The organism is Streptomyces sp. NPDC031474, assembly GCF_055581185.1.
Genome location: NZ_JBVIJX010000015.1, coordinates 55,353 through 167,112, shown reverse-complemented (window position 1 = coordinate 167,112; position 111,760 = coordinate 55,353). Strand labels below are relative to the sequence as shown.

Genomic DNA, 111,760 nt, shown 5'->3' with positions numbered 1-111,760 from the left:
CGATCGCCGCGAACGCCACGCCCGCGAACCAGTCCGGGAACATGTCCTCGAACAGCTGCGGGATCGCCAGCTGCCCGTTGGTGACCTTGACCCCGGCCGCGATCGCCATGAAGCCCAGCAGCGCCAGCAGGCCCAGCATCAGGGAGTACAGCGGCAGGATCGTGGTGTTGCGGCGGATCACGTTTCGGCTGCGCGAGGACAGCGTCGCGGTGATCGAGTGGGGGTACATGAACAGCGCCAGGGCCGAGCCCAACGCCAGCGTCGCGTACGTCCACTGGCCCGCTTCCGCGGGGGCCAGCGCGCCGCGCGGCTTGCCCGTGGCCGGGTTGGTCTGGCTGAACGCCTCGCCCGCCTTGGCGAAGATGTCGTCGAAGCCGCCCAGCTTGATCGGGATGTAGATGATCGCCACCGCGATGACGATGTAGATCAGCGTGTCCTTCACGAACGCGATCAGCGCGGGGGCCCGCAGGCCGGACGAGTAGGTGTACGCCGCCAGCACGCCGAACGCGATCAGCAGCGGCAGGTCCTTCACGAACCAGTTGGTGTCCTCGCCGCCGCCGACGCCCATCACGTCGAGCACGGCCTGGATGCCGACCAGTTGGAGCGCGATGTACGGCATCGTCGCCAGGATGCCGGTGACGGCGACCGCCAGCGACAGGCCCTTCGAGCCCCAGCGCCCCCGCACGAAGTCCGAGGTCGTGACGTAGCCGTGTTTGTGGGAGACCGACCACAGGCGGGGCAGGAAGGTGAAGATCAGCGGATAGACGAGGATCGTGTAGGGCACGGCGAAGAAGCCGGCCGCCCCCGCCGCGTAGATCGCCGCGGGCACGGCGACGAACGTGTACGCCGTGTACAGGTCGCCGCCGAGCAGGAACCAGGTGACCCAGGTGCCGAACGACCGGCCGCCCAGGCCCCATTCGTCGAGGCTGTGCTCGTTCTCGGCCTTGCGCCAGCGCGCGGCCAGGAAGCCCATGGCCGTGACGGCCAGGAAGAAGAAGATGAAGACGGCGAGTGCCACGCCGTTCACGCCGTCGTTCACTTCGACGCGCCCCCGCCCTGGGTCGTGCGGCCGCGCTGGTCCCGCTGCCACAGCTTGTACGCGATCATCGTGAGCGCCGTGGAGATCAGCACCCAGAGCATCTGGTACCAGTAGAAGAAGGGGATCCCTATGAACGCCGGATCCACCTTCGCGTACGAACCCACCCACAGCATCGCCACGAAGGGCGCGATCAGACAGAGGGCGATGACGACGCGCACAGGCGTCACCACCGGTTCCCTCGTTTCTTCGTCGGACATCGGCGGTTCCGTCCCCTCACTCTGATCGCCTTGATCACAGATGTAATGCGCAGGCAATGTAAGTGACGGATAAGCCCAGCGGAAGACCCTCCACAGAGCCTCTACTCCGGAGCCTCTACTCGGCAGGCCGCTTCAGGCGCGCCACGAACTTGTACCGGTCGCCGCGGTAGACCGACCGCACCCATTCCACCGGCTGGCCGTCCTTGTCCAGCGAGTGACGGGAGAGCATCAGCATCGGCAGGCCCACGTCGGTGCCGAGGAGGCCCGCCTCGCGCGGGGTGGCCAGGGAGGTCTCGATGGTCTCCTCGGCCTCGGCGAGATGGACGCCGTAGACCTCGGCCAACGCCGTGTAGAGGGACGTGTACTTGACCAGTGACCTGCGCAGCGCCGGGAAGCGCTTCGCGCTCAGGTGGGTCGTCTCGATCGCCATCGGCTCGCCGTTGGCCATGCGCAGCCGCTCGATGCGCAGCACGCGCCCGCCGGCCGTGATGTCGAGCAGGTCGGCGAGGCGGTCGTCGGCGGTGATGTAGCCGACGTCCAGGAGCTGCGAGGTCGGTTCGAGGCCCTGGGCCCGCATGTCCTCGGTGTACGAGGTGAGCTGGAGCGCCTGGGACACCTTGGGCTTGGCGACGAAGGTGCCCTTGCCCTGGATGCGTTCGAGCCGGCCCTCGACGACGAGTTCCTGCAGCGCCTGGCGGACGGTCGTGCGCGAGGTGTCGAACTCGGCCGCCAGAGTGCGCTCCGGCGGGACCGGGGTGCCCGGGGACTGTGTCTCCGTGATGTCGAGCAGGTGCTTCTTCAGGCGGTAGTACTTGGGCACGCGCGCGGTACGGACGGTCGCCCCACCCTCGTTCTCCGCACTGCTGACGTCGGTGCTCATGGCCTGCCTTCCCGGCTACGGATGGGGTCACATCGTGGCACGGACGCGGCGAGTGCCGCCGCGCCGTTCCGTGATCCTCTCTGTATACCGTCGCAACCTTTGCTGGTCTAGTCCACCAGCGCAAATGGTCTACCGGCCCGGCACCCTTCGGTATCGATGTTTTCGACAGCTTCTTACTTAAAGGTTCCTGCATATGTAGGTCCCATAACGGCTGGTCGGAGGGGGTTCGACCACCCTTGACAGACCTATTGGCCTGAGCCAAGCTCTGCGCACTGGTCTACACCATTGGTCCAGGTCCAGGTTGGGTTCAGGTCCCGACCCGTGGGCGGGGGGTGTGGCATCCCTGAGGAGGATGGCGTGAAGCGCAAGCTGATAGCCGCGATCGGTATCGCGGGCATGGTGGTCTCCCTCGCGGCGTGCGGGGACGACAGCGGGAGCGGGGACTCGAAGGGCACCGACGCCAAGGAGCTGACCGTCTGGCTCACCGTCGACGCGCAGAACAACTGGCCCGAACTGGTCAAGGCCGCCGACGCCGCGGTGCAGAAGGCACACCCGGGCGTCAAGATCAACCACGAGTACTACGGCTGGCCGGACAAGAACACCAAGCTCGACGCGGTCCTCGCCACCGACAAGGCCCCCGACGTCGTCGAGATGGGCAACACCGAGATGCTCGGCTACATGGTCAAGGGCGCCTTCGCCCCCCTGGACGCCGCCAAGTTCGACAACTCCTCCGCCTGGCTCGACGGCCTCAAGGCCTCCGTGACGTACGACGGCAAGACCTACGGCGTTCCGTACTACGCCGGCGGCCGCGTCGGGAACTGGCGCAAGGACCTCTTCGCCTCGGTGGGCGTCAAGTCCACGCCGAAGACGTACGCGGAGCTGACCGCCGCCCTGGACAAGGTCCAGAACAAGGAGGGCGACCAGTTCTCCGCCTGGTACCAGCCCACCCGCGACTGGTATGCGGCCATGTCCTTCGTCTACGACGCCGGAGGCTCCATCGCCAAGGAGGACGGCGGCCAGTGGAAGGCCAACCTCTCCTCGCCCGAGTCGATCAAGGGCCTCACCGACTTCAAAAACGTCGTCGACAAGTACATGCACGGCGACAAGACCAAGGACGAGTCCGACCGTTACATCGTCTACGGCCAGGGCAAGTCCGGCATGATCTTCGGCGCGGCCTGGGAGGGCGCGACCTCCGAGGACCCGAAGAACGACAAGACCGGCAAGCTCAAGGGCAACCTCGAGAACTTCGTGATGCCCGGCCCGTCCGGCAAGAGCCTCCCCGTCTTCCTGGGCGGCTCCGACCTCGCCGTCCCGGTGAAGTCGAAGGCGCAGGCCCTCGCCGCCGAGTGGATCAACGCGTTCACCGGCCCCGCGGGTCAGAAGGGTCTGATGGCCAAGGGCAACCTGCCCAACAACAAGACCGACCTCGCGACCCTCAAGAAAGACCCGAAGACGGCCGTCCCGGCCACCGCCGCCGAGTCCAACTGGTTCGTCCCCATGGCCCCGGGCTGGGGCCAGGTCGAGAAGGCCCAGGTCCTGCAGACCATGCTGCAGAGCATCGGCACCGGCAAGCAGTCGGTCGAGGCCGCCGCGAAGGCGGCGGACGCCGCGATCGACAAGGTCATCAACACGAAGTGACCTGAGGTCAGGGCCCTGCCGCGAGCAGGGCCCTGCTCCCCGTACGACCCGTACGACCCGTACCCGTACGACCAGTACGACCCGTTCGACCTGAGGGACCGCTGAGGAGCGCGCGGATGAGTGCCGCAGACACGACCACTGCCGAAGTGCCGCCGACGCGGCAGTCGCCACCACCACCGCCCCTGGGCGAGCCAGGACCCAAGGGCCAAAGGCGCGGCCGGCGTTCCGGCGGGGCCGCCACCCCCTGGCTGCTGCTCGCCCCCTGTCTGCTGGTCCTCGCCCTGGTGATGGGCTATCCGCTGGTCCGGCTGGTCACCCTCTCCTTCCAGAAGTTCGGACAGTCCCAGCTCTGGGGCTTCCAGCCGGCGAAGTCGGTCGGGTTCGACAACTTCACGGGCGTGCTGGGCGACGGCGAGTTCTGGCAGGTCGTGGTCCGTACGATCGTCTTCGCGGCCGGCTGCGTGATCTTCACGATGGTCGCCGGCATGCTGATCGCGCTGCTGCTCCAGCGGGTCTCCGGCTGGGTGAAGACCCTCGTCAACATCGCGCTCGTGGCGAGCTGGGGCATGCCCGTCATCGTCGCCACCACCGTCTTCAAGTGGCTGTTCGACGCCGACTACGGCATCCTCAACGCCGTCCTGAGCAAGCTGCCGGGCGTCGAGCTGATCGGCCACAACTGGTTCGCGAGCGGCCCGCAGGGGCTCGCGGTCATCATGCTCCTGGTGGTGTGGGGCGCGGTCCCCTTCGTGGTCATCACCCTCAGCGCCGGCCTCACCCAGGTCCCCGCCGAACTGGAGGAGGCCGCCCGCCTCGACGGCGCGGGCGCCTGGGGCGTCTTCAGGTACGTCACGCTGCCCATCCTCAAGCCGATCGTCGTGATGCTCACGACCCTGTCGGTCATCTGGGACATGGGCGTCTTCCCGCAGGTCTTCGTCATGCGCAACGGGCATCCGGAGGCCGAGTTCCAGCTCCTGACGACGTACTCCTACGACCGCGCGTTCGTCGTCAACGACTACGGACAGGGCTCGGCGATCGCCCTGGTCACCGTGCTGCTGCTGCTCGGGGTGGTCGCCGTCTACATGCGCCAGATGCTGAAGATCGGAGAGGTCGAATGAGCACCCTCGCACCCCGGCGGTCCTCGCGCCTCGGCTGGAACCTCCTCGGGCTCCTCGTGTTCGCCGTCGCAGGCTTCCCCGTCTACTGGATGCTGAACACGGCCATCAAGCCCGCGAAGGACGCGATCGACCCGGACCCGAGCCTGCTGCCGACCGGCTTCACGCTCTCCAACTTCAGCCGCGCCCTGGACATCGCCGACTTCTGGGGCCCGGTGGGCCGCAGCCTGATCGTCTCGCTCGCCGTCGTCGCGATCGGCGTCGTCATCGGCATGCTGGCCGCCCTCGCCATCTCCCGGTTCGCCTTCCGGGGCCGCAAGGTCGTGATCGTCGCCATCCTGGCCGTCCAGATGGTCCCGCTCGTCGCCATGATCATCCCGGTCTTCCTGCTCCTGAACGACCTGGACCAGTACGACAAGCTCTCCGGCCTGATCATCACGTACCTGACCTTCATCCTCCCCTTCACGGTGTGGACGCTGCGCGGCTTCATCGTCAACGTCCCGAAGGAGCTGGAGGAGGCGGCCATGGTCGACGGCTGCTCGCGCACGGCCGCCTTCATCCGCGTCGTCCTCCCCCTCCTCGCCCCCGGCATGGTCGCCACCTCGGTCTACGGCTTCATCCTGGCCTGGAACGAGTACCTGTACGCCCTGATGCTGCTCAGCCAGAAGAACCAGACCGCGACCGTCTGGCTCGGCAACTTCACCACCAAGCACGGCACCGAGTACGCCCCGATGATGGCCGGCGCCACGATGATGGCCGTGCCGATCGTCGCCCTGTTCCTCCTTGTCCAGCGCAAGATGGCCGCGGGGCTGACCGCGGGCGCCGTGAAGGGATAACGCCCCCGATGACGACATTCGCCAGCGGCACCACCGCGTTCGACAAGGACAGGCTCTCGCGCGACGCCCTGACGGTCCTGCAACCCGGTTTCCTCGGCGCCACCGCCCCCGACTGGCTGCTGCGCCGGCTCGGCGAGGGCCTGGCGTCGGTGGGCCTGTTCGGCAGGAACATCACCTCACCCGAACAACTCGCCGCGCTGACCGCGCAGTTGCGTGCGGAGCGGGAGGACGTCCTGGTCGCGATCGACGAGGAGGGCGGAGACGTCACGCGCCTGGAGGTGCGCACCGGCTCCAGCTTCCCCGGCAACCACGCCCTGGGCGCGGTGGACGACGTCGCCCTCACCCGGGAGGTCGCCGCGGAACTGGGCCGCCGGCTCGCCGCGTGCGGGGTGAACCTCAACTGGGCCCCGTCCGCGGACGTCAACTCCAACCCCGCCAACCCGGTGATCGGCGTCCGCTCCTTCGGCGCCGACCCGGAACTGGTCGCCCGCCACACCGCCGCCTATGTCACGGGCCTGCAGTCCGCCGGTGTGGCCGCCTGCACCAAGCACTTCCCGGGCCACGGCGACACGGCCGTCGACTCCCACCACGCGCTCCCGCGGATCGACGTCGCGACGCCCGTGCTCGGGGACCGCGAACTGACCCCGTTCCGCGCGGCCATCACCGCCGGGACCCGCGCCGTCATGAGCGCCCACATCCTGGTCCCCGCCCTGGACCCGACCCGCCCGGCCACCCTGTCCCCCCGCATCCTCACCGCCCTCCTGCGCGACGAACTCGGCTACGACGGCCTCATCGTCACCGACGGCATGGAGATGCAGGCCGTCGCCGCGACCTACGGCATCGAACGCGGCAGCGTCCTCGCGATCGCGGCCGGCGCCGACGCCATCTGTGTGGGCGGAGGCCTCGCGGACGACGACACGGTACGGCGCCTGCGCGACGCCCTGGTCACCGCCGTCCGCACCGGCGAACTCGCGGAGGAACGCCTCGCGGACGCCGCGGACCGCGTACGGGACCTCGCTCGATGGACGGCCACGGAGCCCAAGCCCACGGCCGCGAACGACGATAACGGCGGTGACGGCGGGGACGGCGACGGCCGCGTGCGTGCCGACGTCGGTCTGATCGCCGCCCGCCGTGCCCTCCGGCTCACCGGCGGGGAGGTCTTCAGCCCCCTCACCGAACCGCCGTACGTCGCCGCGCTCACCCCCGTCGCGAACATCGCCGTCGGCGACGAGACCCCGTGGGGTGCGGCGGCAGAGCTGGTCCGGCTGTTGCCGGGCACGGAGACGGGCAGTTTCGCCGGCCCGGACGCGGGGCACGCGGCGCTGGTCGCGGCGGGGGAGCGGCGCATCGTCGCCGTGGTCCGCGACGAACACCGGCACCCCTGGATGGCGGCGGCCCTCGACACCCTGCTCATGGCCCGCCCGGACACGGTCGTCGTGGAAATGGGCGTCCCCCAGGCCCCACCCCGGGGCGCCCTCCACATAGCCACCCACGGGGCGGCCCGAGTCTGCGGCCGCGCGGCGGCCGAGGTCATCGCGGGAGCGTAGTCATGACGACGCGATGGGCGCCGGCCCCCTGTCAGGGACCGGCGCCCATCGCGTCCTTCCGGGGCGCGGGAACTGCCCGACCAGCCCCCACGCCCCACGGCCCGCAGCCCGCACCGAACCGGAACCCGCACCGAAACGGAACCCGCACCGAACCGGAACCCGGCAGACGAAACCGCCTTAAATCCCCTGCCACGCAGGCTTGTTGGCATATGTGTGCCGGAAGTAGTCCGCGAGCTTCAGCTTGGACGCGGCGCCCTCGTCGACGACAACCGTCGCATGCGGGTGCAGTTGGAGCGCCGAGGCCGGGCACACCGCGGCCACCGGCCCCTCCACCGTCGCCGCGACCGCGTCCGCCTTGCCCTCCCCGGTGGCCAGCAGCACCAGATGCCGCGCCTCCAGGATCGTCCCGATGCCCTGGGTGATGACGTGGTGCGGAACCTGCCCGATGTCCCCGTCGAAGAACCTCGCGTTGTCCACCCGCGTCTGCTCGGTCAGCGTCTTGATCCGGGTGCGGGAGGCCAGCGAGGAGCAGGGCTCGTTGAACCCGATGTGTCCGTCGGTGCCGATGCCGAGCAACTGGAGGTCCACGCCGCCGGCCGCGGCCAGCGCGCGGTCGTACGCCTCGCAGGCCGCCTGGACGTCCGAGGCGGTGCCGTCGGGGCCGAGGAACGCCTCCATGCCGATGCCGAGCGGTTCCAGCACCTCCCGCCGCAGCACCGAGCGGTAGGACTCGGGGTGCTCGGCGGGCAGTCCGACGTACTCGTCGAGCTGGGCGATCCGCGCCTGCCCGGTGTCCACGGCGCCGGAGCGCACCCTGGCCGCCAGCGCCTGGTAGATGGGCAGCGGGGTGGAGCCGGTGGCCACGCCGAGCAGCGCGTCCGGCTTGCGCCGCAGGAGCTGCGCCATGGCCTCGGCGATGAGTTCGCCGCCCGACCGGGCGTCCGGAACGATGACAACTTCCACGCTGGCCTACCGTTCTCGTATCCGTGTGGTTTAGACCAATCTATGGAGACAATCTAACAGAATCGGGTGCCGACGACGTTTCTCTAGTGCCCGTTATAAAATGAACTCATGGTGAGCAGTGAGCAGACCGGGGCCGAGCCCGCAGCCCGGCCCCGCGGCCGTCCCCGCTCCTTCGACCGCGCGGCCGCGCTGGAGAAGGCGGTCCTGGCGTTCTGGAGGCACGGCTACGAGGCGACCTCCGTCTCCGACCTCACTCGGATCATGGGCATCGGCGCCCCCAGCCTCTACGCGGCCTTCGGCGACAAGCGCGCGCTGTTCGAGGAGGTCGTCAACGTCTACGGCGCCACATACGGCTCCTTCGCGGGGCGCGCCCTTGCCGAGGAGCCGACCGCCCGCGCCGCCGTCGAGCGCCTGCTGCGCGAGGCCGCCGTCGAGTTCACCGACCCCCGCCACCCGTACGGCTCGCTGGTGATCCACGCGGCCACCAACTGCGCCACTCCCGAGGTCGAGGACGCCCTGCGCAGGCGGCGGGGTGCGGCCCTCGCCGCTGTCGAGCGCCGCATCGCGGCCGGAGCCGCCGCCGGCGAGCTGCCGCAGGGCACCGACACCGGCGCACTCGCTCGCGCGGTGGGCGCGGTCTTCCAGGGCATGTCGCACCAGGCGCGCGACGGAGCGAGCAGGGAGCAACTGGAGGCGGTCGCGGAAATTGCCCTCAACATCTGGCCCCGCACCGGAACCCCCACAGGCTAGGCTGCGTTGTGGATGACAAGGCGTTCGAATACTCACAACAACGAACAAGCTCCCACGCATGGACACACCTAGTGGTCTAGTCCACAATGGCGGGGAGAACCACGGAAACACCAAGAACTTCCGTCTTCCCCGCACAGGAAGGCGGACCGAGGAACCGGTGCTCTCTGCCCTGACTGCCCCGGATCCTCACCTTCGGTCGACGGGACCGCACACCCCGCGGCCGATATTGCTCCGGGCTGCGGTGCCGGGAGGGTTGAGGGTCCCTCTCAGGCGCCGCGGCCCGCGGGTGTTTTAGGCCCCGCGCATACCCGAAGGTACGCTCGCAGACGTGCCCTCCATGAACGAACTCGTACGCCAGCACACCGCACTCGACGACTCCGACCTCGAGTGGCTCCACCTGCTGGTCTCGGAGTGGCAGCTGCTCTCCGACCTCTCCTTCGCCGACCTGGTCCTGTGGGTCCCCACCCGCGACGGCGCGCGCTATGTCTCCGTCGCCCAGATGCGCCCCAACACAGGCCCCACCTCCTACCAGGACGACATGGTCGGCCACCTCGTCCCCCGGGGCCGCCGCCCCCTCCTCGACGCGGCCCTGGACGAGGGCCGGATCGTGCGTGAGGGCGACCCGGAGTGGCGCGAGGAGGTCCCCGTCCGGGTCGAGTCGATCCCCGTACGGCGCGAGGGCCGCGTCCTCGGCGTCATCGCCCGCAACACCAACCTGCTGACGGTGCGCACCCCCAGCCGGCTGGAGCTCACCTACCTCCAGAGCGCCTCCGACCTCGCGCAGATGATCGCGGCCGGCTCCTTCCCGTTCCCCAACCAGCTGATGGACATGGACGCGGCCCCACGCGTCGGCGACGGCCTGATCCGCGTCGACGGCGACGGCATCGTCCAGTACGCCTCCCCGAACGCGCTGTCCGCCTACCACCGCATGGGCCTCGCCTCCGACCTGGTCGGTCAGCACCTCGGCCTGACCACCGCCGAACTCGCCCCGACCCGGGGTCCGGTGGACGAGGCGCTCGCCAAGGTCGCCAGCGGCTGGGCGCCCCGCGAGTTCGAGATCGAGGCCAACGACGGGGTCATCCAGTTCCGGGCGATCCCGCTCAAGCCCAAGGGCACCCGGATCGGCGCGCTCGTGCTGCTCCGGGACGTCACCGAACTGCGCCGCCGCGAGCGCGAGTTGATCACCAAGGACGCAACCATCCGGGAGATCCACCACCGGGTGAAGAACAATCTCCAGACGGTGGCGGCCCTGTTGCGCCTCCAGGCCCGTCGCATCGACTCCGAGCGCGGCCGGGAGGCCCTCGAAGAGGCCGTGCGCCGGGTCGGCTCCATCGCCATCGTGCACGAGACGCTCTCCCAGAACCTGGACGAGCGCGTGGAGTTCGACGAGATCGCCGACCGCGTGCTGGCGATGGTCGCCGAGATCTCGCCGGGCAAGGTCGCCGGCCGGCGCAGCGGACGCTTCGGCATCCTGGACGCCGAGGTCGCCACCCCGCTGTCCATGGTCCTCACCGAGATCCTCCAGAACGCCCTGGAACACGGCTTCCGCGAGGGCGACACCGGCACGGTCGAGGTCTCCGCCGTCCGCGGCGGCACCACCAAGGAGGGCCGCCTCCTGGTCACGGTCCAGGACGACGGCGTCGGCCTGCCCGAGGGCTTCGACCCGCACACCTCGGGCAACCTCGGCCTGCAGATCGTACGGACGCTGGTGGAGGGCGAGTTGGGCGGAACCTTCGACATGGTCCCGGCCCCGGAACGCGGCACGCAGGTCATCCTCGACATTCCGGTGGCGGCACAGAAGTAACGCACGCAAGAGATCCGCAAGGGGGCGGGCGCACAGCAAGAAGCCCCGGACCGTTCAGGGGTCCGGGGCTCGAATGCTCGTTGTCAGCGTGTGCTGCGCATCGGGGGTACTGCGCGCTGCGGCTCGGGGGCGGGAGAAGCGTACGAGCTGTACGCGCCGCCAAGCTCAGGCTTGTGGGGCGGGTGTTGTCAGGCGGTTGCCTGACGGGCCCGGTTGCGGGCGGCGCGGCGCTTCATGGCACGGCGCTCGTCCTCGCTGAGACCACCCCAGACGCCGGAGTCCTGGCCGGACTCGAGCGCCCACTGCAGACACTGCTCCATAACCGGGCAGCGACGGCAGACGGCCTTGGCTTCCTCGATCTGCAGCAGCGCAGGACCGGTGTTGCCGATGGGGAAGAAGAGCTCGGGGTCTTCCTCGCGGCAAACGGCGTTGTGACGCCAGTCCATGGCTGCTACCTCTCCTTGGTATTACGTGCAGGTTGCTTGTGAATGTGAACGCTTTCACGAATCCCTCAACAAGTGAAGGGCCGCCCGCCAGGTTCGCCGACGGGGTCCTGTTGATTGAAGAGGGGTTCCGGTGATCAGTGGAGGCTGGTGTTGCGGGCCGTCCCGATCGCCACGTAGAGACTCGCAAACCTCAGCGGCGGATACAACCCCTACCGGAAAGTTTTTTTTGATTCCTCGGTGTCGACTAGGTCACAGCCGTACTTCCATGGGGTGGACCCTGGCCTAAACGTTCGAGTGAAAGGACTTCAGCCCTTTCTGCTCACACAATCACACGCAGTGCACGGCGTACGCCTGTGAACGTCACGCTGGTGCGCAGCCCCAGGTGGTCACCGTCCATCTGGAGGGGTAGGGGGACCTTCGAATGCAAGGTGAACTGGTCCAGGTCGTGCAGTGAGACGGCATGCTTGCCGTGCGGTCCCTTGTCGGGGGACGAAGTGAGCAACTGGGTGCCATACCGGGCAACCGCGACAGTGGACAGACGGCTGAGACCGAGTACGTCGAGCCCTGTATCGAACGAGGCCTTAGGCGACGCGTACACCGGGCGATTGCCCAGATACGTCCACGGAGCCGTGTTGCAGACTATGGACAGCACCAAATCGGTCACCGGCTCGGCGCTGGGCCGCTCCAGGGTGATCGACCCATGCCGGCGGTGTGACTCACCCAACAACTGGCGCACCGCCTGGCGGATGTAAAGAGCGTGGGTGGATTTTCTGCCCCGCTCGCGCTGCTGCTCCACCCGGCCCACCACTCCGGCGTCGAAACCGAGCCCGGCGTTGAAGGTGAACCAGCGCGACGGCACCGCCTCGTCCTCCGTGCCGGGCGTGCCCGCGGCCAGACCGAGACCGACCGTCCGCACGCTGTTCTCACGCAGGGCGTCCAGCACGGCGCCGGTCGCCTCCACGGGATCGTTGGGCAGACCCAGGGCGCGGGCGAAGACATTGGTGGAGCCGCCGGGGACCACTGCGAGGCTCGGCAGGTTGTCCGGATTGGGGCCGGCGTGCAGCAGGCCGTTGACGACCTCATTGACCGTGCCGTCACCGCCGAGGGCCACCACCAGGTCGACATTTCCACTGTCCACGGCCTGCCGGCCCAGGTCACGCGCGTGCCCGCGGTATTCGGTGGTGACCGCCTCGAGCTTCATCTCGCTGGCGAGCGCGTGGATGAGGACGTCGCGCGTCCGTGCACTGGTAGTGGTTGCCGCCGGATTGACCACGAGAAGTGCACGCATGAGTTGCAGCGTACCTACTGGGCAGAACCGACCACAGGCCGAGGTGGGGATCAGGTAAGAGATCACGCAGTGAGCCTCGACACGAGCACCGCGCGCGTGCGTGGGCGGCCCGATTCCCGGCGGACGGCGCGGGCTACCCTTCAGGGGTGAGCAGTGAGCAGACCTCCGTCGCCCCGGAAACCGCAGAACCCCGCCCGCGCCGGCTGACGTACGCCGCCGCGCTCGCCGCCCTGGAGGGGCTGGCGCTCGTCGTCGGCGGGGTGTGGATGCTCGTCCTGGGGATCACCGGCGACCCGGACGACCGTCAGACCGCCGTCACCGGCGGGGTCACGCTGATCGTGCTCGCGCTGCTGCCGCTGCTCGCCGCCCGTGGGCTGCTGGGCCTGCGCAGCTGGAGCCGGGGGCCGGCCGTCATCACGCAGATCATGGCGCTGCCGGTGGCCTACAACCTGCTGCAGGCCGACAGCATGGCGATTCCGGCGGGCATCGCGCTCGCGGCCGTCGCCGTCGCGTCGCTCGTGCTGCTCGTCAACGGTGAGACGACGCGGGCCCTCGGGATCCGGGGGCCCGGCCGCACCTCGGAGTAGCCGGCCGGCTGCTCCGCGACGCCGCTGCTGCTCGACGTCACGACTCCTGCATGCCCTACTCCTCCACGAGGAGCTTCTCCCGCAGCTGGGCCAGCGTGCGCGCCAGCAGCCGGGAGACGTGCATCTGCGAGATGCCGACCTCCTGCGCGATCTGCGACTGGGTCATGTTGCCGAAGAACCGCAGCAGCAGGATCCGCTTCTCGCGCGGCGGGAGGTCCTCCAGGAGCGGCTTGAGCGACTCCCGGTACTCCACGCCCTCCAGCGCCTCGTCCTCCGCGCCGAGGGTGTCCGCGACCGCCGGGGACTCGTCGTCGGTGTCCGGGACGTCCAGGGACAGGGTGGAATACGCGTTCGCGGACTCCAGGCCCTCCAGGACCTCCTCCTCCGAGATCGCCAGCTTCTCGGCGAGTTCGTGGACCGTGGGGGAGCGGCCGTGCTGCTGCGACAGCTCGGCCGTCGCCGTCGTCAGCGCCAGCCGCAGCTCCTGGAGCCTGCGCGGCACCCGCACCGCCCAGCCCTTGTCGCGGAAGTGCCGCTTGATCTCGCCGACGACCGTCGGGGTCGCGTACGTGGAGAACTCCACGCCGCGCTCCGGGTCGAAGCGGTCCACCGACTTGATCAGACCGATGGTGGCGACCTGGGTGAGGTCGTCCAGCGGCTCGCCGCGGTTGCGGAAGCGCCGCGCCAGATGCTCGACGAGCGGCAGATGCATGCGGACCAGCTGGTTGCGCATCTCCGCGTACTCGGGGCTGCCGTCCTGCAGCTTGCGCAGCTCGATGAACATCGCCCGCGCCCCGCTGCGGTCCCCCGGCGCCGGCGCCGGTACCGGGGCTGGGGCTGGGGGTGCCGCTGGTTCGTGCTGCGTGCCGGACACGCTCTGTTCGCCGTCTCGCTCGTGCTCGCTCATTGTCCCGCCCGTCGCCCTCTGTCGAGCCCTCGCCTCTGCTCGGCCTGGGGGCGAGCCCCCGGTCCGCCTCTCCCGAGGCGAGCTTTGCACGGCTCCCTCCGGCAGACCCGCCTGCGCGGAGGCCGAGTGGTCCTCCGGATGCGGCCGGGCCTGCTCGGGGATGCCGTCGATGCCGTCTGCCATGCGTCGGGAACCGTCCGGAGAGACTGGAATCTCGGCGCTCTCGGCCGGCAGCTCCCGTGTGCCGCGCTCTTCGTCCCGCACCGGCCCGTCCCCGTTCCTCACGCCGGCCCGGGTCCCGCGCCGCGCTGTTTGTAGAGGCTGATCGACACGGTCTTGTCCTCGTCGACGGCCGAGGACACCTTGCCCGCGAGGGCGGACAGGACGGTCCAGGCGAAGGTGTCACGCGAGGGCGCGTGGCCGTCCGTGGTCGGCGCCGAGACGGTGACTTCGAGCGAGTCGTCGACGAGTCGGAAGACGCAACTCAGCACCGAGCCGGGCACGGCCTGCTGAAGCAGGATCGCGCAGGCCTCGTCCACCGCGATGCGCAGGTCCTCGATCTCGTCCAGGGTGAAGTCCAAACGGGCCGCGAGGCCGGCCGTGGCCGTCCGCAGCACCGACAGGTAGGCACCCGCAGCCGGCAGCCGGACTTCCACGAAGTCCTGGGTCGCGGGCTCGCCTGCGATCTGGGACACCCTCACCTCCAAGGTGGTACAAGCTTTTCGGGGCCGAGGGTCGCCCCCCGGGGTAACGCGTGTGTGGTGCAGCGGTGACGCTATCGCGCTCTCAAGTTTCCTGTCCCCGGGACCCCAACCCCCTGGCGTCACTCACAGTAAAGCTGTGAACACGCTCCGTGTCTAGGGGTCTGCGGGCCCAAATGGGAAGAGGGCGCGCCGGGTTGACGTACCCAGACGTCAGACGGTCGAACCGTACCCGCCGGAGGGCCGAGGCGTCTCATGAGTTCAACGGCCGAGCCGTCCGAGAAGTTCACACCAGGACGTGATCGACGAAGCACCACCGCCAGCTCTCGCCGGGTTCGAAGGTCCGCATGATCGGATGGCCGGACTCCTTGTGGTGCTCGGTGGCGTGCCGGCTCGGCGAGGAGTCGCAGCAGCCGACATGGCCGCACGTCAGGCACAGCCGCAGCTGTACCGGGTGGGTGCCGTCCCGCAGGCACTCCGGACACGTCTCGCCGAGCGGGACGGGTTCGGGGTCGGGCAGCGCGTCGGCGTGCGTGCACTGTTTCATGATGGCCAGATTACGACGGCTGTGCGGACAGCCGCGCGGAAAAACGAGAGCGGGCGGGACATGGACGTGATGCCACTGCTGTTGCTGGTGGCCGGCAGTGCGGGGATCGCGGCGGCGGCCAGGCGCACCCCGGTGCCGGCGCCGCTGCTGCTGGTCGCGGTCGGCCTGGTGGTGTCGTACGTGCCCGGCGTCCCGGACTACACCCTCGACCCGGACGTCGTCCTGCCGCTCCTGCTGCCGCCGCTGCTGTACACGTCGGCCACCGAGAGCTCCTACCTCGACCTGCGGGCGCAGCTGCGGCCGGTGGCCCTGCTGTCGGTCGGATACGTGCTCTTCGCGACCTTCGCCGTCGGCTGGGCCGCCTACCTGCTCGTGCCCGGGCTGCCGCTGACGGCGGCGCTGGTGCTGGGCGCGGTGGTCGCGCCGCCGGACGCGGTCGCGGCCACCGCGGTGGCCCGCCGGGTCGGCCTGCCGTCCCGGATCACCACGATCCTCCAGGGCGAGTCCCTGCTGAACGACGCCACCGCGATCACCGCCTACAAGGTGGCCCTCGCGGTCGTGGTCGGCGAGGGCGCGTCCTGGGCCGGCGGCATCGAGGAGTTCCTGGTGGCGGCGGTCGGCGGCACCGTCGTCGGCCTGGTCCTGATGGCCCCGCTGCACTGGCTGCGCACCCACCTCAAGGAGCCCCTCCTCCAGAACACGCTCTCCCTGCTGATCCCGTTCGTCGCGTACGCGGCCGCCGAGCAGTTCCACGCCTCCGGCGTCATCGCCGTGGTCGTCGTCGCGCTCTACCTGGGCCACCGCGCGTGGGAGGTCGACTTCGCCACCCGACTCCAGGAGGAGGCCGTGTGGAAGATGGTCGCCTTCGTCCTGGAGTCGGCGGTCTTCGCGCTGATCGGCCTGCAGCTCCCGGTCGTCCTGAAGGGCCTCGGCGCCTACGAGGGCCTGGACGCCGCCTGGTACGCCGTCGTCCTCTTCCTCGTGGTCGTCGCGACCCGCTTCCTGTGGGTGTATCCGGCGACCTTCCTGCCCCGGATGGTGTCGGCGCGCATCCGCGCGCGGGAGGACGACCCGACCTGGCGGGGGCCGATCGTCATCGGCTGGGCCGGCATGCGGGGCGTGGTCTCGCTCGCCATCGCCTTCTCCATCCCGCTCACCGTGAACCACGGCGACGCGCCCTTCCCGCACCGCAACCTCATCCTCTTCCTGACCTTCACGACGGTCATCGGCACCCTCGTGCTGCAGGGCCTGACCCTGCCGCCGCTGATCCGCCTGCTGAGGTTCCCCCAGCCCGACCCGCAGGCCGCCACCCTCGCCGAGGCCAACGCCCAGGCGCAGGCCTCCCGGGTCGCGGAGGAACGCCTGGACGCCCTGCTGTCCGACGAGCGCAACACCCTGCCCCCGCCCCTCGCCGACCGGCTGCGCAGCGTCCTGGAGCGCCGTCGCAACGCCGTCTGGGAGCGCCTCGGCCAGGTCAACCCGGTCACCGGCGAGACCGTCGACGACACCTACCGGCGCCTCTCACGCGAGATGATCAGCGCCGAACGCGAGATATTCGTCCGGCTGCGCGACGCCCGCCACATCGACGACGAGATGCTGCGAACCCTGCTGCGCCGACTGGACCTGGAGGAGGCGGCGGCATTCCGGGAAGCGGGGTGAGCGGGCCTCACGCGGTGAACGGCGAGCCCGTCACGACCGCCGCGAGCCGTGTCCCGCGGGGGAAGGCCCCCTCCTCGGCCAGGGCGACAAGGGCGTACAACGACTTGGCGACATAGAGACGTTCCACGGGCACACCGTGTCGTCGCTCGAAGTCCTCGGCGAAGGCGTCGAGCTCCGGGGGCACGCGCGCGTAGCCGCCGAAGTGGAAGCGCTCGTCCAGCCGCCACTCGCCCCGCCGGCCACCGAAGGCCTCCTGCTGCAGCGCCCGTATCTCCTCGCCCAGGAAGCCGCCCTTGAGGACCGGTATGCCCAGGGCCCGCCGGCCGGGGCCGAGACCGGCGGCCAGGCCCGCGAGCGTGCCGCCGGTGCCGCAGGCGAGGGCGGCCACGTCGACACCGCCGTGGTCGCGCAGCTCCTCGCCGAGCGCCCGGCAGCCGCGGACCGCCGCCGCGTTGCTGCCGCCCTCCGGGACGACGTACGCGTCCTCGGCGCCGACCGCGTCCAGCAGCCTCGTCAGCACCTCCGGCTCGGTCTTGCGCCGGTACGTCGAGCGGTCCACGAAGTGCAGCCGCATGCCGTCGGCCGCGCACCGGGCCAGGGACGGGTTCAGCGGCCGGCCGGCCAGTTCGTCGCCGCGCACCACGCCCACCGTGGGCAGCCCCAGCAGCCGTCCGGCGGCGGCCGTGGCCCGCAGATGGTTGGAGTAGGCGCCGCCGAAGGTGACGATCGTCCGCCCCGCCGCCCGCTCCAGGTTGGGCGCCAGCTTGCGCCATTTGTTGCCGATCAGGTCCGGATGGATCAGGTCGTCCCGCTTCAGCAGCAGCCGTACGCCGTGCCGCTCGAACCGGTCGTCCGTCACGTCCTGGAGCGGCGAGGGCAGGCGGGGGCGCAGGTCGGTCACCCGCTCATTGTCGAACACCGTTCGGTGAAACGTGTCTCTTCCCTGCCCGCGTTGATCCATTCCCGCTCTTTCGGGTAATAGCACCGGCACGCTCCGTGAGGAAGGCTTGCTCGCGTGAACAGTGCACCCGCGCAGTTCGGCGCCCGTGCATGAATCGGGAGGGTATTTCTCATGTCGGTAGGCGAAGAGGTCCGCGCGGAGTCGGGCAAGCCGCAGCAGAGTCTCGGCACGGCGGCCGCGCGGAACCTGGCCACCACGACCAAGTCCGCACCGCAGATGCAGGAGATCAGCTCCCGCTGGCTGCTGCGGAACCTGCCCTGGGTGGACGTACAGGGTGGTACTTACCGGGTCAACAGGCGCCTGACGTACGCGGTCGGAGACGGACGCGTCACGTTCGTGAAGACCGGCGATCGCGTCGAGGTCATCCCCGCCGAGCTGGGCGAACTGCCCGCGCTGCGCTCCTACGAGGACGAGGAGGTGCTCGGCGAGCTCGCTCAGCGCTGCCGGCAGCGGGAGTTCGGCCCCGGCGAGCTCATCGCCTCCTTCGGCAGCCAGACCGACGAGGTCTACCTCCTCGCCCACGGCCGCGTCGAGAAGGTCGGCACCGGCCCCTACGGTGACGACCAGGTGCTCGGAGTCCTCGCGGACGGCGCGTACTTCGGCGACCAGGCGCTGCTCGACGCCGACGCCATCTGGGAGTACACGGCCCGCGCCGACACTGCCTGCACCGTGCTGATCCTGTCCCGGCAGGACGTCGAGCAGGTCGCGGAGCGCGCCGACACCCTGCGTGAACACCTCCAGCGGCTGCGCGCGATCCCCGAGCAGCGCACCAACAAGTACGGCGAGAAGGCCGTCGACCTGGCCGCGGGGCACGCCGGCGAGCCCGACATCCCGCACACGTTCGTCGACTACGACGCCCGGCCGCGCGAGTACGAACTGAGCATCGCCCAGACCGTCCTGCGCATCCACTCGCGCGTGGCCGACCTGTACAACCAGCCCATGAACCAGACCGAGCAGCAGTTGCGGCTGACGGTCGAGGCGCTCAAGGAGCGCCAGGAGCACGAGCTCGTCAACAACCGGGAGTTCGGTCTGCTCCACAACTGCGAGTACGACCAGCGGCTCCAGCCGCACGACGGCGTGCCCAGTCCGGACGACCTGGACGAACTGCTCAGCAGGCGGCGCGGCACCAAGATGCTGCTCGCCCACCCGCGCGCGATCTCCGCGATCGGCCGCGAACTCAACAAGCGCGGGCTCGTCCCCGAGACGATCGACGTCGGCGGCAACCGGATCCCCACCTGGCGCGGGGTGCCGATCTACCCGTGCAACAAGATCCCGGTGACCGAGGCCCGTACCAGCTCGATCATCGCGTTGCGTCTGGGCGAGCAGGACCAGGGGGTCATCGGCCTGCGCCAGTCCGGCATCCCGGACGAGATCGAGCCGAGCCTGTCCGTGCGGTTCATGGGCATCAACGAACAGGCCATCATCAAGTACCTGGTCACGGCCTACTACTCGGCCGCGGTCCTCGTACCGGACGCGCTGGGCGTTCTGGAGAACGTCGAGATCGGCCGCTGGCGGTGACGTCCGCCACCAGGCGGTACCCGGGCGAGGCGCGCGAAAGGCGGAGGCCCATCGGGTCCATCGGATCCATCGGGGGTCAGGGCGACGGCGGTCCGGGGCCGGCCGACGGGCATGAGGCGACGGCGCTCCTGGAGCGGTCGCGGGCCGCCGTCGACCCCGAACTGCGGGCGGCGATCGACTCATTGCCCGGCTCGATGCGCCGGATCGCGCTCTATCACTTCGGCTGGGAGCAAGCGGACGGCACCCCGGCCGCGGACAACGCGGGCAAGGCGATCCGCCCGGCCCTCGTGCTCGCGGCGGCCTCCGCGCTCGGCGGGCCGGCGGCCCGCGCGGCGGCCGTCCGGGCGGCCGCGGCGGTCGAACTGGTCCACAACTTCACGCTCTTGCACGACGACGTGATGGACCGCGACACCACGCGCCGACACCGCCCCACCGCCTGGACGGTGTTCGGCGACGCCGACGCGATCCTCGCAGGGGACGCGCTGCAGGCCCTCGCGCTGGGGCTGCTCGCCGGGGATCCGCACCCCGCGTCCTCGGCGGCCGTCGGCCGGGTCGCGGCCTGCGTGGTCGAACTGTGCGCCGGCCAGCAGGCGGACACGGCCATGGAGAAACGCGCCCCCGCCGAGATCACCCTCGACGAGGTCCTCGTCATGGCCGAGGCCAAGACGGGCGCGCTCCTCGGCTGCGCCTGCGCCGTGGGCGCGCTGTACGCGGGGGCGGCCGAGGAGGACGTCGAGGCGCTGGACGCGTTCGGCCGGGAGGCCGGGCTCGCCTTCCAGCTCATCGACGACGTCATCGGGATATGGGGCGACCCACGACACACCGGCAAGCCGGCCGGCGCAGACCTCGCCGCCCGCAAGAAGTCCCTGCCGGTGGTCGCCGCGCTGACCTCCGGCACCCCGGCGGCCGGCGAACTGGCCGAGTTGTACGCGGGGCCCTACGAGCCGGCCGACCTGGACCGCACGACGCTGGCCGTCGAGCGGGCCGGCGGTCGCGCATGGGCCCAGGACCAGGCGGCCGACCGCATGTCCCGCGCGATGCACGAACTGTCCCGGGCGATCCCGAACCCGGAGTCGGCGGGCGGCCTGCTCTCCCTCGCGGAGTTCGTGACGCGCCGCAGCAACTAGGGCGGCGACGCGGTGGGGGTGGCTCCCCGGCGCCGCGTGGTTCCTGAGTTCGCGTGGTCCCTGAGTTCGCGTGCTTGTCGGGGGCTTCGTTCGGCGGGTCCCGTGCATCCCCGTTGGGGGGCGGGGCTCGCCGTCGTGCGGACTACGTGGGTCTGGCGTCCGCGTCCGGCACCACCGTCGCCACGATCCTCTCCACCAGGCCCTCCGGGACCCCCACGCCGGGCAGGACGCCGTCCAGGACGCCCGGCAGGGTCAGGTGCTCCAGAATCAGCCCGAGCATCGCCAGGTACAGGACGACGACGGTCTCGTCGCCGCCGGGCAGACCCGTCTCGCGGTGGAAGTCCATGCCGTCCTGGAGGTCGCCGCGCACCGACGTGGTGAAGGAGGCGCGCAGTTCGGGACGCCGGGTCGCCTCCATGCGCATCTCCAGCAGGGCGAGATAGCCGCTGCGGTCGCGGGTCGCACGGGCCATCAGGTCGTGCATGAAGGCCGTGACCAGAGAGCGGTCCCGGGGGCCCGCCACCAGCTTGCCGAACACCTCCGGGTCGGGCGCCAGCCGGACGTGCAGCCGGGCGTCGATCTGCCGTAGCAGGTCGTCGCGCCCGGTGAAGTAGTTGGAGGCGGTGCCCACCGGCACCCCGGCCGCCGCATCCACCGCGCGGAAGGTCAGCCCCCGCGCCCCCTCCCGCGCGAGCACCTCGACCCCGGCGTCGACCAGGGCCGCCCGGCGCTCCGGATTACCGGCCATGCGGAACCCTCCCTCTCACTTCGCCCCGTTTCCCGAAACGCAGGGAAACTCCCTTGCAACCACTACATCCGAAGTACTACAACTGCAGTTGTTCGAAAGTCGGCCTACGGAAAGAGCCCCGGCTTGCGAAAGCTCACGTACTTCGTCGCCTGCTCCGTCGACGGCTTCATCGGTGATGTGACCGGCGACGCCACGGCGATGCTCTCCTACGTCGACGAGGAGTTCTTCGACTTCCTCAAGACGGAGTATCCGGAGACCCTGCCCACCCACGGCCGCCGGCCGCTCGGCATCGACGACCTGCCCAACCGGCGGTTCGACACGATCATCCAGGGCCGGGCCAGCTATGACCTCGCGCTGAAGGAGGGCGTCACCAGCCCCTACGCCCATCTGCGCCAGTACGTCGCCTCCCGGACCCTCGCCGAGTCGCCCGACCCGGACGTCGAGATCATCGCCGACGGCCTGCTCGACAAGGTCCGCGCACTCAAGGCGGAGGACAGCGACCTCGACATCTACCTGTGCGGCGGCTCCCGCCTCGCGGGCGAGCTGTGCGACGAGATCGACGAACTGGTCATCAAGACCTACCCGCTCGTCTACGGCACCGGCATGCCGATGTTCGGCGCCGGGCTCGACGTGGCCCGCTTCTCCTTCGGCGGCGTGCGCTCCTTCGGCAACGGCGCGGTCGTACGGACGTACGGCAGGGAACGCTGACGTACGGCGGGGGGCGCTCGGGTGCGGGCCGCCCTACTCTGAGGGCATGGACAGGGAACAACGCGTCTGCCCCGCCTGTGGCCAGCCCGTGCAGTCCGTCGTCCGGCGGCACAAGACGCTGGGCGCGTGGGTCCCACGCTGGGTGCCGGGCCCGTGCCACAACCCGGACTGCGAGGCGTATGTGGAGCCGGGCTCCCGGCATCACGCCCATGAGCCCGACGCCTCCGGGGCCGATGCCGTCGGGGCCGACGCCGCCGAGTCCGACCAGGAGCCCGGAGCGCCCACCGCCCGGACCTCGTGACAGGACCGGTCGGTCTCCGGCCGCACCCGCCCTGCCGCTACCGAACACTTGCCCAGTGCTCCACCCTTCAGGGTGGAGGTGTAGGGCATCCTCGCCATAGCGGCCCGGCGGGGCGCGGCACCAGGGTCGGGATCGCCTTGTCGGACGACGTATTGTCCGACCTACCGCCGGACGGGCGGAAAGTAATGCTTGTGGAGGCCCATGTAAGACCAGCTCCCGCAAGGGAGCGGGCAAGGGCCTGTGAAGCAGGAACCCACGGCGGCACCGCTTAGCGGTGCGGACCGGAACCGCGGCCGGAGCCGGGACGGGATCCGGCGCCGGGGCTGGTTCGGGCAGAGGTCGGCGCCGGATGTGGCGATGGGCCGTCGGGGTGTGGGTGGCCGATGAACGGTTAGGCGCCCGCCCGCGGCAGCCCGCCCGTCTCCGCGTCGCGTCCGGTCAGGCAGTACAGGCCGCCGGCCGGGTCGCGCAGCACCGTCCAGTGGGGGTGGCGGGCGACGAGGACCGCGCCGAGCCGTTCGTGCCGGACGCGCACGGCGTCGACATCCGGGCCGCAGGCCAGGTCGAGATGGGCGCAGGCCGAACCCCCGCCCCCGGGCCGCTCCTCGTCGAGCCGCTGGAGCAGGATGCGGATCGGCAGGCCGGGCGGCGGCTCGACCACATGGAACTCGGGCCGGGAGCCGGGCCGCGACGGCCAGTCGGGCAACAGGCCGCACCAGAAGGCGACTTCGGCCTCGTACGCCGACGGCGGGACGTCGACGCACACCTGATCCAGGCGGCTGCCGGCCACCACGGGCGGCCGTACGGTCTCCCCGTGCCACGGCACCGCGCAGAACAACTGTCCGGCGGGGGAGCGCAGTACGGCCCACCCCTCGTATGCGGCGGCCGGCTCGGCGCCCAGCTTGAGGGCCCTTTCCACGAACCCGGGCACGTCCTCGACGGCGAAGTCGAGATGCGCGCCGCCGTCGCCGTCGGCCACCCCCTGGACCTTGACGCAGGGGTCGGCGCCCTCGGCGAGCAGGGTCACGAACTCCCCGTCCCCACCTCGGAGTTCCGACGGCGTGGTGTCCGTGACGGCGGTCCAGAACGCGCAGGCCCGCTCGAAGCGCGCGGCGGGCCGGTCGACGAAGGCGTAGGTCCACCGAACCGGCCCGCTCGCCGGGCCGCTCGCCGGGCCGTTCACCGCTCCGCCGCCCGGGCTGTTCACCGGTCCGTTCATCGGGGCTTCGACTCCATGAACCGCAGCATGTTCCCCGCCGGGTCCCGGAACGCGCAGTCGCGCACCCCGTACGGCATGTCCATCGGTTCCTGGATCACCTCGGCGCCGGATTCGCGGACACGGGCGAAGAGGGCGTCGCAGTCCTCGGTGGTGAAGTTGACCCCGCGCAGCACGCCCTTGGCCAGCAGCTGCTCCATCGCCTCCCGGTCGGCCGGGGAGAGGTCGGGGTTCGCGGCGGGCGGCTCCAGGACGATCGACACGTCCGGTTGCAGCGGCGACCCGACGGTCACCCACCGCATCCCCTCGTACTTGACGTCGTTGCGGATCTCCAGGCCCAGGACGTCGCAGTAGAAGGTGACGGCCTTGTCGTGGTCGTCGACAGCGATGAAACAGGTGTGCAGTTTCAGGTCCATGGGGCCAACCTAAGGTCGATACCGGCGGTTACGTCGTCACGTCCGTCTCGGGCGTGTGTACGCTCGCGCCACGCAGGGCGGGATCTCCGCGCTCTCCTCGTGCGAGCGGGCCCGATAGGAGCTCGGTGTCTCGCCCACCAGTTCGGTGAAGCGGGAGCTGAACGAGCCGAGCGAGGTGCAGCCGACCGCCATGCAGACCTCCGTCACGGTCAGGTCGCCGCGGCGCAGCAGGGCCTTGGCGCGCTCGACCCGGCGGGTCATCAGGTAGCCGTAGGGAGTCTCGCCGTAGGCCTCGCGGAAGCTCCGCTGGAAGTGGCCCGGCGACATCAGCGCGGTGCGCGCGAGGGCGGGGACGTCGAGGGGCTCGGCGTACTCACGGTCCATCCGGTCGCGGGCCTGCCGCAGTCGTACCAGGTCCTCGAGGGTCACCACGCCAGCATCGCACGATCCTCACCTGGTGGGCGCGGGGATCTGGACCAGGCTTTGCCTTCAGTTCGCCTCCCGTATGAAAGCGCTTGTTCCCATGAGGGAATGGACCACATCACGTTCCTCGTGGCGGTCGTCATCGTCACGGCTCTGGCCTTCGACTTCACCAACGGATTTCACGACACGGCGAACGCGATGGCCACCTCCATCGCCACCGGCGCACTCAAGCCGAAAACAGCGGTGCTGATCAGCGGAGCCCTCAACATCGGCGGCGCCTTCCTGTCCACCGAGGTCGCCAAGACGATCTCCGGCGGCATCGTGGACGACACCCTCGTCTCCCCGGGGATGATCTTCGCGGGGTTGGTCGGGGCGATCCTCTGGAACCTGCTGACATGGCTGGTCGGGCTGCCGTCCAGCTCGTCGCACGCCCTCTTCGGCGGGCTGATCGGCGCGGTGTGGGTCGGTGCGGGCTCGCACGGCGTGCACTTCGACAAGGTTGTCGAGAAGGTGCTGATCCCGGCCGTGGCCTCGCCGCTCGTGGCGGGTGTCGCCGCCCTGATCGCCACCTACCTCGCGTACAAGCTCACCGCCCGCGCCCGCAAGGACTCCGTCACCAAGGGCTTCCGGCTCGGTCAGATCGCCTCGGCCTCGCTGGTCTCGCTCGCGCACGGCACGAACGACGCGCAGAAGACCATGGGCGTCATCACCCTGACCCTGATCTCGGCGGGCGCGCTCGGCCACGACGCCGGCCCGCCGGTGTGGGTGATCGCCTCGGCCGGTCTCGCCATCGGCCTCGGCACCTACCTGGGCGGCTGGCGGATCATCCGCACCATGGGCAAGGGCCTCACCGAGATCCAGTCCCCGCAGGGCTTCGCCGCCGAGACGGCCTCCACGACCGTCATCCTCACCTCCGCCCACCTCGGCTTCGCCCTGTCGACCACGCAGGTCGCCTCCGGCAGCATCCTCGGTGCGGGCCTGGGGCGGCGGCTCGCGGAGGTCCGCTGGGGCGTCGCGGGCCGGATGGTCGCCGCCTGGCTGATCACGCTGCCCGCCGCCGCGCTGGTCGGCGGCGTCTCTGCGAGCGCGGTCAAGCACGGCGGCAACTTCGGCACGGTCGTCGTCGCGCTGGCCGGCGCCGCCGTGGCCGCGGGCATCGTCGTCCTGTCCCGCCGCAACCCGGTGCACGCGAACAACGTCAACGACACCCACGAGGTCAACGTCCGCACCGCGCCGCCGGCGAGCGTCGGCACGGCTGCCTGAGGCAGGGAGAGTTTCGATGCATCTGGACTGGAACGCACTCGGCCAGGTCACCGCGGTGAGCATCGGCGTCACCGTCGCCGTGGTCGTCGTCTTCGCCTTCGGCGTGCTCGGCCTCGCCCGTGTGGAGGGAGCACGCGAGCAGGGCGGCGGCACCGGGCAGGGCGGCGGCACGTCGTCCCTCGGCATGGCCCAGGCCGGCCTGTGCTTCCTCGCGTGCGCGGCCGTGGTGGCGTACGGGATCTATCTGATCGTGCCGCAGTTCCACTGAACCGGAAGGAGAACGGGATGGCGACGCCGCCCCTGCTGTCCGAGCTGGCCGACCTGAGAGTCGACTACAGCGATCACGACGACCCTGTCCTCGTCCGGCCGGACGGGAGCCTGGTCGACACCTGGCGGGAGAACTACCCGTACCCGCACCGCATGGAGCGCAACGAGTACGACCTGCACAAGCGGCTCCAGCAGATCGAACTGCTGAAGCTGCAGAGCTGGATCAAGGAGACGGGACGCCGGCTCGTCATCGTCTTCGAAGGACGGGACGCGGCCGGCAAGGGCGGCACCATCAAGCGGTTCACGGAGCACCTCAATCCGCGCGGCGCCCGGGTCGTGGCGCTGGAGAAGCCCACCGAGCGCGAGCGCGGGCAGTGGTACTTCCAGCGGTACGTCGAACAACTGCCGACCGCCGGCGAGATCGTCCTCTTCGACCGGTCCTGGTACAACCGGGCCGGCGTCGAGCGGGTCATGGGCTTCTGCAGCGACGACGAGTACCAGCGCTTCATGCGCCAGGCGCCGCTGTTCGAGCGGATGCTCGTCGACGACGGCGTGGACCTGATCAAGTTCTGGTTCTCGGTGTCGCAGGGCGAGCAGCGCACCCGGTTCACGATCCGGCAGATAGACCCCGTACGGCAGTGGAAACTCAGCCCGATGGACCTCGCCTCGCTGGACCGCTGGGACGACTACACCGCGGCCAAGGTCGCCATGTTCCGCGAGACGGACACGGCGTACGCGCCCTGGACGGTGGTCAAGAGCAACGACAAGAAACGGGCCCGGGTCGAGGCCATGCGCAGCGTGCTCGCCCGCTTCGACTACGCCGACAAGGACGAGGAGGTGGTCGGCGCCGCCGACCCACGCATCGTGGGCGCGGCGGCGGGCCTGCTGGAGGCAGGCGAGGACGACCCGGCCGACGACACCGCCGACAGCGCCACCGGCACCGTTTCCGTCAGCTGACCCACTGACCCACTGACCGACCGCCCCGGCGACCTGGGGCGGTCGGCTGCTCACGCCGCTCCCGCTGCTCCATGGGCCGGCCGGCCTGCACGGGTCAGGTCGGCCGGGCGGCCTGTTTCACGTCGCGGGCGACGGCCCAGGCGTCCCCCACCGGGCCCATGTGCCCGAGCTTGTCGGGGTTGATCACTATGCGGATCGTCTGGATCCGCCCGTCGAGTACGTCGAGTGCCAGGGTGTGGAGCACCTTGCCGTTCCGGTCTCGGAAGATCGCGCCCGGCTGCCCGTTCACCTCGTGTTGCTCGAACGTCACGTCGACCCGGGCCATCCGGGGGAAGACGGATGCGAACAGCCTGGCCACGTTCTGCGCGCCCATGACGGCCCTGGCCAGCTGCGGGGCCTTGCCGCCGCCGTCGCCGACCACCGACGCGTCGGCGGCGAGCAGGTCCTGCAGCCCGATGACGTCGCCCTCACGGAGGGCTTCGAAGAACCGTGACGCCAGTTCCTCCCGCTCCCTGCGGTCCGCCTCGAAGCGGGGCCGGCCCGCTTCCATGTGCCGCCGCGCCCGCACCGCGAGCTGGCGGCACGCGGCCTCCGAGCGCCCCACCGCCGACGCGACCTCCGGGAAGCCGAAGGCGAACACCTCGCGCAGTACGAACACCGCCCGTTCCAGCGGGCTGAGCCGTTCGAGCAGCAACAGGGCTGCCATCGACACCGAGTCGGCCAGCTCGGCCGACCGCGCCGGGTCTTCGTAAGGGTCGGCGAGCAGCGGCTCGGGGAACCACGGTCCGACGTACGCCTCCCGTCGGACGCGGGCCGAGCGCAGCACGTCGATCGAGACCCGGGTCACCGCCGTCGAGAGGAAGGCCTTGACCGAACGGGGCTCGGCCGGGGACGCCTCGTAGCGCAGCCAGGTCTCCTGGACGGCGTCCTCGGCCTCGCTCACACTGCCCAGGATCCGATAGGCGATGGAGAACAGCAGCGGCCGCAGCTCCTGGAACTCCTCGGTCCTGCCCACGATCCGATCACTCCTCGCGTCCGGGGACTGGTGTGCCGCCCGCGCTCAGCCGACGAAGGACTCGGGGCCGAAGCGACCCCATGCGACGAATGCCGCGGCCGCGAGATACACCAGGTTCAGCACCACCAGGCCGGCTTCGCCGAGCCGACCGTGGGTGATCATCGCACCGATCATCAGCAGAACCCAGCAGACGGCGGTCACCGGTACCAGAAACGGTGCGACGCCGAGCGCGGCGGGCAGGACCAGGCCCGCCGCGGCCAGGAGTTCGAGGACGCCGAGGCCTTTGACGAAGCCGACGCCCACGTCGCCGGTCCACCCGCCGCCGTGGGCCGCGGCCAGCTTCTCCTTGGGCACGAAGGTCTTGGTGATGCCACCGGCCAGGGCCACCGCGGCCAGCAGTCCGGCAGCGATCCACAGCGCGAGGTTCATCGTCCACTCCTTGATCGGGGTTGCCTGCATCCCCTACGACGAGACAGCCACCCCGCCTGTGACATCCCCGCCCACCCGACACGGGACGGGCGGGCTCAGCAGTACGGCGACGGTCCGGCCGTCGGTCCGCTGATTGGCGATCATGCCCGTGATGTGCGCAGGCTCAGCGCCGTGACCGACCAGTCGAGCGCCGGTGCCAGCGGTTGCGGGGGCGGCCAGCCGTTGATCAGGGCGAGCAGCTGGACGTACCGGTCCCGGCGCGGATCGTTGGCGTCCGCCAGACGCTGCCGCAGCAGTCGGCGCAGGTCCCCGTCGTCGGGTCGGCCGAGGACGCGCGCGCAGTCCGCGGTGAGCGCCGCGACGACCTGGTCGGCCCGGGGCGACTCCGGGGCCGTCCCGGACGCGACCGCCGCCGTCGCGTGGTCGCGGGCGAGCGCGACGACGTCCGGGCGCGGGACCCCGCAGCCACGGTCGGACCGGTGGCCCGCGTGGTCCTCGACCGCGCGCCGAAGACTCGCGCGAAAGCCCGGGTCGAGGATCAATTCGGCCAACTCCACCCACGCCTCGACCTGTTCGTCGGTCGGGTCGTCGGGGAGCTCGGGCGTCAGGGAGCGTCGGGCCCCGGCGTAGACGTCACCGCCGTCGAGATCCGTGAAGACGCCGGTGAGGAAGTCGTCGGTCAACCGCCGACGTTCGTCTTCGGTGAGCCGGGCCAGTCGGTGCATGTGTGCCATCTCCTCGGGGGTGTGTCCGCGCCTGGCCACGGCCGCCAGCACCGCCCGCTGCAGCCGCAGGACGCCGATCTGCACGTCCAGCGCGGCGGCGTGCTGCGCGGCGACGTCGCCGAGCGTCAGCTCCCGGTCGACGACCTGCCGTATCACGTCGAGACCGAGCCCCAGCTCACGCAGCGTCCGCACCAGCGCCAGCCGGGTGACGGCGTCCGGTCCGTAGCGGCGGTAGCCGGCGGGCGTGCGCTCGGCCGGCGTCACGATGCCGCGATCGGAGTAGAACCGGACGGTCTTGACCGTCAGCCCGGCGCGCCGCGCCAATTCACCGATCGAGCAGAGAGTGCCGCCGTCGTCGCCGTCCATGCCCTCATCCTCGGCTCTCCCCCGGGGGGAGACTCAAGCGCCGCTGCCACCGAACGCCGAAAGGGGCCGGTCCGCAAAAACGCGACCGGCCCCTTTCGAGGCTTTCCCGGTCCGCGGTGGTGCACCGGCCGCGGATCGGAGCAGAGGAGTGTGCCTCAGGCCTTCTTGGTCTCCCAGAAGATCTTGTCGATCTCGGCGATGAGCTCCAGGGCCTTCTCGCCCGTCTTCGGGTCCGTCGACGCCTTGGCGGCCGACAGGGCCTTCAGGGTGTCGTTGACGAGCTCGTGGAGCTGGGGGTACTTCTCGAAGTGCGGGGGCTTGAAGTAGTCGCTCCACAGCACGGAGACGTGGTGCTTCGCGAGCTCGGCACGCTGCTCCTTGATGACGGTGGCGCGCGCCTGGAAGTGCGGGTCGTCGTTGGCGGCCATCTTTTCCTGGACGGCCTTCACCGACTCCGCCTCGATGCGGGCCTGGGCCGGGTCGTACACACCGCAGGGCAGGTCGCAGTGTGCGCTGACCTTGACCTTGGGGGCAAACAGGCGGGAAAGCATGGAGCATTCCTTCCTCGTGATCGTCTTCTCAGGTGGGACATTACTCCCTGCGAGACGGCTTTTGGCGGGTGCCCCCATGGGCTTAGGACAAAAGTCGGGGGTCAGACTGAGACTGGTGGAGGAACGGACCGGGGAGGTGCCGGCGATGCCGGAGCTGTCGCAGGAGACCGAGCAGGGGAGGGCGGTCGCGTCCTTCGGGGTGGCCGAGGTGACCGGGCCGTCCATGGTGCCCACGCTCTACCACGGGGACCAACTGGTGGTGCAGTACGGGGCCAGGGTGCGCGCCGGTGACGTCGTCGTGCTGCGGCATCCCTTCCAGCAGGACCTGCTGGTGGTCAAGCGGGCCGTCGAGCGGCGGGACGGGGGGTGGTGGGTGCTCGGGGACAACGCGTTCGCCGGAGGGGACAGCACCGACTACGGGACCGTGCCCGACGAACTGATCCTCGGCAAGGTGCGGCTGCGCTACCGCCCGCTGAAGCGGGATCAGCGCTCGCCGCTGGCGGTGGTGCGCTGGGCGCTGTCGGCGGCGAGGCCCGTGACGGCCGTCCGGTCCGCCTCCAGGCGCTTGCGGGCGCGGTAGGCGGCCACGTTGGCGCGGGTCGCGCAGCGGTCGGAGCAGTAGCGCCGGGAGCGGTTGGTGGAGGTGTCGAGGTAGGCGTTGCGGCACGGGGCCGCTTCGCACAGGCCCAGACGGTCGACGCCGTACTCCGTGAGGTGGAACGCCAGGCCCATCGCCGCGATGGCCGCGTAGCCCGCCGTCGCGTTCGACGGGTGGTCGGCCAGGTGCATGTGCCACAGCGGCCTGCCGTCGTCGTCACGGAAGTCGTGGCCGGAGATCTGGGGGCTCACCGGGAACTCCAGGAGGAGGGAGTTCAGCAGGTCCACCGCGAGGGTCTCGTCGCCGCCGTCGGCCGCCTCGAAGACCGCGCGCAGCCGGCCCCGGACCGAGCGGAACCGGGTGACGTCGGCGTCGGTGGCCCGGCGGGCCGCCGACTGGTTGCCGCCGAAGAGGGCGCGGACGGCCTCGACCGAGGTCAGGGCGTCCTTGCCCCGGGCCGGCTCCTCGCTGTTGACGAGGCGCACGGCATAGTCCGAGTAATAGGCCAGTTCCACTTGTAGTCCTTACGGTGGCGCTCTATGGTCGGGGTGCGGGCGGAGTAACGGCCGTTCGTGCTTCCAGGGTATTACGTGACATACGGCGGAGGGTTGCGATGACGGACGCGCGGACGACCACGACCGGCACCGACTGGGCGGCCTGGCAGCGGAGCTGGGACCGCCAGCAGGAGTGGTACATGCCCGACCGCGAGGAACGCTTCCGGATCATGATCGACATGGTGGAGGCGCTCGTCGGACCCGCCCCGCGCGTCCTCGACCTCGCCTGCGGCACCGGCACCATCACCGCCCGGCTGCTCGCCCGCCTCCCCGGGGCCACCAGCACCGGCGTCGACCTCGACCCGGCGCTCCTCACCATCGCCGAGGGCACCTTCGCGGAAGACGACCGCGTCACCTTCGTGACGGCCGACCTCAAGGACCCGGACTGGCCGGCCCGCCTGCCCTGCGACTCCTACGACGCCGTCCTGACCGCCACGGCCCTGCACTGGCTGCACAGCGAACCCCTCGCGGCCCTCTACGGTCAGGTCGCGGAACTCGTCCGCGACGGCGGTGTCTTCATGAACGCGGACCACATGATCGACGACACGACGCCCCGGATCAACGCGGCGGAGCGCGCCCAGCGTCACGCCCGTATGGATCAGGCCAAAGCGGGCGGGGGCCCGGACTGGGCGGAATGGTGGCAGCTCGCCGCCCAGGACCCGGTCCTCGCCGCGCCGACCGCCCGCCGCTTCGAGATCTACGGCGAACACGCGGAGGGGGACATGCCCTCGGCGGCATGGCACGCGCGCGTGCTGCTCGCGCAGGGCTTCGGGGAGGCCCGCCCGGTGTGGGCGTCCCCTTCGGACACACTGTTGCTCGCGCTGAAGTGACCGACCTGCGGGCTGCCGCCCCGGGGCCCCCACCGGGCCCCCCGGCGCTGAAAGGGGCGGTACGGGAGTCCCGTACCGCCCTTTTCGCCGTCGTGTGCGCTAAAGCACCTTGGACAGGAACGCCTGCGTCCGCTCGTGCTGCGGGTTGGTCAGGACCTCGCGCGGGTTGCCGGACTCGACGACCACGCCGCCGTCCATGAAGACCAGGCTGTCGCCGACCTCGCGGGCGAAGCCCATCTCGTGGGTGACGACGACCATCGTCATACCGGACTCGGCGAGGTCGCGCATGACGTCGAGGACGTCGCCGACCAGCTCCGGGTCGAGGGCCGAGGTCGGCTCGTCGAACAGCATCAGCTTCGGGTCCATGGCCAGCGCCCGGGCGATGGCGACGCGCTGCTGCTGGCCGCCGGAGAGCTGCGAGGGGTAGCTCCCGGCCTTGTCGGCGAGGCCGACGCGGTCCAACAGCTCCCGCGCCCGCTCCCTGGCCTGGGCCTTGCTGACGCCCTTGACCTGGACCGGGGCCTCGATGACGTTCTCCGCGGCCGTCATGTGCGGGAACAGGTTGAACCGCTGGAACACCATGCCGATGTCCCGGCGCTTCAGCGCGACCTCGCTGTCCTTGAGCTCGTACAGCTTGTCGCCCTTCTGGCGGTAGCCCACCAGGTCCCCGTCCACGTACAGACGGCCGGCGTTGATCTTCTCAAGGTGGTTGATGCACCTGAGGAACGTGCTCTTGCCGGAGCCGGACGGGCCGATGAGGCAGAACACCTCGCCGTTCTTGACCTCCAGGTCGATGCCCTTGAGGACCTCGACCAGGCCGAAGGACTTGTGGACGCCCTCCGCCTTCACCATCGCGGTCATGCCGTCCTCCTCGAGGATCCGAACAGGTTCGCCCTGATCTTCTGGAAGATCGTGGGCGGGAGGCTGCGGCTGGAACCGCGGGCGTAGTAGCGCTCCAGGTAGTACTGGAAGACGCTGAAGATGCTGGTCATGACCAGGTACCAGATCGAGGCGACGAAGAGCAGCTCCATGACGGCGTACGACGACGAGCCGATCACCGAGGTCGAGCGCAACAGCTCGTTGTACGTGACGACGTACACCAGCGACGAGGTCTTCAGCATGTTGATGAACTCGTTGCCGGTCGGCGGCACGATCACCCGCATCGCCTGCGGGATGACGATCCGGCGCAGCGTCTTGGCGTGGCTCATGCCGAGCGCGTGCGCGGCCTCCGTCTGACCTTCGTCGACGGCCAGCAGGCCGGCCCGGCAGATCTCGGCCATGTAGGCGGCCTCGTTCAGACCGAGGCCCAGCAGGGCGGCCATGAACGGCGTCATGACGTCCACCATCTCGTCCTTGTAGATCGGACCGAGATTCAGCACGGGGAAGATCAGCGCCAGGTTGAACCACATCAGCAGCTGCACGTACACCGGCGTGCCGCGGAAGAACCAGATGTACAGCCACGCGATGGTGCTGGTCACCGGGTTCTTCGACAGGCGCATCACGGCGAGGAGGACGCCCAGGACCACGCCGAGCAGCATGGCCAGGATGCTGATCAGCAGGGTGCGGCCGGCGCCCGCGATGACCGTCGAGTCGAACAGGCTGTCGGACACCGCGTGCCACTGGATGTCGCCGTTCGCGAACGCGTTGACGAGCAGCGCGAGAAGCGCGACGACGATCACGGCGCTGACCCAGCGGCCGTAGTGGCGCACCGGGATCGCCTTGATGGCCTCCGGAGGGCCGGAGAACGCCGACTCCTCCGAGACCGGCGGGGTGTCCTCCGGTGGTGCGCCCTCGGAGGACTTCTGGAGCTTGTCAGTCATGGGGACTGCCCTTCAAAGGCTTCAAGAGGTGCGGGTGGATCACTTGCCGCCGTTGACCGCGGCAGCCTTGATCGCGCCGCTCTGGGCGCCCCACTTCTCCAGCACCTTCTGGTACGAGCCGTCCTTGATGATCGCGTCGACGGCCTCCTTGAGGGCGTCGCGCAGCTGGGTGTTCTTCTTGTCGACGACGATGCCGAACGGAGCGGCCTCGTACTGCTCGCCGACGACCTCGAAGCTGTTGCCGCCGTCGGCCTTGCGGGCCAGGTCGACCGCGACCGGGTAGTCGTTGACGCCGGCCACGGCGCCGCCGGACTTCACGCGGGTCTGGGCCTCGGTGTCGTTGTCGAACGACTCGATCTTGAGGGCCGCCTTGCCGCCGGTCGTGCAGGTCTTGGACTGCGCCTGCAGGGCCTCCTCGTACGTGGTGCCCCGCTGCACGGCCACCGTCTGGCCGCAGAGGTCCTCGATGGACTTGATGCCCTTCGGGTTCCCCTTCTTGACGTAGATGGCGGTGCCGGCGGTGAAGTAGTCGACGAAGTCGACGCCCTCGCCCAGCTTCTTGCCCTTGTCGTCCAGGCCTTCCTGGCGCTGCTTGTTGTCCGTGATCGACGACATGGCGATGTTGTAGCGGCCGGTGTTGACGGCCGTGATCAGGCCGTCGAAGGCGCCCGAGGTGAACGTGAACTTGACGCCCAGCTGCTTGCTCAGCGCCTCGGCGATGTCGGGGTCGACGCCCACGATCTTGCCGGCCTCGACGGACTCCATCGGGGCGTACTCGGCGTTGGTGCCGACCTTGATGACGCCCGCCTTCTGGATGTCGGCCGGGAGCTTCGAGAAGAGGGGGGCCGCGCTGCTGCTGCTCGACTCCGAGGTGTTGCTGCTGCCGCCGCTGTCGGTCTGGTCGCCGCAGGCGGTGAGCAGCAAGGCGCCCGCGACCGCGAGGGATCCGACCGCTGCCAGGCGGGTGCGCGCGGCGGTCGTGCGACGGGTGGAGCTTGCGGTCATGGTGGGTTCCTCCGGCGGATGGATGGAGATGCCGATGGGTCGACAAAAGCCGATGGGTCGACGAGAACACACACCTTCGGGTGTCGCGACCTCGTGTGATTACCGCATCCTGCCATTCGGACGGCGGCAATCAGGGGGCCACCCATGTCAAAATCGGATAACGGGCGACCCCCGAACCGCATCACTCCGGTACATCACGACCGGACGGAGCCGGACCATCTGCGGGAATCTCCCGTTCCGGCCGAAAGATCTTCGGTTCATCACATCATGTGATCGTTTGGATGTGTCCCTGTGGCATGCGTCATGTCACTCGCCTGCCGCTCGCCGCGTCGCTCACCATGTCACTAGTGGTGAGCACTGTCGAAGGTCAACAGAGCGAGGGATGTGACCTTGCACGGAATGGACTCGTCGGCCGTGGTCTCCGTCCGGTAAGAAGGTTTTTTACACCCCTCATCCGGGGCTCAGGGCGCGTGTGCGGCGCGCCCGACGCGCAGGCGCCCGTACGCATCACCTCGTGGGCCCTGTGCGATGCCCGCCCACTTCTCAATCAGGAGTGGCCACCCTCAAACACCATGAACATCTAAGGGGTAAGACACAGTGGCAGCGGAGATCGTCAATCCTCGCAGCGAGAGCGCCGACCGAGATGGCCAGGAGGGTGGTGCGGAGCCCCTCGACTCGTTCGACCCGGTGTTCGCGCTGCACCGTGGCGGGAAGATGGCCGTGCAGGCCACCGTCCCGGTCCGTGACAAGGACGACCTGTCCCTCGCCTACACGCCCGGCGTCGCGCGCGTGTGCACCGCGATCGCGGAGCAGCCGGAGCTGGTGAACGACTACACCTGGAAGTCGTCCGTCGTCGCCGTCGTGACCGACGGCACGGCCGTCCTGGGGCTCGGGGACATCGGCCCGGAGGCGTCCCTTCCGGTCATGGAGGGCAAGGCCATCCTCTTCAAGCAGTTCGGCGGGGTGGACGCGGTTCCGATCGCGCTCGCCTGCACGGGCGTGGACGAGATCATCGAGACCGTGGTGCGGCTCGCTCCCTCGTTCGGCGGAGTGAACCTGGAGGACATCTCGGCGCCGCGGTGCTTCGAGATCGAGCGCCGGCTCCAGGACGCGCTCGACATCCCGGTCTTCCACGACGACCAGCACGGCACGGCGATCGTGACGCTGGCCGCGCTGCGCAACGCCGCACGGCTGAGCGGGCGGGGCATCGGCGAGCTGCGGGCCGTCATCTCGGGGGCCGGCGCGGCCGGTGTCGCCATCGCCAGGATGCTGGTCGAGGCCGGCATCGGGGACGTCGCGGTCGCCGACCGCAAGGGCCTCGTCTCGGCGGACCGGGAGGACCTCACCGACGTCAAGCGCGAGCTGGCCTCCTTCACCAACAAGGCCGGGCTGAGCGGGTCGCTGGAGGACGCGCTGGCCGGCGCCGACGTCTTCATCGGCGTCTCCGGCGGTACGGTCCCGGAGACGGCGGTGGCCTCGATGGCGGAGGGTGCGTTCGTCTTCGCGATGGCCAACCCGAACCCCGAGGTGCATCCGGACGTCGCCCACAAGTACGCGGCGGTCGTCGCCACCGGGCGGTCGGACTTCCCCAACCAGATCAACAACGTGCTGGCGTTCCCGGGGATCTTCGCCGGGGCGCTGCAGGTGCGGGCGTCGCGGATCACCGAGGGCATGAAGCTCGCGGCGGCGGAGGCGCTGGCCGGGGTCGTCGGGGACGATCTCGCGGCGGACTACGTGATTCCGTCGCCGTTCGACGAGCGGGTCGCCCCCGCGGTGACTGCGGCGGTTGCCGCCGCTGCTCGTGCCGAGGGCGTCGCTCGCCGCTGACGTGGTTGTGCATGGCCCCGTCCGTCCGGGCGGGGCCACTTGCGCCCTCCACCTGCCCCTTCGGGTGAGCTGCCGAGACCGGCCCGCGAGCGAGACCGCCCGGACCGGCCGACTTCGCAAGAGGGCATGTCTCACAGCGGCGCCCGGTTTCGCCGGCCCCGCCCGCGGCCTATCGTCGGCTTCATGTTCGCCGCCTACGCCGCCCGCATCGACCGCGATCAGCCGCTTTCCGGACTGGAGTTGGGGGAGCTCCCGGCTCCCGAGGTCCGGCCGGGCTGGAGCACCGTCCAGGTCCGGGCCGCCTCCCTCAACCATCACGATCTCTGGTCGCTTCGAGGCGTCGGCCTCCCGGAGGACCGGCTGCCGATGATCCTCGGCTGTGACGCCGCCGGGATCGACGAGGACGGCAACGAGGTCGTCCTGCACTCCGTGATCGGGCAGACCGGGCACGGGGTAGGGCCCAAGGAACCCCGGTCCATCCTCACCGAGCGCTACCAGGGCACCTTCGCCGAGCAGGTCGCCGTGCCGACCTGGAACATCCTGCCCAAGCCCAAGGAGCTCTCCTTCGAGGAGGCCGCCTGTCTGCCCACGGCCTGGCTGACGGCGTACCGGATGCTGTTCACCAACGCGGGGGTGCGCCCCGGTGACTCCGTGCTCGTCCAGGGCGCCGGCGGCGGTGTCGCCACCGCGGCGATCGTCCTCGGCAGGGCCGCCGGGCTGCGGGTCTTCGCCACCAGCAGGGACGAGGCCAAGCGGAAGCGGGCGCTGGAACTCGGCGCCGTCGAGGCGGTGGAGCCCGGTGCGCGGCTGCCGCAGCGGGTGGACGCCGTCATCGAGACCGTCGGCGCGGCCACCTGGTCCCACTCGGTGAAGTCGCTGCGGCCCGGCGGCACGCTCGTCATCTCCGGCGCCACCAGCGGTGACCGGCCCTCGCACGCCGAGCTCACCCGGATCTTCTTCCTGGAGCTGAAGATCGTCGGCTCCACCATGGGCACCAAGGACGAGCTGGAGGATCTGCTCGCCTTCTGCGCCGCCACCGGTGTCCGCCCCGTCATCGACGAGGTGCTGCCGCTCGACCGGGCTCGCGAGGGCTTCGAACGGCTCGCGTCCGGCGACCACTTCGGAAAGATCGTGCTCACCCACGGCTGACGGCTTCTCCGCAGGCCTCTCCGCCTGCGTCTCTGTCTGCTTCTCTTGTCTGCTTCAAGGCGGGCCCGGGGATCCGGGCCCGCCTTTTGCATGCCGTTCTTGTCAACTGTGGTTGACGGAGCTCTCGCGTCAACGTAAGTTGACATCATGACCGAAGCAACGGATCTCGCCGAGCGGGCCGGCGACCGCGATCCACGGGTCGGCCTGCGTGCCGTCGCCGCACTGCGCCGACTGCTGGAGCAGCTGGAGGCGGTGCAGGTGCGCAGTGCGCGCAATCAGGGCTGGTCCTGGCAGGAGATCGCCGCGGAACTCGGGGTCAGCAGACAGGCCGTGCACAAGAAATACGGGAGGCAGTGATGTTCGAGCGGTTCACGAAGGACGCCCGGGCCGTGGTGCAGGCGGCGGTGACGCATGCCGAGCGGGCGGGGGCGGAGCGGGTCGAAGAGGGGCATGTGCTGCTCGCGCTGCTCGACCGTGAGGGCAGCCGAGGCTCGTTCGCGCTGGCCTCGCTCGGGCTGCCGCCGGGCCGACGCGAGGGCGTCGTACGGGATCTGGGCGAGGTCCGCCGCCGGGGCGGTCTCTCCCGCGCCGACGCGGACGCCCTCTCGGGGCTGGGCATCGACGTCACGGAGATCGTCTCGCGGGTCGAGGAGACGCACGGGGAGGGGGCACTGGCCGCCGACGGCGGCGCAGTTCCCGGCGGACGCTTCCTGAATCGACGGCCCTTCGACCGCGGGGCCAAGGACCTGCTCACCGACACGCTGCGCATCGCCGTGGGCCGCCGCGAACGGTCCATCGGCGACGAGCACCTCCTGCTCGCCCTGACCGCCCGCCGCGGCGCCCCGTCGGAGATCCTCGCCGACCACGGCGTCACCTACAGCTCCGTCACACGAGTACTGGACCGCACCCCCCGCCCCCACCCACCCCAGCCCGCCCCCAAGACCGACTGAGCCCCCGGGCCTCTGGCCCCGGGCCTGGCTCCCGGGCCTCTGGCTCCCGGGCCTCTGGCTCCCGGGCCTTGGGCTCCGCGCCCCTGGTTCCCGGCCCTCTGGCCCCTGGTTCCCGGCCCTCGGTCCCCGGTCCTCGCACCCCGGTCCCCGACCCGCCGCAGCCCCCCCAAGACCGATTGAGCGCCGGGCCCTGGCCCCGCCGGGCCCTGGCCCCGCCGGGCTCCGCGCCCCTGGGCCCCGCGCCCCGCGCTTCCGGTCCCCGTGCCTCCGGTCCCCGCGCCCCGGGTCTCGCGCCGCGGGCCCCGGTCCCCGGGGCCAGGAGGCCAGGGGGCCAGGAGGCCAGGGGGCCAGGAGGCCAGGAGGCCGGGAAGTGCGGGGCCCGGAGGTCCGGAGGCACGGAGGCACGGAGGCCTGGGGGCCTGGAGGTCCGAGGCCCGGGGTCTGGAGGGGTGGAGGGCTGAGGGGGCGGTGGTCGGTGGGCTGTTGGGGAGCTGGGCCTGAGGGGGCTGGGAAGCTGGGCCTGAGGGGGGTTGGGGAGCTGAGGGTGGGGCTGGGGGGTCAGTGGTTTGGGGCTCGGAGTAGCGCTCCGATGTGGGCTGCCGCCGTCGACAGATGGCGGCGGGCTTCGCGGAGCTGCTCGCCGGTGACGCCCTGGTCGCGGGCCGCGTCGCGGATGTCGTCCCGGAAGCGGTCGAGGAGGCGGTCCAGATCGCGGGCCGGGTCGCCGCTGGAGTCCTCATGGGCCCAGGCCGGTTCGTAGTCGGCGGGGAAGTCCTCCGGAGTGTGCGAGTACTCCGGCTGCTCGGTCGCCGGGCCTGCGGTCGCCGTGTTCGCTGTCTTCGCCGTGTTCGTCGTCGTGCCCGTGCGGCCGAAGGCGAAGTCCTTGCCGAACTCGCCGAACTCCTTGGCCAGTTCGGTCAGGCCCTCGCGGACGCCCGTCGGCCAGTCGCCCCGTGCGAAGTGGTCCTGGACCTGTTCCTGGACCCGGCGCGCGATGCGCTGCACCTCTTCCTGGGCCTGGGACCGGGCCTGCTCCTGCGCCTCCTTGGCCTGGCGGCGGGCCCGCTGGGCCTCCTCGCGGGCGCGGCGGCTCTCGTCCTTGGCCCGGCGCGCCTGCTCCTTCCACTCCTGCTTGACGCGACGCATCTCCTCCTTGGCGGCGTGCCACGCCTCCTTGTCGCCGTACTCCCCGAAGTCCCCGTACCCCCCGGGCCCGCCGGGCTGGGTGTGCTTGCCGTGCGCCGCTGCGCCCGGACGAGTGCCCTGGCGGGCCTCCGAGGCCGCCGCCCGCATCTCGCGCCGCAGATCGCCGGCCGCGCCGCGCACGTCGGCCCGGATCTCCGCGGCCAGTTCGGCGACGGACTCGCGGATCTCCAGCTCCAGGTCGGCCAGCTCGCCGCTGCGGTCCGCCAGCTCGGCCCGGCCCGCGTCGGTGATGGCGTACACCTTGCGTCCGCCCTCGGTGGTGTGGGTGACCAGGCCCTCGGCCTCCAGCTTGGCCAGGCGGGGGTACACCGTGCCTGCCGACGGCGCGTAGAGCCCCTGGAAGCGCTCTTCGAGGAGGCGGATCACCTCGTAACCGTGGCGCGGCGCTTCGTCCAGGAGCTTCAGCAGATACAGACGGAGACGGCCGTGGGCGAAGACGGGAGGCATGTCAGAGCACCTTCTTTTCGGTCGTGCTGTCGGCCGGGCCGCCGGAGGAGCTCTCGCCGCCCGGGCCGGAAAACGCATTGTCCCCCTCGTCGTCCGCCGGAGGCCTCCGGAGCAGGGCGATCGAGCCGGAGACCGTCGTCGCCCTGAGCTTGCCGTTGCCGGCGCCCAGGCGGCCGGTGATGCGCTTGGCGCCCCACTGGCCGCTGACCCGGAGGTCCTCGAAGGCGTTGGAGACCGAGCCGCTCGCGGTGTTCGCCTCCACCTGTGCGTCCGCCGGGTGGGGCAGCCGGATGGCGATCTCGCCGGAGACGCTGGTCAGGTCGATGTGAGTGGGCCGGCTCGTCGGGTCGAGGTCGACGATCATCGACCCGCTCACCGAGTCGGCCTTCACGGAGGAGCCCGCCTCGACCACGGTCAGGTCGCCCGAGACGGAGTTGAAGCGCAGGTCACCGGTGAGGGCCTGGGCCTCCACGCTGCCCGAGACGGTGTCCGCGCGGACCGGGCCGGCGAGTCCCACCAGAGTCGTGTCCCCGTTGACCCCCTTCACCTCGGCGGGGCCGTCGATGCCGGAGACCACCGCCCTCGCGCTCACCACACCCACCTCCACGCGGGTGCCGGCCGGCACGGCGAGCGAGACGACGGCGCGGCGCCGCCAGCCCTTGCGGTCGAGCCACTTGAGGAAGCCCTTCCAGGGCAGGTCCTCGTACGCCACCGTCAAAGTGCCCTCGCGATGGCTCACCACCAGGGGCGGTCCCTCGATCCGGGAGACCTCCAGGCGGGCGGGGCCCTCCTCGGTGCCCACCACGTTCACGGTGCCGTCGACGATGCGTACGTGTAGTTCGCTCACGGGCTCGTCGAAGGAAAGCTTCCTCGGCTCGGCGACGGACCATTCGGACATGGTGCGGACCTCCTCCACGACAACGACACGACGCGCCATATCGCGTCTCACGTAAAACACGATATATCGCGGACGGGGAAAGTCAAGACACTCGATCCGGTGACCGGGCATGCCGAAGGGGCGCCCCGCAGGACGCCCCTTGTGCGGAAACCGGTGGAGCCGACGAGGAGCCGGACGGCCGTCGCGGCCCGGTCCGCCGCCCTATTCGTCGTCCTCGTCGTCGTCCAGCCGGGCCAGCCATGTCGCCAGGCGCTCCACCGGCACCTCGAAGTCCGGATTCAGGTCGACGAACGTCCGCAGCTGCTCGGCGAGCCACTCGAAGGTGACCTCCTCCTCGCCGCGCCGCTTCTCGAGTTCCTCGATTCCGCGATCGGTGAAGTACATGGATCGTGCTCCGTGGGTCGGTCGTAGGGATAGGCATCCCCCCACGGGGGAAGGACCCTTGTTCCTGCGAGGGAGGGGACAGAAAAAGGATAGGCGCTGGGGGACCGGGAAAAACGGGGGAGTGTCGTGAGCGGCGGGGGAGTGGCATGACGGGTGAGGAAGTGACGCGGGTAGCGCGCATCGCGCTGCCGGACGGGACGCCCGTGTGGGCGAGGATCTCGGGGGCCGGGGAGCTGTCCGCTCCGCCCGGTCGGCTGTCGTACAGCGACACCGGGTTCGCCGAGCGGGTGGAGGCGAGCGTGGAGAGCCTGCACGCGCTCGTCACGGGGGTCGCACGGTCGCTGGCGGAACCGCTGCGCGCGGTGCGGCCCGACGAGGTGAGCGTCGAGTTCGGCATCGAGCTGACCGCCAAGGCGGGGAAGGTCGTGGGCCTGCTCGCCGACGGCGAGGCCAAGGCCGGCATCACGGTCACCCTCACCTGGAACAGCGGACCGCCGGACCTCGACGCGCCGCCACCGGACGACGATCCTCGGTCCTCGGTCGCGGATCCACGCGCGCGTGACGGCTCATCGTCGGGCACGGGTGGGGCCCCGCGCGCGGGCGCGTCCCCCGGCGCGCCGATGCACGGGGGCGGCGACGGCACCGTCGGCGGGGGCGGGGCATGACCGGCGGGCACGCCCCGGGCGCATCGAACGCGTTCGATGCGGCCCGCCGTGCACTGCGTGGACTCGTCGTGGCGGCGACCGTGCGCATTCATCGCCCGGTGGTCGGGTATGCCCTGGAGGAGCCCGGCACGTTCCTCGGGAGCGGCTTCTTCATCGCCCCGAACTGGGTTCTGACCTGCGCACATGTGGCCTGCGGCGGGGAGGGGGGCGAGGTCGCGGTGGTGTATGAGACGGCACCCGGCAGGGGCACGTCGACCGCGCCCGGCCGGGTGGTGGCGACGCTCCCCGACCGTGCCGAGCGGACCGACCACACCGGGCGGGACGGGCGGGCCGGGCGGACCCTGCCGGCCGGCAACTGGCCGGCCCCGGACCTCGCCCTGGTCCAGCTGACCGAGCCCGTCGACGACCACGAGTGCGTGTATGTCTCCGAGCGCCCGGCCGCCTACTACGGCGAGGGCCGGGTGCTGTACGCCGGCTGGACCGAGAACGAGGGCCGCTTACAGGTCCTCGACGGGACGCTCACCGTGCAGGGCACCATCGGCGGCTGGTCGTCGGACGTGCAGATGCGGCTCGGCGACAACGACCTGCCGTACGGCGTCTCGGGCGGCCCGGTGATCGACCCCGTGCGCGGCGAGGTGATCGGCGTCCTGAAGGCCCGCTCGGACCACCGGCCCGGGGGCACGTCCACCGGGATCGAGCAGTTGCGCACCCTGCGGGTTACGGCGGAGGCCGTGCCGGCCGAGCACAGCGACCTGTACCAGGCGGTCTTCCACGCGCACGACCGCTACCACCGCGACCGTCAGCGCCACCCGGCCTCCCGGCGCCAGACGTGGACCGACGTGCAGGGCCGGCTCGGCGCGCGGCCCGGCCGCACCCTCAGCCCGGACGAGCGGATCCAGTTGCTGGGCCGGCTCGCCGAACTCCCGCCGCCGCAGAGCACCCGCGGCCTGCTGGACATCCTCGACTCCCTCCCCGACTTCCAGGCCCCCACCCCGCTGCCCGCGCCGCGCGGCTGGCGCGACGGCCTCGGGGCGCTGTACGAGAGCGCGAGTGACGACGGCGCGCTGGAGCTCGTGCTCGACTACGCGATGCGGGCCATGTCCGCTCCCCGCCCGTTCGTCGTGCCCAGCACCCCGGACGCGGAGAAGGCGCTGTGGGTGTGGGTGTGGCAGGCCGCGCAGCGGCTCAGCGCCCGCTACCGGTCGGGCCTCGCCGAGCAGCGGATCGAGCGGCTGCGCCGCCGGGACGAGGCCGAGCGCGGAGCGGCCGGCCGGCCGGGGCACGACGCCCCCGACACGATCTCCGGTGAGCCGGGCGGTTCCGGCGGCCGGCGGGGGCATCACCGGCGGGCCGACGCACACGCGCGTGCCCGTGCCGTCGGCAGCATGGGCCGGCCCTCCGCCCTGCTCGAACTGGTGCGGCGCGGCTGGGAGCCGGACCGCTGCGACTGGTCGGTCTCGGTGTCCGTGCCCGGCGGCGCCGTGGTCCGGCTGCACGAGGCCGAGCGCACGCCGCTGGCCGACCTGCCCGCGCACCTCGCCGGCCCGCTCGCGGAGGCGTTCCGGCACTGCGACGAGCCCGGCAGGCCCGCGCTCCTGCAGGTGGCGCTGCCGCACGCGCTGCTCGGCCTGGAGGTGGACACCTGGCAACTGCCCCCCGACGAGGAGCCGTTGGGCGCCCAGCGGCCGGTCGTCGTGCGCTGCGCCGACCGCGACCGGCTGCCCGAGGAGGCGTACGGCGAGAACGAAGGCGACGGCGAGGGTCACGCCGAAGGCGACGCCGAACCCGAGGAGGGTGACGACGAGGACGACGTCGACGAGGAGCGCCGGGCCCGCTGGCGCTGGCTGCACGCGCACCGGGCGAAGGCCGAAGTCCTGGACTGCGACGAGGGGTTGCGCAAACCCGTGCCGACCGTGGAGCAGTTGCGCGCCCTGGCGCACGGCACCGTCCCGGTGCTCTGCCGGTACGGCGACCTCCGGTACGAGGACGACGCGGAGGCGCTCGCCCGGATCGTGCTCGGCGGGTACGGCGTGGCCCTGTGGCGCAGGCGGCACGGCCGGCCCGACGCGGTCTGCGGGGAGTTCCACCGCGGCACGATCGACGAGATCGCCGAACCGCCCAGCGTGCAGCACCTCCCCGAGGTCGTGCACGAGCTGCGGATGCGGCTGCGCGCGGGCCGCACGGAGTCCTTCTGGGCGGACGGCGTCGCCCTGCTGTACGACGACCCCCACCAGCCGCTCCCGGGAACCGGCGACCTGCTGGAGGCCCCTTGAGCACACCCGCCCGCGGGCCGGTCGGCCCCTTACCAGTCACCCTCAGGATGGATAACGTGATGCACGTTCGGACGGCCGCGGCGGTGGACGAGTGACGAGGACCGGATCATGACCGAATCCAGTGAGTGGCTCATCTACCGAGGCGCCGGCGAACCCCACGACGGCCTGGAGCGGCTGCCCGACCCGCCCCCCTGGCGGGACTTCACCAGCCGCGACGCGGCCGGCTCCGGCGACGGCTCCGAGGACCGCAGGCTCGGCGCGCACCGGCACCTGGCGGAACTGCACCGGCCGGGCGCCGAGGAGCTGGAGATGATCAACGCGGCGCTCTATCTGCGCCGCCCCCTGCTCGTCACGGGCAGCCCCGGCGCGGGCAAGAGCACGCTCGCGCACTCGGTGGCGTACGAACTCGGCCTGGGCAACGTGCTGCGCTGGTCCATCGTCAGCCGCTCCGCGCTCCAGGACGGGCTCTACCACTACGACGCGATCGCCAGACTGCAGGACGTACAGATCGCCGCACAGGGCGGGTTCGGTTCGGCGGCGGGTACGCCGGGCGCGGTCGAGAGCATCGGCAGCTACATCCGGCTGGGCCCGCTCGGCACCGCGCTGCTGCCCTCCGACACCCCGCGCGTGCTGCTCATCGACGAACTGGACAAGAGCGACATAGATCTGCCCAACGACCTGCTGAACGTCCTGGAGGAGGGCGAGTTCGCGATCCCCGAGCTGGAACGCATCGCCGACCGGCTGCCGGACGGCGAGGCGGAGGTGCTGACCGCCGACGGGGTGAAGGTCCGGGTGCGCGACGGCCGGGTACGCTGCCGTGCCTTCCCGTTCGTGGTGCTCACCAGCAACGGCGAGCGGGACTTCCCGGCCCCGCTGATGCGCCGCTGCATCCACCTGGAGCTGGGGCGCCCCGACCACAACCGGCTCGCCACCTTCGTCCGTGCGCATCTCGGTGACGAGGCGGCCCGCGCAGGGGACGATCTGATCACCCGGTTCCTGGAGCGCTCACGCAGTGAACTCCTCGCGGCGGACCAGCTGTTGAACGCGATATACCTCACCGACGCGGCCGCGCCGCCCAGCCGTGACCGCCTGGCCGACCAGCTCATCCAGCGACTCGACCGCCCGAGGTGAGGGCCTGATGCCCGACGCTGCGGCCCGCCACGGCCCCGTCCCGCCCGACGGGAACCGTCCCGACGCCCCCGCCCCCACGGCGCACGGCGGTGATCCGCTCGCCGAACTCGTCACGCGGCTGCGTGAGATCGGGCTCGATCCCGACGTGCGGCAGCTGTGCGACGCGCTGTGGCTGGCGCGCTGGACCCGGCCCGTTCAGACCCCCGACCAGGAGGACCCGCCCGGAACCGGCGGGCGGCCCACACCCCGACCCGACGGCGGACACGGCCGGGATCGGGACGGACGGACGCACGAGGACCGTCCCGAGCGTCCGGAGCGGCCCGCGCAGGACGTGGGGGCCGACGGCCGGGTGAGCCTGTACCCGGTGCCGCAGGACGGCGTGCCGCGCGCCCGTGGCACGGGCCGGGCCGCCGCGCTGCCGGTCGGCGTACCCGCCGCCCCCGCACTGCCCTCCCCGCTCGAACTCCAGCGCGCATTACGGCGGTTGCAGCGCTACCGGAGCCCCGCGCCGCCGCTGCGCACGGAGCTGGACGAGACGGCGACGGCCGAGCGCAGCGCGCAGGCGGGCGGCCTGATCCTGCCCGTCCACCGCGCCGTCACCCGGGCCGACGCCCGGCTGCAACTGGTCCTGGACGCCTCGTCGTCGATGCGCGTGTGGGACCGGCTCTTCGTCGAACTGCAGCAGGTCTTCGGCCAGTTGGGAGCCTTCTCCGACATCCAGGTCAGCTACCTGCACCAGGGCCCCGACGGCGAGCCGGCCGTCAGCCGCAGCGCCGACGCCTACGCGGCGCCGCTGCACTCCACGGACCGGCTCAGCGATCCCACCGGCCGCCGCATCGTCCTGGTCGTCAGCGACTGCGCGGGCCCTCTGTGGCACAGCGGCCACGCGCACCGGCTGCTGCACCACCTCTCCCGGCAGGGCCCCGTCGCCGTGCTCCAGCCGCTGCCGCAGCGCCTGTGGCACCGCACCCGACTCCCCGTGGTATTCGGTGAGTTGAGCCGCGGCGAGACGCTCGGCGGTGCCGCCGCCCTGCGGGTGCGGACCCCGGCCGGCGTCCCCCCGGAGGCCCGGCGGGGAGCGCTGCCCGTGCCGGTGCTGCCGCCCGAGCCGGTGGCCCTGGGCGCCTGGGCCAGGCTGCTGTCCGGGGCCGGCGCCGGGCCCGTGCCGGGCGCCGTGGGCTGGGTGCGCGCGGACCAGCCGCCTGCCCCGCCCGCCCGCGCGGACCGGCGTCGCACGCCGTTCGAGCGGGTCAGCCGGTTCAGCTCCAGTGCCTCCTCGGCCGCCGGCCGCCTCGCCGTCTACCTGGCCGCCGCACCCCTGTGCCTGCCCGTGATGCAGCTCGTGCAGCGCACCATGCTGCCCGACTCGGGACCCTCCGAACTCGCCGAGGTGCTGGTCGGCGGGCTCGTCACCCGCGCCTCGGAGGAGTACTCGCGCGACGGCGCCCAGTGGTACCACATCGAGCCGGACGTCCGTGACGCCCTGCTGTCCCGGCTCGGCCGCGACGAGGCCATGCTGGTGCTCAAGCACTGCTCGGAGTACATCGAGCAGCGCTTCGGCAAGGGCGGCCCCAACTTCCCGGCCCTCGCCCTGGCCCAGCTCGGCGACGCCGGCGCGGGCCGCCCGTACGCGCCCACCGCCCGCCCCGCGGACAACGGAGACAACGGCGGCCACGGCGACGACGCCTCCGTGCCACAGCCGTTCGCCGAGGTCGCGGCCCGCGTCCTGCGCCGGTTCATGCCACTGCCCGAGCAGTTCGCGACGTACGACGGGCAGACGGGACCCGGACAGGCCGCGGACCGGCCGACGCACCAGGCGGTCCGCCGGGCCCGTGGGCTGATCGAGCGCTTCGACAGCGAGGGCATGATCCAGGACGTCATCGACGCCGTGCAGTTGCTGCGCGGCGCCACCGAACACGAGCGGCCGGTCGGCGCGGACCCCGAACTGTGGGCCGAGTACGCGCACTGCACGCTGCGCCTGTGGGAGGTGCAGGGCGGCGACGACCTGCTCCAGGAGGCCGAGGCGGCCGCGGAACGGGCGGCCGCCCACCCGCGCCGGCTGCACGAACGGGCGGTCCTGGCCCGGGTGCTGCACGCCGCCGCGACCGACCGCAGGCGACGCGGCGACCGGACCGCAGCCCTCGACCTGCTGCGTCGCGCCGACCGCGAGTACGCCGTCGCCTGCGCGGCCCCCGACCTCGACGAGAACGAGGCGCTGAAACTCACCCTGCAGCGGGTCCGCGCCCTGGAGGCGCAGTGGCGGCTCGGCGGGGACAGCGCCCTGCTCCAGGGCGCCGTCGGCATGCTGGAGGCCTTCGCCGACGTCTGGCCCGACCGGCGGCTGCGCCCGCCCGAACTCCCCCTGGAGCACGGCCGTATCCTGCTGCGCCTCTCCGGCGCCACCGTCGACCCCGTCCAGGCCCGCCTCTACGCCGAGCAGGGCGCCCAGTCGCTGCGCAACGCCCTGGACACCGCCGTAGAGCCGTACACCGCCGAGTCGGCCCGCGCGCGGGTACGCATCCTCCTCGACCTGGTCGACGCGCTGCTCCAGGCGGGCGGCCCGCTGGACGACGCCCAGGACCGGGTCGACGAGGCCCTCGCCCTGGTGCGTGAACAGGGCCAGCGGGCGGCGTTGCTGGTGCGGGCCGGCCGGATCGCCGTGGCCCGCTACGCCGAGTCGGGCGAACCGGCGGACCTGGAGACGGCCGCGGAGCGCTTCGCGCTGGCCTCCCAGCGCATGTCCCGCGACGCGCCCGCGCACGCCGACGTCCTCGCCGAGTGGGGCGAGGTGCTGCTGCGGCTGGCCGGACTCCCGTACGCGCGCGCCCAGAGCATGCTGTCCCCGGCGATCCGCGTCCTGCGGGACTGTCGGATGGAGACCCCGGCGGGCAGCCGCCAGGTCGCCCACCGCCTGCTGCTGCTCGGCCGCGCGCTGATGCTGCGCTACCGGGCCCGCGGGGACCGCGTCGACCTGCGCGAGGCCGAGCACCTGTTGGGGCTCGCGGCGGCGGAGGCGGACGATCCGCTGCTGGCCGCCCGCTGTCGCCTCGACCTCGGCCAGGTCCAGTTCGAGGCCTACCGCAGCCTGCGCCGCCCGGCCCGCCTCGACCTCGCCGTCGACGCGTTCCGGGACGCGGCGGAGGCGGCCCGGGAGGCGGAGGGCACGGCCGAGACCGAGCACCGCCGGCAGGAAGCCGTCCAGACGGGTGCGCAGGCACACCACTGGCGGGGTATGTCCTATGAGGCGGCCGCACGCCCACGCGCCGCCCGGGAGGCCTATCGCGCCGCCCGCGCGGAGTGGTCGCGGCTGCCCGACGACCACCTGGGCACGGGCGAGCCGACGGCGGAGCAGACGGCGCAGCGGCTGGCCGAACTGGGGTGAACGCGGCATCGGGGCGAGCGAGCGAGAGGGGAACGCGATGGACGGACACATCGAGCCAGCGGGGGGTCTGCCGGACCTGCCGGATCTGACGGCCCTGCCGGAGTTACCAGATCTGCCGGAGCTACCGGATCTGACGGAGCTGAGTTTGGCCGAGTTGGGGACGATCCAACACCCGCTGCTCCAGCAGGTGTTGACGGATCTGCGGGAGCGGGCCAGGCGGCCGAGCGAGATGCTCTGGGGATGGAACAGCTCGTTCTGAAGCGCTGACCCAGCACCGTCACGGCCCTGCGCGCCACGTCGGTTTCGGTCGTGTCGTCCACCGAATCGGACAGCGTTGCGCGGTCCGAGTTTGGGGTGTCCCCGGGGACGGGAAGCGGTTTCGTACGGGCAGGGTGGTGGCGCGGGACAGGGGGGTGCTGATGTGTCCGAAAAGCACGTGCCCTTCCGGCAGTTCATCGTCAAGGTCCACGGCCGCTGCAACCTCGCCTGCCGGTACTGCTACCTCTACGAGGGCCCCGACGACACCTGGCGCGACCGCCCCGCCGCCGCGTCCTGGAAGGTCCTGGACCGCACCGCCGCCCGCATCGCCGAGCACGCGCACACCCACGGCCTGGCCGCCCTCTCGCTGATCCTGCACGGCGGCGAGCCGCTGCTCGCGGGAGCGGACACGCTCGGCCGGTTCACCGCCCTGGTCCACGACCGCGCCCCGGCCGGCTGCACGGTCCGCGCCGTCGTCCAGACCAACGCCACCCTGCTCACCGAGAAACGCGTGGCGACCCTGGCCCGGCACCGCGTCGGCGTGGGCATAAGCCTCGACGGAGGTCTTCCCGCCCACAACGCACGGCGCGTCGACCACGCGGGCCGCCCGTCCTGGCCCGCCGCCGCACGCGGAGCCCGCCTTGTCGCCGACCGCTTCCCGCAGTCGTACGCCGGGATCCTGGCTGTCGTCGACGTCACGCAGGACCCGGTGGAGACGTACGAGTCCCTGCTCGCCATGCGGCCACCGGCCCTGGACCTGCTGCTGCCGCACGGGAACTGGTCGGCTCCACCGCCGCACTGGGACAGCACGGCGACCGTGTACGGCGACTGGCTGTGCACCGTCTTCGACCGCTGGTGGGAGGCCGGGCGGCGGGAGACCCGGGTACGGCTCTTCGAGGAGTGCGTCGCGCTGCTGCTCGGACTGCCGGCGATCTCGGAGGCGCTCGGGCTGGAGCCCTTCGACGCCGTGGTCGTGGAGACGGACGGATCGATCGAGCAGACGGACGCCCTGAAGTCGGCCTACGAGGGCGCGGCCCGCACCGGCCTGGACGTCTTCCGGCACACCTTCGACGACGCGCTGCGGCATCCGGGCGTGGCCGCCCGGCAGGCGGGCGCGGCGGCGCTCGCCGGGCAGTGCCGCGCCTGCCCGCTGCTCTCGGTCTGCGGAGCGGGCCACTACGCCCACCGGTACCGGGCGGGCCACGGCTTCCGCCACCCTTCGGTGTACTGCGCCGACCTCCAGCGGTTCATCCGACATGTGGCCGCCCGGCTCGCGGGGGTCGTCGCCACCGCCGTCCCGCCCTCACCCGAAAGGGGCGCGTCGTGATCCTTCCGGAGATCCCGGACCAGGCCCTCACCGAACTCGGCCGGTCCGAGGGCAGCCCCGGCACCCTCGCGTTCCTCGCCCGGGACCAGGCCGCCCGACGGCTGCTTGTGCTGCGCGCCGTGCTCGACGCCGCCGAGGCGGCGGATCCGGCCGTCTGCTCCGCCGCGCAGAGGTCGCGCCTGCGAGACGACTGGGCGCTGCTCACCGAGGCGGACCGCACCGCACCCACCGGCCGGCGGGCTCCCCAGAACTCCGACCGCCCGGCGGCCTCCTTCGCCCGCGCCCGGCTGCTGTATCCGCTCACCGGACCGTGGGCGCTCAGCTGTCTGCGCGGCCTGGACCCGGCGCAGCGGCCTCCCACCCCGCACAGCGCGCGCGAACTGCGCCGCGCCCTCGCCCACTTCAGCGCCCTCGCCGCCGCGGCCGCCGCACGCGCCCAGATCCCCTTCGCCGTCGAACTGACCGCCCACGACGGAGTGCTCAACCTTCCCTCCCTCGGGTCCCTGCACACGGCCACCGCCGGCGACGTCACGGTCGAAGTGACGTACGACCAAGGCAGAGTGACGCTTCGTCAGACCGATGCCGCGGACGTGGTCGTGTTCCTGGAGCGCGAGTTCGGCGCCTGGTCCGGTGCGCTCGCGTGGACACCCGCGTACGCGCTGCCCGGGCTGGTGCCCGAGGCCGCGCCCATGCCCCTGGACGACCTCGACCCGTACCGCACGGCACGCGGCGACCCCCGCCACCGCGCGCTGAGCGCGCCGACGACACTCGACGACCCGGAGCGCAAACGGTGGCTCCAGGCCTGGTCGGGCACGGCCGCCGCACTGCGCTCGGGCGGCGCGCACCGGCCCGCGGAGGCGCTGGCGCTGCTGCGCTGCCTGGTCCCCCTGGAGATGCCGCCGGACGCGGAAGGCCACGGCGGCTGCAGCGCGACCCGGCGCGACGCGTTCGGCGCGCTGCTGTGCAGCACCCAGTCCTCGCCGGTGGCCTTCGCCGGGACCCTCGTCCATGAACTCCAGCACGCGAAACTGGCGGCGCTCAGTGATCTGACGACCCTGCATCAGGCAGGCCCGGACGCCCGGTACTTCGCGCCCTGGCGCCCCGACCCGCGCCCGTTCGACGGCCTGCTGCAGGGCGCCTACGCGCATCTGGGGCTCGCGGACTTCTTCCAGCGTCGCGCGCTCACCGTGGACCGCGCGCACCGGGAGTCCGCCTGGGCCCAGCACGCCCGCTACCGCGCCCAGGTCGGCGCGGCCCTGCCCGCGCTGGTCGGCTCACCGCATCTCACCGCCCGGGGACGGCGCTTCGTCGACGCCATGGCCGCCGCCTACGAGGACATGGCCGAGCATCCCGCGCCCCGCGGCCACACCGCCCGCGCCCAGGCATATCTGAAGGCCGCGCGCACCTTGTGGACACGGCGTCAGACCTCGTCCGCGCCACGGCCGAATGAGTGAAGATACCCGCGTCGGGCCGCCCACTGCGGAAAGATCGTCGCGCCGAGGTGTCGTTCGCGGGCCCGCCACACTTACCAGCGAGGCGCTGAGGTTCTAGGATTTTTGTGGACTACGCGCTGGAGGCCGCTGCATGTCTGGAGCTCGTACGCCGGTCGGTACGACCGTGGGGGAGGCGGCGAAACAGACCGTCACGATCAGCTTCGCCGGGTTCAACCGCGCCTGGGCCGCCTGGATCGGGGACCGGCTGGAGCGCCGGGGACTACGCGTCGTGTTCCAGCGCTGGGACTCCCCGGCGGAGATCCCGCTCGCGGACCTGCTGCGCCATCTGAAACTGGCCGAGGGCCGCATCCTCGTCGTCGTCAGCGAGTGGTACTTCCAACTCGGGCCGCGCACCCGCGAGGAGTGGAACGAGGCACTGGGCGAGGTCGTGGCCCCCGACCCGGCCCGCTTCGCGGCCGTCTCCGTCACCACCGCGGCCGTGCCCTCGGCCGCGGCCGTCCTCGCCCCCGTCGAACTGATCAACGTGGGCGCCGACGAGGCCGAACGGCGCCTGCTGGACCGGCTCGGCCTGCTCCCCGGCCCGCTCCCGGAGCCCGGTGAGACCGAGCGCCGCGCGCCCCGCTTCCCCGCGTCCATGCCCGAGGTGTGGGGCGGCGTCCCGCGCCGCAACACCCGCTTCACCGGCCGTGAGGCGATCCTCAACGACGCCTACCACCAGTTGCAGGGCGCGGCCCCGGGCGCGGGCGTAATGACCCTCCACGGCATGTCGGGGGTGGGCAAGACCCAGCTCGCCGCCGAGTACGTCTACCGCTTCGGCTCCGAGTACGACGTCGTGTGGTGGGTCAACGCCGAGAAACGGGTCACCTACCGACGCCTGCTGGCCGAACTCGCCCCCAAGCTGGGCCTGCGCACGGGGCAGGAGTACGGCGAACGGCTGCGCGCGGTCCGCGACTCGCTGCGCCGGGGCGACCCCTTCGCCCGCTGGCTGCTCATCCTGGACGGCGCCGACGAACCGGACCAGATCTGGGACCTGGTGCCCACCGGCCCCGGCCACGTGATCATCACTTCGCGCAACCCGGAGTGGAGCGAGCACAACAGCATGCTGCTGGAGGTGCCGGTGTACGAGCGCTATGAATCGGTGGCGTTCATCCGCCGCCGCGCGCCCCGGCTCAGCGAGCCGGAGGCCGACCAGCTGGCGGACGCCCTGGAGGACCTGCCGCTGCTGCTGGACCAGACGGCGGGCTGGCTCAACGACTCGGACCTGTCGGTGCAGGAGTACATCGGCCTGCTGGAAGGCGGCATCGACCAGGACGTCGTGAAGGTCTCGGCGGACTTCCCGCTCGCCTTCCAGACGGCGTGGTCGATACTGCTGAACAAACTCCGCGAGACCGTCCCCGAGTCCGTCGACCTTCTGCGGCTGTGCACCTTCTTCGCGCCCGGCTTCATCCCCGTACGCCTGCTCAAGGAGATGCCGAGCGGCGACCTGCCCGAACAGATCGCCGGACTGCTCAACGACCCGCTGCTGTGGAACAAGGCGATCAGCCAGCTCCGCCAGTACTCCGTGGTGCGCCTGGAGTCCCACGAGAACCTCGGTGACGAGGCCGCCTCCTCCGGTGAGTCCCTCTACCTGCACCGCATGGTCCACCAGATCGTCCAGAAGGACATGCCGGACGCGGACCGCGCCGAGTTCATCGACGTCGTACGGCGGGCCCTGGCCGCGGCCGATCCGCGCAGGCCCACCGACACCCGCCTGTGGCCGCGGTACGCCGAGATCGTGCCGCACCTGAAGTACGCGGACGTCCTCAACAGCCGGGACCCCAACGTCCAGGGCCTGGTGCTGAACTGCCTGCGCTACATGTACTTCTCCGGTGAGTACACGGCCGGCACCAAGCTCGGCGAACGCGCCATCGAGGCCTGGCCCTCGGTGTTCGGCGAGAGCCACCCGCGGCTGTGGGAACTCACCTTCCACTACGTCAACGTGCTGCGCGCCGGCGGCGACTACGCGCGCACCGAGTCCCTCAACCGCGCGGCCGTCGAGCAACTGCGGGAGGAACGGGGCCCGCAGGACCTGGAGCATCTGCGCTTCGCGAGCGGCCTGGCGGCCGACCTGCGCGGCCTGGGCCGCTACGACGAGGCGCTGGAACTGTCCCAGTGGGTGCTGGTCGCCTACCGCGAACTGCTCGGCGAACAGGACTCGCGCAGCCTCAACTCGCTGAACAACCTGGCCGTCTCGCTCCGGCTGCTCGGCCGCTACCCGGAGGCCCTGGACATCGACCGGCAGGTCATGGAGGCGCGGCGGCTGGTGCTGAAGGGGCGTCACCCATGGACGCTCGACTCGCAGATCTCCTACTCCATCGACCTGAGGCTGCTGGGCCGCTACACGGAGGCCGAGTCGATCCAGACGCAGAGCGTCCGGGACAACCGGATCGTGATGGGGGACAGCAACCCGCAGACGCTGAAGGCCGAGTACAACCTGGCCCTGTGCCAGTACCGCAACGGTGAGCGCGCGAAGGCCGGCGAACTCTTCAGCACCGTCCTGGAGAGCGGCGAACGGGTGATGGGCGAGACCCACCCGTGGACGCTGATGTTCGCCTGCGCCCAGAGCTGCTTCGCACGGGAGCACGGCGACATCGACCAGGCCCGGGAGCTCAGCGAGGCCGTCGTCGCGCGCTACGAGATGATGCTGGCCGACACCCATCCCTTCGTCGCCGGGGCCCGCGCCAACCAGGCGCTCATCCTGCGCAACGTGGGCGAGCGGGAACACGCCCACGTCCTCCTCGAACAGGCGCTGGCCGCCATGACCGACGCGGTCGGGGAGAGCCACCCCTGGGCCCTGGGGTGCGCCCTCAACGCCTCGGCCCTGCGCAACCTCGTCGGCGACACCGATGGCGCCGTCGCGCTCAGCAGGGACACGGTGGCGCGCGCCATCGAGCTGCTCGGGCGCACCCACCCGCTCACCCTGTCGGCGCGCATCGCGCACGCGGCCGACCTGCGCGGGCTTCGGGACCGTCGGAAGGCCGAGAAGGTCGAGCAGGAGGCGCTCTCGGACCTCGAGGCGACGCTCGGCAGGCAGCATGTCCACACCATCTCCGCCCGCTCCCGCAACCGGCCGTACTGGGACTTCGAACCCCAGACGACCTGACCCCGGACGACCTGACCCCGGACGACCTGACCCCAGCCGACTGACCTCGGACGACCTGACCCCACCCGACCTGCCCGACGCCCGGCAGAACGCCGAAGGGCCCGCCCCCGAAACCTCGGGAGCGGGCCCTTCGCCCGTCGTGCGGGTGAGGACTACGCCTCGAACACCTCACGGACCAGCTGCTCCTGCTCAGCCTGGTGACGCTTGGCCGAGCCCACGGCCGGCGACGAGCCGTGCGGGCGCGAGATGCGGCGCAGGCGCTCGCCGTGCGGCACGTCCGCGCCGACCGCGAGGTCCAGGTGGTCGATCAGGTTCAGGGCGATGAACGGCCAGGCGCCCTGGTTGGCCGGCTCCTCCTGGGTCCACAGGTACTTCTCGGCGTTCGGGTACTTGTTGACCTCCGCCTGGACCTCCGCGCCCGGCAGCGGGTACAGCCGCTCGATGCGGATGATCGCCGTGTCGGTGAGACCGCGCTTCTGACGCTCGGCGTCCAGGTCGTAGTAGACCTTGCCGGCGCAGAAGACGACCTTCTTCACGGCCGCCGGGTCGGTGACCGTGGTGTCGCCGATGACCGGGCGGAACTGGCCCGTGGTGAACTCCTCCGCCTTCGACGCGGCGGCCTTCAGCCGCAGCATCGACTTCGGGGTGAAGACGACCAGCGGCTTGTGGTGCGGGTTGTGCACCTGCCACCGCAGGAGGTGGAAGTAGTTCGACGGGAGCGTGGGCATCGCGACCGTCATGTTGTTCTGGGCGCAGAGCTGCAGGAACCGCTCCACGCGCGCGGACGAGTGGTCCGGGCCCTGGCCCTCGTAGCCGTGGGGGAGCAGGAGCGTGACGCCGGACGTCTGGCCCCACTTCTGCTCGGCCGCCGAGATGTACTCGTCGACCACCGTCTGCGCGCCGTTGACGAAGTCGCCGAACTGCGCCTCCCACATCACGAGCGCGTCGGGGCGGGCCAGCGAGTAGCCGTACTCGAAGCCCATGACCGCGTACTCGGACAGCAGGGAGTTGTAGACGTTGTAGCGGGCCTGGTCCTCGTTGAGGTACTGGAGCGGGGTGTGCTCCTCGCCCGTCTCACGGTCGATGAGGACCGCGTGGCGCTGGCCGAAGGTGCCGCGCTGGGAGTCCTGGCCGGACAGCCGGACCGGGGTGCCCTCCAGGAGGAGGGAGCCGACCGCGAGGGTCTCGCCCATGCCCCAGTCGATCGTGCCGTCCTCGACCATCGACGCCCGGCGCTGCAGCTGAGGCAGCAGACGCGGGTGGACGTGGAAGTAGTCGGGGATGTTGACCTGGGACTCGGCGATGCGCTTGACGACCTCCGCGGAGACGGCGGTGTTCACCGCGACGGGGAAGTTGTCCTGCGGCTCGTGGACGTCGCCGGCGGCGGGCTGCGCGGTGGCCTCGCGGACCTCCGTGAAGACCTTCTCCAGCTGGCCCTGGTAGTCCTGCAGTGCCTGCTCGGCCTCTTCCAGGGTGATGTCGCCGCGACCGATGAGGGACTCGGTGTACAGCTTGCGCACCGAGCGCTTCTTGTCGATCAGGTCGTACATCAGCGGCTGGGTGAAGGCCGGGTTGTCCGACTCGTTGTGACCGCGGCGGCGGTAGCAGATGAGGTCGATCACCACGTCCTTGTTGAACGCCTGGCGGAACTCGAAGGCGAGCCGCGCGACGCGGACCACGGCCTCCGGGTCGTCGCCGTTCACGTGGAAGATCGGGGCCTCGATCATGCGGGCCACGTCCGTGGCGTACATCGACGAGCGCGAGGACTCCGGGGCGGCGGTGAAGCCGACCTGGTTGTTGATGACGATGTGGACCGTGCCGCCCGTGCGGTAGCCCCGCAGCTGCGACATGTTCAGGGTCTCGGCCACCACGCCCTGGCCCGCGAAGGCCGCGTCGCCGTGCAGGGCGACCGGCAGGACGGTGAAGTCCGTGCCGCCCTTGTTGATGATGTCCTGCTTGGCGCGGGCGATGCCCTCGATGACCGGGTCGACCGTCTCCAGGTGGGACGGGTTCGCGGCCAGCGAGACCTTGATCTGCTCGCCGTCCAGGCCCGTGAAGGTCCCCTCGGCGCCCAGGTGGTACTTCACGTCGCCGGAGCCGTGCATCGACTTCGGGTCGAGGTTGCCCTCGAACTCGCGGAAGATCTGCGCGTACGACTTGCCGACGATGTTCGCCAGGACGTTGAGGCGGCCACGGTGGGCCATGCCGATGACGACCTCGTCGAGCCGCGACTCGGCCGCGCTGTCCAGCACCGCGTCCAGCAGCGGGATGACGGACTCGCCGCCCTCCAGCGAGAAGCGCTTCTGGCCGACGTACTTGGTCTGCAGGAACGTCTCGAAGGCCTCGGCGGCGTTCAGCCGGCGCAGGATGCGCAGCTGCTCCTCGCGCTCCGGCTTGGTGTGCGGGCGCTCGATGCGGTCCTGGATCCAGCGGCGCTGCTTCGGGTCCTGGATGTGCATGAACTCGACGCCGGTGGTGCGGCAGTACGAGTCGCGCAGCACGCCGAGGATGTCGCGCAGCTTCATCAGGGACTTGCCGGAGAAGCCGCCGACGGCGAACTCGCGCTCCAGGTCCCACAGGGTGAGGCCGTGCTCGGTGATGTCCAGGTCGGGGTGCTTGCGCTGGCGGTACTCCAGCGGGTCGGTGTCGGCCATGACGTGGCCGCGGACCCGGTAGGAGTGGATCAGCTCGAAGACGCGGGCGGCCTTGGTGACGTCGTCGTCGTGGCTGGCGTCGATGTCCTTGAGCCAGCGGACCGGCTCGTAGGGGATGCGCAGGGCCTCGAAGATGTCGTCGTAGAAGCCGTTCTCACCGAGGAGGTAGTTCGCGACGACGCGCAGGAACTCGCCGGAGGCGGCGCCCTGGATCACCCGGTGGTCGTAGGTCGACGTGAGCGTCATGACCTTCGAGATGCCGAGCTTGTTCAGGGTGTCCTGGGAGGTGCCCTGGAACTCCGCCGGGTAGTCCATGGAACCGACGCCCATGATGACGGACTGGCCGGGCATCAGGCGCGGCACGGAGTGGACGGTGCCGAGGCCGCCGGGGTTGGTCAGGGAGACCGTGACGCCGGTGAAGTCGTCCATCGTCAGCTTGCCGTCGCGGGCGCGGCGGACGATGTCCTCGTAGGCCTGCCAGAACTCGAAGAAGTTCAGCGTCTCGGCCTTCTTGATGCCGGCGACGACGAGCTGGCGGTCGCCGTTGGGCTTCACCAGGTCGATGGCCAGGCCGAAGTTGACGTGCGGCGGCTTGACGAGGGTGGGCTTCCCGTCCTTCTCCGCGTAGTGCCAGTTCATCGACGGCATGGCCTTGATGGCCTGCACCATCGCGAAGCCGATCAGGTGCGTGAAGGAGATCTTCCCGCCCCGGGCGCGCTTGAGGTGGTTGTTGATGACGATGCGGTTGTCGAACAGCAGCTTCACCGGGACCGCGCGCACGGACGTGGCCGTGGGCAGCTCCAGCGAGGCGTTCATGTTCTTGGCGACCGCGGCGGCCGGGCCGCGCAGCGTCACGAACTCCGGGCCCGCAGGCGCCTCGGTCGCGGGTGCGGCCTTCGCGGCGGCGGCCGGCTTGGCCGCGGGGGCAGCCTTCGCCGGAGCGGGAGCGGCGGGCGCGGGCTTCGGGGCGGCGGCCGGGGCCGGCACGGGAGCGGCGGAGGCCGCCGGAGCCGGGGCTGCCGGGGCGGCGGGCGCCGGGGGCGTGGAGGTGGTCGCTGCGGCCCCCGCGGCCGCAGTACCCGCCGGAGCCGAGGGCGCGGCGGCCCCCGGCTTGTAGTCGGCGAAGAAGTCCCACCAGGCACGGTCTACCGAATTCGGGTCCTGGAGGTACTGCTGATAGATCTCATCGACGAGCCACTCGTTCGGTCCGAACGCGGCCGCGGGATTCTTGCCCGCTTGGTCTGCGTCGGTCGAGATGCTCGATGCGTTACTGGGGGACTGTGGCGACACGGCGGCAACCGCCCTCTTCCGCTTCACAAGGTGATGGACAGCGGGAATAAAGGCTACGCCCCCAAGAGGGGGAAGGTCAGGCCGGGCTGGCCCATCGTCGTGTAAGTCACATCGGAAAGCGTGTTTCGGGGGTGGAAATGGCGGGAAACAAGCGCGGTTGTGCGTCACCAGGGTGTGCTGATGCGGGTCGCGCACGCCGAGCGTGCGGGACCGGTGCCGACCTGCGGCGGTCCACTGCCTGATCACACCTGTCCGACTGCGCGAACGCCGATGGATCTTGCGGCTCCGCTTCGAACTTTACGTCAACTTGGGGCGGATTACTCTCCCGGAAGAGTGACAAGAATCCGGCAACCCCGCTCGGATTCGGCCACTCCGATCCGGCCGCCGTGGAGATCGACCGCCCAGCGGGCGATCGCGAGCCCCAGTCCCGTGCCGCCGTCGCTGCCCGGGCCGTGCGGCCGGCGGACGGCTCCGCGGTTGAACCGCTCGAAGACGCGGCGCCACTCGGAGCGCGGAATGCCGGGGCCCTCGTCGAGGACCTCCAGCTCCAGCGACTCCGGCAGCGGGCCGCGCCGCGCCTTCACCGTCACCCGTCCGTGCGGCGGGCTGTGCTTGACCGCGTTGTCGATCAGGTTGGCGACGACCTGGTGGATGCGCTCCGGGTCCGCGTGCGCGGTCAGCTCCGGCGGGGTGACGTCCAGGTGCAGATGGACGTCCGTGCGCGTGTGGTTGCCGCCCGAGCCCATCGTGGCGCGCGCCGAGGCGACCATGTTGGCCTCCTTCAGCACCCCGGACAGATACGGCCACACCTCGAAGCGCCGTTTGCGCAGCGGGACGACGCCGTTGTCGAGGCGGGACAGGTCCAGCAGGGTCTCCACCAGCCGCCCGAGCCGCTCCGTCTGCTTCAGGGCCGTGCGCATCGTCTCGGTGTCGGCCTCGGCGATGCCGTCGACCACGTTCTCCAGGACGGCGCGCAGGCCCGCGATGGGCGTGCGCAGCTCGTGCGAGACGTTCGCCACCAGCTCCTTGCGCTGACGGTCCTGGGCCTCCAGCTCGTCCGCCATGACGTTGATCGTCTGAGCCAGGTCGCCCAGCTCGTCACGGCGGTTCTCGCGGACCCGGCGGGTGTAGTCGCCGTGCGAGATCGACCGGGCCACCGTGTTCATCTCGTCCAGCGGCGCGGTGAGCGAATGCGCCACGAACTGCGTGATCAACAGTGTGGCGATCATCGAGAAGACCGTGATGAAGCGCAGCTCCGTCTTGGTGTGCACCGCGATCATCGACAGCCCGGTGGTGATCAGCACCGAGATGACGACCAGCGCACCCAGCTTCGTCTTGATCGAGAACGGGCGTACGCCGCCCCAGGGCTCCCCTGACCCGGGAGCGGGGCTTCTCGGTCCGTCCGGCCCGGAGCTCATGGCGTCGGGGTCTCCAACGCGTAGCCCACGCCGTGCACCGTGCGGATCCGCTCGGCGCCGATCTTCCGGCGCAGCGCCTTGATGTGGCTGTCGACCGTGCGGGTGCCGGAGGCGTCCGCCCAGTCCCAGACCTCGGCGAGGAGCTGCTCACGGGAGAGCACCGCGCGCGGGGTGTTCGCCAGGCACACCAGCAGGTCGAACTCGGTGGGCGTGAGGTGCACGTCCTCCGAGCGGACCCGCACCCGGCGCTGCGCGTGGTCGATCTCCAGCTCGCCGAGCCGCAGTATCCCGCTGCGGGGCGTGGTGGCCGCGATCGCGGCCCGCTCCACCCGGCGCAGCAGCACATGCACGCGCGCCGCCAGCTCCCGCATCGAGAACGGCTTGGTCATGTAGTCGTCGGCGCCCACGCCGAGCCCGACCAGCATGTCGGTCTCGTCGTCGCGCGCGGTGAGCATCATCACCGGCACCGGACGGGACGCCTGCACACGACGGCAGACCTCCAGACCGTCGAAGCCCGGCAGCATGATGTCGAGGATCAGCAGGTCGGGCTGCCAGGCCTCTGCCGTGTCGACGGCCGCGGGGCCGTCACCCGCCGTTTGCACGAGGAATCCCTCGGCGCGCAGGCGGGCCGCGATGGCGTCGACGATCGTCGGGTCGTCCTCGACCACCAGGACGCGCCGCTGCGCTCCCGGAGTCGCCGTCGTCGTGTTGTTGTGCGAGGTGTGTGTCTGCTCCATCGCCCGCCCCTGAGTGTGCTTTCCGGGACCAGTGGGGTGATCCCTTTTCTGCGCATGACTGCGGTTGACGCGTAAATGATCGGCGTCAGGGATGCAACGTACCCGGAGTCACCTCGCCTTTGCTATCCAGGTCGGACGGCGATGTGCACGACGTCCGGCACGCCTCGGGCAACCGGGATCTCTTCGGTACGCACCTGTTGGAACCCGGCATTCCCCATGGTTCCCTCGAATACCGGATCGGGTCGGGCCGACCACACCGCGAGTACTCCACCAGGTCTCAACACCCGTGCGCAGCTTGCGAGTCCGGCCGCGGAGTACAGGCTCTCGTTGCCCTCGGTGACCGTCCAGCCGGGCCCGTTGTCGATGTCGAGGCATACCGCGTCGAACGTGTCGCATGTCTCATTGACGTAATCGAGCAGATCCGTTTCGACGATCTTCGTCCGGGGATCGGCGATCGCCGACCCGGAGACGGCGGCCAGCGGGCCGTCGAGATGCCAGTCGATGACGGCGCGTTCGCGCTCCACGACCGTGACGCCGCCCCAGCGGGGATCGGCGGCGGCGTGCGCGAGGGAGAAGCCGACGCCCAGGCCGCCGAGGAGCAGTCCGGGCGCGGGACTGCCGTCGGGGCGGGGGCCGAGGGCGGCCAGCGCGGCGTCGACCAGCAGTCGCTCCGAGCGGCCGTCCGATGTGTCCATCAGGAAGCAGCCGTTGGCGATGATCTGGAGCAACTCCCCATGTCTGCGCAGGACTACCTCGCCATAGGGGCCCTCGCGACGGTCCAGGACTTCGGGTGCGTCGGGGATGTCGTACGGGATGGGCATCGGTCCATCCTGGCACCTTCCTGGCGGTTTGTTGAGGGAATGGTGAGCGTGACGGGTGGGGTTGACGTACGAGTGTTCGGAAAAAGATCCGAGCAGGTTCGGCGCGGGCTTGGAACGGATGAGAAACAGCCCAGAGAACCCTCAGATGTTTCTGTGAATCGACTCAGGCGTGGCGTCGGTCACAGACAGCGGGCGGGGGCGCCGCGAAGGGTGGGGTGAAACGGAAGGAGCGCGTCAGGTGGACAGCACGGCACCGGTCACGAGCCCGTCCCTGCCCGATGTCTCCGGGCTGCTGGACGGCATCCCGGGCCAGCGCGTTCCCCGCACCGTCGGGCCACCGCCCGAGGCGAGCCCCCGCCCCGTCCCGCGCCCCCGGCTCCGGGTCCCCGTCCCCTTCACCCTCGGGTACGCCGCCGTCCTCGCCGTCACCTCGTTCTTCGCCGAGCACGCCGACCCCGGCCTGGTGAGCGCCCTGCAGCAGGGCTCCAGCACCGACGTGGCGCATCTGTGGCAGACGCCGGTGCAGGTGCTGTTGGGCAGCGCGCTGTGGGTGGCGGGCGGCTTCGCCTCGCCGTTCACGCTCGGCTTCCTGGTCGTCCTCAGCGCCCTGGAACGGCGGATGGGCGGCGTGCGGACGGCCGTCGTCTTCCTGCTCGGGCATGTCCTGGCCACCCTCGCCACCGAGGTCCCGGTGGGCCTGGCCGTCCTCGCGGGCCGGCTGCCCCACAGCTCGCTGCACCGCCTCGACTACGGCATCAGCTTCGGCGTCGCCGCGAGCGTCGGCGCCCTGGCGGGGCTGCTCAGGCCCTGGCTGCGCTGGCCCCTGCTCGCCGCGTTCGGCGGGATGCTCCTTCAGGACCTGATCGCCTTCACCGACCCGATGACGAACTGGGGCCACCTGATCGCGCTGGCGATAGGGGTGGGGACCTGGCCGTGGGTACGACGGTGGGCCGCCCGAACCCCCCTGCCCGCGACGGCCGTACGAACCGCGTAGAGCGCCCGCCCCGTGGTCAGTCGTCGTACTTGACCGTGCCGTCCTCGTGCAGGGTCGGGTGGAGTTTCATGGGGCCGTACTCGTCGGCGTCCGACGGGCGGGGCGGCTCGGGGCCGTCCGGGCCCAGGCGGATCATTCGTTCGACGCGGCAGATCCGGAACAGACGGCCCTCCACGCGCGCCTCGTCGGCACGGCCGGCCGCCCGGAAGGCCTCCGCGGCCCGCCCGTACAGGGCCTTCTTGCGCTCGTCGAAGCGGTAGAGCATCGCCCACACGCGGGCCATCCCCTCGTACAGCGTGCGGCGCGCCTCGTGCGGGGTCGCCGACAGGGAGCCGCACGGGGTCCAGCCCGAGTCGTCGCGTTCGGCGACCGAGAAGCCCACGGGCAGCCTGACCACGTCCGGGTGCGTCCTGGTCGCCCGCTCCGAGTCCGCGCGCACCTCGGCGGGGAAGTGGGCGCCCGTGTACGTGAAGTCGCGCAGGCCCAGCCGCAGCGCGCCCGCCATCGGGCCCTCGTCCCGGTCGGGGTCCAGGACGTAGCCCACGTCCGGTGAGGGGCAGGCGCCCTGGTCCTCCCAGGAAAGGGCCGCGGATTCGGGGTCGGTGGGCCGGGGCGGCTCCAGGCCGTCGTCGCCGGTCCGGGCGAACTCGTCGCCGCGCACCACCCGGTAGCGCACGCCCAGGGCCTCCACCTCGTCGGCCGGGGCCCGTTCCAGCAGGGCCACGGCCGCCAGCAGCTCGCGTCGGACGGCCGGATCGTCGGTGCCGTCCTTCGCCTTGAACCACAGGTGCGAGTTCAGGCCGTCCCGGGCCTGCTGGGGCATGCTGTCCACCACCGGTTTCAGCAGGCGCCAGCCCTGCTCCGCGGCGGCCGGGTCCTGCACGGCGATGCCGAAGACGGGCCCGCGCAGCGCGATGTGCGGATAACGCCGGGAGGCCTCGACCGCGTCCGCCTCCGTCACCCAGGCGACGGGGTCGTCACGGCGCACCAGCTCCGCGTGGAGGGCGTCGAGACGTCGCTTCCAGTCATCGGTCATAAGCGCATTGTGGTCGGAGCGAAGGGGCGCTTCGGGGTGAATGCCGGAAGTGGACGGGGTACGGGGCGGGGGCGTAAGGGGCGTGCCCGGTCGTGCGCGCCCGAAGGGTGCGCCCCTGTGACCGCCGGACGTCACCCCTGTGTGTCCCCCCTGTCCCCGGTGAACTTCGCGCTGGTCAACAGCGATTCGACGCGCCACCCCAGCGACTCGTACAGCGCCCGCCCCTCCGGTGTCGCGCCCAGCGCGCCGGTCCGGGCGCCCTGGTCGACCGCCGCGCGCTGGAGCGTCCGCATGACGAGGGCGCCGAGGCCGCGGCGGCGGTGCGCGGGGGACGTCTCGATCTGGTCGACGACCGCCGTCGCACCGGTCGGGGCGATCTGCCCGCGCGCGGCCAGGGAACCGTCCGGGGCGGCGATCATGGTGCGGGTCACTCCGCCGATCGACCAGGTGCGCTGCCGGTAGCCGTCGGGGACCGGGCCGGGCGGGACGTCCGTGAGCGCGGCCGTCATCAGATAGCCGGGCTCGGGATCGACCCACCACCTGGGCCCCAGCCAGGCCCCGACCGTCGCCGGGTCCGTGAACACCTTCAGCCACACGCCTGCCCCGGTCACCGCGCCCGCCGCCTTCCGCACGTCCGCCTCCTCGACGGCGTCGTTCGTCGCGCCGAGGACATGCCGGGTGACGTGATGGGTCCCCATCCCCACGTCGATGGTGCAGCCCCACGGCTCGTCCACCGGCGGCGCGGCCCCCCGCGACACGACCCAGCCGTCCACCCAGGCCCGCACGATCCGCTCCACAACGACCTCCCGTAAGGACTGTCATACGCTTTCGGCTATTACTCGATGACGGTAGGCGCGCCGCCCCCGCGCCGACAGCCGTGATCGCCCACAGCGAACGGGCGCGATCCCGGGGAACATTCGAAGCGGCCCGCGCATTGAGTCGGCATAGCTCAACTTGACTGCCTAAGGGGAGATCATGGCTTCGACGTCCACACCGCTCACCCTGCCCGTGCTGCCCCTCGATGACGAGGTCGTGCTCCCCGGCATGGTGGTTCCGCTGGACCTCAACGACACCGACGTGCGCGCCGCCGTGGAGGCCGCCCAGGCCGCCGCCCGTTCAACACCCGGCAAGCCCCAGGTACTCCTGGTGCCACGCATCGAGGGGACCTACGCGAGCACGGGTGTGCTCGGCACGATCGAGCAGGTCGGCCGACTGGCCGACGGCGACCCGGGCGCGCTGATCCGCGGCCGCGGGCGGGTGCAGATCGGCGCCGGCACCACCGGACCGGGCGCCGCGCTGTGGGTCGAGGGGACCCGGGTCGACCAGAGCGTCCCCGACCCGCTGCCCGGCCACGTCGTCGACCTCGTCAAGGAGTACAAGGCGCTCGCCACCGCCTGGCTGCGCAAGCGCGGCGCCTGGCAGGTCGTCGACCGCGTCCAGGCCATCGACGACGTCTCCGCGCTCGCCGACAACTCCGGCTACTCGCCGTTCCTGACCACCGAACAGAAGGTGGAGCTCCTGGAGACCGCCGACCCGGTGGCCCGTCTGAAGCTCGCCACCTCCCAACTGCGCGACCACCTCGCCGAGCAGGACGTGGCCGAGACCATCGCCAAGGACGTCCAGGAGGGCGTCGACAAGCAGCAGCGCGAGTTCCTGCTGCGCCGTCAGCTCGAGGCCGTCCGCAAGGAACTGCGCGAGCTCAACGGCGAGCAGGAGGGCGAGGAGTCCGACGACTACCGCGCCCGCGTCGAGGCCGCCGACCTGCCCGAGAAGGTCCGCGAGGCCGCCCTCAAGGAGGTCGACAAGCTGGAGCGCTCCAGTGACCAGTCGCCCGAGGGCTCATGGATCCGCACCTGGCTGGACACCGTCCTCGAACTCCCGTGGAACGAGCGGACCGAGGACCGGTACGACATCCAGGGCGCCCAGGCGGTCCTGGACGCCGAGCACGCCGGCCTTCAGGACGTGAAGGAGCGGATCACCGAATACCTGGCGGTGCGCAAGCGGCGCGGCGAGCGCGGCCTCGGCGTGGTCGGCGGCCGCCGCGGCGGCGCCGTGCTCGCGCTCGTAGGCCCGCCGGGCGTCGGAAAGACCAGTTTGGGCGAGAGTGTCGCGCACGCCATGGGCCGCAAGTTCGTCCGCGTCGCCCTCGGCGGCGTCCGCGACGAGGCCGAGATCCGCGGCCACCGCCGCACGTACGTCGGCGCGCTGCCCGGCCGGATCGTGCGGGCGATCAAGGAGGCCGGGTCGATGAACCCGGTGGTGCTCCTCGACGAGATCGACAAGGTCGGCTCCGACTTCCGGGGCGACCCGGCGGCCGCCCTGCTGGAGGTCCTGGACCCGGCGCAGAACCACACCTTCCGCGACCACTACCTGGAGGTCGAGCTCGACCTGTCCGACGTGGTCTTCCTCGCCACCGCCAACGTGCTGGAAGCCATCCCGGAGGCCCTGCTCGACCGCATGGAGCTGGTCCGCCTCGACGGCTACACCGAGGACGAGAAGGTCGTCATCGCCCGCGACCACCTGCTCCCGCGCCAGCTGGAGCGGGCGGGCCTGGACAAGGACGAGGTCACGCTCGACGAGAGCGCGCTGCGCAAGCTCGCCGGCGAGTACACCCGCGAGGCGGGCGTGCGCACCCTGGAGCGGTCCATCGCCCGACTGCTGCGCAAGGTCGCGGCCCAGCACGAACTGGGCGAGCGGAAGCTGCCGTTCACCGTCACCGACGAGGAGCTGCGCGCCCTCATCGGCCGGCCGCACCACGTGCCCGAGTCCGCCCAGGACCCGGCCGAGCGCCGGACCGCCGTGCCCGGCGTCGCCACCGGCCTCGCGGTCACCGGCGCGGGCGGCGACGTCCTGTACGTCGAGGCCTCGCTGGCCGACCCGGAGACGGGCGCGGCGGGCCTGACCCTGACCGGTCAGCTCGGCGACGTGATGAAGGAGTCGGCGCAGATCGCGCTCAGCTTCCTGCGCAGCCACGGGGCCGAGCTGGAGCTGCCGGTCGGCGACCTGAAGGACCGGGGCGTGCACATCCACTTCCCGGCGGGCGCGGTCCCGAAGGACGGCCCGAGCGCCGGCGTCACCATGACGACGGCCCTCGCGTCCCTGCTGTCCGGCCGGCTCGTGCGTACCGACGTGGCGATGACCGGCGAGGTCTCCCTGACCGGCCGGGTCCTGCCCATCGGCGGCGTGAAGCAGAAGCTGCTGGCCGCGCACCGGGCCGGGGTCACCACCGTGATCATCCCCAAGCGCAACGAGCCCGACCTGGACGACGTCCCCGCGGAGGTGCTGGACAAGCTCGACGTCCACGCCGTCACGGACGTCCGTCAGGTCCTGGAGCTGGCGCTCGCGCCCGCCACGAACGGCGCGACGCCGGAGGTTCCCGTGGCGGCGTGACGGACGCTGCGGGAAAGGCGAGGCCCGGGTTCCGTGAGGGAGACCCGGGCCTTCGCCATGCCTGAAGCGGGCCTGGGAACCGCCCCTGGCCTGTGCCTGCGAAATACTGAAGAGCTGCACCGAAGGCAGCGACCGGCGAACATCAGGGGTGCTGACGTGCACGACGACCACGAGGACCGCGACGACCACGAGGACCGCGACGACCACGAGGACCGTGGGGACCGCAGGGAGACGGGCGGCGACGCGTCGTCGCGCGGCGTGGAGCGGGACGACCGCGAGTTCCTGTCCCTGGAGCGGGAGCTCACGGTGCTGCTGCGCCGCGCCCGCGCCAACCAGGGCGAGATGGCCCGCGAGGTCCACCCGGACCTGGAGTCCGCCGCCTACGGCCTCCTCGTCCGGCTGGAGGAGTGCGGCCGCCGGCGCGCCACGGAACTCGCCGCCTACATCGGCGTCGGCAAGGCCACCATGTCCCGCCAGCTGCGCGCCCTGGAGCAACTCGGCCTGATCGCCCGCGAGCCGGACCCCGCGGACGGCCGCGCCTGGCTGGTCGACCTCACCGAGGAGGGCCGCACCCGGGTCCGGCGGGTCCGCAACGCCCGCCGCGAGCGGTACGTCAGCCACTTCTCCGACTGGGACCGCGCAGAGGTCGGCGAGCTGGCCCGCCTGCTGCAGCAGCTGAACCGGGGCATGGAGAAGTGAGCCGGCGGCCGTAACCGCCTCACGGGAACTCCCACGCCTCGGCGTTCCCCGCCTCACAGCTCCACGCGCACCACCGTCGCGTCGTCATGCGTCTTCGCCCAGCCCAGGAAGGCCCGCCCGGCGCCGTCGTCCGCCCGCTCCAGCTCCCGGACCCGCTCCACCAGCGCCCCCGCACCCTCCTTGCGGAGGAGCGCGAACAGGGCCGCCCAGTCGCCCTCGCGGAAGAGCTCCGTCCAGCGGGTGGCCCCGTCCGACAGCGCGGCCAGGGCGTGCACCTCGGCGCGCGGCACGGTCACGGTCACCGCGCGGGCCGCCACCGCGGGATCGGCCGCGGCCGTGAAGAACCCGCCCTCCTTGTTGCGCAGCGTGCCGTCGACGACCTCGGCGCTGCTCAGCAGCGCGCGCGGCAGTCGCGCCAGCCGGTCGTCCTGGACGGCGGTCACCGTGCCGCCCGGCGACGCCAGCAGCAGCGTCGCGTCGCACAGGACCAGGCACTCGACCGTCTCCGGCGACCAGCGCGCCAGGGCCACTGTGGCCTGTGGGGTGCGTGGGTGAGAAAGGTCACAGGTTTCGGAATGGGCCCCAGCGGTACGTGCGATGGCGAGGGCGAGCGCCTCGGCCAGCGGAACATCCAGGAGTGAAACGGTCAGTTCGGTCAGCGCGCCGCCCAATCGCGCGGTGAACCAGGGGACCGAATGCAGACAGCCCGCGCCGCCCCGCGGCGGCGTCACTCCGTCCAGGAGGACGAGCGAACCGCCCTGTCCGGAGGCGGAAAGTCCGATACCCGCGAAGTCCTCGTTGGGGCGGGCCCGATCGCCGGCCTCCGACACAAGTTCCGTACGCATTCGGCCAGTCTGCACGACCCCTTCACAGCCTTCGCAAAAGGCTGGCATCGCGCGCCGAACAGCCGTACCGCCGCAGGTCAGACGCCTGCTTTGGGTAGGAATGAAGCACTCCGGGAAGGCGTGGCGGCGAATACTGTCAAAGCCCGCCGCCCACGTCCAACCGGCCTGCCGGGCAAGGCCCCTGCACACGCCAGAGGAACTTGCCCGCCAACTCCCCTCCGATGTTCACTCCTTCGGGTGGCGGGACAACCGATGCGCGACCCCTGCCCACCGGCACTGGGAGGGTCGGGAACCGTACCGGACGTACGCACCAGTTGACGGAGCGACACATCCGGCCCATGGAGCACGAGTCAGGAATGCGAGCACCGGTGCAGAAGACGCGGCCTCGGCGTACAGGCAGGCAGACGGCCTCCGAGGGGGGCGCGGAGCGCACCCCTGTCGGCAAGGGCCGCCCCACCCACGTACGCAACCGGCTGATCGTCGCGGTGGCCGTGGTGGCCGCCGCCGTCGCCGGGGCCGGCACCCCCTCGATCCTCGCCGCCTCCGGGCAGCTGAAGGACTCCCAGGACCTGGTCACCCTCGCCGAACAGACCCAGGACGCCGTCGCCCTCGCCCAGTCCCTGGCGGACGAACGCGACGAGGTCACCGCCTACGTCGCGGCCGGCCGCGCCAAGTCCAAGGCGCCCTCCACGCAGGGCAGCGCCCGCGTGGACCGGCAGACGCGCGAGCTGACCACCGGGACGGACGTCTCCGAAGCGCTGCGCAAGGCCCTCGCAGCCGTCCCCTCCGTACGGCAGTCGGCCCTCACCGGCAAGAGCACGGCGTTCCAGGCGCACCAGGCGTACTCCGAGGCCGTCGCCGCCCTCCACGTCCTCGTCGACCGGCTGGCCGAGCAGATGCCGCCGCGGGCCGGCTCCGGCGCATACGCCCTCGCCGAGCTCGACACGGCCGTCCAGCAGGCCTCCGCGGCCCGGGGACTGCTGCTCGCGGCGCTCAACGTGCCGACGACCACCGAGACCGACTACGACCCCGTCACCGGCCGGACGACCACCGAGAAGGTCTCCACCGAAGCCGACACCAAGCAGCGCGACGCCCTCACCGCCGCCGCGCAGCAGGCCCGGCTGCGCTCCGACGCGGCCCTCGCCGACTTCCGGGAGGGCGCGCCCCAGGAGGCGGTGTCCTCCTACGACTCCACCGTCACCGGCGGCGACGTCGACACGGCCGAGGCCTACCTCGCCTCCCTCACCGACCAGCCGACGCTGAGCGGCAAAGAACTCGACACCGGCGTCAAGAAGCTGGACGCCGCGCTCTCCGCCCGCGTCGACCTGATGCGCGGCGTCGAGTCCTCCCTGTACAACCACCGCACCGAGGACCTCGCCCAGCTCCGGGACGACGACGTCACCGACCTGGAGCTGCGGGTCACCCTCCTCGGGGCCCTGATGCTGCTGGCGGTCGTCGTCGCCACGGGCCTGGCCCGCAGCCTCACCCGCCCGCTGTCCGTGCTGCGCCGGGGATCGGCGCGGCTGGCCGAGGCCGAGAACCCGGCGGCCGAGGAACCGGTCCGGTTCACCGGCCGCAACGACGAGTTCGCCCAGGTCGTCCGCTCCGTCAACGCGCTGCACGAGCACGCCGTGGCCGTCCACGAGCGCGTCAGCACCCTGGAGTCCGACCGTAAGCACCTCGTCGGCCAGCGCCAGCGGATGGCCGACGCCCGCGAGGAACTGCGCGCCGAACTCGCCGACTCCGCGGCCAAGCTGGACGGCCTGCGCGACAGCATCAGCGGCACCTTCGTCAACCTCGCCCTGCGCACCCTCGGCCTCGTGGAGCGCCAACTCGCCGTCATCGAGGGCCTGGAGGAGCGCGAACAGGACCCGGACCGCCTGGCCACCCTCTTCAAGCTCGACCACTTCGCCACGGTCATGCGCCGCCACAGCGAGAACCTGCTGGTCCTGGCCGGCACGGAACACGTCCAGCAGCACGCGGGCGCGATCCCGCTGGTGGACGTGGTCCGCGCGGCGGTCAGCGAGATCGAGCGCTACGAGCGGGTCCGTATCTCGGCGCTGCCCCCGCACGCCCACGTGGCGGGCTTCGCCGCCGACGACCTCTCCCACCTCCTGGCCGAACTCATGGAGAACGCCACCTCGTTCTCCCCGCCCGACCTGCCCGTCGAGGTCTCCGGCTGGCTCCTGGAGAACGGCGAGGTCATGCTCTCCGTCCAGGACGAGGGCATCGGGATCACGGCCGACCGCCTGGAGCGGCTCAACGCCCGCCTCGCCGAGTTCGACCCGGAGACGCCGTACGACCAGGAGGGCGAGGACGGCCTCGGCCTCGGCCTGTACGTGGTGGCCCGGCTCGCCCACCGGCACGGGGTGCGGGTGCGGTTGCGCGAGCAGAAGCAGGGCGGGGTGGCGGCAGTCGTCGTCCTGCCTGCCCCGCTCCTCGCCGCCGCCCCCACCACCGCCATCCCGTCGACGGCCCCGGCCTCCGCCACCGCCCAGGCGTTCACCCTGCCCGGCGCGGACGCGGAGGCCAACTCCAATGTCCTGCCCGGCCGTTCGAAGCAGCCGGATCCCCTGGTCGCCCTGGCGGAACAGGCGGTACGCAGGTCGCAGACCCCGGTCGACACCCCGGTCGAGACCCTGGCCGAGACGACGATGGAACTGCTGCTGCCGTCCCCACCGGACGCAACGGCGGGGGAGCAGACCACTGCCACCCCCGAACCCGGAGCCTACGAACCCGGAGCCGCCGAACCCGGAGCCTACGAACCCGGAGCCCCCGAACCCGGAACCCCCGAACCAGGGGCCGCCGAACCCGCGGTCGTCGACGGCGAGAACGCCTCACAAGGGCCGTCCGCAGCCGGCGACGAAAGCAGTACGGCCGGTGCGTACGGGAACGAATCGGCCGATGGCGAAGCCGAGGCGGAACACGCGCGCGCCCCGGAGGACGCCCTCACCGACAAGGGCCTCCCCAAGCGCACCCCCAAGATCACGACACCCGCACACACCCCGCGCCAGCGGACCGGCTCCGTCGACGCGGACGCCCTCCGCCGCCGTCTGGGCGGCTTCCGCAGGGGTGCGGAGGCCGGCTACCGCGACGTGGAAGCGGAAATGGCAGAACGCACGGGCCAGAACACAGTTCCGGCGCCGCACACACCGCAAAGAGCTCAAGAAGCACACGCACACGCCGAAGAAGACACGGGGGGCACAGTCGAGGAGGCAAGCAGTTGACCGCGCCCAGTACCTTCGGACTGAGCAGTGAAGCCCGAAACCTGCACTGGCTGTTGACCAACCTCGTGGAGGAGGTACCCGGCATCCAGTCCGTCGCCGTCGTCTCCTCCGACGGCCTGCTCCTGCTCTCCTCGGACCCAGGCCGCAACGACGAGGCACGCCAGTCCCGCGAGATCAAACCCTCCGGCCCACGCGGCTCCTCCGCCGACCTCGCCACCATCGTCTCCGGCATCGGCAGCCTCACCGTCGGCGCCGCCAAGCTCATCGCCTTCGGTGGGGTCAAGCACACCATGGTCGCGATGGACGAGGGCAGCCTCTTCGTCATGTCGATCAGCGACGGCTCGCTCCTCGGCGTGCACGGCTCCGCCGACTGCGACATGAGCGTGGTGGCGTACCACATGGCCCTCTTCGTGGGCCGCGCCGGCCATGTCCTGACCCCGGAACTCCGCAGCGAGCTACGACAGTCCCTGGAGTCCACGACGACGGGGATCGTCCGATGAGCGCCGCCCCGCAGCAGCCCGCGGAACAGCAGTCCGCCAGGCAGCAACTCCCCGTCCGGGGCGGCGACCGCAAGCCGGCCCGCGTGCGCCCCTACTCGCTCACCGGCGGCCGCACCCGCTTCGGGCACGTCCTGCTGGTGGAGACCTTCGTGGCCGCCCTCGAAGCGCCCGAAGAGCGTAAAGAGCTGACGAATGGTTCCCTCAAGTCCACGGTCATGCCGGAACTGCGGGCCATCGTCGAACTGTGCCGCCGTATGCGCACGGTGGCGGAGATCGCCGCGCTGCTGAAGATGCCGCTCGGCGTGGTCCGGGTGCTCCTCAGCGACCTCGCGGACCAGGGAAAGATCCGTGTGTACGGCACCGGTACCGCTCACGGTACGGGCCGTCCCGACCGCGCTCTGCTGGAAAGGGTGCTGAGTGGACTCCGTCGTCTCTGACGCCGCTCGTGGCGTCTCCCCGTTCGTCGAGCCCGAGCCCGACGAGACGTTGCAGCCCTGGCAGACGGACCGCACCCGGGCCCCCATTGCCACCAAGATCGTGGTGGCGGGCGGCTTCGGCGTCGGCAAGACCACCCTCGTCGGCACCGTCTCGGAGATCGAGCCCCTCCAGACGGAGGCGCTGATGACCGAGGCCAGCGAGGAGACCGACGACCTCACCGGCACCCCGGAGAAGACCACCACCACGGTCGCCATGGACTACGGCCGCCTCACGCTCGACGACGACCTGGTGCTCTACCTGTTCGGCACGCCGGGCCAGCAGCGGTTCTGGTTCATGTGGGACGACCTGGTGCGCGGCGCGATCGGCGCCGTCGTCCTGGCCGACACCCGCCGCCTGAAGGACTGCTTCCCCGCGCTGGACTACTTCGAGAGCTGCGGACTGCCGTACGTCGTCGCCGTCAACCACTTCGACGGCAGCGAGCTGTTCGAGCCGGAGGACGTGCGGGAGGCGCTGACGATCCCCGCGCACATACCTGTCATGATCATGGATGCGCGGCGCCGGATCTCGGTGATCGAGACTCTGCTGGCCCTGGTGGGCCACGCGCTCGACGAAACCCCCGAGTAAGGCCCCTCAAGGAGAGTTCCCCGCATGCGGAAGATACTCGTCGTCGGAGCCGGCCAGTCCGGTCTCCAGCTCGCCCTCGGCCTCCAGTCGCACGGGTACGAGGTCACCCTGATGTCGAACCGGACCGCGGACGAGATCCGCTCCGGCCGGGTCATGTCGACACAGTGCATGTTCCACACCGCCCTGCAGCACGAGCGCGACCTCCAGCTGAACTTCTGGGAGCAGCAGGCCCCGAAGATCGGGGGCCTCGGCGTCTCGGTCGCCGCTCCCGGTTCGCACGACCCGGGCCCGACGCAGCGCGCGATCGACTGGCTCGGCCGGCTCGACGGGTACGCGCAGTCCGTCGACCAGCGGGTGAAGATGGCGGGCTGGATGGAGACGTTCGCCCAGCGCGGCGGCCAGCTCGTCATCCATGGCGCGGCGGTCTCCGACCTCGACTACTTCTCGCGCGCCTACGACCTCGTCCTGGTCTCGGCCGGCAAGGGCGAGCTCGTCCAGATGTTCGGCCGCGACGCCGAGCGCTCCCCGTACACCCAGCCGCAGCGCGCCCTCGCCGTCGCCTACGTCCACGGCCTGGGCCCGCGCCCGGAGCACCCGGACCTGGAGGCGGTCCGCTGCAACCTCGTGCCCGGCGTCGGCGAGCTCTTCGTCATGCCGACGCTCACCACCTCCGGCCGCGCCGACATCCTCTTCTGGGAGGGCATACCCGGCGGCCCGCTGGACGTCTTCAACGGCGTCAAGGACCCGGCGGAACACCTCTCCCTGACCCTGGAACTCATGGAGAAGTTCACGCCCTGGGAGTACGCGCGAGCCACCAAGGCCGAACTGACCGACGCCGGCGGCACGCTGTCCGGCCGCTACGCGCCCACCGTGCGCAACCCCGTCGGCCGGCTCCCCGGCGGCGGCCTGGTGCTCGGCGTCGCCGACGTCGTCGTGGCGAACGACCCGGTCACCGGTCAGGGCTCCAACTCGGCGTCCAAGTGCGCCGCCGCGTATCTCGCGTCGATCCTCGAGCAGGGGGAGAAGGAGTTCGACGAGGAGTGGATGCAGGCCACCTTCGACCGGTACTGGGAGACGGCTCAGCACGTCACCAAGTGGACCAACGCGATGCTGGCCCCGCCGCCGGAGCACATCGTCAACCTGCTGGGCGCGGCCGGGCAGCTGCCGCCCGTGGCTGATCGTTTCGCCAATGCCTTCAACGACCCGGCCGACTTCGAGAACTTCTTCTACGAGCCCGACAAGACGGCCGCCTACCTGACATCGGTCGCCGGAGCCTGACGAACCGGGGGCGGCTCCTAGCGGCCCAGCGGCTTCCCCTCCGGGTCCGGCCGTACGGCGCCGAGCACCGGCTGGGCCGCGATCGGGGTCACCTTGACCTTCTCGCCCGTCCTCGGCGCCTGGATCACCCTGCCCCCGCCCAGGTACATCGCCACGTGGCTGGCGTCGGGGAAGTAGATCACCAGGTCGCCGGGGCGCAGCTGCGTCAGCGGGATCCTCGTCAGCCGCGCCCACTGCTCCTCGCTGGTGCGGGGGATGGGCCTCCCGGCACGCCCCCAGGCCTCGGACGTTAGGCCCGAACAGTCGTACGACTTCGGGCCCTCGGCACCCCATTCATACGGCTTGCCGATCTGCCCCACGGCATACCGCACGGCCCGCTCCCCCTCCTCGGACGGCCTCCGCCCCACACCAACCACACCAAGCACACCGGCCGCACCGGATGTACCCGTCGCACCGGCCGCACCGAGCACACCGGGCGCACCCGGCGCACCGGCGGCTTCGGCCGTACCGGTGGCACCGGATGCGCCGAGCACACCGAAGGCACCGGCGGCACCGGGCGCACCGAGCACACCGAAGGCACCGGCGGCACCGGGCGCACCGGCGGCACCGGGCGCACCGGCGGCACCGGGCGAACCGGATGTACCGGGCGCACCGGTGGCCCCGGAGGCACCGGCTGCACCGGGCGTACCGGGCGCACCGGCGGCCCCGGGCGCACCGGGCGAACCGGCTGCGCCGGATGTACCGGTCGCACCGAGTGCACCAGGGGCACGGGGTGCACCGGACACATCGAGCGCACCGGAGACATCGAGCGCTCCGGCCGTACCGGCGGCACCGGCCGTACCGAATGCGCCGAGGGCGCCGGGTGCGCCGAGGGCGCCGGATGGCATGAGCTTTTGCTGGGCCTGGGCGGCGCTCTTCTTCTCCAGCTCGGCGAGGGCGGTGAGCTGCTCGGCCGTGAGGGAGGCGAGGAGTTTCTCGACGTCGTCGAGGCGCCGGCGGACGTCGTCCCGCTCCTTCTTCGCGCGCTCGGCGAGGGTGAGTTGGTCGTCGAGGGCGGCGCGGGCCTTGCGCGCCAGCCCGTCGGCCTTGCGTTCGCCGCTCTTCAGCCGCCCCACCGTCTTCGCCCGCTCGCGCGCCAGCCGGCCGATCACATGCTCTTGGTCGAGGGCGTGTTGCGGATCGCGGGCGAGCAACAGCCGTACGTAGGGGGAGATGCCGGTGCTGCCCTGGTACTGCTGGCGGGCCAGCCGTCCGGCCGCGCCCCGGCTGTCGTGCAGGGAGAGCCGGGCCTTGGCCAGAGCGGCGTCCAGCCGCGCGGTCTCGGCCCGCCGCCGCCCGAGCTGCTCGTCGGTGGCGTTGAAGGCCTCGGTGGCCCGCTCGACCTCCCGATACAGCCGCTGAAGCTCCACCAGCAGCTCGGCCGCGGTGCGCTCATCGGTTTCCGGCGTCTCCGCCTCGGCGGCCGGCGGTTCGTCCGGCTCCGGGGTCGGCGACGCGGTCACTGTCCGTTCGCCCGGCTCCGGTGGCTCCGGTACGGCCACGGCGAGTCCGGGGGCCAGGACGGTCTGTGCGGCGAACGCCGCCGTCGAGACCGTACAGGCCAGACGCAGCAGTCTTCCTGACACGTCATCACCTCCGCTGCGGGGTGGCCCCTCCATCCCGCAGGGTGAGCATCAGGCGTGCGCGCGCGACCCGCGCGCCGAGCGTGCGCGGTTCGGCGCAACGGGGTCACTCGTCGGCGTCGTCCCGTCGGCCGTCCGGCGTGGCGTCGGGCTTGGACCAGGGCCACCGTGGTCGGCCGCTCTTCTTCCCCTCGGGATCGAACTCGTACTTCCAGCCCTTAGGCAGTCCGAGCTTCTTGCTGTGGCCGCGGGGCACGCGCCGGTAGACCAGGACGGTCGGCGGGCCGCCGGCCGCGTCGGGGACGGGGATGCGGTACGTCTTCGGCGGCTGCCCGGTCGGGCCCAGCAGCACGGGCAGGACCCGGCCGTCCATGGGCCCGCCCTCAAAGGGGGTGTCTTCGCTCTTCACGCCACCAGTGTCGATCAGGTCTCCGCGGCCAGCGCACCCCGGATCACCTCGGCGGTCTGCGCGTCCCGCGCCGCGGTCACCGTGAGGACGGCGACGAACTGGTCCACCAGCCAGTCCCGCAGCTCGTCGGCGGGCGGCTGCTTGTCCTCGTCGAGCCAGATGAGGGAGGCCGCCTCCACCGCGGTGATCCACATCCGTACGGTCATCCGGAGCCGCGGGCCGGGATCGGCGACCCCCAGGTGGCTGTAGATGTGCTCGGCGGCGGCCCGTCGTACGCCGTCCACGATGGCCGTCGTCCGGGAGGTCTCGACGACGCTGCCGCCCTGGAGCAGGGCGCTGAAGCCGGCGTCGTGGCGGGCGACGAAGGTGAGGTAGCGGTCGAGGGCGCGGGCCAGGCGGGGGAGGAGGGGGCCCTGGCGGGGCTCGTCGAAGCAGTGGTTCAGTTCCTCGGCGGCGGAGCGCAGGGCGGCCTCGTAGAGCTGCTGCTTGCCGCCCGGGAAGTACCGGTAGACGAGCGGCCGGGACACCCCGGCGGCCTCCGCCACGTCGTCCAGCGAGACGTCCTCGGGGACGCGGTGCGCGAAGAGCGAGAGCGCGGCGTCGAGTAGCTGACTACGGCGCTCCTCGACGCTGAGGCGCCGGTAGGCGGGGGCGGCGGGGGTCATGATGTGCAGCGTAATCGCCCACCCCGGCCCCGCGCCCGCCGCCCGTCACGCTCCGGTCACGCCAGCAGCCCCGACGACCTCCACAGCCGTCGCCCGACCCCCCGGAGCACGCCGATGTCGTCCAGGAAGTCCGTCAGCCGCTTCGCTCCCGTCTGCATGATCTCCCTGCGGTGCCCGCTGGCCTGCACCTGCGCCATCGCCGCACGCCTGTCCAGGCCGACGTTCGTATAGACCTCGGGGTTCACGAAGGCGACGGAGAACACCCGGGCGAACTCGCCCGACGTGACCCTGGTGAACTCCTGCGACCACCTCGGCGCGGTCATCATCTGCCGGCGCAGCTCCTCGCGGGCGTACCGCACGTGCCGGGCCTCCTCCACGACGTGGATCCGGGTGACGCCCCTGATCAGCGGCTGGACCCGCTCGTCCGGGAAGGTCAGCCGCTGCATCCAGTCCAGGACCTCCTCGCCGAGCAGGGTCGCGGTGAAGGAGCCGGGGGTGGTGGAGATCGTCTTGAACAGCCGCCCCAGGTTCTGGTGGGCGCGGCTCACCGGGTACCAGGGGGTGCCACCGGACGAGATCAGCCGGGCGAACATCTTCGAGTGCCGGCACTCGTCCTCGATCTCGGTCAGCGCGTACCGGACGTGCGCGCTCGTCGCCGCCTTGTCGTAGATGTGCCGGACGAGCAGCTGCATGAGGATGATCTCGAACCAGATGCCGAGCGAGGCGAGCGCGGCGGCCTCGTGCTGCGACAGCAGGATCCGCTGCTCCTCGCTCATCCGCCGCCACATGGGCGTGTCGTACAGCGACACGAGCTCGGGCGGCCAGAACCACTTGCCCTCCTCGAAGGGGGCGTCCCAGTCCAGTTCCTTGTCCGGGTCGAAGGAGTGCCTGGCAGAGGACGCGAGCAGCCGCTCGGCCACCTGCTCCCGCCCCTTGAGCAGGCCCAGCGCGTCCCGCAGCCCGTCCAGCGCATCGGCATCGGTGAGGCTCGTCATGCCCTTATGAGACTGCCTGTCAGCAAGCTCGTCAATCCCCTGCGCGTCAACCGCACTGTCCGTGATCACTCGACAAAGGGGCGAATCGGCATATCCCGCTGGGTACGCTGACTGTGTCTGCCAGGCTCCACCGCATGGGAGTGATCATGAGCGCCGCACGCGAGTACGGGCTGGATGAGGACTACGAGTGGGCCCGCCCGCCAGAGGGCGGTTGGGCGGCCGAGGACCTGGATCGGCTCCCGAACCTGCCTCCGCACACGGAGCTGATCGACGGGAGCCTCGTCTTCGTGAGTCCGCAGACCCGTTTCCACATGCGCACCCTGCGTCTGCTGGAGCACACCCTGCTGGAACAGGTGCCGGACAAGTTCGACATCTACCGCGAGTTCACCGTCAGGCTGGACAGGCGCAACCGCCCGGAGCCCGACGTCCTGGTGGTCCGCGCGGACGCGGACACCGGACCCCTGCAGACCTGGCTCCACCCCGACGACGTCGTCCTCGCGGCGGAGATCGTCTCGGAGGACTCGCAGGACCGCGACCGCCAGGTCAAGCCCCTGAAGTACGCGGCTGCGGGCATCCGTCACTACTGGCGCGTCGAGGAGAACGACGGCCTGCCCGTGGTGTACGTCTACGAACTCGACCCCGCCACCAGCGCATACGCGCTCATGGGCATCCACCACAGCCAGCTCAAGTTGACCGAACCGTTCCCCCTCACCATCGACCTCGCCGCGGCCGACCGACGCCGCCGGTGACGCTCCTCGGTCCCCAGGATCCTCAGACCGAGCAGCCCAGGTCCTCCGAGATCGACAGGGCGATCGGTTCCGCCCCCTGGGCCGGGAACGACGTGCGCAGGGTGAAGGCGTACGGGGTCGGGCCGTTCGCGCGCAGGTGGAGGAGACGGGACTCGGCCTCCGCGACCGTCGGGCGATGACCGGCCGGCACCCACCACAGGGTCGCCATCGCCTCCGCCGTCCGCTCGAACCAGTCCCGCCGACGGGAGAGCATCTCGCGGTGCCGGCCCTGGTACATGTACGCGGTCAGGGCGTCGGCGTCCCGCCACACCGACATGTTGACGATCAGCCAGGCATCGCCGAAGACCTCGATGCCGGTCGCGTCGCCGTCCTCCGACTGGAGGCGCCAGACGAAACCGGCGGCCGCGTCGGCGTCGGCGTTGACCGGGTCGAGGGCATCGACGAAGTCCTTCAACTCCGGTGAGTCCAAAGGGGACTTGAGACGGGCGATATTGACCTGGGCGAGTTCGAAGGCGGCTGCGTCAGTCATGGACCGAACGGTAGGTCGGGAGTGTGCCGTTCGGTACCCCCCGTCTCACGAGTCGAGCACCGCCTCCATCACCGCCCGCGCGATCGGCGCCGCCATCCCGCCCCCGGTGATGTCCCCGCGGCGCGCCGACCCGTCCTCCACCACCACCGCGACCGCGACCTTCGGCTCCATGTCCCGCTCGCCCTGCGCCCACGACACGAACCAGGCATACGGAATCCCGGCGTTGCCGATGCCGTGCTGGGCGGTGCCGGTCTTGCCGCCGACGACCGCGCCGGGGATCGCGGCGTTCGTGCCGGTGCCCTCCCGCACCACGTCCTCCATCAACTCCCGCAGCCGCCGCGCCGTCGAGGGCAACATCACCTGACGGGACGAACGGGAACCGGCCGTGGCCACCGTCGCCCCGCCCTTGCGCGTCGTCCGCTCCACCAGATACGGCGTGTGCGCCTGCCCCCCGTCGGCCACCGCCGCCGCCACCATCGCCATCTGCAGCGGGGTCGCCCGCGTGTTGTACTGGCCGATCGAGGACAGCGCCAGCTGCGCCCTGTCGAGCGAGGTGTCGAAGGTGCTCGGCGCGACCGAGAACGGGATCCGCACCTCCACGTCGTTGAAGCCGAACGCCTGCGCCGTCCGGGTCATCCGGGCCAGCCCCGTGTCCACGCCCAGCTTCGCGAACACCGTGTTGCACGACCACTCGAAGGCGTCCCGCAGCGGAGCGTCCTCACAGCCCTCGCCCTCGTTCGTCAGGACCGTCGTCGTCCCGGGCAGCCGATAGGGGTCGGGGGAGTCGGTCGCCGCGTCGAGATCCGTGATCACGCCCGCGTCCAGCGCCGCCGCCGCGGTGACCACCTTGAACGTCGACCCCGGCGGATACGTCTGCCGCACCGCCCGGTTCAGCATCGGCCGGTCCGGGTCGCCGTTGAGCCGCTCCCAGGCCCGCTGCGCCCCGGCGTCGTTCCCGGACAGCACGCCCGGGTCGTACGACGGACTCGACACCAGCGCCAGCACCCGCCCCGTCGCCGGCTCCACCGCGGCCACCGCGCCCTTGCGGCCGTCCAGCCCTTCATAGGCGGCCCACTGGGCGCGGCGGTTCAGCGTCGTCACCACGTTGCCGCCGGGGGGCCGGCCGCGCGTGACGTCGTTCCACAGGGGGAACGGCGAGAGCAGCGGATCCGACCCGGACAGGATGTCGTCCCCGGTGTGCTCCAGGAACGTCGTCCCGTACACCTGCGAGGCGAAGCCGGTCACCGGCGCGTACAGCGGCCCGTCCTGGTACGTGCGCTCGTAGCGCAGCTGCTCCCCGGTGTCCCGCGAGCCGGTGACCGGGGTCCCGCCGACCAGGATGTCGCCGCGCGGCTGGGCGTAACGGGCGATGGAGCCGCGCCGGTTGGCCGGGTTGTCGTCGTAGACACCGGACCGGACGACCTGGACGCGCGCCGCGTTCACCAGCAGCGCCACCAGCAGCAGGGCGCAGAAGACGGCGGCGCGCCGGATGTGCCGGGTCACCCGGACCTGCGAGGGCTCGTGCCGGCCGGTACGGCGACGGCTTCATGAACCGACTCCTCGAACTGTTGCGCGTACGGCCGTCGCGCCGAGTCGCTCACCCGGATCAGCAGCGCCACGATCGCCCAGTTGGTGACGACCGACGAGCCGCCCTGCGCCAGGAACGGCATCGCCATGCCGGTCAGCGGGATCAGCCCGGTCACCCCGCCCGCGATCACGAACACCTGGAGCGCCACGATCGAGGCGAGGCCGGTAGCCAGCAGCCGGCCGAACGGGTCGCGCAGGGACAGTCCCGCCCGGTAGCCGCGCTCCACCAGCAGGCCGTAGAGCAGGAAGAGCGCCGTCAGCCCCGCCAGGCCCAGTTCCTCACCGGCCGTCGCCAGGATGAAGTCCGACTTCGCGGCGAACCCGATGAGGATGGAGTGGCCGAGCCCGAGCCCGGTGCCGAGCACACCGCCGGCCGCGAACGAGAACAGCGACTGCGCAAGCTGGTTGGGGCCCTGACCGGCCTCGATCGACGCGAACGGGTGCAGCCAGTCCTGGACCCTGCTGTGCACGTGCGGCTCCAGCCGGCCGACGGCGACCGCGCCGAGCGAGGCGAGCAGCAGCCCGACGGCGATCCAGCCGGTGCGGCCGGTGGCGACGTAGAGCATGACCACGAACAGTCCGAAGAACAGCAGGGACGTGCCGAGGTCCCGCTCCAGGACCAGCACGCCGACGCTCAGCAGCCAGATCGCGACGATCGGTCCGAGGACGCGCCCGGTGGGCAGTTGCATCCGCCTGAAACGCCAGATCGTCCGTCCCGCGTACGCCAGGGCCGTGCGGTTGGCCGCCAGGTACGCGGCGAAGAACACCGCCAGCAGCACCTTCGCGAACTCGCCCGGCTGGATGGAGAACCCGGCGATCCGGATCCAGATGCGGGCGCCGTTCACGGCCGGGAACAGGATCGGCAGGGCGAGAAGGGCGAGCGCGCCGACCACGCACACGTACGCGTACCGCTGGAGCACCCGGTGATCGCGCAGCGCGACCACGACCACGATGAACAGGGCCACGCCGAGCGTGGACCACACCAGTTGTGTGGGTGCCGCCCGGTCGCCCGGCGTCTCCAGGTCGAGCCGGTAGATCAGCACCAGGCCGATCCCGTTGAGCAGCACGCCGATGGGCAGCAGGAGCGGGTCCGCGCAGGGCGCCCGCCACCGCACCGCGAGATGCGCCAGCAGCGCGAGCACGCCGAGCCCGGCGCCGTAACCGGCGGCGCCGGGCGGGACGGTGCCGCTCTTGGCGAGGCCGACGGCGCAGTAGCCGTACGCGGAGAGCAGGACGGCCAGGACGATGAGGGCGAGCTCGACGCCACGGCGCCGGGGGAGGCCGACCGCGGGGGCGGGTGCGTCGGCCGCCGCCACCAGGGTGGCCGCCGCTCCGACTCCGGCTTTCGTCATGTCCGGAACTTACCCAAATGGGGCTCCTTGTGAGCCGTGGATGCTTTCGATCGCCGTCGTGTCGGCGTAGTGCCGGCACTGTGCCGGTCGCAGTCCTGGCGCCGTGTCAGCACCAGCGCGGTTTCGTCCCGATGGTGTCGATGAAGCGCGCCGCGCCCCAGGCCCAGGTGCCGTCCTCGAGGAGGTACCACAGACGGTCGCCCTGGACCTCCTGGCCGGACGTCTTGCAGAAGATCGAGACGATCTCCCCGCGGTGGGCGACCCGGATCACCTCGCTGGCGCGGGTCGGCTTGCTGCGCAGGAGCAACTCGTTGGCGGTGACGCGCCCACGGGAGCGGCGGAAGTCGTTGTCGTCGTCGTTGTCGTGGTCGTTGTCGTGGTTCCCGGACTGCCAGTTGCCGCCGTCGCCACCACCGCCCGACTGCCAGCCGCCGTTACCGCCGCCGCCGTCACCACCGCCGTTACCGCCACCGCCGCCGCCGTTGCCGCCGCCCGACTGCCCGTTCCCGTTTCCGTTTCCGTTGTTGTTCTGACCGTTGTTGTTCTGGCCGTGGTTCTGACCATTGTTCTGGCCGTTGTTCTGGCCGCCGCCCCCACCGCCCTGGTTGCCGCCGCCCCCGCCGCCCTGGTTGCCGTTGCCGTTGCCCCCGCCGCCTTGGTTGCCGCCGCCCCCACCACCCTGGTTGCCGCCGCCCTGGTTGCCGTTGCCCCCGCCGCCTTGGTTGCCGCCGCCCCCGCCGCCTCCGCCGTCCCCGCCGCCCTGGTTCTGCCAGTCCTGTGGGTCGTCCCCCTGGGCGCCGAAGTTGTTGCCGTTGCTGTTGCCGCTGGTGCTGCTGTTGTCGCCCCAGTCGTCGTCCCCGTCGCCGGCGAGGGCGGGGGTGATGGTCGCGGCGGCGGCGAGTGCGCCTGCTGCGGTCACGATGGCGAGACGGGTGAGAGCGGAGCGCGCGGACATGGCGATACCTCCATGAAGAGGGCGTAGCGAAGAGGGTGAAGCCGACTTATCGCCACATTAGGAGCGGTTCGCGCACGTCGCCCGTCACACTGCGCCATCGGAGAGGCAGCCCCCGGCAGGAGGCGTCTGAGGGAGCGTCAGCGTGGCCACGGCACCGCCGTCCGGCGCGTTGGCGAACGTCAGCCGGGCGCCCATCACCTCTGCCTGGCCGACCGCGATGGTCAGCCCGAGCCCGTGCCCCTTCGCCCCGCCCTCGGTGCGGAACCGTTGTGGCCCGTGTGTGACGAGGTACTCCGGATAGCCGTCCCCGTGGTCCCGGACGGTGACCACGGGCCCGTCCACGGTCAGCGTCACCGGGGGTCGGCCATGCCGGTACGCGTTGGCCAGCAGGTTCCCCAGCACCCGCTCAAGGCGTCGCCGGTCGGTCTCCACGCGCACGTCCCGGACGATGACGACCGTGACCGTGGCCGCGGACTCGGCACCGGCACCGGCACCGGTCCCGGTCCCGGTCCCGGACGTCCCGAGGCCGGCCGAACCCACGAAGGTGGCGGAACCCTCCGCCGTTCGCACCACCCGCATCGCCAGCGCGCCCAGTTGCTCGGCGTCCAGCTCCAGCCGCTCCCGCCCGGTGTCCAGCCGGGAGATCTCCAGCAGGTCCTCGGTCAGGGTGCGCAGCGCCGCCACCCGGTCGCGCACCAGCTCCGTCGGCCGCCCCGGCGGCAGCAGTTCGGCCGCCGCGTGCAGCCCGGTCAGCGGGGTGCGCAGCTCGTGCGCCACGTCGGCGGTGAACCGCTGCTCGCTCAGCAGCTTGCCCTGCAGCGAGGACGCCATGGAGTCCAGTGCGACGGCGACGGCGCCCACCTCGTCGTGCGGCCGGCCCGAGTCCTTCGCGCGGGGGTCGTCCACGCGGGCGTCCAGGTCGCCGGCGGTGATCCGCCGGGCCACTTGCGCGGTGGTGTGCAGCCGCCGGGTCACCCGGGTCACCGCGACGGCGCCGACCAGCAGCGTCGCCCCGATCGCCAGCACCGACGACCACAGGATCGCGGTGTCGAGCGCCTCGATGGTGTGGGCGCTCTGCGAGTAGTCGACGGCGACCGCGAGGGCCCGCTCGCCGTCGGCGGGCCCCGCCGCCCACATCGTGGGGCGCCCCCGGTATTCGGCGACCATCGTGCCGCGCTCCCCGGCCACCGCCAGCGTCCGTAGCGAGGTGGGCAGCCCCGGCGGATCGAGGCTCGCTCCCCGCCCGAGGGAGTCCCCGGCCTCGAACGCCGTCGTCGCGTCCTTCAGCCGGGACAGGGCGATTTCGCGAGCCTGGCCGACGGTCTGGTTCGTCACCGACACATGCACCAGAACGCCGAGCAGGGCGGCCAGCGCGCAGCACATCACCGTGATGAAGACGGCGGCCTTCACGGCGAGTGTGCCGGCCCACGAGGGCAGCGCGAGCCTCATCGGCCACTCGCGGAGGCGGAGGCCGAGGGGGAGGCCGAAGCGGAGGGGTAGGGGGAAGGGGAGACCGGGGGCCGTGAGGAGTGCGGGGCGTGCGGGGAGCGCTTGTGGTCCACGTCGCCGGTGCGCAGCATCTCGTCGTTGGTGAGCAGCATCGCCTGCTGCTGCTGGTCCCAGGTCCACTGCAGGCGGTACTCGTAGCCGGCGACCTCCGAAGGGGCGCGGATGATCACGGACCGTCCGGCCAGCTCGACCGCGCTCACGGCGTCCTCGTAGCCCATGATCTGCACGAGCCGGTCCTTGCGGACGGTGTAGACGCGGACGGCCGTCAGGTTGCCGGGCAGCTGCCGGAAGCCCAGCGTCATGTCGTCACGGCCGTCGCCGGTGAGATCGCGGTAGTACGCCTTGAGGACGGGACACCTGCGCCCCTGCGCGCCGCTCTTGCCGCAGTCGGCCATCAGGCGGGCGGTGTCGTCGTACGCCCCCGCGCTGTAATCGCCCGGGTGCGCGGCGATCTCTCTGCGGACGACCGCGACCGGATCCACCTTGTGGATGTCGCCCCCGGGCACCGTGATGCCCTTGATCACCTCGGTGTCGACCTCGCCGATGTCGAAGGCCGGGCTCGCGGCGGGCTTCAGATCCGGCCAGAGCTTGTCCGGGCTGATCGCGGTCGGCGTGGCCCCCGCGCCCTTCAGCTCACCGGCGTCACCGCAGCCCACGGCGACCGACGCCAGCAGAACGACGGTGAGACCGACGAACACGGGACGGCCGGCACGGCTGGCGCGTCCGGGGCGAAGGGAGCCGGAAGAACCCGCGGAACGGGAGCGACGGACGGGGCGACTGCGAGGCACGGGACTCCTGTGACTCCTCTTGGGCTACGACGATGTCAGGCCCCGTACACCTTATTCATGGGGAAGTCTGTTTTGCGTACCGGTTGGGCCGGAGATGCCGACCCGGTGAAACGATTACTCGGCCAGCTCCTCCAGCAGTCTGGCCGTCGGCAGCCCCGCCCGCAGGTACTCCACGAACAACTCGTTGTGCAGGGCCCACGGCGAGCGCCGTGACCGTATCAGCCGGATCGCGTCCTCGACCGAGTGCCCCCGGTGCACCAGCGTGTGGGCCACGACCAGCCCGGACCGGTTGTAGCCGCTGTAACAGCGGACGAGGACCGTACGCCCCTCGTCCATCGCGTCCCCCGCGGCCTGCGCAAGCCGGATCACCCCGGCGAGCTGGGTGCCGTCCAGCGGACCGTCCGGAATCGGCCACACATGGTGCCGCACACCGGGATCGGGCCCGTGTCCCTGCCGGGCCCGCGTCAACGTCTGGACGAGATCGAACTCGCCCCGCACCACGGCGAGCTCCAGCTCCCCGCCGGACCCCCGGAACTCGTGCCCGCCCATCCACAGGCCGGGCACGATCTCGCTCCACGGACGGTCCGGAACCGGTACGTCGGGTTGCTTCCTGCGGGTCCGCAACGGCGCCTCCCCAAACGCGCTGCCCAGTGCCTGCCCAGCTCCCTTCGAAGGTAACCGCCTTCTTGCCCCCGGAGCACCCCTACTGTTCCCATGGTCGGTGGGGTGATGGTGCATGAACGGACTGCGCGTCATACCGACCTGGCGACATGGCCAGGAGCGGCTCTACGTCTGTCTCACGGACGGCAGGAACATCGCCTGGTACGACCGTGAGGCGGGCCGCGTCAACCTGCTCGGCGACGCCCGCAGAGAGGACGTCCTCAAGGCCCTGGGCCCCTTCATCACGGGCCCTGTCACGGTCGGCCCACCCCCGGTGCCGACCCCCGCGGAACTGGCCCGCCTGGCCCTCCATCCCGACGACGACCTGGCCCCCAACCGTCCCGGCGAGGCCCTCCTCATCGCCCTGGACCGAGACCCGGGCCCCGCCCACCGCCTCCGCACCGACCCGCGCCGCCACGCCCTGGCGGCCGAGCAGACCGTGGGCGAGGCCCTGGACCGCCTCGACGGCGCGGGCTGGCGCACCCTGCACTCCGTCCCGCTGCCCGGCGGAGACCGTGTCCACCACCTGGCGATCGGCCCCGCCGGCCTGTTCGCGATCCACACCCTGTACGCCCGCAAACAGCGGGTCCGCATCGCCGACCCCATGGTCACCCTGGGCCGCCGGACCCCGGAACCCCTGCTCCGGCGCCTGCGCGCAGACGCCGACCGCGCCTCCTACGCCCTGACGGCCGAGGTCCGCCCGCTCCTGGTCCTCGTCGCCCCCACGGACGTCGCGGTCCCGCTCCCCCCACGCGAGGTCCGCATCCTGACCGACACGGCCCTGGCCGACCTGTCCCGGCTGGGCGGAATCCTCAAACCGGCAGACGTGGAGGCCCTCCACGCGATGGCGAGGGACAGGGGAACCTGGTCATGACGCCCTCCAGCCCGCCCTTTCAGCCCGTCCGGCGCTTGAGGACGAGGCCCTTCCGGGGCCGAGAGGGGGGTCTGGGGGCGCAGCCCCCAGGGATGGGAACGGGTAGGGGCGGCGGGGGCGAAAAACCGCCCCCTCGTTGCACAGGCTTCCCTCGTTGCACAGTCACCCCTCATTGCAAAGGCCCCCCTCATTGCACAGGCACCACCCCCGCCCGCCCCCCATCGAGCAGCGGCGCCAGCAGATCCCCGTAATCCTGCACCCGCGGAGCGACATCCGAGGCAAGAAACGTGAGCGTCTCCACGGCCCGGCACCCCTCCACCTCCTCCCACGTGACCGGCGCGGACACCGTCGGTGCGGCCCGAGCCCGCAGCGTGTACGGCGCAGCCGTCGTCTTCCGCGCCGCGTTCTGACTCCAGTCCACGAACACCTTCCCCGGCCGCAGACTCCGCGTCATCCGATGCAGCACCAGCCGCGGCATCTGCCGCTCCGCCTCCACAGCCAGCCGCTTCGCATACTCCGAGACCTGTTCGGACGACGCCCCCCGCACCGCCGCCAGCAGATGCAGCCCCTTCGCCCCGGACGTCTTCGCGTACGCCTCGATCCCGTCCGCCGCCAACCGCTCCCGCAGCCACACCGCGACCTCGCAGCACTCGACGACGGTCGCGGGGGGCCCAGGGTCGAGGTCGAAGACGAGCCGGTCGGCGACCGTCGGCTCCTGAATCACCCACTGAGGCGTATGGAACTCGGTGACGAGGTTCGCCGCCCACACCAGACTCGCCAGATCCTGCACGACGACCATCCGAGCCGGCCCCTCCGACCGCGGCACCTCGGCGGTCGTGACCCACTCGGGCGTGCCCGGCGGCACGTTCTTGGCGAAGAAGACCTGCCCGTCGGGCCCGTCGGGGTAGCGCAGGAAGGACAGCGGCCGGTCGCGCAGATGGGGGAGCAGGACGTCGGCGACGGTCGCGTAGTAGTGCAGCACCTCACCCTTGGTGAAGCCGGTCGCCGGATACAGCACCTTCTCCAGATTGCTGAGCGCGAGCCGCCGTCCCTCCACCTCAGTGATCGGCGTCATACCATGAGAATCACATAAAACCGGTACATAACGCTCTCCCGGGAGGATGCTGCACGTGAGATCCACATGGAACGGCGCCATCTCCTAGGGGCTTGGCCGGCAGCCGGGTGCTCTCCGTGTCCGGCGTCGGGCTGCGGGCAGGGGCCTTGCGGTCGGCCGAGGGGCCGTGCGGGCGGCCGGCGCTGAGCCACGGCGGCGGAGCGGTCCCAGGGAGGATCCTTCCGGACACGGCGCACCCTCGAAGGCGCAGCGAGTCCGGCCTGTCACTGTCTTCGCACGGCGGGACCGCTGCCTTGAGGGGCCGTGTCAGGAGACTCGTGTGGTGTGACGTCCCCTCTTGCCGGTGAGGGCCTTGAGTAGCTCCTCGCGCGTCATCGACGAACGGCCCGGGACGTCCGCTTCGGATGCGCGCCGATACAGCTCAGCCTTGCTCAGCCCCTCCAGCTCCGAACCCACTGAGGACTTCTCTGCCCTTTTCGCCGTACGGCCGGCGCGTTTTTCGCCGGCGGTCCTCAAACGGGACGGAGGGCTGCCACCTGCGGCCTTCTGCGTCTGCCCTTCGCTTCTCTCCCTGGCGGTTTTGGCCTGTTTCACACTGGCCTCCAACGCGCCCATGAGATCGATGACATTGGTGGAGAGTGGTGGCGCCTCGCCCTTCTCCACCGTCTGACCGGTGCGCTTGGCCTCCACCAGTTGGAGCACCTTCTCCTGGTAGGTGTCGTGGTACTCCTCCGGATTCCAGTCGATGCTCAGCGCCTCGACCAACTGCACCGCCGTCTGCAACTCCTTGTCGGCGACCTGCGTCTCTTCCGGGAGGCTTCCGATCTCTCGGTGAGGGTCGCGGACCTCGTCCGCCCAGTGCATGGTGTGCATCGCCAGGACGTCGCCCTCTGCTTTTACGGCGACCAGGTACTCGTGGTTGCGCATGACAACGGTGGCGATACCGACCTTGTTCGCCTGCGCCAAGGCCCTGTGGAGCAGGGCGTACACCTTGGCATACTCTTTGCCCTTGGGGGCCAGGTAGTAGGTCTTGTCGAAGAAGACCGGCTCGACTTGGTCCAGGTCGACGAACCCGGTGATCTCCAGCGACTTGGACTGGCCAGGGGCGATCTCATCCAGTTCGTCAGGATCGACGACCACGTACTCGTCTCCCATGTCGAAGCCCTTGACGATCTCCTCCATGGGGACTTCCTCGCCGGTGCGCTCGTTGACTCGCTTGTTGCGCACTCGGTCGGACGTTCCGCGTTGGAGTTGGTTGAAGCGGATCGTGTGGCTTTCCGTCGCCGTGAACAGCTGCACCGGCAGGGCGACGAGCCCGAATGAGAGAGCACCGCTCCAAACCGCTCGGGCCATGGCCTTCTCACCTCCTGTTTTCCCATGGCACCTCCGTCGGCTGCTGATCGCATCCCGGCATGCGCCACCCGGACGGTTCGGAGGAAGAAGCGCGGTCAGCGTTTGACTTGATTGAGGGTCCGGGTCAGCTCTCGGTTGGCGGCCCGCCCGGCCTGCAGCTCCTCGGCGCGATCTTCGAGTTGGCCCTGGAGTTCCACCACCCGCTGTTCGAGGGTGGTGATCGCTGGAGGTGGTCGATGTCGGTGGGCGCCCCGAGGCCGGAGTCGCGCCAGGCCTGTTTACCGCGCTGTTGGGAGAGCCGGTTCTCCAGCTGTCGGACGCGGGCGGTGAGCCGGACGTTGCGTTCCAGGGCGTTCGCCAGAACTCAGCCGCCGCTCGGTCCACTACAATCGGGACAGTTGTCCCGCTTGGTCGGAAGTCTGAGGGTCTTTGATGCGTGCTGATGCCGAGCGCAACCGCAAGCGTGTCCTGGAGGTGGCGTTGGAGACGTTCGCCACCGAGGGGCTGTCGGTACCGGTGGCGGAGATCGCCCGGCGGGCCGGTGTGGGCACAGGGACGGTCAGCCGCCATTTCCCGACGAAGGACTCGCTCTACGAGGCGATCGTGCTGCATCTGGTGGCCGAAATCGTCGACCTGGCCCGGCAACTGGCCGCGACCCGCGATCCAGGCGCAGCGTTCTTCGAGTTCTTCGCCCTGATGGTCGAGCACAGCGCGGCCAATCTCGGTCTGTCGCAGGCGATGAGCGGGACAGGCTTCGACGTCCACTCGGTGGCCTTGGCCCCCGAGCACAATCTGCTGGCCGTGGAAGAGGAGCTGCTCGTCGGTGCGCAGAAGGCCGGCGCCGTGCGGCCGGACGTCGTGCCTGCCGACGTCAAGGCGCTCATGGTCGGCTGTCTGTCCCGTGAGCAGCAGGGCCCCGACCCGGAGGCGCGCAAGCGCATGATCGACCTGGCGTGCGCGAGCCTGCGCGCCCAGCGGTAGCGGCGTCTGCCGACCGCGTCGAGGATCGGGGAAGCGGCGCCCGCTTGCTTCAGTTGCAGGGTGCCATCAGTGCGTCGTCGTCCGGGACGCGACCCGGGACCCAGGTGCGCAGGTCGGTGCGGAGGTGGTCGCCGAAGACGTGGGCCGACTGCGCGAGAGTCGGCGACTGCGCCTTGAGGCGGTGGTTCAGTGGCATGGTGTCGCGCCGGCTCTCGTGGCTACGCGCTCGTGTGCCTGCCGCTGGTCCGGCGGGCAGCGGGGCTGTGGGTGAGGATGCTGCGGAGTTTTGCGGTCTGCTGGTCGATGGCCTGTGGGCCGTTGCCGGTGAGCAGGCGCACGGACGGCTCGTAGGCCAATTTCGGGGCGGAGATGTTGGGGGAGGACGCGACGGTGAAGCCGGCTTCCTTGATGGCCACGTCGACGAAGTAGGGCAGTCGGGTCGACTTGCCCGGGACGCGCGGGTAGAGGAACCGCAGTGCGAACCGCTCGCCGATCTTGGGGACGGTCGAGATGGTGGCGGCGAGGAACGGGTTGTCCTTCACGGAGTAGGCGGCGCCCTGCGCGTCGATGCGCAGTCGGGTGGAGGTCACCGCGATGGGCGCGTGGCAGATCAGCGAGATGGTGACGTCGTTCTCCCGGGCCACGTGGAGGGTCTCGCCGAGCCATGGGTTGTCGCGGAAGTCGACCATGGGGGCGTGACCGCCGGGGGTGTGGATGAAGTCGAAGTCGGCGAAGGTGAATGCATCGGCCGGGTCGCGGTGGCGCTGGACGAGTTCCTGCAGCGAGTCGAAGGTGGCCTCGGGCAGCTTGTCGAGGCGGCGGATCAGTTCAGGGCGGTACTCGGCGAGCTCCGGTTCGCTGTTGGGCAGTAGTTCGGAGACCGGGATCCGGCCGATGTGCCGCTCCAGCAGCCGGACTTCCTGCTCGCGGCGGGCGACCAGCTCGGGGTGGCGCTGCCGGAAGCTGTTGACGTCGAACGAGCGGCGGCGCTGCTGCATGCGCAGGGGGAGGGTCCTGGAGCCGGTCTTCTCGATGGAGTGCACGGACAGGGCCATGCCGTTGATGTCGAGTTGCGGGGCGTTGCCGTCGGGGGTGGCGAAGGTGAACTCGTAGTCGTTCTCGAACTCTTTGAGCACCTGAGCCATCTCGACCAGGAAGAACCCGGTCGAGATCGACTTGACCACGGCCGGCTCGATCAGCGGCAGCTGGCGGCCGGACGAGATGATGATCAGTGCGCGACGCTTGGTGGTGGGCATGGCGGGGGCTCCTTCAGTGCGCCTCGGTGGCGTGGGACGGGTGGGCCCGGTCGGCCCGCTCCTGGGTTGCGCTGCTGTTGGTCGTATGGGACGAGTTGCCCGGGCCGCCGGCCGAGAGGCATCCGAAGGTGCTTCGCTGGAGAAGGACCTGCCGCGTCCCGGTGAGGGGGCCCGGGCGGGTGTGCCGCTCAGGCGCTCTCAGGCGCCGGCGGTACGGGTGCACGCCGTGGAGTGGGCGTGTCATGGCCCGAGGGCCGGAAGTTCTCTACTTGCCTTCCGCGGCCTTGGACACGTGCGCCCACTCGGCCCAGGTCTCCAGGCGCTGCTGGTACACCGCGGGTACCCACTGCGTGGGCTGCTCACCGAAGAGCACGCGCAGCGGCGGCTCCTCGGCGTCGACAAGCATCTGGGCTGCGGCGCTCATCTCGGTCAGCGACGCGTGCAGGGGGTCGTAGGTGTCCTGGCCGTGCGCGGTGAAGACCGACGAGTTCTTGAAGAGGAGATCTGGACGATGTGGCCGCTGCCCTGCGCACGCAGGACGGGCAGTACCGCCTGCGTGACGTGGACGACGCCGAACACGTTGGTCTCCAGCTGACCGGCCTGCTCGCGCATGGCGACGCGTGCCGCTGCCCCCGCTGTGACTGGTGTGCCCTACCGGTAAGGGTTCACGGCCAGTCGCGTGCCGCCGCTCGGTTCAGGCCGGGTTGCCCTGGGACAGGGCGGAGACGTCGGCCCAGTCCTGCCAGGTCTTCAGGCGCTCGGCGTAGACGTGGGGGATCATGTCCAGTCCGTCGGTGCCGAAGAAGACGCGCAGGGGCGGGACGTCGGCGTCGACGATCTTCAGAAGTGCCGGTCCGACCGCGGTGGGGTCGCCGAGCTTCACGTCGCGCCAGCCCTCGGCCAGGGCCGCGCGCAACCCGTCGTAGACGGGCAGCTGCTCGGCGAAGCTGGCGGAGGCGCCTGCCCAGTCTGTGGCGAAGCCGCCGGGCTCGACCAGGGTGACCTTGATGCTGAATGCGGCGACTTCCTTGGCGAGGGCCTCGGTCAGTCCTTCCAGGGCCCACTTGGAGGCGTGGTAGCCACCGAGGCTGGGGTAGGTGGTCACGCCGCCGATGGTGGAGATCTGCACGATGTGGCCGCTGCCCTGCTCGCGCAGCAGGGGCAGCGCGGCCTGGGTCACCCACAGGGCGCCGAAGAAGTTGGTCTCCATCTGGTCGCGGACCTGCCGCTCGGTCAGTTCCTCGACGGCGCCGAACAGACCGTAGCCGGCGTTGTTGACGACGACGTCCAGGCGGCCGAAGTGTGCGTGTGCCCGCCGGACGGCCTCGGCGGCGGCGGTCTTGTCCGTCACGTCCAGGGTCAGCGGAAGGATCGCCTCGCCGTGGGCGGCGACCAGGTCGGCCAGCGTTTCGGTGTTGCGGGCGGTGGCCGCGACCTGGTCGCCGCGCTCCAGGGCGGCGAGGGCGAACTCGCGGCCGAAGCCGCGCGACGAACCGGTGATGAACCAGACCTTGCTCATGACGTGAACCTCCTGTGGGTATGGGCGGCCACCCGTAAGCGGGATGGCTATCCCGATTAACTATACGGGATGAACGTCCCGCTTTCGCTGGGAGGCAGGCGCGGTAGCGGCCCGCAGTCCGGTTTGCTCTGCTGCTCCGCCCCTGACTGCAGGGTTCGCGTGTGGTGCAGAGGATGATCAAGATGCACTCCCGCACCGCGCCGCTATGTACGGACGACCGTCGTGACCTCGACCGATAGCTGCTCGTGCCTGGCCTCGACCGTCCCTGGCAGAGGGACCGACCGGCGGCCCATTCCGCAGCTATGGATAACCAGGATCACCAGTACTCAGGGAGGCTCTGAAACGCAGCAACAAGGTGGCGATCGCGAAGTACGCCCTGCGCGGCCGCGAGCGCCTCGGGATGCTCCGCGTGGTCGGCGACGCGATCGCCATGCACGGTCTGCTCTGGCCGGACGAGGTCCGCGCGCCGGAGGGCGTCGCCCCGGACACCTCCGTCACTGTCCGCGACAAGAAGTTGGACCTCGCGGACGCCCTCATGGACACCCTCGGCGAGGTCGACCTGGAGGACCTGCACGACGAGTACCGCGAAGCGGTGGAGGAGGTCGTGGCGGCGAAGGCGGCCGGCGAGACCCCCCGCGAGGTCCCGGCCGCGCCGTCCAGCGGCAAGGTGCTGGACCTGATGGCCGCCCTGGAGAAGAGCGTCAGAGCGGCGAAGGAATCGCGCGGCGAGGAAGCGCACCCCACGGCGGAGCCGGAAGAAGCGGCGGAGCCGGAAGAGGCGGAAGAGGCGGAAGAGGCGGAAGAAGAGGCAGAGGAAGGGGGAGAGGCGGAGGTCAGACGCCTACCGCAACGCAAGTCGACCCGCACGGCCCCCAAGCAGACGGGCGGCAAGAAGTCGACGTCGACGGCGAAGAAGGCGACGGCGGCACCGAGGAAGTCGACAGCGAAGAAGAAGACGACGGCGGCGAAGAGCACGGCCAAGAAGACCGCAGCGAAGAAGACAACGGCCCACAAGACAACGGCGAAGAAGACCCCAGCGACGAAGAGCCCGACGAAAAAGACAACGTCCGCCAAACGCACAGCCTGACCAACCAAACCACGCCCTCCCCAGCTCCCCAGCTCACCAGCTTTCCCAGCCTCCCCGGCTCCCCAGCCTCCCCGGCTTTCCCAGCCTCCCCGGCTCCCCAGCCTCCCCGGCTTTCCCAGCCTCCCCGGCTCCCCGGCTCCCCGTTCACGACTCATCTCAGTTCACGACTGATCGCAGGCCTCAGGCAGCCTTTCCCAAACCCGCGCCCCCTCCGCGAACTCCTGCGCCCGCCGGACCCCCGTCGTCGGATCCGCCGCCTTCCCCGCCCCGCCGGGACGGCCCGACGAGCAGCAAGCCCGTGCCCACCCCCAGTCCCACGGCTGCCCAGACGGGAAACTCGCCGCCATAAGCGAACCCGTGCCCGGCGAAATAGGTCAGCGACCAGACGCTCACGCCGAGCCCGACCCACATCCGCCAGGCCGCCGCCCCCCGAAGCCCCGCGTCGGGCAGCACCCGGACGCCCACGGCAGTCACCCTCCGCTCCAACGGCCGCAAAGCCCGCAGCACCCCCACCAGCACGACGCCCAGCACCACCACCCACGGCACCCGCAGCGCCCACCAGCCGGCCGACCCGTACCCGGGTTGGGGAGCGAGGCCGGTCAGGTAGAAGGCGGCGGCGACGATCAGCACGGGCACCATGTGCCACAGGTAGAGGGCCATGCTGCCGGCCCCCACCACCCGCACCGCCCGCGCCACCCGAGCCCGCTCCAACACCCGCCGCGCCACGGGCGCGACCGCAAGGGCCACCCCGACCTGAGCGACGGCCCACGCCAGCATGGCGGCCGACGGCGGATTGGTGTTGCTCAACTCCTGCCCGGTCACCAGGATCAGGCTGACGGGAAACGGCCCAGGCCCGACCAGCGCGGCGAATCCGACCCCACCCCCCACCGCCATGGCGAAAGCCACAGTCCGCGTCCGCGTCCGCGTCCGCTTCCGCGCCGGCGTCCGCGTCCCGCCGCCCCACCCCCCGTCCCGCCAGCAGAACCCCAGCTGGTACACCACCCCCCACACCAGCAGATAGTTGAGCGCACCCACTGCCTCCACGCCTCCCGTACGGGACGACGCCCCGGCGGCCGCGACAAGCGCACTGACCCCGAGCGCAACGACCCCCGTCCCCACCGGCACCCGAACGCCCCACCGCTCGTGAAGCGCGTACATCAGCGGCGTCAGGGCGCTGAGCAGCAGATACACCGGCAGGAACCAGAACTGCATGGCCAGCGCCCACCCCACCAGCGCGAGGGTGCCGCGATCCACGCCGAGACCGGCGCATACTCCGACGGCGAGCAGCACGAGCCCGCTGTACACGGCCGTGGGCAACAGCAGTCGTACGGCCCGCTGCCCCACCCACCCCGCGACGGACGCCCCACCGGCCCGCGCCCGGGACCAGGACCCGCCGGCCGCATACCCGCCGGCCAGGAAGAACAACGGCATGATCTGAAAGCCCAGGGTCAGCCACTGCGTCCAGGGCACTGTCGCCAGCAACTCCGGTGCGCCGATCTCACCGTCCGGATGCCGGACCAGCCCGGTGATCACCCAGTGGCCGAGCACCACGAGCAGAATCGCCCAGGCCCGCAGAAAGTCGACGTACCGGTCTCTCCCCATGCGCCGCATGCTGCCGCGTCCCCCAACCCCCTTGCGCCGAAAAGCCCTTGTCGCAACCAACCCGTGCCCGAGCCGACACCACCCCCGCGTGCTTTCGTTCGCTACTTGGCCCCGGGCCGTGTCCGGCGCATGACGAGGATCGCTTCGCCGGGCTCTGGGGGGCGCGTCCACGACAGGGTGGTGAGTGTGTACGCAGGCCCCCGGGTCAGCGCGAACCGAGGCAGCCGCACCCCGAACTCGCCCGCGACGGCGTCCAGAAGCCCCCCTTCACCCGCGCCGCCGCCGAACCAGCGATCGGGATCGAGCGAGTCGGGTATGTCCCCATGCCGTTCCGCCACCTCGTCCCCTCGGACGGTGAACGAGTACCGCTCCTCGCCGTCCTGCGCGAGGGACAGATGAAAGACGTCCGGCCGCCGGAGCGAAGCCCCCGCCGACTTCCACACCACCAGCGCCCGACCCCCCTTCCGCCCGCCACGCGAGGCGACGACCGCCGGTGACACGAACCGCTGACCGTTGAACAAAGGCGGCTGACCGTCGAAGGCGAAACTCCAGTCGGCCCCGGCCAGGCCCACCGCGGTGATCGCCCGGTCCTCCCAGGACGCCGAGTCCTGGCCACGACGCCGATGCGCCCCGAACACCGCCTCGAACCGGCTCTCCGGCCCCCGCAGTTCACGAGCGCCCTCCGCCCCCACCAGCTCAGGCAACTCGTCCGGCCGCACCCCTTCCACGAGCAGGAACCGATACCCCTCCTGCACGCCACCCCCGCCACTGTCCGCCTCGGCCAGCCACGCCAGCCCGGGCGGATCGATGTCGCCCGCCGGCACCGGCGCGTCCCCCGTCTCCCCGGCGCGCGGAGTCGCCAGCAACTCCAGCCCCCGCTCACGGACATCGCACACCGGCCCCAGGAACGGATCGGCGAGGAGCCCGACCGGCGCGAGCTGCTCGGGCCCCCGCGGCCGCCACTGCGGCAGAGCCTTCCGCACGATGCGCCACGCCTCGTCGGTAAGCCCCCACCGCGCCTGCTCCCGAGCCTGGTCGAGGGCTCGCCCGAACTCCCCGTCGGCGGTGTACAGATACGTCCTCTCCCGCACCTCCCGCAGCACGGCATCGGCCAGTTCCCGCACGGCGTCGTCCGCACCCGCCAGCCGCATGCGCCAGGCGCGGTCCTCCCTCCTGTCGCGCACGTGTTCGGCGGCGAGCACGGGCAGGAACTCGGGCGCGTACACCGGGTCCGTGGGGAGCGGCCAGAAACCGACCGCGTAATTGTGTCCCGACAGCCGCCGTATCTGGTCGTACAGCGCACGGGCTCGCGGTCTGCCGTAGGCCGCAGCCTTCTCCAGCACCGCTTCCGCCCGCTCGTACCGCCCGCGCAGGGCATCCAGCCGCGCCTCCTCGACGGCGGCGTCCAGCGCCCGGGTCGTGTCGTTGACGAACGCCGCACCCAGCCGGTGCGACTGCAGACTGTGGAACTCCTGGTGCATCGCCTCCATGAACTCCAGGAAGGAACCGAACCGTTCGGGCGGAGCCGCGCGCCAGCCGGCCCACACCCGGACGGCCCACTCACCCGCCTCGTCCGTGTCCCCGGGATCCATCAGCACGTACATCGCGTCGGACTCCACCTGCAGCTGCAGACCCCGCTCCCAGACCCCCGCCTCCAGCACCTCCTCCGGAGTGGAGTTCTCGTCCAACTCGCCCCGGAACTCCTGACCGAGTCCCGAGGCGTCCTCGTGCCAGCGCACCTGTTCGGTCCCGGCGAGCACGTACACAAACCCGCCGGCGTGCCGCCACCCGTCGCTCACCTCCAGAAACGCCCGGTACGACGGCGGCAGCCGGACCCCGAGCCGCTCCTCCGCCGCGACGATCCGCGCCTCGCCGGCCCCCTCGAACCCCAGCCACCGCTCCCGCCGAGGCACCGAGTCCCGCTCCCCGGGCGACTGCTCATCCTCACCCGCATCCGCCCACTCCCCACTCCACCGCACCAGAAAGTCACGCCACGCGAACCCACCCGTTTCGACCATGCCCTCATGCTGGCACCCACCACTGACAACGCCCCGGCACGAGCGACGATCGCATGCCGAGCCCCAAATCCCCGAGCCCGCCCGGAATTACTCCCGCGCGTCCTGTCGACGCTCCTGCCCTTGACGCCCCTAATGTTACCGGTAACATCAATATTCGTCGGAGCATCACACCACCCCACACCGCAGTGGGCCGTCCGCTTCTGGAGTTCGCGTGAGCGACCACGCCACGGCACAGCGCACCCCCGCGGCGACCCCGCCCGACACCACTCCCGTCTTCACCACTCCCGCCGTAGCCGCCTCCTGCGCCGGCTTCGTACTCATCGGCGCGCTCCAGGCCCTCTACGGCCCGGCGATCCCGGCCCTGCGCCAGGAGTTCGACCTCTCACCCTCCGCAGCGGGCCTCGGCCTGAGCGCCCACTTCGTGGGCGGAGTCGCCGGCGTCCTCCTCTTCGACCGCCGCTACGGCCGTACGAGCAACCGACGGATCCTCGCCACCTCGTTCCTCCTGATGGCAGCCGGCGCCGCAGGCTTCGCGCTCGCGCCGAACTGGCCCCTCGCCCTCGCCGCGGCCCTCCTCGCGGGCCTCGGCTTCGGCGGCATCGACTACGGCCTCAACCAGCTCTTCTCCATCGGCTTCGGCCACCGTTCCACCGCGATGCTCAACATCCTCAACGCCCACTTCGGCATCGGCGCGATCCTCGGCCCGGCCCTGATCGGCGTGGTCGGCGCCGAGCACTACCCCACTCTCTTCCTGGCCTTCGCCCTCGCCAACCTCCCCCTCCTCCTCTGCCTGAGAGGCGTACGCGACCACACCCCCAACCCCCCACCCCACGACGCCCACCCCACCCCCGTCCACCGCAGCCTCACCACCGTCCTCGCGGTCTTCGTCACCCTCTACGTCCTGCACGTGGGCATCGAGGCAGGCGTAGGCGGCTGGGAACCGACCCACCTGGAGACCGTCGGTTACGCCGCGGGCACGGCCGCCACCGCCACCAGCGTCTACTGGCTGATGATGACCGTGGGCCGCTTCCTGGTCGCCCCGATCGCCCTCCGCTTCTCCCCGCAGGCCATCATCACCGTCTCCTGCGCCGGCATGACCGCCTGCCTCCTGCTGGCCGCCGTACCGAACCTGGCCCCCTACGCCTACGCCGGCGTAGGCCTTTTCATCGCCCCGATCTTCCCCACCGGCCTGTCCTGGCTCAACCGGACCGCCCCTTACGCCGGCGCCCTGGTGATCGCCGCGTCCATGCTGGGCGGTGTCACAGCGGGCCCAGCACTGGGCAAGGCCATCGAGTGGTCCGGCGTAAGAACCGTCCCCATCCTCCTGGCCGCGGTCTCGGCCGCCTGCCTGGCAGCCACCCTCTGGCTGATCAGAGCAACAAGCAAAACACCCCGCTGAGCCCAGCAGTCTCCGCGGCGGCGGAGAGGGAATCCCGACGCACCCGCGGCCGCCGACGGCCGGGAGCGGGTCGTGGCGGTGCGGCGCAGCCCGTCGCTTAGCCCGTCACAGCCAACCCCACCGTCCCAACAGGCAGCAGTACGCCCAACACGCGACGGGCTCGCCGCACCGCCACGACCCCGACCCCACCCACCACGCCGGCGCCGACCCCCACTCCACTCACCCCCCACCCCACCCCAGCCCGCTCGCCCCGACCGAAGGGACCCGCATGCCCGCCCTCACCACCACATCCGACGGCTTCCTCCTCCACGGCGAACCGTTCCGCATCCTCTCCGGCGCCCTGCACTACTTCCGCGTCCACCCCGACCAGTGGGCCGACCGACTCCACAAGGCCCGCCTGATGGGCCTGAACACGGTGGAGACGTACATCCCCTGGAACCTCCACCAGCCAGACCCCGACACCCTGGCCCTGGACGGCCTCCTCGACCTGCCCCGCTTCCTCCGCCTGGCCGCCGCAGAGGGCCTGCACGTCCTCCTCCGCCCAGGCCCCTTCATCTGCGCCGAGTGGGACGGCGGCGGCCTCCCCCACTGGCTCACCACCACCCCCACCCCCGACACGCCCCCCACCCCCGTCACCAACCCCAACCCCACCCCCGCCCCCGACACAGGCCTCCGCCTGCGCACCAGCGACCCCCGCTTCACCGCCGTGATCGACCGCTACCTCGACCTCCTACTCCCCCCACTCCTGCCGTACATGGCGGCATCCGGCGGCCCCGTCATCGCCGTACAGGTGGAGAACGAGTACGGCGCCTACGGTGACGACCCCGCCTACCTCAAGCACATCGAGCAGGCCTTCCGCTCCCGCGGCATCGAGGAACTCCTCTTCACCTGCGACCAGACCGACGGCGATCACCTCAAGAACGGCACCCTCCCCGGCGTCCTGGCCACGGGCACCTTCGGCAGCCGCGTCGACGAGTCCCTGGCCCGCCTCCGCGAGGCACAGCCCCAAGGCCCCCTCATGTGCGCGGAGTTCTGGATCGGCTGGTTCGACCACTGGGGCGGCCCGCACCACGGCCGGGACGCCGACCAGGCCGCGGCCGACCTGGACCGACTCCTCTCCGCAGGCGCCTCCGTCAACATTTACATGTTCCACGGCGGCACCAACTTCGGTTACACCAACGGCGCCAACCACCACCACGCCTACGCCCCCACCGTCACCTCCTACGACTATGACGCCCCGCTCACCGAGAGCGGCGACCCGGGCCCGAAGTACCACGCCTTCCGCGAGGTGCTCGCCCGCCACACGAAACTCCCCGCCGAGCCGGTACCGGCCCCTGCCCCCAAACTCCCGCTCACCACAGTCCAGTTGACGAACAGGACCCCCCTCTTCTCCCATCTCACACCCCCCGTACGGTCCAAGGACCCCCTCACCGCCGACGACCTGGGAGAGCGAGCCGGATACGTCCTGTACCGCACCACCGTCCCGGACGAGGGCGCCGGCCTCCTCCACTTCACCGGGGGAGTGGGCGACCGAGCCCAGGTCTTCCTGGACGGCGCCCCCGTAGGCGTCCTGGAACGCGAGCGCTACGACGAGACGCTCCCCGTCCACGTCCCCCGCCCCGGCGCCGTCCTCGACGTCCTGGTGGAGAACATGGGCCGGGTCAACTACGGCCCCCGCATAGGCACCCCCAAGGGCCTGCTGGGCCCGGTCACCTACGCAGGCACCCCCCTCCAGACCTGGGACTGCCACCCCCTGCCCCTCACACAACCCCCCACAGCCACAACCCCCACCCCCACCCCGACGGCGACGGCGACGGCGGCGGCAGCGGCAGCGGCAGCCCAACCCACCTTCCACCACGGCCAGTTCGAGGTGAGGACCCCCGCCGACACCTTCCTCTCCCTCCCCGGCTGGACCAAGGGCCAGGCCTGGATCAACGGCTTCCACCTGGGCCGCTACTGGAACCGCGGCCCCCAGCGCACCCTCTACGTCCCCGCCCCCGTCCTCCGCCCCGGCGCCAACGACCTGGTTCTCCTTGAGCTCCACGGCACCACCACCCCCGAGGCCCACCTCACCGACACCCCCGACCTCGGCCCGAAGCAGCACTGATGACCACACCTGCGCACCCCACACCACCCCCGCCCCAAGCCCCCACCCACACCCCCACCCACACCACCAACGTCCCCACCCCCTCCGCACCCCCCCTCCGCAACCACCTCCCCTTCACCGACGCCCCCACCACCCCCGACCCCATCGAGGTGACCAGCCGCTGGCTGACCCGAGGCGGCCGCCCCTGGTTCCCCGTCTCGGGCGAGTTCCACTACTCCCGCTACCCCGCGGCGGACTGGGAGGAGGAACTCCTCAAGATGAAGGCGGCCGGCATCACGGCCGTAGCCTCGTACATCATCTGGATCCACCACCAGGAGACAGAGAACGGCATCAGCTTCGACCCCGCCCGCAGCCTCGACCTACGCCGCTTCGTCCAGCTCTGCGCCCGCCACGGTCTCGACTTCGTCCCCCGCATCGGCCCGTGGTCCCACGCCGAGGTCCGCAACGGCGGCCTCCCCGACTGGGTGCTGGCCCGTACGGCGGCCCCCCGCACGGACGACCCGGCCTATCTGTCCGCCGTACGCCCCTGGTTTGAAGCCATCGCCGCTCAACTCCACGGCCTCGACCGGGCGAACGGCGGCCCGATCATCGCGATCCAGATCGAGAACGAGCTCTACGACCGGCCCGCCCACCTCCTGACCCTGAAACGCATGGCTCAGGAGACGGGCCTCACCGCACCCCTGTGGACCTCGACCGCCTGGGGCGGAGTCCACCTCCCCGAAGACGAACTGCTCCCGCTCTACGGCGGCTACCCGGAGGCCTTCTGGACCGAGGCCGACGGCGGCTGGCCCGACACCTGCCGCAAGCACTTCTTCTTCACCCACCAGCGTGACGACGAGGGCATCGACGCCGACCTCCGCCCGACGACCGTACGCGGCGCGGACCCGTCGTCGCACGTGGACCGATTTCCCTGGGCCACCTGCGAGTTGGGCGGCGGCATGGCGGTCGCCTACCACCGCCGCCCGCGTGTCGACGCCGCGGACATCGGCGCCCTCGGCCTCACGAAGATCGGCTGCGGCTCGGTCTGGCAGGGCTACTACATGTTCCACGGCGGCACCAATCCCACCGGAACCCTGACGCCCCTCCAGGAGTCCCACGCCACCGCCTACCCCAACGACCTCCCCGTCCTCACGTACGACTTCCAGGCCCCACTCGGCGAGTACGGCCAGTACCGGCCGTCCTACGACGAACTCCGCCTCCAGCACCTGATGTTGGCGGACTTCGGCCAGGTGATCGCCCCCATGCGGTCGGTGCTGCCGGACGACGCGCCGCGAGGCCAGCACGACCGCGACACCCTGCGCTGGGCGGTCCGAAGCGACGGCCGGGCCTCGGGTTTCCTCTTCGTCACCAACCACCAGCCGCACGAACCACTCCCGGACCACCCGAACACGACCTTCACGGTCGCTTTCCCCGAGGCCCCGCCGCTCGCCCTCCCCAGCACCCCCGTCATCGTCCCGGCGGGCGCCTACTTCTGCTGGCCCCTGCGTCTGGAGGTGGCGGGCCTGCGCATCGACTGGGCCACCGCCCAGCCGGTGTGCACGGTCGAGGACGACGACGGCGGCACGGTCCTGGTCCTGGCCGCGACGGACGGCATCGCCCCCGAACTGGCCCTGGACGCGAGGACGGTACGGCGCGTCACCGGAGCGGGTTCCATCTGGACGGAGGCCGACCGCACCCTGATCACCGGCCTCCAGCCCACCACCACCGCCACATCCATCGTCGACGGCCTGGTCAGGACGGAGACGACGGCCGGCGACCGGGTCTCCCTCCTGATCCTGGACGCGGCGACGGCCCGCACCGCCTACAAGGGCGAGGCCTGGGGAGCCCAGCGCCTGGTCCTGTGCCCGGACGGCGTGATCTTCGACAAGCACCGCAACGAGCTACGCCTCCACACCCGCGCAAGCACCACCACACTCATCCCCACGATCTCCCTCTCCGTCCTACCCGCCCCACCCCGCCCGCCCAAGGCGCACGGAGCGACACTGCACGAGAGCCGGAACGGACCCCTGACCCGCTACACGCTCCACCCCGTCGACCCCCTCCACCCGGAAAACAACCCCGCCCGACTCCAGGACCCCACCCCCACCCCCACCCCCACCCCCACCCTCACCCTCCTCCGCCCGCCCGGCCCACCCCCCACGCCTCGAACCGGCCCGCTGAACCGGGCGAGCGCCCCGACCGACGAGCACTACGACGACGTAGCGGCGGTGTACCGCGTGGATCTGCCGCCGACCGTCCCGAAGGGCACGTTGCTGCGCCTGCACTGGGCGGGAGACGTGGCACGCGCGTATGTGGGGGAGACGCTGGTGGCCGACCAGTTCTTCACGGACGCCCCGTGGGACATCGCCCTGGACCGACTCCCACCCGGAAAACCCCTACTGGTGAAGGTGCTGCCCTTCGCCCCCAAGGCGAAGGTGTACGTCCCGGGGGAGGCCCCCGCACCCGGTACGGCGGAACTGCGCCGCGCGGAGTGGCTGACCCGCCGAAGCTGGACACTCACCCAAACCTGACCCCCGCCGCTCCTCTCCCCACCCCTCCCTTCTCTCGCCTCGGCCTATCCTGTGGCTGACCAGCCCAGCCCAGCCCAGCCCAGCCCAGCCCAGCCCAGGACAGGCCGGAAGGAAGAAGAGCCCCGCCATGACCCCAACAGCCGCCGACGGCCCGGCGACCGACGGTCCGGTGACCGACGGCCAGGCGACCGACGGTCCGGCGACCAAGGGACGCAGCCGACGCAACTTCGCCGGCGCCCGCCCCGTGATGGACGACGTCGCGAAACTGGCCGGCGTCTCCAAGCAGACGGTCTCCCGGGTGCTCAACGACAACCCGGCCGTCCGCGCGGAGACCCGGGAGGCGGTCCAGGCGGCCATGCGCACCCTCGGCTACCGCCCCAGCAGCAGCGCGCGCTCGCTGGCCAGCGGCCGCACTCGCATGCTCGGCGTGATCTCCTTCGACGCGGCCCGCTACGGTCCCGCCTCGACCCTGACCGCTATCAACGCGGCGGCGCAGGAGGCGGGTTACCTGGTGAGCTCGATCGCTCTGGACACCGCCGACAAGGACACCGTCGTACGCGCGGCGGACCGCCTCTCCGCGGAGGGCGCGGACGGCGTGATCGCGATCGCCCCCCAGCTCTGGGTGGCCCGGGCCCTCGCCGAGGCCCATCTGGACACCCCCCTGGTCGTCATGGACAACGATCTCGGCGACGGCACCCCCATGGTCACCTCGGACGCCCGCACCGGCGCCCGCAAGGCGACGCAGCACCTGCTCTCGCTCGGCCACCCCACGGTCCACCATCTCGCGGGTCCGACGGGCTGGACCTCCGCGGACCGCCGAGCGGAGAGCTGGCGCGCCACTCTCCAGGCGGCCGGAGCCGAGATCCCCACCCCCCTCTTCGGCGACTGGAGCGCGGACTCCGGCTACGACCTGGGCCGGAATCTGGCGAAGGACGCGACCCTCACCGCGGTCTTCGTGTCGAACGACCAGATGGCCCTGGGCGTCCTACGCGCTCTGCACGAGGCGGGCCGCCGGGTGCCGGAGGACGTCAGCGTCGTCGGCTACGACGACATCCCGGAAGCGGCCCACTTCCTGCCCCCGCTGACAACGATCCGCACAGACTTCAAGGACATAGGCACCATCTCCCTCCACACCCTCCTCAACCACATCGACACCCTCTCACCCCCCGCCCCTCCCTTGACCCTGGTCCCCGTCACCCTCCACATCCGCCACAGCACGGCCCCGCACCCCGCTGCACGAACAGGGGAAGCAGCCGCGGGAACGCCGAGTCAGGCGCTTTCGAGCGGTCGCCGGCCCTCCTCGGACACGGCTGACCGGCGTCATTCCAAGGACAACTGACTTTGTAATCGCCCTGGTTGGCGGGTGGGACGTTGGGCGATTCCAAGCTGTGATCTGGCTTTTCGGGTGAGAGTATGGAGCGCAGGGGGTCTTGGAGACCGCCGATGTAAGGGGGGCCATGCTGAAGATTCTGATCGCCGAGGACATGGCGATGCTGCGCAGAGCATTGGCCGAACTCCTGGCGCTGGAGGCGGACTTCGACGTGGTGGCCGAAGTCGATCGCGGCGATCAGATCGTTGCGAAGGCGCGCGCACTGCGACCGGATGTGGCCGTACTCGACATCGGTCTTCCCGGGATGGACGGCATCACCGCCGCCGCCGCGCTCTCCACCGCCGTACCCGACTGCCGGATCCTCATGCTCACGGGGCTCGGCAATCCCAGCACCTTGCGCCGGGCGCTGGCCACCCGCGCCACCGGATTCCTGTGCAAGGACGCCAACCCGGCCCAACTCGTCGGCGCCATAAGGGCCGTGGCCGCCGGGAAGCGGGTCGTCGACCCCCAACTGGCCGTCGCGGCACTTGAGGACGTGACTCAGCCGCTGGCCCCGCGCGAACTGGAAGTCCTCCGGCTCGCCGCCGCGGGCGAGGGCACCGCGGCCATCGCCCGCCGTCTGTTCCTCTCCGCGGGAACGGTGCGGAACTACCTGAGCAGCGCCGTGGTCAAGCTGGGCGCCCGCAACCGTATGGACGCGGTACGGATCGCCCGTGAGGGCGGCTGGATCTGACGGGTATCCGACGAGTCGCGCCGGGGGACCGGGCCCGTGCTCAGGCCACGGAAGTGGAATCGTGCATCCCTCTGTCGGAGGCATGCACGGGCCGGACGAGCCAGTGCTTGGGCGCGGGGTTCTTCGCCGGGAGCGGGACGACCGCCGTGAGGGAGAACCACTTCCCGTCCGTGATCTCCGCGGTGAGCCGGCCTTCCACCGCTTCGATGCGATCGCGAAGGTTGTTGAGGCCGCTTCCCGGCCGGGCGTTGCTGAACGCGGCGGCCGGGTGGCCTTCGAGTCCGTCGTTGGTCACCGTCAGTCTGACGGCGTCCTGTTCGCGGTGGATTCGGACGACGCAGGTGCCGACCCTGCTGTGCCGCAGCATGTTGGTGACCCCCTCGCGCAGCACCGTCGCCAGGGTTGTCTCGATGTCGGGCGGCAGCGGCCCGGCGCTGCCCCGGAATTGGGCGTGCACGCCCATGTTCCTGAGGGTGGCGAAGACGGTGTCGACCTCTGTGGCCAGGGACATGGCACGGTAGGTCTGTGAGACGGCCCGGACGTCGATGAACGCCCGTTGGGTGGCTTCCAGGATCTCCGTGAGTTCCTGTTGCAGACGGGCGTGCTTGGAAGGCGGCAGCCGCCGCGCCACTTCGCACTTGAAGGCGATGGTGGTCAGGCTCATGCCCAGCAGATCGTGCAGATCGCGCGAGAAGCGCAGCCGTTCGGCCTCCACGGCCATCCGGGTGAGCTCGCCGCGGGTGCGGTGGGCTTCCTGGACGAGGCGGGTCAGTTCGGAGAGCCCGAACACCACCAGGCCGGTCAGCGTGGTCGCGACGGTCCCGTACCCGAGCGAGCCTCGGCCCACCCCGCTTTCCAGTACCAGCAGGCTGGACGATCCCACGATCGCCGCGAACGCCGGCCACATCCAGCGGCGAGGCAGCACGAGCAGGGCGGAACCGGCGAGGACGCCCGGCGTGGCGAGCCAGGCGTCGGCGAAGGTGAGGAACGGCAGATAGGTGAGGAGGGCCTGGAGTCCGAAGGTCCAGTACCTCAGGCGAGTCAGCCGGGGAGACAGGTATCCGAAGGAGTGGGTCAGTTGGACGCAGTAGACGAGTAACAGGGTCACGATGCCCGCGGTGAATCTGACCGGTGAGAGACGGTCCTCCAGCAGATAGACGAAGGCGACCCCGAAAAAGGCCACGAGGACCGCGATGGTGATGGCGCTGGAGGTGCCGACGGCGAGGTATCTGCTTCTCGCGTCCTCTAGTTCGGCGCGCGCACCACTGTGCTGGGCAGAACCTTGCATCTCTTCTCTTCCCCCTCGGGCGAACCGAACGAGTCAATGAGTCAGGTTGTGCCGCGCTCAACCCGATCCCGGCAAAGCGCGAGGTTGGGAACGCGTAATCGATTCTAGCCGGTACGAGTCATTCGACTAAGAAGCTCCACGGTGTGGCTGCCGTCCTCAATCCCCATGTGGAAGAAGATCGTTCCTGGCGCGGAAAGGTTGCTTCGTTGCGTGGGAGGAAGGGGAAGGACTCATTCCCTTACAGATGCAGCGGCAAAGGATTGAGGTCCGCGTAGTCCGTCGGCCGGGTGAGCCGGCCGAGCGCGACGGGTACGTCGAAGAGCCGGCCGGGGCCGAATCCCGCCCAGTGCGGGCGCAGACCGGGGATCAGCACCTTGGCGACGGGCAGTTCCACATCGGGGCGGGTCTGGTCGAGGACGAGTACGTCGAGGCCGCGCCGGCGCAACAGCGCGACCAAGGCGTGGACCTGTTCCGCGGCGTCGGCGGGCGGCCGCAAGGCCGCGGGCGGCCGGGTGGACCGGCGTGCCGCGGGCAGCAGATAGGGCTGGTTGGCGGTGGTGGCGTGCCGGAACCAGTCCAGGGCCTCCGGGTCGGTGTCGTGGTAGGCGGAGGCCCCGTTGGTCGTCTCCCCTGTCAACGGCGGCAGCATCTGGTTGAGTTCGGTGAGCGCCCGACGCAACGCGACCCGGGGATCGAAATGCGCGCCGAAGCCCAGCACGATGTCCTCGGCCGTCCTTCCGGTCCGGGCCGACACGGCGGCGACCACGGGAATGCCGAGATCGGATGTGAGATCGAGGGCCCACACCGTCCTGCCGAGCTCCCTGAGGACGGCCCGCATCCGGGCTATCCACGGATCCCGCTGGTCCAGGCTCACGCCGGGCTGCCGCGTGCGGTTGTACCACCACAGCGCGACCGCGTCCCGCTCCACCAGTTCCAGGCAGCCGTGGACGACGGCGTCCTCCAGACTGGTTCCGGCGGCGGCGCCGTTGGACGTCGCCCTGCAGAAACCGGTGTCCGCGTCCGGGGCGTTGTAGTAGAGCAGACTCGTGGGCGCCAGCCGCTGCCGTTGCTCGGTCAGCGACCAGACGGGCGTCCAGTCGAGTGGGGCGTCCTCGTCGAAGGGCTCGGTCACCTGGTGGAAGGGACCGTGCGTGCGGTTCCAGGCCACCCGGTCCTCGAACTGCCGCCGGTCGAAGAGCTGGACGCTGTCCGGATGGACGGCCAGGGGCGCCAGCTCGCGGTAACTGCCGCGCCGGCGTGGCTCGTCGCCCTGGAAGTAGCCGCTGTACCGCTCCAGCGCCTCGGCCAACGCGCTCACCTTGGCGTGGAGTTCGGTGACTCCCTTGCCTGAGCCGGGGCTGCGCAGCGGGGTGTGCAGCGGGGGCGGCGGCCGCTCGGGGTCCCAGGGCGGCTGCGCGCCCGCGTGGAAGCAGTTGAGGAACTCCGGTCCCCGCGGCTCGCGGCGGATCTCGCCGACGAGACCGGTGACGGGGTCCACGAGGTGGCCGTAGCGCTCCAGCATCCGGTCCGGGCCGAACGTCCGGTGGCCCCCGCCCGTGGTGTCCCGCACCGGTTGGGGGGACAGCACGACCGGTGCCGAGACCCGGTCGCGTACCAGCAGCGGATCACCGCAGCGGGAGCACTGCGGGCGGCGCCGCACGGGATGGCGGCTGCTCTCCAGCGTGCGGGTGTCCAGCCGCCACAGGCTGCCCTGATCGCTGTCCCGGTGCCCGGCGAGCCACTTTCCGGCCTCGAGCAGGGCCAGTTGCATGGCCGCCGCCCGCCCGGCGGGCAGATACGACGGCCGGTGCGCGGCGGGCCCGTTGCGCCCGAGCCGGTGCTGGACGTACGCCTCGCCGCGTCGGCGCAGCCGGAGCCGGTCCGCGAGACAGCTCCAGCAGGGGCCGTCGCCGGGGGAGAAGAAGGGCCCGATCCACAGGTGGGTGCCGCTGGCCCGTACGGGCAGCCATGTGCGTCCCGCGGCGCGGTGCTCCGCGTCCAGGGCGCTCAACCGCGGATCGAGATAGTCGTGGCACAGCGCCAGGGTCAGGTCGGCCGGCTCGCCGGCGGCCGCGGTGCGCAGCCCCGCCGCCGACACGGCCTCGTGCAGCGCGCCTTCCGCGTCCTCGGTGAGGTCGACCGGGGCCAGCAGCGCGTCCCGGCCGCCGGCGGGCCGCGCCTGAAGGCCGGTGAGGGCCCAGTAGGCACGCTCGGGGCCGTCGGGCCCGTCCGGTGGATAGACATGGAGCAGGCCGGCGTCCAGCAGCCTGGTCACGAGCCGTTCGGTGCTGTCGCTCGACAGCCCGGGCGCCGCGTCGGCGACGATACGGGGCAGATCACGGCTTCCGTCGAGCAGGGGGGCCAGCAGGGCGATGTGTGCTCCGCCCAGTGTGGTCACCCGGTCCTCCGTCATCAGGAAGACGGGCTCCCCCGGCACCGATTCGACGCGCAGATGCGGTGCGAACCCCAGCCGGGGGAGCCCGTCGCCCGGGACCGGACGGCTCATCGAGACGTGCGACCGCCGTCCATGGCGGACGGGGTGCCGGTGGAGGAGGTCCAGCAGATACAGATACGGCCGTCGGGGATCTGTGCGGAGTCGTCGCCGTACTCGGTGATCACGAGATCGTCGATGGTCCTGGCCATGTCCGCGTTGCCGTCCGCCAGGGGCGTGATCCGTAGCATGTGTGCTCCTTGTCGCTGTGGACTGGCTGCTCCGTGGGGTGCGTCGGACCCGGCCGGGCCCTGCGCTGCGCCGCCATCCTTTCGGGCCGGGCCGCGGGGATACCAGTGTGTCCAGCACAGGGACCATATGAGGTTTACACATCTTGCGCATACGTTTCTCATATGCCTGTCCGGGTCCACGGCACTGGTTGGCGGCCGAAGAGGCCAGCGAGACTCCATGGGCAAGGAGCTCTTTGCGGTGCTCCGCCGACCACATGGGGGAGAAACATGGACATATGGTTGCTGGGACCGCTGACGGCCGAAGTGCGGGGCCGTTCGATCGTGCCGACCGCCGCGAAACCCCGCCAGATCCTCGCGCTGCTCGCGATCCACGCCAATCGCGTCCTGCCCGTCGCGACCCTGATGGAGGAGATCTGGGGCACCGAGCCGCCACAGAGCGCGTTGGCGACCCTGCACACGTACATCCTTCAGCTACGCCGTCAGCTCACCGCGGCCTACGGCTCCGACGCCGGGGTGTCGGCCAAGGACGTCCTCGTCACCCAGTACGGCGGCTACTGCTGGCAGGCGCCCGCGGACGCCGTCGACGTACCGCGCTACGAGCGGCTGGTCGCCGCGGGGAGCGTCGCCGCCGCCGAGGACCGGCAGGAGAAGGCATCGGCGTACTTCCGTGAGGCGCTGGCGCTGTGGCGCGGATCCGCACTGGTCGACGTGCGGATAGGGCCCGTACTGAGCATCGAGGTGGCCCGTCTGGAGGAGAGCAGGCTCGGCGTGCTGGAGCGGTGTCTGGAGGCGGATCTGAGGCTGGGACGCCACGCGGAACTGCTGGCCGAGCTGATCGAGCTCACCGGCCGCCATCCGCTGCACGAGGGCCTGCACGCCCAGTGCATGACGGCGCTGTACCGGGCCGGGCGCTCCTGGCAGGC

100 protein-coding genes and 3 pseudogenes (2 of these 103 only partly in view) are annotated in these 111,760 nt (G+C 71.2%); 47 read left to right on the top strand and 56 right to left on the bottom strand.

The features are described 5' to 3' along the window. From mctP to ACZ5SK_RS30825, 3 genes are all read right to left on the bottom strand, one after another. On the bottom strand, nucleotides 1–1,039 hold the 5' portion of the coding sequence (gene mctP / locus ACZ5SK_RS30835) for a monocarboxylate uptake permease MctP (protein WP_468157618.1). It extends 590 nt beyond the left edge of the window; the window shows 1,039 of its 1,629 coding nt (coding positions 1–1,039); it begins with the start codon at nucleotides 1,037–1,039; its stop codon lies beyond the left edge, outside the window. Beyond that, nucleotides 1,036–1,296 (bottom strand): DUF3311 domain-containing protein, encoded by a 261-nt coding sequence (locus ACZ5SK_RS30830; protein ID WP_099935991.1) that lies wholly within the window; start codon nucleotides 1,294–1,296, stop codon nucleotides 1,036–1,038. Before ACZ5SK_RS30830 ends, mctP begins: the two co-directional genes overlap by 4 nt. A gap of 115 nt (nucleotides 1,297–1,411) precedes the next feature. Then, entirely contained in the window at nucleotides 1,412–2,176 is a 765-nt protein-coding gene (locus ACZ5SK_RS30825; protein ID WP_334577359.1) for a GntR family transcriptional regulator, read from the bottom strand. 357 nt (nucleotides 2,177–2,533) lie between these two features. On the opposite strand from ACZ5SK_RS30825, the gene ACZ5SK_RS30820 reads away from it, so the two are divergent. The 4 genes from ACZ5SK_RS30820 to ACZ5SK_RS30805 all read left to right on the top strand — a co-directional run bounded on the left by ACZ5SK_RS30820 (nucleotide 2,534) and on the right by ACZ5SK_RS30805 (nucleotide 7,309). Next, on the top strand, nucleotides 2,534–3,814 hold the full coding sequence (locus ACZ5SK_RS30820) for an extracellular solute-binding protein (RefSeq protein WP_334577358.1): 1,281 nt from the start codon (nucleotides 2,534–2,536) through the stop codon (nucleotides 3,812–3,814). Between the two features lie 116 nt (nucleotides 3,815–3,930). Further along, a complete protein-coding gene (locus ACZ5SK_RS30815; protein ID WP_334577357.1) occupies nucleotides 3,931–4,929 on the top strand; it encodes a carbohydrate ABC transporter permease in 999 nt (332 codons plus the stop codon). Further along, on the top strand, nucleotides 4,926–5,762 hold the full coding sequence (locus tag ACZ5SK_RS30810; RefSeq protein WP_334577356.1) for a carbohydrate ABC transporter permease: 837 nt from the start codon (nucleotides 4,926–4,928) through the stop codon (nucleotides 5,760–5,762). The genes ACZ5SK_RS30815 and ACZ5SK_RS30810 overlap by 4 nt, the downstream gene beginning before the upstream one ends. Nucleotides 5,763–5,770: 8 nt before the next feature. Further along, on the top strand, nucleotides 5,771–7,309 hold the full coding sequence (locus tag ACZ5SK_RS30805; protein ID WP_334577355.1) for a glycoside hydrolase family 3 protein: 1,539 nt from the start codon (nucleotides 5,771–5,773) through the stop codon (nucleotides 7,307–7,309). A 177-nt stretch (nucleotides 7,310–7,486) separates the two neighbouring features. On the opposite strand, the gene nagB is transcribed toward ACZ5SK_RS30805, so the two are convergent. Then, complete coding sequence (gene nagB, locus ACZ5SK_RS30800) at nucleotides 7,487–8,272, bottom strand: glucosamine-6-phosphate deaminase (protein WP_334577354.1); 786 nt, start codon at nucleotides 8,270–8,272, stop codon at nucleotides 7,487–7,489. Between the two features lie 108 nt (nucleotides 8,273–8,380). Here nagB and ACZ5SK_RS30795 point away from each other — a divergent pair, with 108 nt between their 5' ends. Both ACZ5SK_RS30795 and ACZ5SK_RS30790 read left to right on the top strand, forming a co-directional pair. Next, on the top strand, nucleotides 8,381–9,022 hold the full coding sequence (locus ACZ5SK_RS30795; RefSeq protein WP_361701442.1) for a TetR/AcrR family transcriptional regulator: 642 nt from the start codon (nucleotides 8,381–8,383) through the stop codon (nucleotides 9,020–9,022). A 328-nt stretch (nucleotides 9,023–9,350) separates the two neighbouring features. Next, nucleotides 9,351–10,826, top strand: coding sequence for a sensor histidine kinase (locus tag ACZ5SK_RS30790; RefSeq protein WP_334577352.1), 1,476 nt, complete (start codon nucleotides 9,351–9,353; stop codon nucleotides 10,824–10,826). Between the two features lie 188 nt (nucleotides 10,827–11,014). On the opposite strand, the gene ACZ5SK_RS30785 is transcribed toward ACZ5SK_RS30790, so the two are convergent. Both ACZ5SK_RS30785 and ACZ5SK_RS30780 read right to left on the bottom strand, forming a co-directional pair. Beyond that, nucleotides 11,015–11,272, bottom strand: coding sequence for a WhiB family transcriptional regulator (locus ACZ5SK_RS30785; protein WP_006380970.1), 258 nt, complete (start codon nucleotides 11,270–11,272; stop codon nucleotides 11,015–11,017). 319 nt (nucleotides 11,273–11,591) lie between these two features. Beyond that, complete coding sequence (locus ACZ5SK_RS30780) at nucleotides 11,592–12,560, bottom strand: diacylglycerol/lipid kinase family protein (RefSeq protein WP_334577351.1); 969 nt, start codon at nucleotides 12,558–12,560, stop codon at nucleotides 11,592–11,594. Nucleotides 12,561–12,706: 146 nt separating this feature from the next. Here ACZ5SK_RS30780 and ACZ5SK_RS30775 point away from each other — a divergent pair, with 146 nt between their 5' ends. Continuing rightward, entirely contained in the window at nucleotides 12,707–13,147 is a 441-nt protein-coding gene (locus ACZ5SK_RS30775) for a hypothetical protein (RefSeq protein ID WP_334577350.1), read from the top strand. A gap of 55 nt (nucleotides 13,148–13,202) precedes the next feature. Here ACZ5SK_RS30775 and ACZ5SK_RS30770 read toward each other — a convergent pair whose 3' ends face one another. From ACZ5SK_RS30770 to ACZ5SK_RS30760, 3 genes are all read right to left on the bottom strand, one after another. Further along, nucleotides 13,203–14,318 (bottom strand): RNA polymerase sigma factor SigF, encoded by a 1,116-nt coding sequence (locus tag ACZ5SK_RS30770; RefSeq protein WP_443041327.1) that lies wholly within the window; start codon nucleotides 14,316–14,318, stop codon nucleotides 13,203–13,205. Between the two features lie 17 nt (nucleotides 14,319–14,335). Beyond that, nucleotides 14,336–14,749, bottom strand: a complete 414-nt coding sequence (locus tag ACZ5SK_RS30765; RefSeq protein ID WP_004925829.1) for an ATP-binding protein — start codon at nucleotides 14,747–14,749, stop codon at nucleotides 14,336–14,338. Between the two features lie 292 nt (nucleotides 14,750–15,041). Continuing rightward, nucleotides 15,042–15,302 (bottom strand): UBP-type zinc finger domain-containing protein, encoded by a 261-nt coding sequence (locus ACZ5SK_RS30760; RefSeq protein WP_079659737.1) that lies wholly within the window; start codon nucleotides 15,300–15,302, stop codon nucleotides 15,042–15,044. 60 nt (nucleotides 15,303–15,362) lie between these two features. Between ACZ5SK_RS30760 and ACZ5SK_RS30755 the strand changes: the two genes are divergently transcribed. After that, the gene (locus tag ACZ5SK_RS30755; RefSeq protein WP_334577348.1) at nucleotides 15,363–16,961 is read left to right on the top strand and encodes a Na+/H+ antiporter; all 1,599 of its coding nucleotides are present in this window, start codon (nucleotides 15,363–15,365) and stop codon (nucleotides 16,959–16,961) included. Nucleotides 16,962–16,968: 7 nt separating this feature from the next. Here ACZ5SK_RS30755 and ACZ5SK_RS30750 read toward each other — a convergent pair whose 3' ends face one another. Continuing rightward, nucleotides 16,969–17,862 carry a 1-aminocyclopropane-1-carboxylate deaminase/D-cysteine desulfhydrase gene (locus tag ACZ5SK_RS30750; protein WP_457494783.1) on the bottom strand — a complete coding sequence of 298 codons (894 nt, stop codon included), beginning with the start codon at nucleotides 17,860–17,862 and terminating at the stop codon, nucleotides 16,969–16,971. 171 nt (nucleotides 17,863–18,033) lie between these two features. On the opposite strand from ACZ5SK_RS30750, the gene ACZ5SK_RS30745 reads away from it, so the two are divergent. Next, nucleotides 18,034–19,440 (top strand): family 2B encapsulin nanocompartment shell protein, encoded by a 1,407-nt coding sequence (locus tag ACZ5SK_RS30745; protein ID WP_334577346.1) that lies wholly within the window; start codon nucleotides 18,034–18,036, stop codon nucleotides 19,438–19,440. 50 nt (nucleotides 19,441–19,490) lie between these two features. Then, a complete protein-coding gene (locus tag ACZ5SK_RS30740; RefSeq protein ID WP_457494797.1) occupies nucleotides 19,491–20,567 on the top strand; it encodes a family 2 encapsulin nanocompartment cargo protein polyprenyl transferase in 1,077 nt (358 codons plus the stop codon). A 142-nt stretch (nucleotides 20,568–20,709) separates the two neighbouring features. Here the strand turns inward: ACZ5SK_RS30740 and ACZ5SK_RS30735 are convergent, their stop codons facing one another. Continuing rightward, entirely contained in the window at nucleotides 20,710–21,315 is a 606-nt protein-coding gene (locus ACZ5SK_RS30735; RefSeq protein WP_334577345.1) for a TetR/AcrR family transcriptional regulator, read from the bottom strand. Between the two features lie 123 nt (nucleotides 21,316–21,438). Between ACZ5SK_RS30735 and ACZ5SK_RS30730 the strand changes: the two genes are divergently transcribed. Both ACZ5SK_RS30730 and ACZ5SK_RS30725 read left to right on the top strand, forming a co-directional pair. Next, the gene (locus ACZ5SK_RS30730; protein WP_334577344.1) at nucleotides 21,439–22,023 is read left to right on the top strand and encodes a dihydrofolate reductase family protein; all 585 of its coding nucleotides are present in this window, start codon (nucleotides 21,439–21,441) and stop codon (nucleotides 22,021–22,023) included. 46 nt (nucleotides 22,024–22,069) lie between these two features. Beyond that, the gene (locus ACZ5SK_RS30725) at nucleotides 22,070–22,324 is read left to right on the top strand and encodes a hypothetical protein (protein ID WP_334577343.1); all 255 of its coding nucleotides are present in this window, start codon (nucleotides 22,070–22,072) and stop codon (nucleotides 22,322–22,324) included. Nucleotides 22,325–22,715: 391 nt separating this feature from the next. Here ACZ5SK_RS30725 and ACZ5SK_RS30720 read toward each other — a convergent pair whose 3' ends face one another. Genes ACZ5SK_RS30720 through ACZ5SK_RS30710 form a run of 3 tightly spaced genes read right to left on the bottom strand, consistent with a single transcriptional unit; the run spans nucleotide 22,716 to nucleotide 24,385 of the window. Continuing rightward, nucleotides 22,716–23,543, bottom strand: coding sequence for a VOC family protein (locus tag ACZ5SK_RS30720; protein ID WP_334577342.1), 828 nt, complete (start codon nucleotides 23,541–23,543; stop codon nucleotides 22,716–22,718). Beyond that, nucleotides 23,540–23,956, bottom strand: a complete 417-nt coding sequence (locus tag ACZ5SK_RS30715; protein WP_079659723.1) for a VOC family protein — start codon at nucleotides 23,954–23,956, stop codon at nucleotides 23,540–23,542. Before ACZ5SK_RS30715 ends, ACZ5SK_RS30720 begins: the two co-directional genes overlap by 4 nt. 36 nt (nucleotides 23,957–23,992) lie before the next feature. Then, nucleotides 23,993–24,385, bottom strand: a complete 393-nt coding sequence (locus tag ACZ5SK_RS30710; RefSeq protein ID WP_099937135.1) for a helix-turn-helix transcriptional regulator — start codon at nucleotides 24,383–24,385, stop codon at nucleotides 23,993–23,995. 102 nt (nucleotides 24,386–24,487) lie between these two features. Here ACZ5SK_RS30710 and ACZ5SK_RS30705 point away from each other — a divergent pair, with 102 nt between their 5' ends. The 3 genes from ACZ5SK_RS30705 to ppk2 are packed head-to-tail and all read left to right on the top strand — an operon-like array spanning nucleotide 24,488 to nucleotide 26,866. Then, a complete protein-coding gene (locus ACZ5SK_RS30705) occupies nucleotides 24,488–25,642 on the top strand; it encodes an inorganic phosphate transporter (RefSeq protein WP_334577341.1) in 1,155 nt (384 codons plus the stop codon). A 16-nt stretch (nucleotides 25,643–25,658) separates the two neighbouring features. Beyond that, entirely contained in the window at nucleotides 25,659–25,910 is a 252-nt protein-coding gene (locus ACZ5SK_RS30700) for a hypothetical protein (RefSeq protein ID WP_334577340.1), read from the top strand. Nucleotides 25,911–25,927: 17 nt separating this feature from the next. Continuing rightward, a complete protein-coding gene (ppk2, locus tag ACZ5SK_RS30695; protein ID WP_334577339.1) occupies nucleotides 25,928–26,866 on the top strand; it encodes a polyphosphate kinase 2 in 939 nt (312 codons plus the stop codon). 94 nt (nucleotides 26,867–26,960) lie between these two features. Here the strand turns inward: ppk2 and ACZ5SK_RS30690 are convergent, their stop codons facing one another. The 4 genes from ACZ5SK_RS30690 to sodN form a co-directional block, all read right to left on the bottom strand. Then, nucleotides 26,961–27,881 carry an RNA polymerase sigma-70 factor gene (locus ACZ5SK_RS30690; RefSeq protein WP_361701448.1) on the bottom strand — a complete coding sequence of 307 codons (921 nt, stop codon included), beginning with the start codon at nucleotides 27,879–27,881 and terminating at the stop codon, nucleotides 26,961–26,963. Nucleotides 27,882–27,926: 45 nt separating this feature from the next. Further along, complete coding sequence (locus ACZ5SK_RS30685) at nucleotides 27,927–28,310, bottom strand: DoxX family protein (protein ID WP_334577337.1); 384 nt, start codon at nucleotides 28,308–28,310, stop codon at nucleotides 27,927–27,929. Nucleotides 28,311–28,450: 140 nt separating this feature from the next. Next, nucleotides 28,451–29,401: a MerR family transcriptional regulator gene (locus tag ACZ5SK_RS30680; protein ID WP_334577336.1), complete on the bottom strand. Its 951-nt coding sequence runs from the start codon at nucleotides 29,399–29,401 to the stop codon at nucleotides 28,451–28,453. 155 nt (nucleotides 29,402–29,556) lie between these two features. Beyond that, nucleotides 29,557–29,952 carry a superoxide dismutase, Ni gene (gene sodN, locus ACZ5SK_RS30675; RefSeq protein WP_327317777.1) on the bottom strand — a complete coding sequence of 132 codons (396 nt, stop codon included), beginning with the start codon at nucleotides 29,950–29,952 and terminating at the stop codon, nucleotides 29,557–29,559. Nucleotides 29,953–30,097: 145 nt separating this feature from the next. Here sodN and sodX point away from each other — a divergent pair, with 145 nt between their 5' ends. Then, nucleotides 30,098–30,532, top strand: a complete 435-nt coding sequence (gene sodX, locus ACZ5SK_RS30670; protein ID WP_334581173.1) for a nickel-type superoxide dismutase maturation protease — start codon at nucleotides 30,098–30,100, stop codon at nucleotides 30,530–30,532. Here the strand turns inward: sodX and ACZ5SK_RS30665 are convergent. Then, nucleotides 30,436–31,065 carry a CGNR zinc finger domain-containing protein gene (locus ACZ5SK_RS30665; RefSeq protein WP_334577335.1) on the bottom strand — a complete coding sequence of 210 codons (630 nt, stop codon included), beginning with the start codon at nucleotides 31,063–31,065 and terminating at the stop codon, nucleotides 30,436–30,438. The two genes, sodX and ACZ5SK_RS30665, sit on opposite strands and share 97 nt — an antisense overlap. A 98-nt stretch (nucleotides 31,066–31,163) precedes the next feature. Between ACZ5SK_RS30665 and ACZ5SK_RS30660 the strand changes: the two genes are divergently transcribed. After that, nucleotides 31,164–31,934: a class I SAM-dependent methyltransferase gene (locus ACZ5SK_RS30660; protein WP_457494780.1), complete on the top strand. Its 771-nt coding sequence runs from the start codon at nucleotides 31,164–31,166 to the stop codon at nucleotides 31,932–31,934. 99 nt (nucleotides 31,935–32,033) lie between these two features. Here the strand turns inward: ACZ5SK_RS30660 and ACZ5SK_RS30655 are convergent, their stop codons facing one another. The 3 genes from ACZ5SK_RS30655 to ACZ5SK_RS30645 are packed head-to-tail and all read right to left on the bottom strand — an operon-like array spanning nucleotide 32,034 to nucleotide 34,759. After that, nucleotides 32,034–32,795 carry an amino acid ABC transporter ATP-binding protein gene (locus ACZ5SK_RS30655; RefSeq protein WP_334577333.1) on the bottom strand — a complete coding sequence of 254 codons (762 nt, stop codon included), beginning with the start codon at nucleotides 32,793–32,795 and terminating at the stop codon, nucleotides 32,034–32,036. After that, the gene (locus tag ACZ5SK_RS30650) at nucleotides 32,792–33,754 is read right to left on the bottom strand and encodes an amino acid ABC transporter permease (protein WP_334577332.1); all 963 of its coding nucleotides are present in this window, start codon (nucleotides 33,752–33,754) and stop codon (nucleotides 32,792–32,794) included. The genes ACZ5SK_RS30655 and ACZ5SK_RS30650 overlap by 4 nt, the downstream gene beginning before the upstream one ends. 39 nt (nucleotides 33,755–33,793) lie before the next feature. Next, nucleotides 33,794–34,759, bottom strand: coding sequence for an ABC transporter substrate-binding protein (locus ACZ5SK_RS30645; RefSeq protein WP_334577331.1), 966 nt, complete (start codon nucleotides 34,757–34,759; stop codon nucleotides 33,794–33,796). A 597-nt stretch (nucleotides 34,760–35,356) separates the two neighbouring features. Here ACZ5SK_RS30645 and ACZ5SK_RS30640 point away from each other — a divergent pair. The 4 genes from ACZ5SK_RS30640 (at nucleotide 35,357) to ACZ5SK_RS30625 (ending at nucleotide 38,685) form a co-directional block, all read left to right on the top strand. Further along, nucleotides 35,357–36,586 (top strand): NAD(P)-dependent malic enzyme, encoded by a 1,230-nt coding sequence (locus ACZ5SK_RS30640; RefSeq protein ID WP_334577330.1) that lies wholly within the window; start codon nucleotides 35,357–35,359, stop codon nucleotides 36,584–36,586. Between the two features lie 183 nt (nucleotides 36,587–36,769). After that, nucleotides 36,770–37,735: a zinc-binding dehydrogenase gene (locus ACZ5SK_RS30635; RefSeq protein ID WP_334577329.1), complete on the top strand. Its 966-nt coding sequence runs from the start codon at nucleotides 36,770–36,772 to the stop codon at nucleotides 37,733–37,735. Between the two features lie 147 nt (nucleotides 37,736–37,882). After that, on the top strand, nucleotides 37,883–38,092 hold the full coding sequence (locus ACZ5SK_RS30630; RefSeq protein WP_018571396.1) for a helix-turn-helix domain-containing protein: 210 nt from the start codon (nucleotides 37,883–37,885) through the stop codon (nucleotides 38,090–38,092). Then, complete coding sequence (locus ACZ5SK_RS30625; protein ID WP_361701453.1) at nucleotides 38,092–38,685, top strand: Clp protease N-terminal domain-containing protein; 594 nt, start codon at nucleotides 38,092–38,094, stop codon at nucleotides 38,683–38,685. Before ACZ5SK_RS30630 ends, ACZ5SK_RS30625 begins: the two co-directional genes overlap by 1 nt. Before the next feature lie 558 nt (nucleotides 38,686–39,243). Here ACZ5SK_RS30625 and ACZ5SK_RS30620 read toward each other — a convergent pair. The 3 genes from ACZ5SK_RS30620 to ACZ5SK_RS30610 all read right to left on the bottom strand — a co-directional run bounded on the left by ACZ5SK_RS30620 (nucleotide 39,244) and on the right by ACZ5SK_RS30610 (nucleotide 41,620). Then, nucleotides 39,244–40,338, bottom strand: a complete 1,095-nt coding sequence (locus ACZ5SK_RS30620; protein WP_334577327.1) for a helix-turn-helix transcriptional regulator — start codon at nucleotides 40,336–40,338, stop codon at nucleotides 39,244–39,246. Between the two features lies 1 nt (nucleotide 40,339). Then, complete coding sequence (locus ACZ5SK_RS30615) at nucleotides 40,340–41,236, bottom strand: DUF4097 family beta strand repeat-containing protein (RefSeq protein WP_468416125.1); 897 nt, start codon at nucleotides 41,234–41,236, stop codon at nucleotides 40,340–40,342. 201 nt (nucleotides 41,237–41,437) lie between these two features. Continuing rightward, nucleotides 41,438–41,620, bottom strand: a complete 183-nt coding sequence (locus ACZ5SK_RS30610; RefSeq protein ID WP_019058231.1) for a DUF6104 family protein — start codon at nucleotides 41,618–41,620, stop codon at nucleotides 41,438–41,440. Between the two features lie 146 nt (nucleotides 41,621–41,766). Between ACZ5SK_RS30610 and ACZ5SK_RS30605 the strand changes: the two genes are divergently transcribed. The 8 genes from ACZ5SK_RS30605 (at nucleotide 41,767) to fxsT (ending at nucleotide 55,252) form a co-directional block, all read left to right on the top strand. Beyond that, nucleotides 41,767–42,285, top strand: coding sequence for a CU044_2847 family protein (locus ACZ5SK_RS30605; protein ID WP_468416124.1), 519 nt, complete (start codon nucleotides 41,767–41,769; stop codon nucleotides 42,283–42,285). Then, entirely contained in the window at nucleotides 42,282–44,558 is a 2,277-nt protein-coding gene (locus ACZ5SK_RS30600) for a VMAP-C domain-containing protein (protein ID WP_457494779.1), read from the top strand. Before ACZ5SK_RS30605 ends, ACZ5SK_RS30600 begins: the two co-directional genes overlap by 4 nt. A gap of 108 nt (nucleotides 44,559–44,666) precedes the next feature. Next, nucleotides 44,667–45,689, top strand: coding sequence for an AAA family ATPase (locus ACZ5SK_RS30595; RefSeq protein WP_334577323.1), 1,023 nt, complete (start codon nucleotides 44,667–44,669; stop codon nucleotides 45,687–45,689). 7 nt (nucleotides 45,690–45,696) lie between these two features. Continuing rightward, on the top strand, nucleotides 45,697–49,071 hold the full coding sequence (locus tag ACZ5SK_RS30590; RefSeq protein ID WP_468576737.1) for an SAV_2336 N-terminal domain-related protein: 3,375 nt from the start codon (nucleotides 45,697–45,699) through the stop codon (nucleotides 49,069–49,071). Between the two features lie 37 nt (nucleotides 49,072–49,108). Beyond that, nucleotides 49,109–49,330, top strand: a complete 222-nt coding sequence (gene fxsA / locus ACZ5SK_RS30585; RefSeq protein WP_361701462.1) for an FxSxx-COOH cyclophane-containing RiPP peptide — start codon at nucleotides 49,109–49,111, stop codon at nucleotides 49,328–49,330. Between the two features lie 162 nt (nucleotides 49,331–49,492). Next, complete coding sequence (locus tag ACZ5SK_RS30580) at nucleotides 49,493–50,656, top strand: FxsB family cyclophane-forming radical SAM/SPASM peptide maturase (protein WP_457494778.1); 1,164 nt, start codon at nucleotides 49,493–49,495, stop codon at nucleotides 50,654–50,656. Then, nucleotides 50,653–52,110: an aKG-HExxH-type peptide beta-hydroxylase gene (locus tag ACZ5SK_RS30575; RefSeq protein ID WP_457494777.1), complete on the top strand. Its 1,458-nt coding sequence runs from the start codon at nucleotides 50,653–50,655 to the stop codon at nucleotides 52,108–52,110. Before ACZ5SK_RS30580 ends, ACZ5SK_RS30575 begins: the two co-directional genes overlap by 4 nt. Before the next feature lie 130 nt (nucleotides 52,111–52,240). After that, entirely contained in the window at nucleotides 52,241–55,252 is a 3,012-nt protein-coding gene (fxsT, locus tag ACZ5SK_RS30570) for an FxSxx-COOH system tetratricopeptide repeat protein (protein ID WP_361701466.1), read from the top strand. 152 nt (nucleotides 55,253–55,404) lie between these two features. Here fxsT and ACZ5SK_RS30565 read toward each other — a convergent pair whose 3' ends face one another. The 4 genes from ACZ5SK_RS30565 to ACZ5SK_RS30550 all read right to left on the bottom strand — a co-directional run bounded on the left by ACZ5SK_RS30565 (nucleotide 55,405) and on the right by ACZ5SK_RS30550 (nucleotide 62,172). Then, on the bottom strand, nucleotides 55,405–59,196 hold the full coding sequence (locus ACZ5SK_RS30565) for a multifunctional oxoglutarate decarboxylase/oxoglutarate dehydrogenase thiamine pyrophosphate-binding subunit/dihydrolipoyllysine-residue succinyltransferase subunit (RefSeq protein WP_334577318.1): 3,792 nt from the start codon (nucleotides 59,194–59,196) through the stop codon (nucleotides 55,405–55,407). Between the two features lie 317 nt (nucleotides 59,197–59,513). Further along, the gene (locus ACZ5SK_RS30560; RefSeq protein WP_334577317.1) at nucleotides 59,514–60,614 is read right to left on the bottom strand and encodes a sensor histidine kinase; all 1,101 of its coding nucleotides are present in this window, start codon (nucleotides 60,612–60,614) and stop codon (nucleotides 59,514–59,516) included. Continuing rightward, on the bottom strand, nucleotides 60,611–61,351 hold the full coding sequence (locus ACZ5SK_RS30555) for a response regulator transcription factor (RefSeq protein WP_079659689.1): 741 nt from the start codon (nucleotides 61,349–61,351) through the stop codon (nucleotides 60,611–60,613). The genes ACZ5SK_RS30560 and ACZ5SK_RS30555 overlap by 4 nt, the downstream gene beginning before the upstream one ends. Nucleotides 61,352–61,473: 122 nt before the next feature. Further along, the gene (locus ACZ5SK_RS30550) at nucleotides 61,474–62,172 is read right to left on the bottom strand and encodes a spermidine synthase (RefSeq protein ID WP_468416118.1); all 699 of its coding nucleotides are present in this window, start codon (nucleotides 62,170–62,172) and stop codon (nucleotides 61,474–61,476) included. 238 nt (nucleotides 62,173–62,410) lie between these two features. On the opposite strand from ACZ5SK_RS30550, the gene ACZ5SK_RS30545 reads away from it, so the two are divergent. Further along, a complete protein-coding gene (locus ACZ5SK_RS30545) occupies nucleotides 62,411–63,166 on the top strand; it encodes a rhomboid-like protein (protein WP_334577315.1) in 756 nt (251 codons plus the stop codon). Between the two features lie 16 nt (nucleotides 63,167–63,182). Here ACZ5SK_RS30545 and ACZ5SK_RS30540 read toward each other — a convergent pair whose 3' ends face one another. Continuing rightward, entirely contained in the window at nucleotides 63,183–64,202 is a 1,020-nt protein-coding gene (locus ACZ5SK_RS30540; RefSeq protein WP_334577314.1) for a DUF5954 family protein, read from the bottom strand. 131 nt (nucleotides 64,203–64,333) lie between these two features. After that, entirely contained in the window at nucleotides 64,334–64,999 is a 666-nt protein-coding gene (locus ACZ5SK_RS30535) for a GNAT family N-acetyltransferase (protein WP_468576736.1), read from the bottom strand. A gap of 178 nt (nucleotides 65,000–65,177) precedes the next feature. On the opposite strand from ACZ5SK_RS30535, the gene lon reads away from it, so the two are divergent. Then, the gene (lon, locus tag ACZ5SK_RS30530) at nucleotides 65,178–67,592 is read left to right on the top strand and encodes an endopeptidase La (protein WP_468576735.1); all 2,415 of its coding nucleotides are present in this window, start codon (nucleotides 65,178–65,180) and stop codon (nucleotides 67,590–67,592) included. Between the two features lie 258 nt (nucleotides 67,593–67,850). Next, a complete protein-coding gene (locus ACZ5SK_RS30525; RefSeq protein ID WP_334581171.1) occupies nucleotides 67,851–68,291 on the top strand; it encodes a MarR family winged helix-turn-helix transcriptional regulator in 441 nt (146 codons plus the stop codon). Nucleotides 68,292–68,344: 53 nt separating this feature from the next. On the opposite strand, the gene ACZ5SK_RS30520 is transcribed toward ACZ5SK_RS30525, so the two are convergent. Next, entirely contained in the window at nucleotides 68,345–69,136 is a 792-nt protein-coding gene (locus ACZ5SK_RS30520) for a hypothetical protein (protein ID WP_334577311.1), read from the bottom strand. Nucleotides 69,137–69,492: 356 nt separating this feature from the next. Between ACZ5SK_RS30520 and ACZ5SK_RS30515 the strand changes: the two genes are divergently transcribed. From ACZ5SK_RS30515 to ACZ5SK_RS30495, 5 genes are read left to right on the top strand one after another with little or no spacing between them, the layout of a single operon-like run. Next, the gene (locus ACZ5SK_RS30515; protein WP_334577310.1) at nucleotides 69,493–72,363 is read left to right on the top strand and encodes a sensor histidine kinase; all 2,871 of its coding nucleotides are present in this window, start codon (nucleotides 69,493–69,495) and stop codon (nucleotides 72,361–72,363) included. Continuing rightward, nucleotides 72,360–72,863, top strand: a complete 504-nt coding sequence (locus tag ACZ5SK_RS30510) for a roadblock/LC7 domain-containing protein (RefSeq protein WP_319676141.1) — start codon at nucleotides 72,360–72,362, stop codon at nucleotides 72,861–72,863. Before ACZ5SK_RS30515 ends, ACZ5SK_RS30510 begins: the two co-directional genes overlap by 4 nt. Continuing rightward, entirely contained in the window at nucleotides 72,860–73,300 is a 441-nt protein-coding gene (locus tag ACZ5SK_RS30505) for a DUF742 domain-containing protein (RefSeq protein ID WP_334577309.1), read from the top strand. Before ACZ5SK_RS30510 ends, ACZ5SK_RS30505 begins: the two co-directional genes overlap by 4 nt. Next, nucleotides 73,281–73,925: a GTP-binding protein gene (locus ACZ5SK_RS30500; protein ID WP_079659673.1), complete on the top strand. Its 645-nt coding sequence runs from the start codon at nucleotides 73,281–73,283 to the stop codon at nucleotides 73,923–73,925. The genes ACZ5SK_RS30505 and ACZ5SK_RS30500 overlap by 20 nt, the downstream gene beginning before the upstream one ends. Before the next feature lie 24 nt (nucleotides 73,926–73,949). Beyond that, the gene (locus ACZ5SK_RS30495) at nucleotides 73,950–75,203 is read left to right on the top strand and encodes a styrene monooxygenase/indole monooxygenase family protein (protein ID WP_334577308.1); all 1,254 of its coding nucleotides are present in this window, start codon (nucleotides 73,950–73,952) and stop codon (nucleotides 75,201–75,203) included. A gap of 17 nt (nucleotides 75,204–75,220) precedes the next feature. Here ACZ5SK_RS30495 and ACZ5SK_RS30490 read toward each other — a convergent pair. From ACZ5SK_RS30490 to ACZ5SK_RS30470, 5 genes and pseudogenes are all read right to left on the bottom strand, one after another. Then, nucleotides 75,221–75,604, bottom strand: a pseudogene (locus tag ACZ5SK_RS30490) (C40 family peptidase); the annotation flags it as partial. A 465-nt stretch (nucleotides 75,605–76,069) separates the two neighbouring features. Further along, nucleotides 76,070–76,828: pseudogene (locus ACZ5SK_RS30485) on the bottom strand (coiled-coil domain-containing protein); the annotation flags it as partial. Between the two features lie 103 nt (nucleotides 76,829–76,931). Then, nucleotides 76,932–77,234 (bottom strand): hypothetical protein, encoded by a 303-nt coding sequence (locus ACZ5SK_RS30480; RefSeq protein ID WP_334577307.1) that lies wholly within the window; start codon nucleotides 77,232–77,234, stop codon nucleotides 76,932–76,934. 14 nt (nucleotides 77,235–77,248) lie between these two features. Then, nucleotides 77,249–77,899, bottom strand: a complete 651-nt coding sequence (locus ACZ5SK_RS30475) for a TetR/AcrR family transcriptional regulator (RefSeq protein ID WP_334577306.1) — start codon at nucleotides 77,897–77,899, stop codon at nucleotides 77,249–77,251. Between the two features lie 56 nt (nucleotides 77,900–77,955). Beyond that, on the bottom strand, nucleotides 77,956–78,894 hold the full coding sequence (locus ACZ5SK_RS30470; RefSeq protein ID WP_334577305.1) for an AurF N-oxygenase family protein: 939 nt from the start codon (nucleotides 78,892–78,894) through the stop codon (nucleotides 77,956–77,958). 146 nt (nucleotides 78,895–79,040) lie between these two features. On the opposite strand from ACZ5SK_RS30470, the gene ACZ5SK_RS30465 reads away from it, so the two are divergent. Next, entirely contained in the window at nucleotides 79,041–79,643 is a 603-nt protein-coding gene (locus ACZ5SK_RS30465) for a Uma2 family endonuclease (protein WP_334577304.1), read from the top strand. A 22-nt stretch (nucleotides 79,644–79,665) separates the two neighbouring features. On the opposite strand, the gene ACZ5SK_RS30460 is transcribed toward ACZ5SK_RS30465, so the two are convergent. The 7 genes from ACZ5SK_RS30460 to ACZ5SK_RS30430 form a co-directional block, all read right to left on the bottom strand. Further along, nucleotides 79,666–80,172, bottom strand: a complete 507-nt coding sequence (locus tag ACZ5SK_RS30460) for a DUF3291 domain-containing protein (RefSeq protein WP_334577303.1) — start codon at nucleotides 80,170–80,172, stop codon at nucleotides 79,666–79,668. Nucleotides 80,173–80,217: 45 nt separating this feature from the next. Beyond that, entirely contained in the window at nucleotides 80,218–81,675 is a 1,458-nt protein-coding gene (locus ACZ5SK_RS30455) for a penicillin-binding transpeptidase domain-containing protein (RefSeq protein ID WP_334577302.1), read from the bottom strand. After that, nucleotides 81,672–83,111, bottom strand: a complete 1,440-nt coding sequence (locus tag ACZ5SK_RS30450; RefSeq protein WP_468576734.1) for an FtsW/RodA/SpoVE family cell cycle protein — start codon at nucleotides 83,109–83,111, stop codon at nucleotides 81,672–81,674. Before ACZ5SK_RS30450 ends, ACZ5SK_RS30455 begins: the two co-directional genes overlap by 4 nt. Nucleotides 83,112–83,217: 106 nt before the next feature. Next, complete coding sequence (locus tag ACZ5SK_RS30445; RefSeq protein WP_468576733.1) at nucleotides 83,218–84,066, bottom strand: SH3 domain-containing protein; 849 nt, start codon at nucleotides 84,064–84,066, stop codon at nucleotides 83,218–83,220. A gap of 84 nt (nucleotides 84,067–84,150) precedes the next feature. Then, nucleotides 84,151–85,515, bottom strand: a complete 1,365-nt coding sequence (locus ACZ5SK_RS30440) for an ATP-binding protein (protein WP_468576732.1) — start codon at nucleotides 85,513–85,515, stop codon at nucleotides 84,151–84,153. After that, complete coding sequence (locus ACZ5SK_RS30435) at nucleotides 85,512–86,273, bottom strand: hypothetical protein (RefSeq protein ID WP_334581169.1); 762 nt, start codon at nucleotides 86,271–86,273, stop codon at nucleotides 85,512–85,514. The genes ACZ5SK_RS30440 and ACZ5SK_RS30435 overlap by 4 nt, the downstream gene beginning before the upstream one ends. Before the next feature lie 204 nt (nucleotides 86,274–86,477). Then, entirely contained in the window at nucleotides 86,478–86,987 is a 510-nt protein-coding gene (locus ACZ5SK_RS30430) for a protein-tyrosine phosphatase family protein (protein ID WP_079659653.1), read from the bottom strand. 112 nt (nucleotides 86,988–87,099) lie between these two features. On the opposite strand from ACZ5SK_RS30430, the gene ACZ5SK_RS30425 reads away from it, so the two are divergent. Then, nucleotides 87,100–87,897: a nuclease-related domain-containing protein gene (locus ACZ5SK_RS30425; RefSeq protein ID WP_334577298.1), complete on the top strand. Its 798-nt coding sequence runs from the start codon at nucleotides 87,100–87,102 to the stop codon at nucleotides 87,895–87,897. A gap of 187 nt (nucleotides 87,898–88,084) precedes the next feature. Here ACZ5SK_RS30425 and ligD read toward each other — a convergent pair whose 3' ends face one another. Both ligD and ku read right to left on the bottom strand, forming a co-directional pair. Then, entirely contained in the window at nucleotides 88,085–88,972 is an 888-nt protein-coding gene (gene ligD, locus ACZ5SK_RS30420) for a non-homologous end-joining DNA ligase (protein ID WP_361701491.1), read from the bottom strand. 306 nt (nucleotides 88,973–89,278) lie between these two features. Next, on the bottom strand, nucleotides 89,279–90,325 hold the full coding sequence (gene ku / locus ACZ5SK_RS30415; protein WP_334577296.1) for a non-homologous end joining protein Ku: 1,047 nt from the start codon (nucleotides 90,323–90,325) through the stop codon (nucleotides 89,279–89,281). A 432-nt stretch (nucleotides 90,326–90,757) separates the two neighbouring features. Between ku and ACZ5SK_RS30410 the strand changes: the two genes are divergently transcribed. Beyond that, entirely contained in the window at nucleotides 90,758–91,306 is a 549-nt protein-coding gene (locus ACZ5SK_RS30410) for a TetR/AcrR family transcriptional regulator (RefSeq protein WP_361701493.1), read from the top strand. A 49-nt stretch (nucleotides 91,307–91,355) separates the two neighbouring features. On the opposite strand, the gene ACZ5SK_RS30405 is transcribed toward ACZ5SK_RS30410, so the two are convergent. The 5 genes from ACZ5SK_RS30405 to ACZ5SK_RS30385 form a co-directional block, all read right to left on the bottom strand. Next, complete coding sequence (locus ACZ5SK_RS30405; RefSeq protein WP_334577293.1) at nucleotides 91,356–91,502, bottom strand: hypothetical protein; 147 nt, start codon at nucleotides 91,500–91,502, stop codon at nucleotides 91,356–91,358. A gap of 22 nt (nucleotides 91,503–91,524) precedes the next feature. Then, the gene (locus tag ACZ5SK_RS30400) at nucleotides 91,525–92,562 is read right to left on the bottom strand and encodes a type 1 glutamine amidotransferase family protein (protein WP_334577292.1); all 1,038 of its coding nucleotides are present in this window, start codon (nucleotides 92,560–92,562) and stop codon (nucleotides 91,525–91,527) included. 265 nt (nucleotides 92,563–92,827) lie between these two features. Continuing rightward, complete coding sequence (locus tag ACZ5SK_RS30395) at nucleotides 92,828–92,986, bottom strand: hypothetical protein (RefSeq protein WP_334577291.1); 159 nt, start codon at nucleotides 92,984–92,986, stop codon at nucleotides 92,828–92,830. A 5-nt stretch (nucleotides 92,987–92,991) separates the two neighbouring features. Further along, nucleotides 92,992–93,174: an SDR family NAD(P)-dependent oxidoreductase gene (locus ACZ5SK_RS30390; RefSeq protein WP_334577290.1), complete on the bottom strand. Its 183-nt coding sequence runs from the start codon at nucleotides 93,172–93,174 to the stop codon at nucleotides 92,992–92,994. Nucleotides 93,175–93,256: 82 nt separating this feature from the next. After that, on the bottom strand, nucleotides 93,257–94,081 hold the full coding sequence (locus tag ACZ5SK_RS30385) for an SDR family oxidoreductase (protein WP_334577289.1): 825 nt from the start codon (nucleotides 94,079–94,081) through the stop codon (nucleotides 93,257–93,259). 322 nt (nucleotides 94,082–94,403) lie between these two features. On the opposite strand from ACZ5SK_RS30385, the pseudogene ACZ5SK_RS30380 reads away from it, so the two are divergent. Beyond that, nucleotides 94,404–95,168, top strand: a pseudogene (locus ACZ5SK_RS30380) (Ku protein); the annotation flags it as partial. Nucleotides 95,169–95,348: 180 nt separating this feature from the next. Here the strand turns inward: ACZ5SK_RS30380 and ACZ5SK_RS30375 are convergent. Both ACZ5SK_RS30375 and ACZ5SK_RS30370 read right to left on the bottom strand, forming a co-directional pair. Continuing rightward, nucleotides 95,349–96,770 carry an acyltransferase family protein gene (locus ACZ5SK_RS30375; protein ID WP_468157647.1) on the bottom strand — a complete coding sequence of 474 codons (1,422 nt, stop codon included), beginning with the start codon at nucleotides 96,768–96,770 and terminating at the stop codon, nucleotides 95,349–95,351. Nucleotides 96,771–96,871: 101 nt separating this feature from the next. Next, entirely contained in the window at nucleotides 96,872–98,788 is a 1,917-nt protein-coding gene (locus ACZ5SK_RS30370) for an SMI1/KNR4 family protein (RefSeq protein WP_468157648.1), read from the bottom strand. Between the two features lie 211 nt (nucleotides 98,789–98,999). Here ACZ5SK_RS30370 and ACZ5SK_RS30365 point away from each other — a divergent pair, with 211 nt between their 5' ends. From ACZ5SK_RS30365 to ACZ5SK_RS30345, 5 genes are all read left to right on the top strand, one after another. Next, nucleotides 99,000–100,187: an MFS transporter gene (locus tag ACZ5SK_RS30365; protein WP_468576731.1), complete on the top strand. Its 1,188-nt coding sequence runs from the start codon at nucleotides 99,000–99,002 to the stop codon at nucleotides 100,185–100,187. 268 nt (nucleotides 100,188–100,455) lie between these two features. Continuing rightward, nucleotides 100,456–102,294: a glycoside hydrolase family 35 protein gene (locus ACZ5SK_RS30360; RefSeq protein WP_468576730.1), complete on the top strand. Its 1,839-nt coding sequence runs from the start codon at nucleotides 100,456–100,458 to the stop codon at nucleotides 102,292–102,294. Continuing rightward, the gene (locus tag ACZ5SK_RS30355; RefSeq protein ID WP_468576729.1) at nucleotides 102,294–104,804 is read left to right on the top strand and encodes a beta-galactosidase; all 2,511 of its coding nucleotides are present in this window, start codon (nucleotides 102,294–102,296) and stop codon (nucleotides 104,802–104,804) included. Before ACZ5SK_RS30360 ends, ACZ5SK_RS30355 begins: the two co-directional genes overlap by 1 nt. A 127-nt stretch (nucleotides 104,805–104,931) precedes the next feature. Beyond that, a complete protein-coding gene (locus tag ACZ5SK_RS30350; RefSeq protein WP_334577283.1) occupies nucleotides 104,932–106,143 on the top strand; it encodes a LacI family DNA-binding transcriptional regulator in 1,212 nt (403 codons plus the stop codon). A 118-nt stretch (nucleotides 106,144–106,261) separates the two neighbouring features. Next, the gene (locus tag ACZ5SK_RS30345; protein ID WP_334577282.1) at nucleotides 106,262–106,867 is read left to right on the top strand and encodes a response regulator transcription factor; all 606 of its coding nucleotides are present in this window, start codon (nucleotides 106,262–106,264) and stop codon (nucleotides 106,865–106,867) included. Between the two features lie 40 nt (nucleotides 106,868–106,907). Here ACZ5SK_RS30345 and ACZ5SK_RS30340 read toward each other — a convergent pair whose 3' ends face one another. From ACZ5SK_RS30340 to ACZ5SK_RS30330, 3 genes are all read right to left on the bottom strand, one after another. Further along, entirely contained in the window at nucleotides 106,908–108,155 is a 1,248-nt protein-coding gene (locus ACZ5SK_RS30340) for a sensor histidine kinase (RefSeq protein WP_334577281.1), read from the bottom strand. A gap of 238 nt (nucleotides 108,156–108,393) precedes the next feature. Next, nucleotides 108,394–110,661 carry a TOMM precursor leader peptide-binding protein gene (locus tag ACZ5SK_RS30335; RefSeq protein WP_468416098.1) on the bottom strand — a complete coding sequence of 756 codons (2,268 nt, stop codon included), beginning with the start codon at nucleotides 110,659–110,661 and terminating at the stop codon, nucleotides 108,394–108,396. Continuing rightward, nucleotides 110,658–110,837: a hypothetical protein gene (locus ACZ5SK_RS30330; RefSeq protein ID WP_334577279.1), complete on the bottom strand. Its 180-nt coding sequence runs from the start codon at nucleotides 110,835–110,837 to the stop codon at nucleotides 110,658–110,660. Before ACZ5SK_RS30330 ends, ACZ5SK_RS30335 begins: the two co-directional genes overlap by 4 nt. A 267-nt stretch (nucleotides 110,838–111,104) precedes the next feature. On the opposite strand from ACZ5SK_RS30330, the gene ACZ5SK_RS30325 reads away from it, so the two are divergent. Continuing rightward, on the top strand, nucleotides 111,105–111,760 hold the 5' portion of the coding sequence (locus ACZ5SK_RS30325; RefSeq protein ID WP_099937129.1) for an AfsR/SARP family transcriptional regulator. The gene runs 163 nt beyond the window's last position; the window shows 656 of its 819 coding nt (coding positions 1–656); it begins with the start codon at nucleotides 111,105–111,107; the stop codon falls past the right edge of the window.

What these genes read in the sequence shown, in the direction of transcription:
- ACZ5SK_RS30830 (WP_099935991.1), bottom strand. Translation starts at nt 1,296, where the DNA reads ATGTCCGACGAAGAAACGAGGGAACCGGTGGTGACGCCTGTGCGCGTC.
- ACZ5SK_RS30825 (WP_334577359.1), bottom strand. Translation starts at nt 2,176, where the DNA reads ATGAGCACCGACGTCAGCAGTGCGGAGAACGAGGGTGGGGCGACCGTC.
- ACZ5SK_RS30815 (WP_334577357.1), top strand. Translation starts at nt 3,931, where the DNA reads ATGAGTGCCGCAGACACGACCACTGCCGAAGTGCCGCCGACGCGGCAG.
- ACZ5SK_RS30810 (WP_334577356.1), top strand. Translation starts at nt 4,926, where the DNA reads ATGAGCACCCTCGCACCCCGGCGGTCCTCGCGCCTCGGCTGGAACCTC.
- ACZ5SK_RS30805 (WP_334577355.1), top strand. Translation starts at nt 5,771, where the DNA reads ATGACGACATTCGCCAGCGGCACCACCGCGTTCGACAAGGACAGGCTC.
- ACZ5SK_RS30795 (WP_361701442.1), top strand. Translation starts at nt 8,381, where the DNA reads ATGGTGAGCAGTGAGCAGACCGGGGCCGAGCCCGCAGCCCGGCCCCGC.
- ACZ5SK_RS30785 (WP_006380970.1), bottom strand. Translation starts at nt 11,272, where the DNA reads ATGGACTGGCGTCACAACGCCGTTTGCCGCGAGGAAGACCCCGAGCTC.
- ACZ5SK_RS30780 (WP_334577351.1), bottom strand. Translation starts at nt 12,560, where the DNA reads ATGCGTGCACTTCTCGTGGTCAATCCGGCGGCAACCACTACCAGTGCA.
- ACZ5SK_RS30760 (WP_079659737.1), bottom strand. Translation starts at nt 15,302, where the DNA reads ATGAAACAGTGCACGCACGCCGACGCGCTGCCCGACCCCGAACCCGTC.
- ACZ5SK_RS30755 (WP_334577348.1), top strand. Translation starts at nt 15,363, where the DNA reads ATGGACGTGATGCCACTGCTGTTGCTGGTGGCCGGCAGTGCGGGGATC.
- ACZ5SK_RS30745 (WP_334577346.1), top strand. Translation starts at nt 18,034, where the DNA reads ATGTCGGTAGGCGAAGAGGTCCGCGCGGAGTCGGGCAAGCCGCAGCAG.
- ACZ5SK_RS30735 (WP_334577345.1), bottom strand. Translation starts at nt 21,315, where the DNA reads ATGGCCGGTAATCCGGAGCGCCGGGCGGCCCTGGTCGACGCCGGGGTC.
- ACZ5SK_RS30725 (WP_334577343.1), top strand. Translation starts at nt 22,070, where the DNA reads ATGGACAGGGAACAACGCGTCTGCCCCGCCTGTGGCCAGCCCGTGCAG.
- ACZ5SK_RS30720 (WP_334577342.1), bottom strand. Translation starts at nt 23,543, where the DNA reads ATGAACGGACCGGTGAACAGCCCGGGCGGCGGAGCGGTGAACGGCCCG.
- ACZ5SK_RS30715 (WP_079659723.1), bottom strand. Translation starts at nt 23,956, where the DNA reads ATGGACCTGAAACTGCACACCTGTTTCATCGCTGTCGACGACCACGAC.
- ACZ5SK_RS30705 (WP_334577341.1), top strand. Translation starts at nt 24,488, where the DNA reads ATGGACCACATCACGTTCCTCGTGGCGGTCGTCATCGTCACGGCTCTG.
- ACZ5SK_RS30700 (WP_334577340.1), top strand. Translation starts at nt 25,659, where the DNA reads ATGCATCTGGACTGGAACGCACTCGGCCAGGTCACCGCGGTGAGCATC.
- ppk2 (WP_334577339.1), top strand. Translation starts at nt 25,928, where the DNA reads ATGGCGACGCCGCCCCTGCTGTCCGAGCTGGCCGACCTGAGAGTCGAC.
- ACZ5SK_RS30685 (WP_334577337.1), bottom strand. Translation starts at nt 28,310, where the DNA reads ATGAACCTCGCGCTGTGGATCGCTGCCGGACTGCTGGCCGCGGTGGCC.
- ACZ5SK_RS30680 (WP_334577336.1), bottom strand. Translation starts at nt 29,401, where the DNA reads ATGGACGGCGACGACGGCGGCACTCTCTGCTCGATCGGTGAATTGGCG.
- sodN (WP_327317777.1), bottom strand. Translation starts at nt 29,952, where the DNA reads ATGCTTTCCCGCCTGTTTGCCCCCAAGGTCAAGGTCAGCGCACACTGC.
- sodX (WP_334581173.1), top strand. Translation starts at nt 30,098, where the DNA reads ATGCCGGAGCTGTCGCAGGAGACCGAGCAGGGGAGGGCGGTCGCGTCC.
- ACZ5SK_RS30660 (WP_457494780.1), top strand. Translation starts at nt 31,164, where the DNA reads ATGACGGACGCGCGGACGACCACGACCGGCACCGACTGGGCGGCCTGG.
- ACZ5SK_RS30655 (WP_334577333.1), bottom strand. Translation starts at nt 32,795, where the DNA reads ATGACCGCGATGGTGAAGGCGGAGGGCGTCCACAAGTCCTTCGGCCTG.
- ACZ5SK_RS30650 (WP_334577332.1), bottom strand. Translation starts at nt 33,754, where the DNA reads ATGACTGACAAGCTCCAGAAGTCCTCCGAGGGCGCACCACCGGAGGAC.
- ACZ5SK_RS30645 (WP_334577331.1), bottom strand. Translation starts at nt 34,759, where the DNA reads ATGACCGCAAGCTCCACCCGTCGCACGACCGCCGCGCGCACCCGCCTG.
- ACZ5SK_RS30635 (WP_334577329.1), top strand. Translation starts at nt 36,770, where the DNA reads ATGTTCGCCGCCTACGCCGCCCGCATCGACCGCGATCAGCCGCTTTCC.
- ACZ5SK_RS30630 (WP_018571396.1), top strand. Translation starts at nt 37,883, where the DNA reads ATGACCGAAGCAACGGATCTCGCCGAGCGGGCCGGCGACCGCGATCCA.
- ACZ5SK_RS30625 (WP_361701453.1), top strand. Translation starts at nt 38,092, where the DNA reads ATGTTCGAGCGGTTCACGAAGGACGCCCGGGCCGTGGTGCAGGCGGCG.
- ACZ5SK_RS30620 (WP_334577327.1), bottom strand. Translation starts at nt 40,338, where the DNA reads ATGCCTCCCGTCTTCGCCCACGGCCGTCTCCGTCTGTATCTGCTGAAG.
- ACZ5SK_RS30615 (WP_468416125.1), bottom strand. Translation starts at nt 41,236, where the DNA reads ATGTCCGAATGGTCCGTCGCCGAGCCGAGGAAGCTTTCCTTCGACGAG.
- ACZ5SK_RS30610 (WP_019058231.1), bottom strand. Translation starts at nt 41,620, where the DNA reads ATGTACTTCACCGATCGCGGAATCGAGGAACTCGAGAAGCGGCGCGGC.
- ACZ5SK_RS30605 (WP_468416124.1), top strand. Translation starts at nt 41,767, where the DNA reads ATGACGGGTGAGGAAGTGACGCGGGTAGCGCGCATCGCGCTGCCGGAC.
- ACZ5SK_RS30600 (WP_457494779.1), top strand. Translation starts at nt 42,282, where the DNA reads ATGACCGGCGGGCACGCCCCGGGCGCATCGAACGCGTTCGATGCGGCC.
- ACZ5SK_RS30595 (WP_334577323.1), top strand. Translation starts at nt 44,667, where the DNA reads ATGACCGAATCCAGTGAGTGGCTCATCTACCGAGGCGCCGGCGAACCC.
- ACZ5SK_RS30590 (WP_468576737.1), top strand. Translation starts at nt 45,697, where the DNA reads ATGCCCGACGCTGCGGCCCGCCACGGCCCCGTCCCGCCCGACGGGAAC.
- fxsA (WP_361701462.1), top strand. Translation starts at nt 49,109, where the DNA reads ATGGACGGACACATCGAGCCAGCGGGGGGTCTGCCGGACCTGCCGGAT.
- fxsT (WP_361701466.1), top strand. Translation starts at nt 52,241, where the DNA reads ATGTCTGGAGCTCGTACGCCGGTCGGTACGACCGTGGGGGAGGCGGCG.
- ACZ5SK_RS30560 (WP_334577317.1), bottom strand. Translation starts at nt 60,614, where the DNA reads ATGAGCTCCGGGCCGGACGGACCGAGAAGCCCCGCTCCCGGGTCAGGG.
- ACZ5SK_RS30555 (WP_079659689.1), bottom strand. Translation starts at nt 61,351, where the DNA reads ATGGAGCAGACACACACCTCGCACAACAACACGACGACGGCGACTCCG.
- ACZ5SK_RS30550 (WP_468416118.1), bottom strand. Translation starts at nt 62,172, where the DNA reads ATGCCCATCCCGTACGACATCCCCGACGCACCCGAAGTCCTGGACCGT.
- ACZ5SK_RS30540 (WP_334577314.1), bottom strand. Translation starts at nt 64,202, where the DNA reads ATGACCGATGACTGGAAGCGACGTCTCGACGCCCTCCACGCGGAGCTG.
- lon (WP_468576735.1), top strand. Translation starts at nt 65,178, where the DNA reads ATGGCTTCGACGTCCACACCGCTCACCCTGCCCGTGCTGCCCCTCGAT.
- ACZ5SK_RS30520 (WP_334577311.1), bottom strand. Translation starts at nt 69,136, where the DNA reads ATGCGTACGGAACTTGTGTCGGAGGCCGGCGATCGGGCCCGCCCCAAC.
- ACZ5SK_RS30515 (WP_334577310.1), top strand. Translation starts at nt 69,493, where the DNA reads ATGCGAGCACCGGTGCAGAAGACGCGGCCTCGGCGTACAGGCAGGCAG.
- ACZ5SK_RS30505 (WP_334577309.1), top strand. Translation starts at nt 72,860, where the DNA reads ATGAGCGCCGCCCCGCAGCAGCCCGCGGAACAGCAGTCCGCCAGGCAG.
- ACZ5SK_RS30495 (WP_334577308.1), top strand. Translation starts at nt 73,950, where the DNA reads ATGCGGAAGATACTCGTCGTCGGAGCCGGCCAGTCCGGTCTCCAGCTC.
- ACZ5SK_RS30475 (WP_334577306.1), bottom strand. Translation starts at nt 77,899, where the DNA reads ATGACCCCCGCCGCCCCCGCCTACCGGCGCCTCAGCGTCGAGGAGCGC.
- ACZ5SK_RS30470 (WP_334577305.1), bottom strand. Translation starts at nt 78,894, where the DNA reads ATGACGAGCCTCACCGATGCCGATGCGCTGGACGGGCTGCGGGACGCG.
- ACZ5SK_RS30465 (WP_334577304.1), top strand. Translation starts at nt 79,041, where the DNA reads ATGAGCGCCGCACGCGAGTACGGGCTGGATGAGGACTACGAGTGGGCC.
- ACZ5SK_RS30460 (WP_334577303.1), bottom strand. Translation starts at nt 80,172, where the DNA reads ATGACTGACGCAGCCGCCTTCGAACTCGCCCAGGTCAATATCGCCCGT.
- ACZ5SK_RS30450 (WP_468576734.1), bottom strand. Translation starts at nt 83,111, where the DNA reads ATGACGAAAGCCGGAGTCGGAGCGGCGGCCACCCTGGTGGCGGCGGCC.
- ACZ5SK_RS30445 (WP_468576733.1), bottom strand. Translation starts at nt 84,066, where the DNA reads ATGTCCGCGCGCTCCGCTCTCACCCGTCTCGCCATCGTGACCGCAGCA.
- ACZ5SK_RS30440 (WP_468576732.1), bottom strand. Translation starts at nt 85,515, where the DNA reads ATGAGGCTCGCGCTGCCCTCGTGGGCCGGCACACTCGCCGTGAAGGCC.
- ACZ5SK_RS30425 (WP_334577298.1), top strand. Translation starts at nt 87,100, where the DNA reads ATGAACGGACTGCGCGTCATACCGACCTGGCGACATGGCCAGGAGCGG.
- ligD (WP_361701491.1), bottom strand. Translation starts at nt 88,972, where the DNA reads ATGACGCCGATCACTGAGGTGGAGGGACGGCGGCTCGCGCTCAGCAAT.
- ku (WP_334577296.1), bottom strand. Translation starts at nt 90,325, where the DNA reads ATGGCCCGAGCGGTTTGGAGCGGTGCTCTCTCATTCGGGCTCGTCGCC.
- ACZ5SK_RS30410 (WP_361701493.1), top strand. Translation starts at nt 90,758, where the DNA reads ATGCGTGCTGATGCCGAGCGCAACCGCAAGCGTGTCCTGGAGGTGGCG.
- ACZ5SK_RS30405 (WP_334577293.1), bottom strand. Translation starts at nt 91,502, where the DNA reads ATGCCACTGAACCACCGCCTCAAGGCGCAGTCGCCGACTCTCGCGCAG.
- ACZ5SK_RS30400 (WP_334577292.1), bottom strand. Translation starts at nt 92,562, where the DNA reads ATGCCCACCACCAAGCGTCGCGCACTGATCATCATCTCGTCCGGCCGC.
- ACZ5SK_RS30395 (WP_334577291.1), bottom strand. Translation starts at nt 92,986, where the DNA reads ATGAGCGCCGCAGCCCAGATGCTTGTCGACGCCGAGGAGCCGCCGCTG.
- ACZ5SK_RS30390 (WP_334577290.1), bottom strand. Translation starts at nt 93,174, where the DNA reads ATGCGCGAGCAGGCCGGTCAGCTGGAGACCAACGTGTTCGGCGTCGTC.
- ACZ5SK_RS30385 (WP_334577289.1), bottom strand. Translation starts at nt 94,081, where the DNA reads ATGAGCAAGGTCTGGTTCATCACCGGTTCGTCGCGCGGCTTCGGCCGC.
- ACZ5SK_RS30375 (WP_468157647.1), bottom strand. Translation starts at nt 96,770, where the DNA reads ATGGGGAGAGACCGGTACGTCGACTTTCTGCGGGCCTGGGCGATTCTG.
- ACZ5SK_RS30370 (WP_468157648.1), bottom strand. Translation starts at nt 98,788, where the DNA reads ATGGTCGAAACGGGTGGGTTCGCGTGGCGTGACTTTCTGGTGCGGTGG.
- ACZ5SK_RS30360 (WP_468576730.1), top strand. Translation starts at nt 100,456, where the DNA reads ATGCCCGCCCTCACCACCACATCCGACGGCTTCCTCCTCCACGGCGAA.
- ACZ5SK_RS30355 (WP_468576729.1), top strand. Translation starts at nt 102,294, where the DNA reads ATGACCACACCTGCGCACCCCACACCACCCCCGCCCCAAGCCCCCACC.
- ACZ5SK_RS30350 (WP_334577283.1), top strand. Translation starts at nt 104,932, where the DNA reads ATGACCCCAACAGCCGCCGACGGCCCGGCGACCGACGGTCCGGTGACC.
- ACZ5SK_RS30345 (WP_334577282.1), top strand. Translation starts at nt 106,262, where the DNA reads ATGCTGAAGATTCTGATCGCCGAGGACATGGCGATGCTGCGCAGAGCA.
- ACZ5SK_RS30340 (WP_334577281.1), bottom strand. Translation starts at nt 108,155, where the DNA reads ATGCAAGGTTCTGCCCAGCACAGTGGTGCGCGCGCCGAACTAGAGGAC.
- ACZ5SK_RS30335 (WP_468416098.1), bottom strand. Translation starts at nt 110,661, where the DNA reads ATGAGCCGTCCGGTCCCGGGCGACGGGCTCCCCCGGCTGGGGTTCGCA.
- ACZ5SK_RS30330 (WP_334577279.1), bottom strand. Translation starts at nt 110,837, where the DNA reads ATGCTACGGATCACGCCCCTGGCGGACGGCAACGCGGACATGGCCAGG.